This window comes from Nocardioides conyzicola (assembly GCF_039543825.1).
Classification (GTDB): domain Bacteria; phylum Actinomycetota; class Actinomycetes; order Propionibacteriales; family Nocardioidaceae; genus Nocardioides; species Nocardioides conyzicola.
The window spans coordinates 55,093-170,435 of sequence record NZ_BAABKM010000004.1 but is presented as its reverse complement, the minus strand read 5'-3'; the positions used below and the strand labels follow the sequence as shown (position 1 = coordinate 170,435).

Below are 115,343 nucleotides of genomic sequence, written 5' to 3'. Positions count from 1 at the left end.
GTCGCCGCCGGACTGCTGCTGGATCCGGTCGTCGCCGACGGTGGTGGCGGCCTCGATCGCGAGCTGGATGTCCTCGTCGGTCAGGGACTCGAAGATCGCGACGCCTTTGGTGTCCTCGGTCGCGGACGCCGCCTTGGCCCACATGCCGGCGTAGCAGTCGGCCTGCAGCTCGAGGCGTACGGCGTCGCTCTTCGGCCCCTGCTGGGTCTTGACCTTGCCCATGGTGCCGAGCAGGTTCTGGATGTGGTGGCCGTACTCGTGCGCGAGCACGTACGCCTCGACGAAGCCGCCGTCGGGACCACCGAGCTGCTGCTCGAGCACGTCGTCGAAGAACGTGGTGTCCAGGTAGATGATCTGGTCGGTCGGGCAGTAGAACGGCCCGACGTCGGCCGTCGCCGAGCCGCAGCCGGTGCTGATGCCGTCGGTGAACGTCTCGATCTTGCGCTCGGGCTGGAACGCCGTGCCGGACTGGTCCGGCAGCGCGTCGGTCCAGTAGTCGGTGAGGGAGTTCTCGATCGCCACCCGTGCGCAGTCCGCGCTGTCGTTGGCGTCCTTGCCGCTCTCGCACTTCCCCTGGTAGCGGCCGGTCTCGCCGGCCGGGGTGTCGCTGCCACCGCCGCCGCCCATCACGAGGCTGGCGACCACCACGATCACGACGATGATCAGGGTCCCGATGCCGCCACCTGCGACTCCGCCGGGGATCGGGATGCCGCCGCCACGGCCGCCGCCCGAACCGCGTCCGGCGTCGCCCATGCGACTGGTGTCCAGCCGGGCTTTCGGGTTGAACCGCATGGGTGCTCCTACAGGGTGGACGGGCGTGACGGGGGACACCGTCGCCGATGCCCGGAAGGACCGTACCCACAACTACGCTTGGCCCGACATGATCACCGCTCACAAGCTCGAGGTCCGCGCCGGAGCACGCCTGCTCATGGAGGACGTCAGCTTCCGCGTCGCCCCGGGTGACAAGGTCGGTCTGGTCGGCCGCAACGGCGCCGGCAAGACGACGCTCACCAAGATCCTCGCCGGCGAGGCACTGCCCGCGGCCGGGTCGGTGCAGTCGACCGGCGAGGTGGGCTACCTCCCGCAGGACCCGCGCATCGGCGACCCCGAGGTGCTGGCCCGCGACCGGATCCTGTCCGCACGCGGCCTCGACGACGTCGTACGCCGGTTGCGCAAGGCGGAGACCGACATGGGCAGTGACGACCCCGCCGTCCGCGACAAGGCGATGCGTCAGTACGAGCGCGCCGACTCCGAGCTGCACGCCGGTGGTGGGTACGCCGCCGAGTCCGAGGCGGCCACGATCGCCAGCAGCCTGGGCATCCAGGAGCGGATCCTCACCCAGCAGCTCAAGACCCTGTCCGGTGGTCAGCGGCGCCGTGTCGAGCTGGCCCGGATCCTCTTCTCCGGTGCGGAGACGCTGCTCCTCGACGAGCCCACCAACCACCTCGACGCCGACTCGATCGTGTGGCTGCGCGAGTTCCTCAAGGCGCACAAGGGCGGGCTGATCGTGATCAGCCACGACAACGCGCTGCTGGAGCAGACCGTCAACAAGGTGCTGCACCTCGACGCCAACCGCGGCGAGATCGACGTCTACAACATGGGCTGGAAGGCCTACCTGACGCAGCGCGAGACCGACGAGAAGCGCCGCAAGCGCGAGCGGTCCAACGCCGAGACCAAGGCCAAGACGCTCACCGACCAGGCCAACAAGATGCGCGCCAAGGCCAGCAAGGCCACCGCCGCGCAGTCGATGCTCAAGCGCGCCGAGAAGATGATGGCCGGCCTCGAGGGCGAGCGGCAGAGCGACAAGGTCGCCCGGATCAAGTTCCCGGCCCCGGCGCCCTGCGGCAAGACCCCACTCACCGCGGCCGAGCTCTCGAAGTCCTACGGCTCCCTCGAGGTCTTCATCGACGTCGACCTGGCGATCGACAAGGGCTCCCGGGTCGTCATCCTCGGCCTCAACGGTGCGGGCAAGACGACGATGCTGCGCATCCTGGCGGGGGTCGACCAGCCCGACACCGGGTCGGTCGTGCCCGGCCACGGGCTCAAGATCGGCTACTACGCCCAGGAGCACGAGACCCTCGACGTCAACCGCACGGTGCTCGAGAACATGCAGAGCGCCGCGCCCCAGCTGACCGACACCGAGGCCCGCTCCGTGCTCGGCTCGTTCCTCTTCTCCGGCGAGGACGCGCACAAGCCGGCCAAGGTGCTCTCGGGTGGCGAGAAGACCCGGCTCGCGCTGGCGTCGCTGGTCGTCTCCAGCGCCAACGTGCTGCTGCTCGACGAGCCCACCAACAACCTGGACCCCGCCTCTCGCGAGGAGGTGCTGGCCGCGATCCGCACCTACGAGGGCGCGATCATCCTGGTCACCCACGACGAGGGCGCCGTGCGCGCGCTCGAGCCGGACCGGGTGCTGCTGCTGCCCGACGGTGACGAGGACCTCTGGAACGACGACTACGCCGACCTGGTGTCCCTGGCCTGATCGACCCGGGTCCGCTGTCGGCGGCGCCGCCTACCGTGGCGTCATGAGCCTGAGCATCGACCTGTCCACCGGCCGGAGCGCGTTCGCCGAGTCGGTGACCACGTTCGTCGACGCCGTCGACGCCGTCGACGAGTGGGACCTCCTCGGGGCCTCCCGCTGCCACGGCTGGACCCGGCTCGACGTCGTCGTGCACGTGCTCGCGGGCTGGCAGGAGATGCTCGGGGGCATGGTCTCGCCGGTCGACGACGCCGTCACGGTCGACGCCGCGTCGTACTGGACGGCCTTCGCGGAGACCGAGGCCGGCGACCCGCTGCTGACGCTGATGGCGCAGCGACGACGTACGGCGGCGTACTCCCGCCCGAGCGCCGCGGTCGAGCAGCTGCGGGACGTCGCCGACGCCGTACGCCGGGGCGCGGCGAGCCTCCCCGACCGCCACGTGGCCTGGCAGGGACAGGTCTTCACCCCCGGTGACTTCCTCGTCATCTGGGCGGTGGAGGACGTCATCCACCAGCTCGACCTCGACCTCGACGAGGACCAGGGCGCCGTGCTTCCGCCGACGGCCCTCGACCTCGGCCGGGCGACGGTCGAGGCGCTGGCCGAGCCGTTCCCCGCCGGCTGGTCGGCCGAGGAGGTCGTGCTGGTCGGCACGGGACGATCGGCGCCGCCCGACGGCCTCGGGGCGCTGGCCGACCGGCTGCCGGTCCTGCGCTGAGCCGCGACTACTGTGCGCACCATGGACCAGAAGACGCTCGAGGACGCCGGCCTGCTCTACGACGTGGCCGGCGCGGTCGCGACGATCACCCTCAACCGGCCCGACGTACGCAACGCCCAGACGCCGACCATGTGGCACGCCCTCGCGGGCATCGGCGACGAGCTGCCCGACGACGTGCGCGTCGTGGTGGTCAAGGGTGCCGGCGCTGCGTTCTCGGCGGGCCTCGACCGGTCGATGCTCGACCCCAGCACGGCCGGCGAGGGCTCGGTCGTCGCACTGATGGGGCAGTCGGACGAGGAGGTCTCGGCCGCGATCGACGGTTTCCAGCGCGGCTTCACCTGGCTCCGTGACCCGCGGTTCGTGTCGATCGCCGCGGTGCACGGCTACGCGATCGGCGCGGGCTTCCAGCTGGCGCTGTCGTGCGACCTCAGAGTGGTGGCCGACGACGCGCAGTTCTGCATGAAGGAGTCCGCCCTCGGCCTCGTGCCCGACCTGACGGGAACAAAGCCGCTCGTCGAGAGCGTTGGCTACGCCAGGGCACTGGAGATCTGCGCCACGGCGCGGATGGTCGGCGCGAGCGAGGCGGTGGACATCGGGCTCGCTCTCACCGCCGTACCGGTCGCGGAGCTCGCCTCCACGGTCGAGCACCTCGTCGGTGCCCTGACCGCACCGATGGCCGGCGCGGTGAGCGAGACCAAGACGTTGCTGCAGGGTGCGGCAGACCGGAGCCTGGACGAGCAGCGTCGCCTGGAGCGCGAGGCGCAGACCCGCCGCTTCCGGGAGCTGGTTGCACTGATGAAGCAGTAGGGGAGAGACGATGTCGGGGATGCAGGGCTCGGGCGCCGCGTGGCGACACCTGCGGTCGGACCGCAGCCTGGTGCACACCCGCATCGAGCGTGGGACGGTCCGCCGGGTCGTCGGCTTCGCGCGGCCGCACCGGCGCCTGATCACGGTCTTCCTGCTGCTGACGGTCATCGACAGCTGCCTGGTCGTCGTGTCACCGCTGCTGGCCAAGCACATCATCGACGACGGCATCGTCGGCGGAGACGCCGGACTGGTGACCGTGCTCGCGCTCGCGATGGCGGGCGTCGCGCTGCTCGGCGCCGTGCTCTCCGTCGGCGAGGGCTGGCTGTCGTCGCGGATCGGCGAGGGACTCATCTTCGACCTGCGCACCCGGGTCTTCGGGCACGTGCAGCGGCAGTCGCTCGCGTTCTTCACCCGCACCCAGACCGGTGCCCTGGTCTCGCGGCTCAACAACGACGTCATCGGCGCCCAGCGCGCCTTCACCTCCACGCTGTCCAGCACGGTGGCGAGCACGATCTCCGTCATCGTGGTCGGCATCGCGATGCTGGCCCTGAGCTGGCAGGTGACGCTGCTCTGCCTCGCGATCTTCCCGCTGATGCTGCTGGTCTCGCGGTGGGTCAGCTCCCGGCTCGCCGGCCTGACGCGCCAGCAGATGGACGGCAACGCCGACATGGGCAACGCGATGACCGAGCGCTTCAACGTCGGCGGCGCCATGCTGCTCAAGCTCTTCGGCCGGCGCGAGGAGGAGGACGAGGTCTTCGCCCACAAGGCCGCCTACGTCCGCGACCTCGGCGTACGGATCTCGCTGCTCACCCGGATCTTCGCGGCGTCGATGATGGCGGTCCCGGCGCTGGCCACCGCGCTCGTGTACGGCGTGGGTGGGCACCTCGCCGTCGACAAGACGCTGACCGTCGGCACCCTGATCGCGCTCGCCACGCTGCTCCTGCGCCTGCTCGGCCCGCTGCAGAGCCTGTCCAACGTCCGCATCGACGTGATGACCGCGCTGGTCAGCTTCGAGCGCGTCTTCGAGGTGCTCGACCTGCCGTCGCTGATCGAGGAGAAGCCCGACGCGGTGGTGCTCCCGCGGTCGGCTGCGCGCCTGGAGTTCGACCACGTCGGCTTCGGCTACCCGCGGGCCGACGAGATCTCGCTGGCGTCGCTGGAGACCGTCGCGCGCAAGGAGTCCCGCGAGGGCGGCCCGGTGCTCAACGACATCTCGCTCGTCGCCGAGCCCGGCCAGATGGTCGCCCTGGTGGGCCCGTCCGGTGCCGGCAAGACCACGATCACCCACCTGGTCGCCCGGCTGTACGACGCCCGGACCGGCGTGGTCCGCGTCGGCGGCCACGACGTGCGCGACGTGACCCTGCAGTCGCTGGAGGACGTCGTCGGCTACGTCACCCAGGACGCGCACATGTTCCACGACACCATCCGGGCCAACCTGCTCTACGCCCGCCCCGGCGCGAGCGACCAGGAGGTCTGGGCGGCCCTCGAGGCGGGCCAGATCGCCACCCTCATCCGGAGCCTGCCCGACGGGCTCGACACGGTGGTCGGCGACCGCGGCTACCGCCTCTCCGGTGGCGAGCGACAGCGGCTCGCGATCGCCCGGCTCCTGCTCAAGGCCCCGGCGATCGTCGTGCTCGACGAGGCGACGGCCCACCTCGACAGCGAGTCGGAGGTCGCCGTACAGCGCGCGCTGGACGCCGCGCTCGACGGCCGCACGTCGCTGGTCATCGCGCACCGGCTCTCGACCGTCCGCAACGCGGACCAGATCCTGGTCGTCGACCGAGGCCGCATCGTGCAGCGCGGCACGCACGCCTCGCTGCTCGCCGAGGGCGGCTTGTACGCCGACCTCTACCGCACCCAGTTCGTCGAGGACCTCCCGCCGGCGACGGTCTGACCGATGAGCCGACGTGCGCTGAGCTTCGGGGCCGCGGCGCGCGAGTATGACCGGTTTCGCCCCGGCTACCCCGACGAGCTGGCCGACCTGGTGCTCGCGCACGCGCGCGGCCCGGTCAGACGAGCCCTCGAGATCGGTGCCGGGACCGGCAAGGCGACCCGGCTCTTCGCCGGACGAGGCGTCCACGTGGTCGCCGTCGAGCCCGACGCGGAGATGCGTGCGGTGCTGCTGGCCCAGACCGTCGACCTGCCCGTCGAGGTGCTGGCCGGCACGTTCGAGGAGGTCGTCCTACCCGACGTGGGCCTGATGGACCTGTGCTTCGCGGGCGCCGCCTTCCACTGGACCGACCCCGAGACCCGGTGGCAGCGGGTGGCGGCGTCGTTGCGGTCGGGTGGCGTCGCGGCGATCTTCGGCGCGCAGACCGTCGTCGCGGACCCCGGGCTGGCCGCGGCGATCACCGCGATCGAGGAGGAGATCACCGGTCCCGGCTCGGCGCTGCTGGCGTCGGCGTACGTCGAGGCCGTGGACCTGCCGGAGCTCGAGCCGCCGGAGCTCGCGATCTTGCCGCGGCGCTCCGAGCACGCGGTCGAGGACTACCTCGGTCACCTGGGAACGGTGTCGGCCTACCTCCTGCTGGAGCCCCGCGAACGGGCGGCGGTGCTCGCCCGGGTCCGCGCGCTGCTGCCGGCCCGGGTCGAGCTGGCGCAGGACGTCTACGTGCAGCTGACCCGCCGCGTCTAGGCTCGGCCCCATGGACCTCGAGCTCGCCGACCGCGTCTTCGTCGTCACCGGGGGAGCGCGGGGGCTCGGACGGGCGACCGCCGACGTGCTGGTGGCGGAGGGCGCGCGGGTGGTCCTGTCCGGGCGCAGTGAGGCGACGCTGGCGGCCGCCCGCGAGGCGCTGGGCGACGCGGCGGAGACCGTCGTGGCCGACAACGCCGACCCCACAACACCGGACCGGCTGATCCGCGCCGCGCTCGACCGCTGGGGCCGCCTGGACGGAGCGCTGGTCAGCGTCGGCGGCCCGCCCCGGGGCTCGGTCGTCACCACCACGGACGAGCAGTGGACGGAGGCGTTCGCGTCGGTCTTCCTCGGTGCGGTCCGGGTCGGCCGTGAGATCGGCAAGGCGCTGCCCCACGGTGGTTCCCTCGCCTTCGTGCTGTCCTCCAGCGTCCGGGCGCCGCTCGCGGGCATGGCGATCTCCAACGGCCTGCGCCCCGGCCTGGCGATGGTGGCGAAGACGCTGGCCGACGAGCTCGGCCCCGCCGGCGTACGCGTCAACGGGCTGCTGCCCGGGCGGGTGGAGACCGAGCGGGTCGCCGAGCTGGACGCCGCCAGCGGTGACCCCGTGGCGGCCAGGGCGGCCGGGGTCGCCTCGATCCCGCTGCGGCGCTACGGCGCGCCGGAGGAGTTCGGTCGGGTGGCGGCCTTCGTGCTGTCGCCGGCGGCGTCCTTCGTGTCCGGGGTGATGCTGCCGGTCGACGGAGGCATGCTCCGGGCCCTGTGAGCCTCGCGGGCGGCGCGCTCCTCGGCGTACGCCTTCTGGTACGCCGCCCGCACCGCCTGCTTGTGGGCGTTCTTGGCGGCCTGCTTGGACTTGCGGCCGGACAGCGCCTCCTCCCGGGCGGACGGTTCGTCGCGGCGCTGCGACCGCCACTCATCCCACGCCAGGTAGCCGAAGCCGAAGAACGCGAGCAGCCCGAAGAACCACCACTGGAGGCCGTAGAAGAAGTGCGGTCCGTTGTCGAGCTCCGGCAGCTCGGCCGGCTCGAGGTCCGCTGCCGGCTGGCCGTCCTCGGTGTCGACCATGACGAACCCGCCGTACACGTCCTGGTCGATGGCCTTGCCGATGGTCTCGCTGGAGATCGACCGGGTCGAGTGGTCCGTCACGTCGGTGCTGTCGCCGCTGGCGTCGGCACGGACCCAGCCCTCGACCGTCACCTCGCCGGCCGGTGGCGCCGGGACGTCGGAGGGACTGGCACCCTCGTTGTCGGCCGCCATCCAGCCCCGGTCGACGAGCAGGGTCGCGCCGTCTGCGGTGACCAGGGGCACGACCACGTCGATGCCCGAGGCGCCGTCGCGGGTGCGGTAGCGCACGATCACGGTCTGGTCGGCGTCGTAGGTGCCGGTGGCGGTCACCTGGCGCCACTCGTCGTCCTCCGCGACCGGGCGGCCCGGGGCGAGCACGTCGCCGACACGCGCGGGATCGCGGTCCTCGTTGGCGCGGACGACGGCGTTGCTGGCCTTGCGGTCGTCGAGCCGGTGGAACTGCCACTCGCCGAGCCACCAGGCGGCGTAGCAGAGCAGCACGACGATGGCTGCGAAGAGCAACCAACGCCGACTGATGAGGAACCCCCAGGACCGCACGGGTCGAGGCTAGTCCGCGCCAGGGCGTCGCCCGGTGGCGGCCTCAGGCGACGTCCCTAGACTGTGGTGGTGACGACACAGCGCCTCGAGGATCGCTTCGGTCGGGTGGCAACGGACCTGCGGGTCTCGTTGACCGACCGATGCAACCTGCGCTGCAGCTACTGCATGCCGGCGGAGGGCCTCGAGTGGCTCCCGAACGACGCCCTCCTGAGCGACGACGAGATCGTCCGGATGGTCCGGATCGGTGTCGAGCAGCTCGGCATCCGTGAGGTCCGCTTCACCGGTGGCGAGCCGCTGGTACGCCGCGGCATCGTCGACATCGTGAGGCGCAGCCACGACCTCGGCGTCGAGACGTCGCTGACCACGAACGCACTGGGCCTCTCGCGGATGGCCGAGGCCCTGGCCGTCGCCGGGCTCGACCGGGTCAACGTCAGCCTCGACAGCATCCGGCGCGAGACCTTCCACGAGATCACCCGCCGCGACCGTCTGCACGACGTGATCGCCGGGCTGGCGGCAGCTCGGGACGCCGGCCTCGGGCCGGTGAAGATCAACGCGGTGCTGATGCGCGGCGTCAACGACGACCAGGCGCCCGAGCTGCTGCGCTGGGCCCTGGGCGAGGGCTACCACCTGCGGTTCATCGAGCAGATGCCGCTCGACGCCCAGCACGGCTGGTCGCGCGACGGGATGATCACCGCGGACGTGATCTTCGCGTCGCTGGAGGCGGAGTTCCTGCTCACGCCGGCCGAGGAGCCGCGGGGGAGCGCGCCTGCCGAGCTCTTCCAGGTCGACGGCGGCAGCGGCACCGTGGGCGTGATCGCCTCGGTGACCCGCCCGTTCTGCGGCGACTGCGACCGGGTCCGGCTCACCGCCGACGGCCAGATCCGCAACTGCCTCTTCGCCCGCGAGGAGTCCGACTTGCGAGCGTCGCTGCGCGCGGGTGCGAGCGACGAGGAGATCGCCGAGCGCTGGGTCATCGCGATGCGGGGCAAGCGCGCCGGTCACGGCATCGACGACCCGACGTTCCTCCAGCCCGACCGCCCGATGTCCGCCATCGGCGGTTGATCAACCGGCGTCGGCGTGGGGTACGACGTCCTTGAGGAACTGGCGGGCGCCCAGGAAGTCGGAGAGCGAGCCCTTGTGCTCGTCGCACGCCAGCCAGACCTTGCGGCGGTCGGGGGTGTGCAGCTTGGGGTTGTTCCACAGCAGCTCCCAGGTCGCAGGTGCCTGGCAGCCCTTGGCCGAGCAGACGTCGCTCACGGTGTGCTCCTCTGAAATGAAGTGATGCCAGACAGCCACGGGGGAAGCCGTCCGGCATCACGACGAGCCAGGACGGGGGAGACCCGGCTCGCGTGGATTCTGTCACCCAGACGGGTGAAGTCAAGGATGAGACGCGCCGTCGCCGGGCGAGTCGTCGGCCGCGCCCAGCTCGCGGACGTAGAGACCGTCACGCAGGTCGAAGTCGTCGCGCTTGTTCATCGTCGCGTTCGCCATCACGACCGCGACGTACGGCAGCACGAGCGCCCCCGCGATGAGGATCGGCCAGAGCCACCCGACGCCCGCGAGCGCCGCCACGATGGCGCCGACGAAGCACAGCGAACGCAGCGTCATCGACAGCAGGTAGCGCTTCTGCCGCACCGCGATGTCGGCGTTGCGACTCGATGCAGCAGTGGTGATGCGGACCGCCGCGTCCTGCGGTCGGCGCAGGTCCCGGGCCATGCCTCCATCGTACGTCGGTAGTGTCGGGCCCCGAGGCCTGCCCCTGGGCCAGCATCGGAGGTCACCATGACGAACCGCACCTACCGCGTCACCGAGATCGTCGGCACCTCGCCCGACGGCATCGAAGCGGCCATCCGCAACGCCGTCGAGCGGGCGGGCAAGACCCTGCGTCACCTCGACTGGTTCGAGATGACCCAGGTCCGCGGCCAGATCAAGGACGGCCAGGTCGAGCACTTCCAGGTCGGGCTCAAGGTCGGTTTCCGGCTCGAGGACGACTGACCAATTCCTCCTTACCAATCGGTAGTCGCTAGCGTCGCCACGTGAGCGAACCACAGGAGACGACAGCCCGTTCCGTGCTCGTCACGGGCGGCAACCGGGGCATCGGACGCGCGATCGCGGAGGCGTTCGTGGCGAACGGCGACCAGGTGGCCGTCACCACGCGCAGCGGCGGCGCGCCCGACGGCACCCTCGACATCCGGTGCGACATCACCGATGCGGGTCAGGTCGAGGCGGCCTTCGCCCAGATCGAGGAGGCGCACGGCCCGGTCGAGGTGCTCGTCGCCAACGCCGGCATCACCGCCGACACGCTGCTGCTGCGGATGTCCGACGAGGACTGGTCGTCGGTGATCGACACCAACCTCACGGGTTCGTTCCGGCTCGCCAAGCGCGCCTCCAAGGGCATGCTGCGGCTGCGCCGGGGCCGGATCGTCTTCATCTCCTCGGTCGTCGGCCTGCTCGGCTCGGCGGGTCAGGTCAACTACGCGGCCTCGAAGGCCGGCCTGGTCGGCATGGCGCGCTCGATCGCGCGCGAGCTCGGCTCCCGGTCGATCACGGCGAACGTCGTGGCCCCGGGCTTCATCGAGACCGACATGACCGGCGTGCTGAGCGACGAGCAGAAGGCGGCCATCAAGGCGCAGGTGCCACTGAGCCGGTTCGGCTCCGTGGACGACATCGCAGAGACCGTGCTGTGGCTGACCGGCCCCGGCGCGGCGTACGTCACCGGGGCCGTCATCCCGGTCGACGGTGGACTCGGAATGGGGCACTGACATGGCAGGCATCCTGGACGGCAAGCGGATCCTCGTCGCGGGCGTGACGATGGACAGCTCGATCGGCTTCGCGACCGCGAAGGTGGCGCAGGAGCAGGGCGCGACCGTGCTGATCTCCAACTTCGGCCGCGCGCTCGGCATCACCCGACGGATCGCGAAGCGGCTGCCCGTCGAGCCGCCCGTGCTCGAGCTCGACGTGACCGACGAGGAGCACCTCGCCGGGCTCGAGGCCCAGGTGCGCGAGCACGTCGACGGCCTCGACGGCGTCGTGCACTCGATCGCGTACGGCAACCCGGAGACGCTGCTCGGCGGCAAGTTCCTCACCGGCCCGTGGCCCGACGTCGCGCAGGCGGTGCAGGTCTCGGCGTACTCCCTCAAGGCGCTCGCGGAGGCCGCCCGCCCGCTGATGGGTCCCGGCGGGTCCGTCGTCGGGCTCACCTTCGATGCGACGGTCGCGTGGCCGGCGTACGACTGGATGGGCGTGGCGAAGGCGGCGCTCGAGTCCACGTCGCGCTATCTCGCGCGCGACCTCGGGCCGTACGGCATCCGGTCCAACCTGGTGTCCGCCGGGCCGCTGAAGACGCTGGCCGCGAAGGCGATCCCGGGCTTCGAGGACCTGGAGTCGATGTGGAGCGACCGGGCGCCGCTGGGCTGGGACAACACCGACCACGCGCCGACCGCGCGGGCCGTCTGCGCGCTTCTCTCCGACTTCTTCCCGGCGACCACCGGCGAGATCATCCACGTGGACGGCGGCCTGCACGCGATGGGTGCCTGAGGTGGCTCGTCGGCTGGTCGTGATGCGGCACGCGAAGGCCGAGCAGGACGGACCGACGGACTTCGAGCGGCCGCTGGCCGACCGCGGCCGCCGGGACGCTGTCGAGGCGGGGTCCTGGCTGTCCGCCCAGGGGGTCGAGCCCGCGCACGCGCTGGTCTCAGCGGCGCTGCGGACGCAGCAGACGTGGGAGGCCGTCGCCTCCGGCGCGGGCTGGTCGCTGGCGCCCGACCTGGACCGCGGCCTCTACGCCGCCGGGCCGGAGACCGCGCTCGACCTGGTCCGGCTCGTGCCGGACGCGGTGACGTCGCTGGTCGTGATCGGACACAACCCGACGGTGGGCGTGCTGGCGCAGGTGCTCGACGACGGGTCCGGCGACGCGGCTGTTGCCGCATCGATGGCGGGGGACTTCCCGACGTGCGCGGTCGCGGTCTTCTCGTACGACGGCGCCTGGGCCGACCTCGGCGAGGGGACCGCGCGGCTCGAGGCGTTCCACGTCGGTCGCGCCTGACGGTTGAGTCGGGAGTTCTGACGCTCCAGTCGGGAGTTCTTGACGCAAGCCGTGGTCAGAACTCCCCAATGAACCGTCAGAGGTCCCGAATCAACCGATCGGCGGTGCGGGGGTGACGAACCCCGCCTCGGCGTCGGCGGCGACGATCTCCTCGCGGGAGATGCCGAGGAGGTACATGATCGCGTCGAGGTACGGCACGTTGACGGACGTGTCCGCGGCGTCCTGGACGAGCGGCTTGGCGTTGTAGGCGATGCCGAGCCCGGCCGCGTTGAGCATGTCGAGGTCGTTGGCGCCGTCGCCGATGGCGATGGTCGCGGCCTCGGAGACCCCGATCTCGGCGGCGAACTCCCGCAGCGCGGCGGCCTTGCCGGCGCGGTCGACCACCGGGCCGATGATCCGGCCGGTGAGCACCCCGTCGACGATCTCGAGCTCGTTGGCGCGGGAGAAGTGGATGCCGAGGTCCTCGGCCAGGCGGTCGACGAGCTGGCTGAACCCGCCCGAGACCAGCGCGAACCGGTAGCCCAGCCGGCGCAGCGTGCGCACTAGCGTCCGGGCACCGGGGGCGAGCACGATCGCGTCGTACACCTCGTCGAGCGCGGTGGCGGGTACGCCGGCGAGCAGGGCGACCCGCGAGCGCAGCGACGCCTCGAAGTCCAGGTCACCCCGCATGGCCGCGGCGGTCACCGCCGCGACCTCGGCCTCGTAGCCGGCGTGCGCGGCCAGCATCTCGATCACCTCGCCCTGGATCAGCGTGGAGTCGACGTCCATCACGATCAGCCGGGTGCCGCGGCGCAGCAGGTTGGCCGGCTGCACGGCGATGTCGATGCCGTGGCCGGCGGCCTCCGGGGCCAGCACAGTGCGGAGCGCGTCGGTGTCGGCGCCGGAGACGTGGAGGTCGATCGCGGTGACGGGGTAGCGCGCCATCCGCTCGATCCGGTCGATGTTGGCACCGGCGTCGGCGATCCGGCCCGCGACGGCGGCCATCGCGGAGGCCCGCAGCGGCGTACCGATGATCGTCACGTGCGAGCGTCCGTCGCGCCGGGACTTGTTGTCGCCGGCGCCGCGGTCGATGTCGACGGTCATGCCCAGCGAGGCGGCGGTCTCCTCGACCGCGGCCCGCACCTTCTTGGCGTTGTGGGGCGCGGTGACGAGGATGCCGAGGATCAGCTGGCGGCGGAGCACGATCTGCTCGATGTCGATCACCTCGACCCCGGCGCCCGAGAGCGCGGTGAACACCGAGGAGGTCACGCCCGGTCGGTCCTTGCCCGACAGCGTGATGAGCAGGGTCTCCGGCTTGTCGCCGGGTAGCAGGTCAGTCATCGGCGGCAACGCTATCGGTGTCGAGCCACCTCAGGCCCCGTCGGGCCACACCTCGGGCGAGGAGGCGGCGACCAGCGCGCGCCTCCCGGCCCGGCCGAGCGGCCGCAGGGCATCCGCACGCGCCGTGATGTCGGCGGCGGTCAGCGCGGCGCCGTCGTCCTCGAGCGCGAGCTCGACGATCGCGACCGCCTGCAGCCCCCGGGCGGCGAGGTCGACGCAGCGATCCGGCACGCCCGCCGGCGCCGTGACCGGGTGACGGTGCCGCAGGTTGAGCAGCTCGTCCGCGACGTCGGGCCGCCAACGCGCGACGTCGAGCCGGGCGAGCGCGTTGGCCGACTCGATCAGCGCGGCGCGGAGCCCACGGTCCGCCTCCCCGACGTCGGGCAGCTGTCGCCGCGCCGCCGGGTGGACCGTCCAGGTCACCGCGGCGCCGGTGCGGTGCGGCACCAGCCCGAGCCCGGCCTCGGCGACGACGACCGCCTCGCCGGCCTCCAGGGCCTCGGCGTTGAACGCTGCCGGCCCGCCCAGCCCGGCCGGGTCGCCCTCGACCGGGAACGCCGCGCCCATGCCCGACGCGCCCGCAGCCCGGAGCCGGCCCAGCGCGACGACGAGGGTCTCGGTGCGGTCGGCGCCGGGCAGCCCTGCCACGGCATGGGTCGCGTCGTCGCCCAGCACGGCGTCGACCACCAGGTCCGTCACGACGTGGCCGCGCAGCCACGCCGTACCCCACCAGGCGAGTCGTACCGAGGCTGGAAGCACAGTCGTCACGGCCGGTGAGGATACGCCGCAACGCTTCACCGACCAGTCGCTAGGGTGTGCCGCGTGAGCACCCCTGTCCTGGACTTCGCCGAGGTCACCGTCCGGCGGGGGCAGGCCACCTTGCTGGACCGGGTCACGTGGCGGGTCAACGGCGACGAGCGCTGGGTCATCCTCGGTCCCAACGGCGCCGGCAAGACCACGCTGCTCCAGGTCGCGAGCGCGCAGATCCACCCGACGGAGGGCGTGGCGGGCATCCTCGACGAGGTCCTCGGCACCGTGGACGTCTTCGAGCTGAGGCCGCGCATCGGCATCACCAGCGCCGCACTCGCCGAGCGCATCCCGCGGGCGGAGCGGGTCCACGACGTCGTCGTCTCCGCGTCGTACGGCGTGGTCGGCCGCTGGCGCGAGATCTACGACGACCTCGACCACAGCCGCGCGACGGAGCTGCTGACCGAGGTCGGCGTGATGCACCTCGTCGACCGCACGTTCGGGACCCTCAGCGAGGGTGAGCGCAAGCGCGTGCAGATCGCGCGGGCCCTGATGGCCGATCCCGAGCTGCTGCTGCTGGACGAGCCTGCCGCCGGGCTCGACCTCGGTGGCCGCGAGGACCTGGTGTCGACCTTGTCGGTCCTGGCCGCCGACCCGGCGTCGCCGGCGACCGTCCTGGTGTCGCACCACGTCGAGGAGATCCCGCCCGGCTTCACCCACGCGCTGCTGCTGCGTCGCGGCCAGGTGGTGACGGCCGGTCCGATCGACGAGGTGATCACGGCCGCCAACCTGTCGTCCACGTTCGGGATGCCGCTCGTGCTCAACCACGAGGACGGGCGCTGGAACGCTCGGCGCCGAACCCGCCACAGGTAGGGTCGCAGCATGGACTGGCTGAGCGAGCACGCGTGGGCGGTCTGGCTCGGCATCGCCGCCCTCCTCGGCATCGCCGAGCTGATGAGCCTCGACCTCGTGCTGGTCATGCTTGCCGTCGGCGCCGGTGGCGGTGCGATCACCGCCGCGCTCGGCGGCCCGGTGGCGCTGCAGATCATCGTCGCCGCGGTCACGGCGATCGCGATGCTCGCCCTGGTCCGTCCGTCACTGGTGGCCCGCCTGCACCAGGGTCCCGACCTCGTCCTCGGCACCAACAAGCTCCTCGGGCAGCGCGCGACCGTGACCCAGCGGATGACCGGCCTCGCGGTCGGCCAGATCAAGCTCGCCGGCGAGACCTGGAGCGCCTCGCCGTACGACGAGCACGTCTCGATCGAGGTCGGCGAGACCGTCGAGGTCTTCGAGATCCGCGGCGCCACTGCCTACGTCCACCCCATCCCTGAGCTCGACAGTCCCTGAGCGCGAAGGAGTCCTCGGTGCCACTCGCCATCCTGATCCTGCTAGCCCTGCTGCTGCTGTTCGTGGTGGTGCTCCTGGCCAAGACGGTCCGGATCGTGCCGCAGGCACGCGCCGGCGTCGTCGAACGCTTCGGCAAGTACCTCAAGACGCTGCCCGCCGGCCTCAACATCGTCGTGCCGTTCGTCGACAAGGTGCGCTACGTCATCGACCTGCGCGAGCAGGTCGTCAGCTTCCCGCCGCAGCCCGTGATCACCGAGGACAACCTGGTGGTCTCGATCGACACGGTCATCTGGTTCCAGGTCACCGACCCGATCGCGGCGACGTACGAGATCGCCAACTACATCCAGGCCGTCGAGCAGCTCACCATGACGACCCTGCGCAACATCGTCGGTGGCATGGACCTCGAGCAGACGCTGACCAGTCGCGAGGAGATCAACACCGGCCTGCGCGGCGTCCTCGACGAGGCGACCGGCAAGTGGGGCATCCGCGTCAACCGCGTCGAGATCAAGGGCATCGACCCGCCGCCGTCCATCAAGGACGCGATGGAGAAGCAGATGCGCGCCGACCGCGACAAGCGGGCCTCGATCCTCACGGCCGAGGGTCAGCGGCAGTCCGCGATCCTCACCGCCGAGGGCAACAAGCAGTCCGCGATCCTGAACGCCGAGGGTGACCGGGAGTCGCAGATCCTGCGCGCCCAGGCCGACCGGGAGTCGCAGATCCTGCGGGCCCAGGGTGAGGGGCAGGCCATCCAGACGGTCTTCCAGGCCATCCACGACGGCAACCCGGACCAGTCGTTGCTGGCCTACCAGTACCTCCAGATGATGCCGAAGATCGCCGAGGGTGGCGCCAACAAGCTCTGGATCGTGCCGAGCGAGATCGGCCGGGCGCTCGAGGGGCTCGGCTCCACGATGACCGACCTCGCGGGCATCCCGCAGCACACGTCGGGTTCGAAGACCCGTGTCGACATGGGCAGCACCGAGCGCGCCGCGATCGGCGGCAGCGGAGCCCTCGGCGACACGGAGCTCAAGAGGGCCAACGCCGCCGTGGAGGCGGCGATCGCGGAGGCGGCCCAGGCCGCCAACCCGCGCGCGGCTGCGGCGGCCACGGAGACCGACCCGTCGATCGACCCCGGTGAGGTGCCCCCCGCCCCGCCGGAGGAGCCGCCCGCTACGTGAGCCTCTTCGAGGTGGCCGCGATCCTGCTCGCCGGGATCGCGGCCGGGACCATCAACACGGTCGTGGGCTCGGGCACGCTGATCACCTTCCCGACCCTCCTCGCGTTCGGCATCCCGCCGGTGACCGCCAACGTCTCCAACACGATCGGGCTGGTCCCGGGGTCGGTCTCCGGCGCCATCGGCTACCGGCGCGAGCTCGCCGGGCAGCGCTCGCGCATCCTCCGGCTCAGCCTCGCGTCGCTGATCGGGGGTACGGCGGGCGCCGTGCTGCTCCTGGTGCTGCCGGACGACGCCTTCGCCGCGATCGTGCCGGCCCTGATCGTGCTGGGGCTCGTCCTGGTCGTCTGCCAGCCCCGCATCTCGGCCTGGGTGGCGGCCCGGCACGAGGCGACCGGCGGGATGCCGCACCACGGCACCTGGTGGGTCTGGCCGGGCGTGCTCGCGACGGGCGTGTACGGCGGCTACTTCGGAGCGGCGCAGGGCGTGCTGCTCATGGCCGTGCTCGGCACCGGCATCGACGACTCGCTGCAGCGGCTCAACGGGGTCAAGAACATCCTCGCGGCCACCGTCAACGCCATCGCCGGCCTGATCTTCGCGGTCGTCGCCGACGTCGACTGGTGGGTCGTCCTGATCATCGGGATCGGCTCGGTCATCGGCGGCCAGATCGGCGCCACCGTCGGCCGACGGCTCCCACCGGTCGGGCTCCGGATCACGATCGTGGTCGTCGGCACCGTGGCCCTCGCCGTGTTCCTGCTGAGCTGACCGCTCAGCGCTTGAGCAGCCCCAGCAGCCCGGATCCGGCGGCACCGACAGCGGGCGCGATCAGCGTCATCGCGGTCTTGCGGGACACCGAGCCGTCCTGCATGGCGAGGTAGCCCGTGGCGGCGTCGGCGCCGTCCACGAGGATGCCGAGGCCGATCAGTCCCCGCTGGGCCTTGCCACGGGCGAGGAGGGTGACCACGCCGAGCGCGACCTCGCGGGAGCCGAAGAGCCGCACGACGTAGGGGACCTGCGGGTTGGTCACCGGGTCCAGCTGGAAGAGCTTGGCCGCGACCTGCGGGTTGGCCAGCGCAGCGGCGCCGACGCTGATGCGTCCGAGGGAGAGGGCGATCACAGGGTTCATGGCTGCACCGTAGCGGTCGCCCGGATCACCGGGCCCGTGACAGGCTCGCTCCATGGACCTGTACGACGTGATGCGGACGACCCCGGCCGTCCGGGAGTTCACCGACGAGCCCCTGCCCGACGAGACCCTGCGCCGGATCCTCGACAACGCCCGGTTCGCGCCGAGCGGCGGCAACCGCCAGGGCGTGCGGATCGTCGTCGTCCGCGACCAGCAGACCCGCGAGCGTCTCGCCGAGCTCAACAAGCCTGCCGTCCGCCGCTACGTCGCGCAGATCAAGGCCGGGCAGAGCCCGTGGAACAGCCTGGAGCCGCCCATCCCGACGCCCGAGGAGATCGAGGCGACCGACGTACCGGAGCAGTTCACCAAGCCCGTGCTCACCGCCGGAGCCGTCCTGGTCGTCTGCGTGGACCTCGGCGTCATCGCGTCCACCGACCAGCTCCTCGACCGGGTCGGTGTCATCAGCGGCGCCTCGGTCTACCCGATGGTCTGGAACATCCTGCTCGCGGCCCGCAACGAGGGCTTCGGCGGCACCATCACCACGATGGCGGCCGCCGAGGAGCCGGCCGTGCGTGGGCTCCTCGGCATCCCGGACGAGTACGCCGTCGCGGCCGTGCTCCCGATCGGTCAGCCGGTCAAGCAGCTCACCAAGCTGCGCCGCAACGAGGTCGAGGAGTTCGTGACCCGGGAGCGGTTCGACGGCCAGCCGTTCAGCTGACGACGCTCAGTCGACGTACGTCGACATCCAGCGGTCGATCTCGGCGTACGCCGCGGCGCGGGGACCGGGCAGCGACAGCACGACGTCATGGCGGGCGCCCTCGATGGCGACGTAGGTGACGTGGCGGCCGATGGCGGTCGCCCACTTCCGGATCTGCGGCACCTCGAGCACGATGTCGAAGTTGTGCACGTCGTCGCCCATCTCCTTGGGCCACCGGGTCCCGCCCGACGAGAGCACGAGCACCGGGCAGCCGACCTCGAGGCCGGCCTGCAGCTCGGCGTGGCCGCGGCGGATGGCGCTCAGCCAGCCGAAGGTGACCGGGAACGAGTCGAGCGGCTTCCAGTCGGTGTTGAACGGCCACTCGCCGGCGTGGTCGACGTGCAGGCTGCGGCCGTAGTGGCCGCCGACGGTGCGGGGGATCTGCCGGGTCGGCTGCCGGGCGCCGACCTGCTTGACGACGGACGTGCCGAGCCCTTGCATCAGCCGGCCGCCCTGCATGTCGAGCCAGGGTGAGTTGAGCACCATGCCGACGACCGACGGCTGCCGCTCGTTGGCCCACAGCGACAGGATCAGGCCGCCGGTGGAGTGGGCGGTGAGCACCACGTGGTCGTGCCCGTCCCGCTCGGCGATCCGGTGGAGGGCGGCGTCGAGCTCGCCGAAGTGCTGCCGCAGGTCGGTGACGTAGTTGGGCGTCTGGTGCGGGCGGAGCGACCGGCCGTACTTGCGCAGGTCGAGGGCGTAGAAGTCGTAGCCGCGCTCGGTCCACCACTCGGCGTACGCCGTCTGGAAGAAGTAGTCGCAGAACCCGTGGACGTAGAGCACCGCGCGCCCGGTGGGCTCGGCTGCGCGGCGTACGACGAGGGTCGCCACGACCGGGCCCTCCTCGTCCGGCGGGAGGGTGATGGTCTCGGCCAGGTAGGGCTCGCCCAGGACGTCGGGGACGAGCCTCTCGAAGGTTGCGGACGTCATGGTCAAATCCTGTCAGGTCGACGGAGACGCAGGGCGACCTCGGGGTTGTTCGTGGTCACCAGCCAGGCGCGGCCGGGCTTGAGCCAGTAGCGCAGCGAGTCCTCGGTGTCGACGGTCCACACGAGCAGCGGGAACCCGCTCCGGCGCGCGAACCTGCGGACGTGCAGGCGTGCGAGCCAGTGGTGCGCCACCGCCAGGTTGGCCCCGGACCGGCGGTAGCGGACGGCGGGGAAGAGCTCGGTGAGCCGCACCCGGATCGCGTGCAGCACCGGGATGTCGCGCAGGCCGCGGCCCAGCGACAGGCCGACCAGGAGGTCGTGCCCCTCGGCGTCCGCCCAGTCGCGGACGGCGCGCACCCCGTCATCGTCGAGGGTCGTGACCAGCAGCGCGTCGGTGCCCAGGCGGTCGACGGCCTGCGCGACGATCGGCGCCTCGCCGCCCTGGACCTTGAGGTCGAGGTGGAGACGGGTGCGCCCGGCGAGCAGCTGGAGCGCGTCGGCGTACGTGAGGGTGCCGGGCGGCGCGACGTCGACGGGGTCGTGCAGCAGGACCAGCGAGCCGTCGCCGCACCGCTGCACGTCGATCTCGACGTAGTCGGCGCCCATGGCGATCGCGGCCTCGATGTCTGCCGCGGTGAGGCACCGGTGCGCGCTGACGAGGGTCATCGGGAGTCAGCGTAGACCGCGGCCGCTCGCACCAGTCCGGCGAGGAGGCCGACGTCGGCCGCGGTCTCGGGATGCCACTGGACCCCGACGCAGAACCGGTCGCCGGGCGCCTCGAACGCCTCGAGGGTGCCGTCCCCGGCGTGCGCGACCGCGGCGTACCCGGGGTGCGTGCGGACGGACTGGTGGTGGTGGCAGTTCACGGTCAGGTGGTCGCCGACGAGGCCCGCGACCCGGGTGCCGGCGAGGGTGACGACCTCGGTCTCGCCGAACGCGTCGCCGCCGGGGGAGTGCCGCTCGTGGTCGACCAGGTCCGGCACGTGCTGCTCGAGCACCCCGCCGGCGTGCACGGCCATCACCTGCATGCCGCGGCACACGCCGAGCACGGGCAGGCCGACGGCCTCCGCGGCATCGAGCAGCGCCACCTCCCACGCGTCCCGGTCGGGTCGCCAGCCGGCCGTGCGAGGGTGTGGCTCCTCGGCGTACCGCGTCGGGTCCACGTCGGCGCCGCCGCTGATGACCAGCCCGTCGAGACGGGCGGCCACGGCGTCGGCGGCGCCGACCTGGGCGAGCGGAGGGAGCAGCACGGGTACGCCGCCGGTGGCCTCCACGGCGTCGGCGTACAGCGTCGGCAGCAGGTCGGCGCGCTGCTGCCAGACCCCCCAGGCCGCGTCCTCGCGGTAGGTGGTCAGCCCGATGACCGGAGCAGGCATCAGAGCGGCGTGACGTAGGCCCCGGAGATGCCGCCGTCGACCAGGAACGTGTTGGCGGTCATGAACGAGGAGTCGTCGGAGGCCAGGAACAGCACGGCGGACGCCATCTCCTCCGGCTCGCCGAAGCGCCCCATCGGCACGTGCACGAGGCGGCGCGCGGCGCGCTCCTCGTCCTTGGCGAAGAGCTCCTGCAGCAGCGGGGTGTTGACCGGCCCGGGGCACAGCGCGTTGACGCGCACGCCCTGGCGGGCGAACTGCACGCCGAGCTCGCGGCTCATCGACAGCACGCCGCCCTTCGAGGCGGAGTAGGAGATCTGGGACGTCGCCGCACCCATCACCGCGACGAACGACGCGGTGTTGATGATCGACCCCTTGCCCTGCTCGAGCATGTAGGGCAGCGCTGCCTTGCAGCACAGGTAGACCGAGGTCAGGTTGACCTCCTGCACCTTGCGCCAGGCGTCGAGGTCGGTGTCGAGGATCGAGTCGTCCTCCGGCGGGCTGATGCCGGCGTTGTTGAACGCGATGTCGACCGAGCCGTAGGTGTCCTTCGCCGTCTTGAACAGCGCGTCCACCTCCTCCTTGGACGTCACGTCGACGTGGACGTACGTCGCCACGTCGGGTCCGCCGAGCTCGGCCACGATCTCCGCGCCGCGCTGGTCGTTGAGGTCGCCGATGACGACCTTCGCGCCCTCCGCGACGAACCGCTGGACCGTGGCCAGGCCGATGCCCGAGCAGCCGCCGGTGACGACCGCGACCCGGTCCTGGATGCGTCCTGCCATGAGTTGTGGTGCTCCTTCTGGTCAGTGGGCGATGAAGACGTTCTTGAGCTCGGTGAACGCGTTGGGCGCGTCCGGGCCGAGCTCGCGGCCGAGGCCGGACTGCTTGTAGCCCCCGAACGGCGTCCAGTAGCGGACCGACGAGTGGGAGTTGACGCTGAGGTTGCCGGCCTCGACCGCCCGCGACACCCGCAGACCGCGGCCGAGGTCGTGGGTGAAGATCGACCCGGACAGGCCGTACTCGGTGTCGTTGGCCTTGGCCACGGCGTCGGCCTCGTCGTCGAACGGCATCACGGCGACCACCGGCCCGAAGACCTCCTCGCGCCAGATCCGGTCGGCCGGGTCGTCGACGGCCACCACGGACGGCGGCACCCAGAAGCCGTCGCCGCCCGGGGTGGTTCCGGCGAAGGCCACGGACACCTCGTCGAGGTAGCCGGTCACGGTCGACTTCTGCTGGGCCGAGATGAGCGGCCCCATCTCGCTGGACTCGTCGCTGGGGTCGAGCACCCGCATCCCGAGCACGGCCGGCTCCAGCTTGGACAGGAACTCGTCGTACGCCGAGCGCTCCACCAGGATCCGCGAGCGGGCGCAGCAGTCCTGACCCGCGTTGTCGAAGACGGCGTACGGCGCGCTGGCGGCCGCCGCCGCGATGTCGGCGTCCGCGAAGACGATGTTGGCGCTCTTGCCGCCGAGCTCGAGGGTCACCCTCTTCACCTGGTCGGCGCAGCCGCGCATGATCTGCTTGCCGACCGACGTGGAGCCGGTGAAGCAGACCTTCCGCACGAGCTCGTGGGTCACGAACCGCTCGCCCACCACGGAGCCCTTGCCCGGGATGACGGTCAGCACGTCGGCGGGCAGCCCGGCCTCCAGCGCGAGCTCGCCGAGGCGGATCGCGGTGAGCGGGGTGAGCTCGGCCGGCTTCAGCACGACCGTGTTGCCGGCGGCGAGGGCCGGGGCGAAGCCCCAGGCCGCGATCGGCATCGGGAAGTTCCAGGGGACGATGATGCCCACCACGCCGAGCGGCTCGTGGAAGGTGATGTCGATGCCGCCGGCGACCGGGATCTGCTGGCCGAAGAGCCGCTCCGGCGCTCCGGCGTAGTAGTTGAGGCAGTCCCGGACGTTGCCGGCCTCCCAGCGCGCGTTGCCCCACGTGTGGCCCGCGTTGCGCACCTCGAGCTCGGCGAGCTCGTCGAGGTGCGCGTCGACGACGGCGGCGAACCGACGCAGCACGGTCGCGCGCTCGCCGGGCGCCATCGCCTTCCAGGCGGGGTACGCCGCGTGCGCGCGCTCGATGGCCGCATCGGCCTCCTCGAGCGACGCCAGAGGTACGTCGACCACCGGCGTCGCGGTCGCCGGGTTGATGACGGTGTAGACGTCGCTCACTTACAGCCTCTCGAATCCACGGAAGAGCTCCCAGTCGGTGACGGCAGCGTTGAAGGCGGCCAGCTCGACGGCCGCCATGTTGGCGTAGTGGTCGACGACGTCGTCACCGAGGGTGGCGCGCGCGATCTCCGAGGTCACGAAGGCCTCCCGGGCCGCGGCGAGCGTCGTCGGGACCTTGGGCAGGTCCGAGGTGTAGGCGTTGCCGACCAGGGCGTCCCCGAGGGGCAGCTCGTGCTCGATCCCGTAGAGCCCGCCGGCGAGCATCGCGGCCAGGGCGAGGTAGGGGTTGGCGTCGGCGCCGGGCACCCGGTTCTCCATCCGGGCGCTGGACCCGTGCCCGACCAGGCGGACGGCGCAGGTGCGGTTGTCCAGCCCCCACGCGATCGTGGTCGGCGCGAACGAGCCGTCGGCGAACCGCTTGTAGGAGTTGATGTTGGGCGCGAAGAGCAGCGTGAAGTCGGCCATCGTCGCGAGCACACCGGCGATGAAGTGGTCGTAGAGCGGCGTGCGGGCGCCGTCCTTCCAGAAGACCAGGTCGCCGTCCTCGCCGCGCAGCGACAGGTGGATGTGGCAGGAGCTGCCCTCACGCTCGTTGAACTTCGCCATGAACGTGATCGCCTTGCCCTGCTGGGACGCGATCTCCTTGGCCACCGTCTTGTAGACGACGTGGTCGTCGGCCGTCTTCAGCGCGTCGGCGTACAGGAAGCCGATCTCGTGCTGGCCGAAGTTGCACTCGCCCTTGGCGCCCTCGACGTCCAGGCCCGCGGCGTACATGGTGTTGCGGATCGCCCGCAGCAACGGCTCGACGCGGGAGGTGCCGAGGATCGAGTAGTCGACGTTGTACTGGTTGACCGGCGTGAGGTCGTGGTAGCGCGCGTCGTGCGCGGCCTCGTACGTCGTGTCGAACGCGATGAACTCGAGCTCGGTGCCGGCCAGCGCGATCCATCCCTGCTCCGCGCACCGGTCGAGCTGCCGCTGGAGGATCGACCGCGGCGACTGGACGACGGGGGAGTGGTCGGGCCAGACGAGGTCGCACTGGACCATGGCGGTCGCGGGCAGGTGGGTCAGCAGGCGGATGGTGCGGTCGTCGAGGACGAACTCCATGTCGCCGTAGCCCTTCTCCCAGGAGGAGATGGTGTAGCCGCCGACCGTGTTCATGTCGACGTCGACGGCCAAGAGGTAGTTGCAGCCCTCGGTGCCGTGCGGCACCACGACGTCGGCGAAGTAGCGCGCGTGCAGCCGCTTGCCCTGCAGCCGTCCCTGCATGTCGGTGAAGGCGACCACGACGGTGTCGATCTCGCCCTCCTGGATCCGGGCGAGCAGGTGCTCCATCGAGAGGTGACGACTGTTGCGCACGCGGTGCCTTCCTTCCGTCGGTTCTAGCCCACGAGCCCGCGCAGGAGCGCAGCCGTGTCGTCGCAGTGCTCTTCCATCACGGTGCGGGCCCGCTCGGCCTCGCCCGCGACGATCGCCTTGACCAGGACCGCGTGCTGCCGGTCCGAGTGCGCGATGTTGGTGCCCAGCACCGGGATCGCGAGCAGCATCTCGTGCAGCGTCGACTGCACCGAGGTGACGGCCTCGATCACGCGGGGCGAGCCCGCGAGCGACGCGACGGTGAGGTGGAAGCGGGAGTCGGCCTGCCGGTGCGCCGCGGGCCTGGCCGCACGGGAGACCTCGGCGTGGGCGCGCTCCAGCTGGCCCCGGCGTACGTCGGTCAGCTCGACGCTCGCCGCGAGCCAGGCGGCCCCGGGCTCGACGATCCGTCGGTAGTCCAGAGCGTCGAGCCAGTCCGCCCGGCGCTCCGGGGAGATCCGCGCGGCGGCCCGGGCGGAGGGGGTGCGTGCCTTGAGGGTGACGACGGTGCCGCCACCGCGGCCGCGGGTGGTCTCGACCAGTCCGGCCTCGCGGAGCGCGGCCATCGCCTCACGCAGCGTGGCGCGGGAGACCCCGAGCATGGTGGCCAGGTCGCGCTCCGGCGGCAGAGCGGTGCCGAGCGGGTAGACGCCGAGCCGGATCGCCGTGCCGAGCTGCTCCACGCAGGCCTCGAACGCGTGGTGCCCGCGCACCGGCCGGAGCACCGCCTCGGGCAGGTGCGCTGCCGAGGGGTCGGGCGACGCGGTCATGGACCCAATCCTTGGAGCGCTCGTCGGCAGTGTCAATGGTCTGAGTTCATACCAATTTTACGGAAGCCTATGGACACCCCGAACAACGCGGGTCTAGCGTCCGGTTCACATTCGCACGATCACCCCCGGAAGGTGCCTGATGCCCGAAGCGCACGAGCCGGTCGTCCCGGCTCATCACGGCCCCGAGCTCACCGAGGACGAGAAGCACCTCGCGAAGCTCGGCTACAAGCAGGAGCTGTCCCGTTCGTGGTCCGGCTTCTCCAACTTCGCGATCTCGTTCTCGATCATCTCCATCCTGGCCGGTTGCTTCACGACCTTCGGCCAGGCGTGGAGCAACGGTGGCCCGATCGCCATCACGTGGGGCTGGCCGGTCATCTCGATCTTCATCCTGATCATCGGCTTCACGATGTCGGAGCTGGTCTCGGCCTACCCGACCTCGGGCGGCATCTACTGGTGGGCGGCCAAGCTCGGCGGCCCGATGGCCGGCTTCTACACCGGGTGGCTGAACCTGATCGGCCTGATCGCGGTCACCGCCTCCGTGGCGTACGGCGCCGCCAACTTCGTCGACATCCTGCTCGGGCTCTTCAGCGACAGCTGGGCGGCTGACTACAGCCTCAAGCGGGTGTTCATCGAGTTCGTGATCATCCTGTTCATCGCGGCCCTCGCCAACATCTTCTCCAGCCACCTGCTGGCCGTCGTCAACAACATCTCGGTGTGGTGGCACGTCGCGGGTGCGGCGCTGATCATCGGCATCCTGATCATCGTCCCGGACAACCACCAGAGCATCGGGTGGGTGATGAGCGAGCGGATCAACAACTCCGGGTACAACGACGGCTCCACCAGCGGGACCATGTTCTGGTTCCTGGTGCTGCCCCTCGGCTTCCTGCTGACGCAGTACACGATCACCGGCTTCGACGCGTCCGCCCACCTGTCGGAGGAGACGGCATCGGCGTCGAACGCCGCGGCCAAGGGCATCTGGCGCTCGATCTTCTACTCCGCCGTCGGCGGCTGGATCCTGCTGCTCGCGCTGCTCTTCGCAGTCCAGGACCAGGGTGCCGTGACCGACAGCATCAACCAGGGCTACTACGGGTCCGACGTGATCCTCGGGCAGGCGCTCGGCACCAACGCCCACATCGTGGTGATCGCGATCTCCGCCTTCGGCCAGCTCTTCTGCACCACCGCCTGCCTGACGAGTGCGTCGCGGATGACGTTCGCCTTCAGCCGGGACGGTGCCATCCCCGGCTCGCGGCTCTGGTCGAAGGTGTCGAAGACCAAGGTCCCCGCCAACGCCGTGATCTTCGTGTCCGTGATCGCGGGCCTGATCACCCTCCCGGCCCTGATCGAGGTCAACATCGGGACCGCCGACGCACCGATCATCCTGCCGACGGCGTTCTACGCCGTGGTCTCGGTGGCGGTGATCGGGCTCTACCTCGCCTTCGCGATCCCGATCTTCCTGCGCTGGAAGATCGGCGACGCCTTCGAGGTCGGCGCCTGGAACAACGGCAAGAAGTACAAGTGGATGAACCTCGTCGCGGTCGCCGAGATCGTGGTCATCTGCATCTACTTCATCCTGCCGCTCTACCCGGTCGGCTGGCCCACCGAGGAGGGCTTCAGCTGGAAATTCGTCAACTACGCCCCGATCCTCACCGGCGGCACGATCCTGCTGGTGACGATCTGGTGGTACGCCTCGGCCCGCAAGTGGTTCACGGGACCGAAGGTCACCATCGACGAGGCCGTGCTCGAGGCGTTCGGCGACTGACCCCTCGCCGCGTGACCGAAGTCCCCCCGCTGGACCGCCTCGCCACCCTGGCGGGGCGGTCCTGGCGCGTCCAGGAGCTGCCGGGCGGCCTGACCAACACCAACTTCCACGTCACCGGCGACGACGGGCTCGACCCTGTGATCGATGTCGTCGTCCGGTGGTCGCAGGGCGACGCCACGCTGCTCGGGATCGACCGCGACGCCGAGGCCTTCAACACGGCGGCCGCGGCCGATGCCGGGGTGGGTGCGGACGTGCTCGAGTACCGGCCCGACCTGTCGATGCTGGTCATCTCGTTCCTGCCGGGCCGGTCGCTCGACAACGCCGACTTCGCCGATCCGGGGGTCCTGGCGAGGGCTGCCTCGGCGACCCGCGAGCTCCACGCCGGACCGCGCTTCCAGGGGGACTTCGACATGTTCACGCGGCGGGCGGCGTACCTCTCGACGGTGCAGGAGCGGGGCTACGGGCTGCCGCCGGGCTACCTCGACCATGCCGACGCCTGGGACGCCGTACGCCGAGCGCTCGCCGTCCGCGCGCAGCCGACCGTGCCCTGCAACAACGACCTGCTCGCCGCCAACTTCATCGACGACGGGACCCGTTGCCGGCTCATCGACTACGAGTACTCCGGCAACAACGACGCCTGCTTCGAGCTCGGCAACACCGCCACGGAGTGCGACCTCACGCCCGAGCAGGTGGAGGCGTACACCGAGGCCTACTTCGGGACGCCGACGCGCGCGGACCTGGCGCGGGTGCGGCTGCAGATGCTGGTGAGCGAGTACGGCTGGTCGCTCTGGGGCTTCATCCAGGCGGCGGCGAGCCCGATCGACTACGACTTCGAGGGGTGGGGGATGGAGCGCTACGAGAAGGCGGTCGCGACCTTGCGCGGTCCAGACCTGCGACGACTGCTGGAGGATGTCGTCTCGTGACCGACCTTCCCTCCCGCGCGCAGGTCGTGATCGTCGGCGGCGGCGTCATCGGGACCTCCGTGGCCTACCACCTGACGAAGCTCGGCTGGACCGACGTGCTGCTGCTCGAGCAGGGCACGCTCTCGTGCGGGACGACCTGGCACGCCGCCGGGCTGGTCGGGCCGCTGCGGGCGTCGGAGAGCGGGACCCGGCTGGTGCAGTACTCCGCCGACCTCTACGAGTCCCTGGAGGCCGAGACCGGGCTGGCGACCGGCTACCGCAACGTCGGGGGCGTGATCGTGGCGCGGACCGAGGACCGGATGGTCCAGCTGCGGCGCACGGCGGCCAACGCGACGGCGTACGACATGGACTGCGAGCTGATCTCGCCGGCGCGGGCGCAGGAGCTGTGGCCGGCGATGCGGGTCGACGACCTGCTCGGCGCGATCTGGCTGCCCGGCGACGGCAAGGTCAACCCGTCCGACGTCACCCAGTCGCTGGCCAAGGGCGCGCGGCAGCGCGGGGCGCGGATCGTCGAGCGGGTGCGGGTCACCGGCTTCGACGTCGAGGACGGACCGGCCGGGCGTCGGGTGACCGGCGTCGTCACCGACCGGGGCACGGTGGAGGCCGAGGTGGTCGTCAACTGCGCCGGCCAGTGGGCGAAGGCGCTCGGCGACCTCGTCGGCGTCCCCGTCCCGCTCCACTCCGCCGAGCACTTCTATGTCGTCACCGAGGCGATCGAGGGCGTGCACCCGGACCTGCCGATCATGCGCGACCCGGACGGCTGGACGTACTTCAAGGAGGAGACCGGCGGGCTGGTCGTCGGTGGCTTCGAGCCCGAGGCCAAGCCGTGGCGCTCGCCCGACGACCTGCCCTACCCCTTCGAGTTCCAGCTGCTGGCCGAGGACTGGGAGCACTTCTCGGTGCTGATGGACGAGGCGCTGCGGCGCATCCCGGCGCTGGAGGAGACCGGGATCCGCAAGTTCTACAACGGACCGGAGTCGTTCACGCCCGACAACCAGTTCCTCCTCGGTGAGGCTCCCGGGCTGCGCGGCTTCTTCGTCGGCGCCGGCTTCAACTCCGTCGGGATCGCGTCCGCCGGCGGTGCCGGGCGGGCGCTGGCCGAGTGGATCGTCGCCGGCGGGGCCCAGGACGACCTGGTGGCGGTCGACGTACGCCGGTTCGCCCCGCTGCACGCCGACAACGGCTGGCTCCGCTCCCGGGTCGCCGAGGTGCTCGGGCTGCACTACGCCGTGCCGTGGCCCAACCGTGAGCTGGAGTCGGCGCGGCCCCAGCGGGTCTCGCCCGTGCACCAGCGCACGGCTGCCGCGGGCGCGCTCTTCGGGACCCGGATGGGCTGGGAGCGGCCCAACGTCTTCGGCCCCTCGCTCGAGTACTCGTGGGGCAAGCCGTCCTGGCTGCCGTGGTCGGCCGCCGAGCAGCGGGCCACCCGCCAGGACGTCGCGGTCTTCGACCAGACCTCCTTCTCCAAGTACGTCGTCGAGGGCCCGGACGCGCTGGCCGGGCTGCAGTGGGTGTGTGCCGCCGACGTCGACGTGCCGGTCGGGGGCTGCGTCTACACGCCGTTCCTCAACGCTCGCGGGACCTACGAGGCCGACCTGACGGTCACCCGCACCGGAGCGGACGAGTTCCTGCTGGTGTCGAGCTCGGCGACGACGGTGCGTGACCTGGACTGGCTGGCCCGGCACGGCGTACCCGCCCGGGACGTCACGGAGTCGTTCTCCGTCCTGGGTGTGATGGGACCGCGCTCGCGCTCGCTGCTCGCGTCGCTGTCGGCCGACGACTGGTCCGACGAGGGGTTCCCGTTCGCGACGTCCCGCGAGGTGACGATCGCCGGCGTCGAGGTCCGGGCCACCCGGATGACCTACGTCGGCGAGGTCGGCTGGGAGCTGATGGTGCCGGTCGCCGACGCGGTGACCGTCTACGACGCCGTCGTCGCCGGCGGTGCGACCGACGCCGGCTACTACGCGATCGAGTCGCTGCGGCTGGAGAAGGGCTACCGCGCCTTCGGCCGGGAGCTGACGCCCGACTACGGCCCGGTCGAGGCGGGGCTGGTCTTCGCCACCGCGCTCAAGGGCGACAAGGACTTCCTCGGCCGGGCCGCCCTGACCGCCCACCGGGAGTCGCTCGCGACCGGTGGACCGCGGCGGCGCCTGGTGTCGCTGGTGGTCGAGTCGCCCGATCCCATGCTGTGGGGCGGCGAGCTGCTGCTGCTCGACGGCGCCCCCGTCGGCCAGGTCACCAGCGCCGCCTGGGGCAAGACGGTCGGCTCCTGCGTCGGCCTCGGCTACCTGCGCCACGACGGGCCGGTGACGTCCGACTGGCTCGCCTCGGGTGCCTTCGAGGTCGACGTCGCAGGGGAGCGGTACGCCGTACGCCCGTCGCTGAAGGCTCCGCTCTAGCCCGCGTCGAGCACCCGGGACAGGAAGCGCTGAGTGCGCTCCTCGCGGGGATCGGTGAGCACCTCGGCACCACCGCGCTCGGCGACGACACCGCCGTCGAGGAAGAGCACCTGGTCGGCGACGTCGCGGGCGAAGCGGACCTCGTGGGTGACGATGACCAGGGTCCAGTTGCGGTCCGCCAGGTCGCGGATGACGGCGAGGACCTCGCCGACGAGCTCGGGATCGAGGGCAGAGGTCGGCTCGTCCAGCAGCAGCACCTCGGGGTTGAGGGCGAGGGCACGGGCGATGCCGACGCGTTGCTGCTGCCCACCGGAGAGCTGCGCCGGGTAGGCGTCCTCGCGGCCGGCGAGGCCGACCTGGTCGAGCAGCGCGCGGGCGGCCTCGGTGGCCTCGTCGGGTGATCGGCCCTGCACCTGGACCGGGCCCTCGACCAGGTTGCCGAGGACGGTCTTGTGCGGGAAGAGGTTGTGGGACTGGAAGACCATGCCGCTGCGGGCGCGAAGCGCCCTCACCTCACGACGGTAGGTCGCCTTGTCCTTCGGCGGGGCGCCGAAGTCGACCGACGAGTCGCTGATGCGCACCAGCCCGGCGTCCGGGGTCTCGAGCACGTTGAGCGACCGCAGGATCGTGGTCTTGCCCGACCCGGAGGGACCGAGCAGGACCGAGACCGTGCCGGCGGTGGCCGTGAAGTCGACTCCCTTCAGCACCTGCTGGTCGCCGAAGGACTTCTCGAGCCCGCGTACCTCAATCAGGTCGGTCATGCCATGTGCCTGCTCAGTCGTCGTTCGAGGGGCGCCTGCGCCAGCGTGACCAGGTAGCAGACCACCCAGTAGTAGAACGCGGCCAGTGCGTAGAGAGGGAGGTACTCCGTGCTGAGTGCTGCCGCGATGTTCGCCTCGTGGAACAGCTCGGGCACCAGGATCAGCGAGGCCAGCGAGGTGTCCTTGATCAGCGAGAGCAACGTGTTGGAGAGCGGCGGTACGGCGATCCGCGCGGCCTGCGGGAGGACGATGCGTCGCATCGACTGCCAGTACTCCATCCCGATCACCGTGGCGGCTTCGTACTGCCCGCGCGGCACCGAGAGGATCGAGGCGCGGACGATCTCGGCGGCGTACCCGCCGACGTTGAGGCTGAAGGCGATCCCGGCGGCGACGTACGGGTCCAGCTTGATGCCGACCTGGCCGAGGCCGAAGAAGACCAGGAAGAGCTGCACCAGGAGCGGGGTGCCGCGGATGACCGAGATGTAGAAGCGGGCGATCCAGTCGAGGGGGCGGATCGACGAGAGCCGGGCGAGCGCGGCCAGCACCGCGAGGGCCAGACCGACCAGGAAGCTGACCACCGTGAGCGGGATCGTGCCCTTGACCAGGCCGGCGAGCATCTTGGGAGCGGTGTCGGTCAGGACCTGCCACCGGGTCCGCGAGTCGGAGCCCTTGACCTTGACGTCCTCTGACCCCTCCTTGACGGTGACGTCGGCGTCGAAGTACTTCTTCGAGATCTTCGCGAGGGTGCCATCGTCGGCCAGGGCCTTCAGCGCGGCGTCAGCCTGCTGCTGCAGCTGCGGGTCCGCCTGGCGGAAGGTCAGGGCCTGCTCGAGGACCTCGTCGCCTGCGTCGCCGGCGATCTTGACGTCCGTGGTGCCGGACGTAGCGAGGTAGTCGAGGACCGCGATGTTGTCGTTGACGATCGCATCGACGCGCCCCTGGGTCAGGAGCTCGACGCCGGGGCCGAAGTCCTGGACGTACTTCACGTCCGCCCCGGCCTTGCGTGCGACCTCGGCCCAGTTGCTGCTGGCCGTCTGGGCCGTCGTGCGGCCCTTCAGGTCGGCGAGCGTGGTGATGTCGTCGTTGTCCTTCTGCGTCACGATCACGCCGTGCGAGTAGGTGTACGGCGTGCTGAAGAGGTAGCGCGCCTCGCGGTCGGGGTTGATCGTCACCTGGTTGGCGATGACGTCGATCCGCTTCGAGTCCAGGGCCGGGAAGAGGGAGTCGAACGGCGCCTCCACGAACCGGACGTCCCAGCCCGCCTCCTCGCCGACCGCCTTCATCACCTCGATGTCGAAGCCGGTGAGCTGGTTGGTCTTCGGGTCGCGGTAGGTGAAGGGCGGGTAGGTGCCCTCCGTCCCCACCCTGACGACCGGCGTGGCCGGGGCGTCACCGGCGTACGACGGGGTCGCGAAGCCGAGCAGCGCGCCCCACACGAGGGCGAGCAGCAGCAACGGTCGGGTCAGGGGCACCTGCTGACCGTACCCGTGCCGCGACTCGTCAACCCGACCGGGTCACTCGACTTAAGGCGGTTTCGCCTAGCCCGCGTGGGTGTCCGTCTCCCCGACCGGGTCGGCGGCGTCCGCCTTGGCCTGGTCGTCCTGGGCTCCCGGGGCGCCCAGGTCGGCGTCGGCTCGGACGAGCTCCTCGATCTGCTTGGCGGTGTCGGCGTCGACGTTGCGCCAGTACTGGAACGCCCGCTCGAGCACGTCACCCTCGACGCCACCGAGCAGGTGGCCGGCGACGGTCTTCACGAAGTTGGCCCGGATCTCGTCGTCCCAGACCTCCCGCACCAGGGTGCCGGCCTGCGCGAAGTCGTCGTCGTCCGCGCGCAGCGTGTACGCCTGGCGGACCATCGCGCCGTCGGTCTCCCAGCCGGGGTCGACCTCTCCGACCTGGTCGGCGTACCCGCGGCCGAAGGAGTTGGGTGCGTAGACCGGGTCGTCGCCGCGGTGCTCGTAGGCCATCGCCCCGTCCTGGGTGTAGGTGTTCACCTCGACCTTGGGGCGGTTGACCGGCAGCTGCAGGTAGTTGGGACCGATCCGGTGGCGGTGCGTGTCGGCGTACGAGAACGCGCGGCCCAGCAGCATCTTGTCGGGCGAGAAGCCGATCCCCGGGACCAGCGCGGATGGCTCGAACGCCGCCTGCTCGATCTGCGCGAAGAAGTTGTCCGGGTTGCGGTTGAGCGTCATCGTGCCGACCTTGATCAGCGGGTAGTCGCTGTGCGGCCAGATCTTGGTGAGGTCGAACGGGTTGATCCGGTAGGTCTTCGCGTCGTCGTACGGCATCGCCTGGATCGACAGCGTCCACGACGGGAAGTCGCCCTTCGCGATCGTCTCGTAGAGGTCGCGGCGGTGGAAGTCGGCGTCCTCGCCGGCGATCCGGGTGGCGTCCTCGTCGGTGAGGCCCTCGACGCCCTGGTCGGTGTGGAAGTGGTACTTCACCCAGTGCTTCTCGCCGGCGGCGTTGATCCACAGGTAGGTGTGCGAGCCGTAGCCGTTCATGTGCCGGTACGACTTCGGGATGCCGCGATCGCCCATCAGGTAGGTCACCTGGTGGGCCGACTCCGGGTTGAGGCTCCAGAAGTCCCACTGCATGTTGTTGTCGCGCAGGCCGGAGCCGCCGCGGCGCTTCTGGGAGCGGATGAAGTGCGGGAACTTCATGGTGTCGCGGATGAAGAAGACCGGGGTGTTGTTGCCGACGAGGTCGTAGTTGCCCTCGGACGTGTAGAACTTCAGCGCGAAGCCGCGCGGGTCGCGCCAGGTGTCGGGCGAGCCCATCTCACCGGCGACGGTCGAGAACCGGGCGAGCATCTCGGTCTTCACGCCGGGCTGGAAGAGCGCGGCCTTCGTGTACGCCGACACGTCCTCGGTCGTCTCGAACTCGCCGAAGGCGCCGGAGCCCTTGGCGTGCACGTTGCGCTCGGGCACGCGCTCGCGGTTGAAGTGCGCCATCTGGTTGAGGAAGTGCACGTCGTGCAGCACGATCGGACCGTCCGGCCCGACCGTCAACGAGTTGCGGTCGCTGGGTGCCGGAGCACCGGTGTCGGTGGTCGATCCGAGCTGCGCCTCGTCCGAGGGAGCCGTCGCGATCGAGGTGCCGTCGTTCGGCTGGGGCAGGTCAGGCATGTCGTGGCTCCTGGGTTCGCGGGTGGATACGTCTACCGCGTACCCACTCTCCGACCTGCTACCCCCGGAATCAACCCTTGACCGCTCCCTCCAGCCCGCCGCGCAGGAAGAGCCGCTGGAAGACCAGGAAGAAGGCGATCGGCAGGGCGCACGAGATCAGCAGGGCGGCCAGGACGACGTCCAGCTCGGTCACGGCGGCGAGGCGGGGGAGCCGGACCGAGAGCGGCTGCTTCGCCGGGTCGGGCAGCACCACGAGCGGCCAGACGAAGTCCTTCCAGGCGGCCAGCACGGCGAAGACGGAGACCACCCCGAGCACCGGGCGCGACATCGGCAGCACGATGTGGAGGAAGAGCCGGAAGTCGCCGCAGCCGTCGACCCGGGCCGCGTCGATCACCTCGCGCGGGAGGTTGTCGAAGAACCGCTTGACCAGGGCCACGTTGAACGCGCTGGCGCCGGCCGGGAGGAACGCGCCCCAGTAGGTGTTGACCAGGTTCCAGTGCGTGAACGGCAGGTCGAGCACCGTCAGGTAGAGCGGCACCAGCAGGACGACCGCGGGCACGAACATCGTGGCGAGCACCAGGCCGTACAGGACGCGGCTGCCTCGCGGACGCAGGATCGACAACGCGTAGCCCGCGGTCACCGCCACGGTCATCTGGGTCGCCCACGACCCGAGCGCGATGACGACCGTGTTCCAGAAGTAGAGCTTGAGGTCGATCTCGACCCAGGCGGTCCGCAGGTTCTCCCAGTCCGTCCCGTGGGGCCACAGCGCCAGCGGGTAGCGCAGCGTGTCCTGGGTCGGGGTGATCGCCGACTTCGCCAGCCACAGGATCGGGCCGAGGCACGCGATGACGAGGAACAGCAGCAGCCCACCGTTGAGCAGGGTGCGGGCGAGGCGGGTGCCCGGCCGTCGGCGCTCGAAGGCCGACGTGATGGTGCGGGACTCGCCGGACGGCGTACGACGTCGCCGGAGGCGCGGCCCGGTGCTCACTCGGCCCACCTCCGGGTCACCCGGAAGTAGACGACCGACAGCACCGCGAGACCGCCCGCGAGCATCAGGCTGAGCGCGGTCGCCTTGCCGTAGTCGCCGCCGGTGGTGTTGGCGAACGCGTAGTCGTAGACGAGCAGGAGCACCGTCAGGGTGGCGTTGTCCGGCCCGCCGTCGGTGAAGAGGTAGGGCTCCAGGAAGACCTGGGACGTCCCGATGATCTGCAGGATCAGGGTGATCAGCATGATGCCGCGCAGGTGCGGGAGCGTCACGTGCCAGACCTTGGCCAGGATGCCGGCGCCGTCCGCCTCGGCCGCGTCGTAGAGCTCGGGCGGCACCGAGACGAGGGCCGCCAGGTAGATGATCACGGTGCCTCCGGCCGCGGCCCAGGTCGCCTCGAGGACGAGCGAGGGCATCGCCCAGCTCGGGTCCTCCAGCCAGGGCACGGGTCCGAGCCCGACCCAGCCGAGGATCGTGTTGAAGACGCCGGTCGGCTCCGCGTCGTAGAAGAACCGCCACAGCAGCACGGCGACGGCGGGCGGCACGACCACCGGCAGGTAGGCGAGGAGGGAGTAGAGGCCGCGGGCGCGGCGTACGTCGCTCATCACCACCGCGAGCACCAGCGGCACCGGGTAGCCGATGACCAGGGCGAGCACGGCGAACCAGGCCGTGTTCTGCACCGCGGTCGCCAGCAGCGGGTCGTCGAGCACCGCCCGGAAGTTGTCGAGGCCGACGAACTCCGCCGGCGTGACGAGGTTGGTCTGCTGCACGCTCATCACGAACGAGCGGACGATCGGCCACCACGAGAAGAGACCGAAGACCAGCAGCATCGGCAGCAGGAAGACGATCGGCCCGAGGGGGACCCGGCGGGGCAGTCTGGCGAGGAGCGCGGTCATGGTCGCTTTCCGAGGTGGGGTCGGACGGGGGTCGGGGCCGGCCGGTCTCGTCGAGGAGGGAGACCGGCCGGCCCGGACCGGTCAGCCGAGGAGGGCCTGGGCCTTCTCGTTGGCGTCGGCCAGCAGGGCGTCGATGTCGGCGTTCTCGTCCGTCAGCACCTTCTGCACGGCGGCGTCGAGGATCGCGTACACCTCCTGGGTGTGCGCCGGGGGCTCGGCGATCAGGCTCTGGTCGAAGACGCCGTCGGTGAAGGACGTCATCTGGTCACGCGGCACGTTGACGTACGGCGCGATCGCGTCCTGGACCTTCTGCCAGGTGGCCTCGTCGAAGATCGGCAGCGTCGGCGTCCCGATCGGCTGGTCGGACTCCTTGAGCACCTCGGCGTCGGCGACGGCCACGTCGGGGTCGTAGTTCTTGCTCTCCCGGTAGAAGTCGTTCCACAGCACCGCGGCCTCCTGCTCGGCGGGCGTGGCCTTGGCGGAGACCGCCGCGACCGAGCCACCGCCGAGGATGCCGGCGTCGGAGGAGTCCGACAGGGGGAGCACGGCGAGGCCGTAGCTGTCCGGGTTGACCTGGTTGGTCGTGACCAGCGCGTTGTAGACGTCGGATCCCGACATGTACATGCCGACCTTGCCGGCCGCGAACGCCTCGTTGACGGTGCCCCACTCGAAGCTGGTGTTCTTGCCCATCGACTCGTCGGTCCACCGCATGTCGTGGAGCATCTGCAGGCCCTCGGCGGTGGCGTCGTTGTCGATGGTCGCCGTGGTGCCGTCGTCGGACTCCATGCGGCCGCCCAGCGCGTAGGTGAGCGTCGTCAGCATCCAGCCGCCCGTGTTGTTGGTGCTCATCTGGACGTAGCCGGCCTGGCCGGTCTTGTCGGCGATCGCCTTGGCGTCGGCGCGTACGTCGGCCCACGTGGTCGGCGGGGAGTCGGGGTCGAGCCCCGCCTTCTCGAACAGGTCGCGGTTGTAGTGCAGGCCGACGCCGTACACGTCGGTCGGCAGGCCGTAGATCTTGCCGTCGGTGCCCTGGGCGGCGGCGAGCACGCTCGGGTTGAAGTCCTCGGCGTAGGGCAGCTTGTCGACGTACTCGGTGACGTCGGCGATCTGCTTGCGCTCGGCGAGCCCCTTGGTGTCGGTGAACGGCACCCGGAAGGTCGTCGGCAGCTGGTTGCCGGCGAGCTGGGTCGAGAACGTCTCGGCGTTCCACTCCCACTCGATCGGCTTGACGACGATGTCGGGGTGCTCCTTGGTGAAGGCCGCGGCCTGCTTCTTGACGGCGTCGATGGTGCCCTGCTCGTCACCCGGGCGCCAGCCCTCGACGGTGATGGTCACCTTGCCGCTGCTCTCGCCGTCGCTGTCGCTGCCGCACGCCGCGGCGAGCACGGAGACGGAGGCGAGGGAGGCGATGGTCGCCAGCGCGGTGAGCCCGCGCCGTCGGTGGATCCTCATGGTTTCTCCTTGGTTGGCTTGATCGGGGTCTAGCTGTCGAGCCGGAGCCAGGCAGTGGCGTCCGTGGGCAGTCGTCCTCCTTCCAGCGGCACGCTGGCGAGCCAGGTCTGCGCCGGCGTCGGCAGGTCGACCGGACCGCCCGAGAAGTTCGTCACCGACGCGAAGTCGTCGCCCCGGCGGAAGGCGATGACGTCGGGGCCGAGGTCGATCCAGGTCAGCCCGCCGTACCCGAGGTCGGGGTCGTCGCGGCGGATCCGCAGCGCCGCTCGGTAGAGGGCGAGCATCGAGCCGGGGTCGGCGGCCTCGGCGGCGGCGGTCAGCCCCGCCCAGGTGCCGGGCTGGGGGAGCCAGGGCTCGACCGGCACCGGGCTGAAGCCGTACGGCGGCGCGTCCCCCGACCACGGGAGCGGCACGCGACAGCCGTCCCGGCCGGGGTCGACGCCACCCGAACGGGCGTGCATCGGGTCGTCGATGCGCTCGGCAGGGATGTCCTCGACCTCGGGGAGGCCGAGCTCCTCGCCCTGGTAGAGGTAGTAGGCGCCGGGCAGCGCCATCGCGAGCAGTGCCGCGGCCCGCGCCCGCCGGTGCCCGAGGGCGAGGTCGGTCGGGGTGTCGAAGCGCTTGGTCTCGAACGCGAAAGAGGTGTCCGCACGGCCGTAGCGCGTCACCGGCCGGGTCACGTCGTGGTTGGACAGGACCCAGGTCGCCGGCGCCCCGACGCTGTCGTGCACGTCGAGGGTCTCCTCGATGGACCGGCGCAGCGCGGCGGCGTCCCAGGGGGAGGTCATGAAGCCGAAGTTGAAGGCCGAGTGCAGCACCCCGGGTCGCAGGTAGCGGGCGAACCGCTCCGCGTCGGGGAGCCAGATCTCGCCGATCAGGATGCGGTCCGGGCCGTAGGTGTCGGCGATCCGGCGCCAGCCCCGGTAGATGTCCTGGAGCTCCTCGCGGTCGACGTACGGGTGCTCGCCGGGGTCGTGGTCCGCGAGCACGTCGGGCAGCGAGGCGTCCTTGGCCAGCAGGGCCGCGGAGTCGATCCGGATGCCGGCGACGCCGCGGTCGAACCAGAAGCGCAGGATCTGCTCGTGCTCGCGGACGACGTCGTGGTGGCCCCAGTTGAGGTCGGGCTGGCCGGGCGCGAAGAGGTGGAGGTACCACTGCTCGGGCGTGCCGTCGGGCGCCGTGACCCGGGACCAGGCCGGCCCGCCGAACTCCGACTCCCAGCCGTTGGGCACGAGCTCGCCGTGCTCGCCGCTTCCGTCGCGGAACCAGAACCGCTCGCGCTCGGGCGAGCCCGGCCCCGCCTCGAGCGCCGCCTGGAACCACGCGTGCCGGTCGGACACGTGGTTGGGGACCACGTCGATGATGGTGCGGATGCCGACGGCGAGGGCGTCGCGGATGAGGCCCTCCGCCTCGGCGAGGTCGCCGAAGAGCGGGTCGATCGAGCGGTAGTCGGCGACGTCGTACCCGCCGTCGGCCATCGGCGAGGGGTACCAGGGCGTGAACCAGATGGCGTCGACCCCGAGCTCGGCCAGGTAGGGGAGCCGGGAGCGGACGCCCGCCAGGTCGCCGGTGCCGTCGCCGTTCGCGTCGGCGAAGCTGCGTGGGTAGACCTGGTAGATCGCCGCCGTCCGCCACCAGTCCGAGGACGTCGCCCTGCCGCCAGCGGTCGCGGCGGTGGGGCGCAGGTCGGTGCTCACGCGTCGCTGCCTCGGCTTTCCCGGTAGTGAAGGCCGTCACAGGGGTGGCGGCGCCGGGAACGCTAGAAGTGCTTGCAGGGCTCTGCAAGAACCTGACAGGACGTAATTAGTTTTCAGATCTTGCAGCGCCGACGGCGCCGCTTGCAGGGCGGGTGGACCGCCGGACCACCAGCTCGGGCTCGAAGAGCAGCTCGTCGGCGGGTGCCTCCTCGCCCCGGATCTGGGCCAGCAGGGCGGCGACCGCCGCCCGCCCCATCGCCTCGATCGGCTGGCGGACGGTCGTGAGCGGCGGCTCGACCGACGACATGAACGCGGAGTCGTCGTACCCGATGACGGAGACGTCCTCGGGGACCCGAAGGCCCGCGCGGCGGACGGCCCGGATGGCGCCGAGCGCCAGCGGGTCGCTCGCACAGACGAGGGCGGTGGCGCCCCGGCCGACCAGGGAGCTCGCCGTCGCCTGGCCGCTCTGCAGGGAGAACTGGCTGTGTCCCACGAGCTCGTCGGGCACGGCCAGGAGCGCGCGCGCTGCGGCGAGCTTGCGCACGGACGGCTCGTGGTCGCGGGGACCGAGGACGAGGCCGATCCGGCTGTGGCCGAGCGACCGCAGGTGCTCGAGCGACTGCTCCATCGCGCTGGCGTCGTCGCACACGATGCTCGGGAAGGGCAACCGCTCGGTGCCGGCGTTGATCAGCACGACGGGGAGCTTGCGCCGCGCCAGCCGGTCGTAGTGCTCGTGGTCGGCGTCGGCCTGGCTGTAGAGCCCGCCCGCGAAGATGATCCCGGCGACCTGCTGCTGCCCGAGCAGCATGTCGACGTACGCCGCCTCCGCGCCGGCCTCGTTGATCTGGGTGCACAGGACCGGCGTCAGGCCGTTCTGCGAGAGCAGTGCGCCCACGACCTCCGCCAGCGCGGGGAAGATCGGGTTGGACAGCTCGGGCAGGACCAGGCCGACCAGCCGTGCGCGCTCGCCGCGCAACTTGCTGGGGCGCTCGTAGCCGAGCACGTCGAGCGCGGTCAGCACGGTCTCGCGGGTGGCGTCCGAGACGCCGGGCTTGCTGTTGAGCACGCGGCTGACCGTCGCCTCGCTGACGCCGGCCCGGGCGGCCACCTCGGCCAGTCGTCGGGTCATGACGGCAATCTAGCGCGCGAGGCGCTGCAAGAACATGACATCTGGTTGCAGGAACCGGTCAGAGCGCCTGCAAGCGGGACGACGACAGGTGCGTCGCCGTTATCGAACCGTGTCCGACCCGCGCAGGCGCCACGTCACGAGCAGGCCTGCGAGCAGCGCGCCCAGGGTGCCGAGGGTCTCGTCGCCCAGGGTGTCCTCGTACGCCGTGTCGATCTCGGTGCCGTGGCGGATGAACGTGTACCACTCGCCGAGCTCCCAGCCGATGGCCAGGATCGCCCCGAGGCCGGCGATCATCAGCACCCGCGCCCAGGCGGGCCGCACGGGTGCGCCGATGATCAGGCCGATGCCGGTCAGCAGGAAGACCCAGTTGACGAAGTGGTTCATGTCGTCCCACCAGGTCAGCGAGTCGTAGAGGTCCAGGCTGTTGCCGGTCACGTCGGCCAGGAAGCCCAGCATGATCAGCGAGAACGCGCCGTACGGCGCAGGCTCCTCCGGCCGGCGGCGCTTGACGACGATCCACCACAGCGCGGGGACCAGCAGCATCATCAGCGGGTAGGCGAGCAGGCGCGCCCCGAACGCCTTGTCGGCGAAGCGGTCGATCCCCGGCACCCACTCCGCGACGGCCAGCTGGCCGACCGTCAGCACGATGATCAGGACGGGGACCCAGGCGGGACAGCGGTACGGCGCGGGTGCGGTCACGCTTGGATGGTGGCAGGAATACCGGGATGCCGTGCGTCGTTGAGCGATTAGTTCGTCATTCAACTACATCGGCGGACCACCACCTACCTCCAGGAGTGAGCGGACATGCAGTTCGGCATCTTCACCGTCGGCGACGTCACGGCGGACCCCACCACGGGTCGGACGCCGACAGAGCACGAGCGGATCAAGGCGACCGTCGCCATCGCCAAGAAGGCGGAGGAGATCGGCCTCGACGTGTTCGCCACGGGCGAGCACCACAACCCGCCGTTCATCGCGTCCAACCCGACCGCGACCCTCGCCTACATCGGCGCCCAGACCGAGAACATCATCCTGTCGACGGCCACGACGCTGATCACCACGACCGACCCGGTGCTGATCGCCGAGGACTACGCCAAGATCCAGCACCTCACCGATGGTCGCGTCGACCTCATGATGGGCCGCGGCAACACCGGCCCGGTCTACCCGTGGTTCGGCAAGGACATCCGCGACGGCATCAACCTGGCGGTCGAGAACTACGCGCTCCTGCGCCGTCTGTGGGACGAGGAGATCGTCACCTGGGAGGGCCGGTTCCGTACGCCTCTCCAGGGCTACACCTCGACCCCGCGCCCCCTGGACGGCGTCGCGCCGTTCGTGTGGCACGGCTCGATCCGCAGCCCCGAGATCGCCGAGCAGGCGGCGTACTACGGCGACGGCTTCTTCCACAACCACATCTTCTGGCCGGCCGGCCACACCAAGCAGATGGTCGAGCTCTACCGCCGCCGGTTCGAGCACTACGGCCACGGCACCGCCGACCAGGCCATCGTCGGCCTCGGCGGGCAGTTCTTCATGAGGAAGAACAGCCAGGAGGCCGTCAACGAGTTCCGTCCGTACTTCGACAACGCGCCCGTCTACGGCCACGGCCCCTCGCTGGAGGACTTCACCGAGGCGACCCCGCTGACGGTCGGTTCCCCCCAGCAGGTGCTCGAGCGGACGCTCGGCTTCCGTGACTACGTCGGGCACTACCAGCGCCAGCTCTTCCTGGTCGACCACGCGGGCCTGCCGCTGAAGACGGTGCTCGAGCAGCTCGACCTGCTCGGCGAGCTCCTGCCGGAGCTGCGCAAGGGCATGGCCGAGGGGCGGCCGGCGCACGTCCCGGACGCGCCCACCCACGCGTCCCTGGTCGCCGCCGCGGGCGGCGCCCACGACTCGACCGTGCACGCGGTCGACGACGTCACCGGCACCACCGACCGCGAGGAGGTCTCCGCATGACGAGGCTCGTCGTCATCAGCGCGGGACTGAGCGTCCCGTCGTCCACCAGGCTGCTCGCCGACCGGCTCACCGCCGCGACGGTCGAGGCGCTGGAGGACGTCGAGGTCACCCACGTCGAGCTGCGCGACCTGGCCCACCAGGTCACCGACCAGCTGCTGACCGGGTTCCCCGGTGCCGAGCTGGCCGCGGCCCAGGACGCCGTCCGCGTGGCCGACGGGCTGATCGTCGTGACGCCGGTCTTCTCGGCGTCGTACTCCGGTCTCTTCAAGTCGTTCTTCGACGTGCTGGAGACCGGGGCGCTGGACGGGAAGCCGGTGCTGGTCGCCGCCACCGCAGGCACGGCCCGGCACTCGCTGGTGCTGGAGCACGCGCTCCGGCCGCTCTTCGCCTACCTGCGCGCGGTGGTCGTGCCGACCGGCGTCTTCGCCGCGACCGAGGACTTCGCCGGCACCGACCTCGACGCCCGGGTGGTCCGAGCCGCGGGCGAGCTGGCCCTGCTCATGGGCAAGGTCAGCCCGGTCGACGGCGCCGGCAGCCGGCGTCGGACGGTGGCGGACGAGTTCGCCGAGCCGACGCCCTTCGACCAGCTGCTGCGCGAGGCCTCCGGCCGCTGACGTCGTACGGCGTCAGCCGTCGCCGACCTCGAGCTCGATCGAGGACCTGGCCGGCACGACGAGGCCCGCTGCCGGCCGGGTGCCGGTGACGTAGTGCGGGAAGTCCACGTCGGGTGCCTCGCCGACGAGCCCGGCCTCCTCGAGCAGTGCGACCGCGTCGTCGTCGGAGGTCCCGAGCGGCACGACCGGCACGGTCGTGGAGCCGGCGGGCAGGGCCGTCAGTGACCGCATCATCCGCTCGACGAACCGTCTCGGGTGCGGTCCGAGGTAGCCGACCTCGAAGGTCAGGTGGACGGTCGGCACCGTGAACGTGAGGGTGCACGGGCCGTTCGCACCGGCGCTGCAGCGCACGCCGCCGTGGCGCACCGTCATCCCGTCGACCTCGGTGCGGTGCCGGAGGGTGTCGGGGGCGGGCAGTGCGCCCAGGTCGTCGGGGGCGACCACCAGCCCCGACGGTCGGCTGCGAGGCAGGGGGCACGGCACCGGGCGGTCGACGGGTCCGTCGATCCGGACGGCGGGCTCCCGGGTCGTCTGACAGGGGTCGGTGAGCGTCGTCCACTCCTCGGGGACGGCCACGACCACGTCGTCGGCTCCCTGCCAGCGCATGCCCGCAGGCGGCGACGCGACGGAGCGCACCGGGGCGGCACAGCAGTCCTCGGCAGGCGTGCAGGCGGTGAGCGCTGTCAGCGCCAGCAGGCCGACCGCGCTCAGGATCCGTCCGGGTCGTCGTGCCATGGGGGTGGGACGGGCCCCGCGGTCGCGGGGTTCCCGCCGGGCTCAGAGCCCGTAGACGCGACGCGCGTTGCCGGCGGCGACCAGGTCGACGATCCGGACGGCGTCGTCCAGACCGCAGTCACCGCGGGCGAGCCAGCCACCGAGGACCTCGCCCATCGCGCGCCGCCACAGCAGCGAGCCCAGGACGTGGAGCTCCGGGACGCCGTACGCGTCCGACGAGTAGAGCTGCTTGGCGTACGGCGCCAGCTCGAGCGACTCGGCGACGAGCTCGACCGAGCGCGCGCCGAGGTGGTTGACCGCCAGCCCGACGTCGAACGAGACGTGGTCGAAGGCCTGCGCCAGGTAGCCCGCCTGGCGGTGGAACGGGTAGCAGTGCAGCAGCAGCACGGGCACCTCGACGGTGCGGAGCAGCGGCAGCAGGTGCAGCGGGTCGGCACGGCGCAGGTCGAGGTCGCGGTCGCCGAGGCCGGTGTGGACCTGGAGCGGGAGCCCGCGGGCAGCGGCCTCGTGCACGACGAACGCGACCAGCAGCGGGTCGACCACCCGAGGACCCGAGGCCAGGGCGGCGGCGACCACGGCGGCGTCGGTGGGGCGCGACCAGTCGATGTCCAGCCCGGTCCGGTACGCCGCGATCGTCTTCGTGCCCACTGCCCGGACCGCCGCGTCGTCGAGGCGGGCCCGGAACGCACCGGGCACGTCGTCGGCGCCGATCACCTCCTCGAGGAGCACCTCCAGCCGCACGACCTCCGACCGCGGCTCGGGCAGGTCGAGCAGGCCGGGCGTGAGCCCGTTGTCCACGACCCAGTGCTCGACACCGGCGGCCTCGACGAACGTCCGCACCAGCTCGTCGTACGGCGTCGCGCTCCGCGCCGCCCAGTAGTCGTCGGCGGAGGCGAGGGCAGGCAGCCCCAGGAGGGGAGCGCACCACCGGCGTACGGCGAGCCCGACGGGCAGGTCGAAGCCCGACATCCAGGCCGGCACGGGGCCGGGGGACCCCTCGTTGAGCGCCGCCTCGAACGACGGACGGTCGCCGGGGGACGTGAACCACCCGTGGACGTGGTGGTCGACCAGCCGCACGGTGCGGAGGTGCTCCGCGAGCTCGTCGGGGACGGCCACTCAGCAGCTCCAGGAGAGCCTGAGCGCCTCGGCGACCTCCGGCGCGGACGGGTCGGGGAAGGTCTCGACCTCGTAGCGACGGACCGCGAGCAGCCCGGCGACGATCGGGTCGCCGAGGAACCGGCGGGCGATCGGCGACGCGGCGAAGGCGTCGAGCGCCGCGGCCTGGCCCGCGGGCAGGGACGGCAGGCCGGTCGTGCCCTTCGGGTCGTCCGGGACCTCGGGCGGCAGCGGCAGGCCGGCCTCGATGCCGTGGAGCGCGCTGCCGAGCAGGGCGGCGACCGCGAGGTAGGGATTGGCGCTCGGGTCGACCACCTTGAGCTCGACGTTGGCGCCGTGGGCGCTGGCCGGCCCGCCGGCGACCAGGCGTACGGCGGCCTCGCGGTTCTCCAGGCCCCAGCAGAGCGCGGCGCCGGACCAGTTGCCGGGCTGCAGCCGTGCGGCGGACAGCACCGAGCCGGCGTACACCCCGACCAGGCCGGGCAGCGCGTCGAGGATCCCCGCGATCGCCGCCTCGCCGGCGGGGGTCAGGCCGTGCGGTCCGCTGCCGCCGCCGAAGACCGGTCCGTCGCTCGTGACGAGCGACAGGTGCAGGTGGGCGCCGTTGCCGACCTCGCCCGTGAACGGCAGCGGGGAGAAGGACACCTGCATCCCGTGCCGGGCAGCGGTCCTGCCGAGCACGAGCCGCGCGAGGATCACGTCGTCGGCGGCGCGCACGGGGTCGGCGGGCGACAGCGAGATCTCGACCTGGTCCTGGCCGTACTCCATGTGCAGCTGCTCGAGGCCGAGCCCGACCCGGTCGGCCGCCTCGGCGAGGTCGGTGAGGAACGCCGCCTGCTCCAGCGAGGTGCGCAGCCCGTACGGCGACCGGGCTCCCGTCGTCGCGTGCCCTCCGTCGGGCCCGAGCAGGGTGCACTCCAGCTCGGCGCCCACGAGCGCTGTCAGGCCGGCCGCCTCCGTCGTGGCGACCGTGCGCCGGAGGGCCGACCGGGCACACATGTCGTTGCTGTCGCCGTCCTGGTCGTGGAGCTCGCCCGGGGCCCAGGCCACGCCGTCCTCCACGACCCGCAGCTCGGCGGGGTCGATCGGGATCCGCAGGTCGCCGACCACGTTGAGCTCCGGCGTGAACGCGATGTTGCCGTCGACGCAGAAGACGCTCCAGCACGGCGAGGCGCCCATGCCGACGCGGTGGAACGCCGCCAGCCGCGCGGTCGGGACGTACTTCGCGCGGGCGACGCCGCCCATGTCCACCACCGACCCGCCGACCAGCCGGACGCCCTGCCCGGTGAGCTCCTCGACGTACGCCGCGAGGTCGGCATCGGTGTGGGTCATGGTGCCCTGTCTAGTGCTGGTAGGTGCCGTGGAGGATGGCGCGGCCGGCGGTCTTGAAGGCCAGGTTGAACGAGACGACCGCGGGCGAGGCGTCGGAGTCGACCCCGAGGGACTCCTCCTTCACGGCGTGCACGACGAAGAAGTAGCGGTGCACCTGGTCACCCTCGGGCGGGGCGGCGCCCATGAACGCCTTGGGGCCGCCGTCGTTGCGGCACATGAAGGCGTTGCCCGGCAGCGCTGCTCCCTCGGCGCCGGCGCCTGCGTCGAGCGACGTGACGTCCGCGGGCAGGTCGACCAGGACCCAGTGCCAGAAGCCGCTGGGCGTGGGCGCGTCCGGGTCGAAGCAGGTGACCGTGTAGCTCTTCGTGCCCTCCGGCGCGCCCTCCCAGGAGAGCTGGGGCGAGGTGTTGCCGGCGTCGGCGACCTGGTCGTCCTTGAGCGGCGCGCCGTCGCTGACGTCGGCGCTGGTGACCGTGAAGGACGGTGCGGCGGGCAGCAGGTCGTAGGGGTTCGGGGTGACCGGACGGTCGAGGGTCATGGTGTTCCTCACACGTGGGTGCATAGGGCCTGGGCAGGACGGGCTCCAACGTAGTCCGGTGGGTGAACCCGCGTCACCGGGCCGCGACGGGCTGCCGGGATGATGGTCCGATGGACGACTTCCCCATCTATCCCTCGGGACTGCTGCTGACGGGGCGTCGCGTGGTCGTCGTCGGCGGCGGGCACGTCGCCCAGCGGCGGGTGCCGCACCTGATCTCGGTGGGGGCCGATGTCCACCTGGTGTCGCCGGAGGTCACGCCCGCGGTCGAGGGCATGGCGTCCGCGGGCGAGATCACCTGGCACCAGCGCGGCTTCGTGGCCACCGACCTCGACCTGAGCTGGTACGTCATCGCGGCCACCGACGACCACGACGTCAACGAGCAGGTGTCCTTCGCGGCCGAGGAGCGGCGGATCTTCTGCGTGCGCGCCGACGATGCGACGCGCGCGACGGCCTGGACGCCGGCCGTGGGGCGGCACGCGGGCGTCACCGTCGCGGTGCTCGGCCAGCGCGAGCCGCAGCGCTCCGCCGCCGTGCGCGACGAGATCCTCGAAGGCCTGCGCGAGGGCACGATCGTGGCCCGGCACCAGCGCGACCGTACGCCGGGCGTGGTGCTCGTCGGCGGCGGGCCGGGCGACCCGGAGCTGATCTCGGTCGCCGGGCGCAAGGCGCTGATGGAGGCCGACCTCGTGGTCGCCGACCGGCTCGCCCCCCGCGAGCTGCTCGGCGAGCTGCCGGCCGACGTCGAGCTGGTCGACGTCACCAAGCTGCCGCGGGGCCGGTCGGCCCAGCAGGAGGAGATCAACCGGATCATCGTCGAGGGGGCGCTGGCCGGCAAGAAGGTCGTCCGCTTCAAGGGCGGCGACAACTTCGTCTTCGGGCGCGGCTACGAGGAGGTCATCGCGTGCCGCGAGGCCGGCGTGCCGGTCACCGTCATCCCGGGCCTGTCCAGCTCGGTGTCCGTCCCGGCCGTCGCCGGGATCCCGGTCACCCACCGTGGGGTGACCCACGAGTTCACGGTGGTGTCCGGCCACCTCCCGCCCGGCCACGTGGAGTCGCTCGTCAACTGGCCCGCGATCGGCCAGCTCACCGGCACGGTCGTGCTGATGATGGCGGTCGAGAACGCCCCGGCCATCGCGACCGCCCTGGTCGCTGGCGGCCGGCCCGTGACCACCCCCGTCGCGGTCATCAGCGACGGGACGATGCCGGGGGAGCGCACGGTGCTGGCCACCCTGGGGACGCTGGAGGCCGAGCTGGCGGCCCACGACGTGCGCCCGCCCGCGATCATCGTGGTCGGCGAGGTGGTGGCGGTCGCCCATCCCGAGGCGTTCCAGGCCTGATGGCCACGATCGTCGAGATCACCGACCCAACCGACCCACGCCTCGCCGACTACCGCGACCTGCGCGACGTCGAGCTGCGCAAGCACCTCGAGACCGAGCACGGCCTCTTCCTCGCCGAGGGGGAGAAGGTGGTCCGGCGGTCGGCGGAGGCGGGGTTCGCCCCGCGGTCGTTCCTGATGGCGCCGCGCTGGGTCGACGGCCTCGCCGACGTGCTCGCGACGACGGACGCCCCCTGCTACGTGCTCGAGGAGGCGCTGGTCGAGCAGGTCGTCGGCTTCCACGTGCACCGCGGCGCCCTGGCGTCGTACGAGCGGAGGCCGCTGCCGAGCGTCGCGTCCGTGCTGACGGGTGCCCGCTCGGTCCTCGTCCTCGAGGACCTCGTCGACCACACCAACGTCGGCGCCATCTTCAGGTCGGGGGCGGCGTTCGGCTTCGACGCCGTGCTGCTGGCACCCCGGTGCGCCGACCCTCTCTACCGGCGCGCGATCAAGGTCGGGATGGGCGCGGTGTTCAGCACGCCGTGGACCCGGCTCCCGGACTGGTACGACGCGCTGCCGGACCTCTCGGCGGCCGGCTTCACCACCGTCGCGTTGACCCTCGCCGACGACGCCACCCCGATCGAGGACGCCGTCGACGGCGTCGAGAAGGTCGCCCTGGTGCTCGGGTCCGAGGGACACGGCCTGTCGGCCCGCTGGGAGGAGGCCGCCGACCGGCGGGCGATCATCCCGATGCGCGCCGGCATCGACTCCCTCAACGTCGCGGCAGCGACGGCCGTCGCCTGCTACATCACGGCGAGAAGGTGACGCGTTTCCGCGTACTGCCCACGCGGACCACGAGGCGCGGCTATCGTCGGATTCCTCGAATACGGGGGGTCTGGTGGGTCGTCCAGCGCGTCGCCTGACGGGCGTCGTCGGCGTCCTCTCGGCAGCGTTGGTGCTCATCGGCGCCCCCTCCACGGGCGGGGCCCTGCAGGCCGTCACGACGGCCGCGGCGGCGACCAAGACCGTGGGCGCTCCGGCGGCCAGGCCGACGTACACCGCCAGGCCGCTCTCGGCCGCGGCCGCGGAGGCGGCACGCGCCGACGTCGCCCTGCCGCGACCCGTCCACGGCGCTCGCGCCGTACGCCTGCTCGGTGACCGGGTCGACGAGGCCGCCGCGCTCAACGAGATGAGCAGCGACGAGCTCGTCCGGCTGCTGAGCTCCGACCCCTCCGCCTGGGTCGACTCCGAGGGCGCCGTCTTCTACCGGGACCCCGTCGTGCGAAACGCTCCGACCCGGCGGGCGCGGGCGGCTGCTCCGCTCGACCAGACCTTCGCCCTGCACAGCCTGCCGGGCTCCGCGCACACGATCTTCCTCGACGTCGACGGCGCGTCCGTGAGCGGCACGCGCTGGCAGGCCGAGCACCCCGGCGTACCCCCGACGCAGCCGGCGTGGGACCCGTCCGGCGACGGTCCGGCCTTCGCCGACAGCGAGCTGACGAGCATCCAGGCGATCTGGGCGTCGGTGGCGGAGGACTACGCGCCGTTCGACGTCGACGTCACCACCGCCGACCCCGGCGCCGCGGCGATCGACCGGTCCGGCCCGGGCGACCACGTCTACGGCGCGCACGTCGTCATCTCGCCCAGCCTCGCCACCAGCGCGGCGATCTGCGACAGCGACTGCGGCGCCGCGTCGTACCTCGGCGCCTTCGGCGCGACCTCCGGTGGTGCGGGCGGCGACGGCTACGGCTACCAGCAGCCCGCGTGGGTCTTCCCCGACCTGCTCGGCCCGGACTCGCCGAAGCGGACCGCGGAAGCCGTCAGCCACGAGGTGGGGCACCAGCTCGGTCTCGTCGACGACGGGGGCTCGACCGCGACCGTCGACCCCGGGCACGGTGCGTGGGCGCCGATCATGGGCTCGGCCGACCTCCACCCGATCAGCCAGTGGAGCCAGGGTGACTACCCGGGAGCGACCAACCACGAGGACGACGTCGCGACCATCCGGTCCGTCATCGGCTCCCGACCCGACGACGCCGGGGGCAACGTCGGGCAGGCCGCGGCGTTCCCGGCCGGCGCGAGCTACATCACGAGCCGCTCCGACGTCGACGTCTACCGGCTCGGCACGTGCACCGGCACCTTCACCGTCTCCGCCAGCCCGGTCGACGCCCAGGCCGACCTCGACATCAAGCTCACCCTCCTCTCGCCCACCGGGACCGCGCTGACCACGGCGGACCCGGCCTCCGCCCAGACCGGCGCGACGACGGCGTCCGGGCTGGACGCGTCGATCACCCAGACCAACGCCTCCGGCAGCTACTACGTCGCCGTCGACGGCACCGGCAACGGACCGTGGAGCACCGGGTACGACGACTACGGCTCCCTGGGCGCCTACACGATGGCGCGGACCGGCAGCTGCACGGGCGCGGCCGCCACGGGCGTGCCCTCCCAGGCCAACAATCTGGCCGCCACGCCGGACCCGCTGGCCCCGGACGTCGCCCTCAGCTGGACCGCCCCCACGACCCCGGGCGCCGGCGGCGCGGTCACCGGCTACCTCCTGACCCGCAGCGGCAGCGACGACTACGTGCAGGTGCCGGCCTCGACGACCGGCTACACCTGGACCGGCCTCGCCTTCGGCACCGGCTACACGTTCACGGTGACCCCGCTCAACGCCAACGGCCCCGGGGTGGCGCGGTCCGTCACCGCCACGACCTCGAGCGGGACCGTCGTGCCGGGAGCGCCCAAGAACTTCACCGCCGCCTGGAACCCGGTCCCGCAGACCGCCGTGCTCGCCTGGTCGGCGCCGCCGAGCGCCGGCAGCGCCTCGGTCCAGACGTACGCCCTCTTCATCGACGGCACCCTCTACACCTACTACGACGCGTCGACCACCGCGCTCGGGTTCGCCGGGCTCTCCCCGGGCGCGACCTACACGTTCGGGGTCGCCGCCGTCAGCAGCGTCGGCACCGGGCCGACGGCGACCGCGACCGTCACGGTCCCGGCGCGCGCCGGCAACGACGCCTTCGGCCAGCGCGTCACGATCAGCGGCGTGTCGGGCAGCGTCACCGGCAACAACACCGAGTCGTCCGAGGAGTCGGGGGAGCCGGCCCCGACCGCCACCCGTGCCGGCGCCGGCAAGGCCTCGGTCTGGTACTCCTGGACCGCGCCGGCCTCGGGGCCGGTCACGCTGGCCACGACCTCGTCGACCACCGACCGGGACACCACCCTCGACGTCTACACCGGCAGCACGGTCGGGACGCTGAGCAGGGTGGACGGCAACGACGAGCCGGCGGGTGGCGGTCATCTCGCCGCGGTCACGTTCAACGCCACCGCAGGCACGACGTACGCCATCGGCGTCAACGGCTACCGGACGGCGACCGGCGTCGGCCCGTTCGGCCTGACCTGGGCGGGCAGCGCGATCGGTGCGAAGAGCACCACGACCACCCTCAGTGCCGTCGGGGGCAGTGACCGCTCCGTCAAGCTCACGGCCACGGTCACCGCCACCTTCGGCGCACCGGTGGGGCACGTCTACTTCTACGACGGCAGCACCCAGGTCGGCGACGACCTCCTCGACGGCTCGACGCCCACCCCCACGCTGACCGTGACCGACCAGGCACGGGGCGACCACGTCTTCACCGCGAAGTTCGTCCCGACCCGGAGCGACCTGTTCGCCGAGTCCACCTCGGCGGGGAAGACGGTCACGGTCGCCGCGTCCACCACGGCCACCACCCTGACCGGGTCCTCCGACGCCCAGCAGGTGACGCTGACGGCGAACGTCGCCCCGTCGGCCGGGACCGCTGCCGGCACGGTGCAGTTCCGCGACGGCACGACCCTGGTCGGCACCGGCACGGTCGCGTACGGCGCGTCCACGGTGGTGCTGACCTCCGTGGCGCCGGGCGCCCACTCCTACACCGCGACCTTCGTCCCGTCCGACCTCGAGCGGTACGTCGGCTCGACGTCCGCCGCCGCGGCCGTCACCGTGGCGGCGTACCCGGCCGCGGCATCGACGACCACGACCCTCTCCGGCCAGGTCTCCGGACGTACGGCGCGGCTGGTCGCGACCGTCACCGCCACCGGTGCGACCCCGGCCGGCAGCGTCCAGGTCAAGGACGGGTCCACCGTCGTCGGCAGCGCGACCCTGGTCGCCGGCTCCGCCTCGCTGCCGCTTGCGGACCTGACCCGCGGCACCCACCAGCTGACCGCGACCTTCGTCCCCGCCGACGCGACGGCGTACGCAGCGTCGACGTCGACCGCCACGTCGCTCGCCGTCGTCGCGACGCCGACGACGACCACGCTCACGCCCAGCCTCAGCGGCCGCACGGTCACGCTGCAGACGAGCGTCAGCCCGTCGTCGGCGGGCACGGTCGAGCTCCGCGAGGGCAGCACGCTCCTCGGCACGGTGACCCTCAGCAGCGGCGCCGGCCAGCAGGCCCTCACCAACGTCGCCGTCGGCGTCCACCACTACACGGCCACCTTCGTCCCGACCGACGACCTGCGCGACGCGGGCTCGACGTCGCCGACGCAGGACGTGACCATCGACCCGTCGGTGACGTCGACCGCGCTCGGCTCCGCCGTGAGCGGCCACCAGGTGACCCTGACCGCGACGGTGACGAGCTCTATCGGGGCGGCGGCCGGGTCCGTCACCTTCCGGGAGGGTGACGACGTCGTCGGGACCGGCACGGTCTCGGGAGGCGTGGCGAGCACGGTGCTGACGGCGGTCAGCACCGGCGTCCACAGCTACACGGCCACCTTCGCCCCGACGACCCCGGCCCAGCAGGCGGCGTCGGTCTCGCCCGACCAGACGGCGACCGTGGCCGCGACGACGACCACGACCGACCTCACCACGGGCGTCTCCGGACAGGTCGTGACCCTGACCAGCAGCGTCACCGGGGGCACCCTCGCCGGGAAGGTCGAGTTCCGTGAGGGGAGCGCGCTCGTCGGCACCGTCCCGCTGGCCAGCGGGGCCGCGGTCCTCCAGCTGCCCGGCGTCGCCCCCGGCGCCCACGCCTACGTCGCGACCTTCGTGCCGAGCGGCACGACGTACGCGACCTCGAGCTCGGTGTCCCGGACCGCCAACGTCGTCGGGGCGACCGCGACCACGCTCGCGAGCTCCGTCAACGTCAGCGCCGTGACCCTGACGGCCGGCGTCACCGGACCCGGGACGCCTGCGGGCGACGTCGAGTTCCGCGACGGCACCAGCCTCGTCGGGACGGTGACGCTGTCCGGCGGCGCCGCCTCGGTGACGCTGCCGAGCGTGGCGGCCGGCGCGCACAGCTACACCGCGACGTTCGTGCCGACCAGCACCGCGCTCTACGCCGGATCCGTCTCGGAGGCGCACCCGGTCGACGTCGCCCGGGTCGCCTCCGCCACCACCCTGACCGCGACGGTCAACGCCCAGTCCGTCGACCTGTCGTCCACCGTCTCGGCCGCCTCGGGCGCGCTCGCGGGCACGGTCACCTTCCGCGATGGTGGCGCCGTGGTCGCCACCCGGACCGTGACCTCGACCGCGACCACTGTCACGGCCACGGTCGCGGCGTCGTACGGCGCGCACTCCTACACCGCGACGTTCGTGCCGACCGGCACCGTCCACAACCCCTCCACCTCGCCGACCCGGACGGCGACCATCCCGGGCACCACCACGACGACGCTGACCACCGACGTGACCGGCCGCACCGTCACCGCGACGGCGGTCGTCGCCGGGTCCGGCGCCACGCCCGCGGGGAGCGTCGCCTTCTACCGGGACGGCACCCTGGTGGGCACCGTGACCGTGGCCTCGGGCACGGCGGTCTACACGGCGACGAGCGTCGTGCCGGGCACCTACAGCTACACAGCGACCTACACGCCGGGCACCGCGGCCACCGGGGGCTCGTCGTCCGCCGCGAGCGTGGCCACCGTCGACCCGGTCGCCTCCACCACGACGCTCCAGGCGGCGGTCTCCGACCGGACCGTCACGCTCGATTCAGCCGTCGCCGTGACCAGCGGGACGGCGGCCGGCAAGGTGCAGCTCCGCGACGGGAGCACCCTGGTCGGCGTGGTGACGGTGGCCAGCGGTGCCGCGAGCCTGGTGCTCAGCAACGTCACGCCGGGCGGGCACACCTACACCGCGACGTTCGTGCCCGCCGACCCGACGGTCTACACCGGCTCGGACTCGGACCCGAAGACCGTCACCGCCGCGAAGATCGCCACCACCACTGCTCTCGTCGCCACAGTCAGCGCCCAGACCGTCACCCTAACCGCCACCCCGGCCACCGCCGCCGGCACCCTCGCCGGCTCGGTGGAGCTCCGCGACGGCACCACGCTCCTGGGCACCGCCACGCTGGACGCCACCACGGTCGTGCGCACGTTCACCGACGTCACGCCCGGGTCGCACACCTACACGGCGACCTTCGTGCCGACCGGTACGACGCATGCCGGGTCGACCTCCGCAGGCAAGACCGTCACGGCCGCGGAGCGGTCGTCCACCACCGACCTCGCCGCCGCGGTCGACGTCCGCACCGTGACGCTCGACGCGACGGTCGCGTCCGGCTCCCGCCAGCCGGAGGGCAACGCCGTCTTCCGCGACGGCTCCACGGTCGTCGGCACCGTCGCGCTCGACGAGGGCGAGGCGCAGCTGGTCCTGTCGTCGGTCACCCCGGGGTCGCACTCCTACACCGCGACCTTCGTCGCGACCGATCCCACGACGTACACGGGCTCGGCCTCGCCGAGCCGCACCCTCTCGGTGCTCCCGATCGTGACGATGACCGCGCTCACCGCGACCTCCGGCACCGGCCAGGAGGTCGAGCTCTCCTCCCAGGTCACCGCCGCGAGCGGCGTGCCCTCCGGCAACGTCGTCTTCCGCGAGGGCGGCTCCGTCGTCGCCACGGTCGCGGTGGTCGCCGGCAGCGCCCTGGCAGAGCTGACCGGCGTCGTCCCGGGCACCCACACCTACACGGCCACCTTCGCCCCGACGAGCCCGGCGACGTTCGCCGGATCCGCGTCGGCCGGCCGCTCGGCGACCGTGGACCCGATCGCCACGACGACCGGCCTCACGGCCACCGTGACCGCCTCCGCCGTCCAGATCGCGGCCACGCTCGACTCGGACGCCGCCGGCCAGGTCGTCTTCCGGCAGGACGGGACGACGGTGGGCAAGGTGACGCTGGCCGGCCGCGCAGCCGCGCTCCACCTGGATGACGTCACGCCCGGCGCGCACATCTACACGGCCACCTTCGTGCCGACCGACCCGACGACGTACGCCGGCTCCGTCTCCCCGGACCGTGGCGTGACGGTCAAGGTCCCCACGGTGACGGACCTGACGGCCGGCGCGGTCCAGCGCACCGTTTCCCTCACGGCGACCGTGGTCGCCGCCGGCTCGCCCGCCGGCGCCGTCGAGTTCCGGGAGGGGAGCACGCTCGTCGGCACCGTCGCGGTCACGTCCGGCAGCGCGTCGGTGACGCTGTCGAACGTCACCCCGGGCAGCCACAGCTACCGGGCGACGTTCGTCCCCACGACCCCGGGCACCGTGGCCGGCTCCGTCTCGGCGATCCGGTCGACGACCGTCGGCGCGGTCGCCACCACGACCGTCCTGGACACCGACGTCGCCGGGCGCTCGGTCACGTTCGACGTCCACGTCACGAGCCCGAGCGGCTCTCCCGCGGGCGAGGTCGACATCCGTGACGGGAGCACGGTCGTCGGCACGGCGGTCCTGGTGGCCGGCGCCGCCTCGGTCACCATCAACGGCGTCGCCCCCGGCGACCACGCCTACCGCGCCTTCTTCAGCCCCGACGACGCGGTCGCCTACGCCTTCTCGAGCACGGCGCCGAGCTTCACGAGGATCGCTCCCGCCACGACGGCCACCGACCTGGACCTGAGCGTCGCCGGGCGCACCGTCTCCTTCGACGCCGCGGTGACGTCCGGCTACGGGACCCCGGCCGGGTCGGTCATCCTCCGCGAGGGCACCAGGATCGTCGGCACCGTCGACCTCGTGGCCGGGGCCGCGCACCTCGAGCTCACCGGGACCGACCCCGGCGCGCACACCTACACGGCGACGTACGTCCCCGGCAGGACCGCCACGCACGTCGGGTCGACGTCCTCCGAGCGGAGCGTCACCGTCGCGATGCCGACCACGACGACGCTGACGTCGAGCGCCTCGGTGCGCACGGTCACCCTCCGGTCGGTGGTCACCCCGCTGCGCGGGACGCCGGCCGGCTCGGTCGTGTTCCGGGAGGGCTCCACCGTCGTGGACACCGTCGCGGTCGACAGCAACGGCGCGGCGACCACGAGCCCGGCCGGCGTGGCGCCGGGGGAGCACACGTACACCGCGACCTTCGTCCCGAGCGACGCGGTCACGCAGGCCGGCTCGGTCTCGACCGCGAGCAAGGTCACCGTCGCCCCGATCGTCACGACGACGACCCTGGACACCCAGGTCGCCGTCCGCGCCGTCACCCTCTCCTCGACGGTCACCGGCGCGAGCGGCACCCCGACCGGCCAGGTCGAGTTCCGCGACGGCACCGGCCTCGTCGGCACCGTCGCCGTCACCGACGGTGCCGCGTCCACGACGCTGTCGGGCGTCACGCCGGGGGAGCACACCTACACCGCGACCTTCGTGCCGACCGCGCCGGTCACGTACGCCGGCTCCGTCTCGACCGCCAGCACCCTCACCGTCGCCCCGATCGTCACGACGACGACCCTGGACACCCAGGTGGCCGTCCGCGCCGTCACCCTGTCCTCGACGGTCACCGGCGCGAGCGGCGCCCCGACCGGGCAGGTCGAGTTCCGCGAGGGGGCGACCGTGGTGGGCACGGTCGCCGTGTCCGCCGGGGCGGCGTCGACGACGCTGACCGACGTCACCCCCGGCGCCCACACCTACACCGCCACGTACGTGCCGGCCAGCGCCGTCACGTACGCCGGCTCGGCCTCCTCGGACGCCGTGGCCACGGTCGCGCCGATCGTCACCACGACCCAGCTGACGACGACCGCGGACGGACGCGCCGTCACGCTCGTCGGCGCCGTGACCGGCGCGAGCGGCACCCCGGCCGGGAAGGTCGAGTTCCGCGAGGGCAGCACCGTCGTCGGGACCGTCGACGTCGCCTCCGGTGCCGCGACCACGACCCTGACCAACGTGAGCCCCGGCGACCACGGCTACACCGCGACCTTCGTCCCGACGGACTCGGGGACCTTCGCCGGCTCGAGCTCTGCCACCACGACCGTGACCATCGGTCGGATCGCCACCAGCACCGCCCTGGTCACCACCGTCACCGGCCAGGACGTCACCCTCACCGCGACCCCGTCCACCACCGACGGCACCCTCACCGGCGCGGTGGAGTTCCGCGAGGGCAGCACGCTCCTCGGCACCAGCCCGCTGAGCGGCACGAGTGCGGCGCTCACGCTCACCGGCGTCAGCGCCGGGCCCCACACGTACACCGCGACCTTCGTGCCGACCGGCACCAGCCACGCCACGTCCTCGGACCACCAGACCGTCACGGTGCCCCACGCGACCACGACGACGCTCACCGCGACCACCGGCGCGGACAACCAGGTCAGGCTGGAGGCGCTGGTCACGTCCGGTGCCGGCGTGCCGACCGGAGCCGTCGAGTTCTACGACGGCACGACGAGCCTCGGCGACCCGAGCGGGGTCGGCGGCGACGGCATCGCGTTGCTCACCGTCGACGACGTGCTCGGGGGCGTGCACGACTACACCGCCGTCTTCGTCGCGGAGCACGGCGACGACTTCATGACGTCCTCCGCGACGCACTCGTTGACCGTCGACCCGACGACCACCGAGACCGCGCTCGTAGCGGAGCGCACGCCCGGCTCCCGCAGCGTCGTCCTCACCGCGGACGTGTCAGCCCAGGCAGGCAACCCGGCCGGCACCGTCACGTTCCGCGACGGCAGCACCGTCGTCGGGACCGCGACGGTGGCCGCCGGTGAGGCCACCAAGACCCTGACCTCGGTGCCCACCGGCGACCACGTCTACGAGGCCACGTTCGTCCCGACCAGCAGCACCACGTACGCCGGGTCCACGTCGCCGCAGCAGTCCCTCACGCTGGCGACCAGCACGTCGGCGACCGACGTCACCGTGACCAGCTCCGGCACCACGGTCACCTTCGCGGCCACCGTGACCAGCCCCGACGGCGTGCCGACCGGTGAGGTGCAGCTCAGCGAGGGGGGCGCCGTCGTGACGAGCGGGGTGCTCGACGCCGGCACCGTGAGCGTCGCCCTGCCCGGAGTCTCCAAGGGAGAGCACACCTACGTCGCGACGTACGTCCCGGCTGACGACTCGTTCGCGGGCTCTGCCTCCGCCGCCAGGACCGTCACCGTGACGGGACCGGTCCCGGGGACCGCGACGACGACCGGGCTGACGGCCGGCGCGGTGCGCCGCACGGTGTCGCTGAAGGCGACCGTGGCGGCGAGCACGGGCACCCCGGCGGGCACGGTCCAGTTCCTCCAGGACGCGAGCGTCGTCGGGTCGGCGCCGGTGACGGCTGGCGCCGCCTCGCTCACGCTGCCCGCTGTCGCCGCCGGAGCGCACGCCTACACCGCCGTCTTCCTGCCGGCCGACGAGGCGGCGTTCGCGACGTCGACGTCGCCCGCGCGCCAGGTGACCGTCGCGCCGACGGCCACCACCACCGCGCTCTCCGGCAAGGTCAGTGGGACGACCGCGACGCTGCGGATCACGGTCGCCGGCACCGACGGCCTGGTGCCGGTCGGCACGGTGCGGGTGTTCGACGGCAGCACCCGCATCGGCCAGGTCCAGGCCCAGGGCGGGAAGGCGACGCTGGTCGTGCCCGGAGCCGCCGTCCGTCAGCACTCCTACCGAGCGACGTACCTGCCGTCGTCCACCGACTTCGCCGGGTCGTCGTCGTCCATCCTCACCCTCACGGTGCGGCCGGTGGCCTCGACGACCACGCTGACCGCGCCGGCCAGGGCGAAGGCCGGCAGCCGCCCGACGCTCAAGGTCAAGGTCCGGCGAGCCGGCACCCCCGCGACGGGCAAGGTGCGGCTCACGTACGGCGCCACGAAGGTCACGCTGACGCTGAAGCACGGTCAGGCGTCGTACCGGCTGCCCCGCGTGACGAAGGGCTCCCTGAAGGTCACGGCCGCCTACCTCGGCAACGACACGACCGCGAGGTCCTCGGCGACCAGGAGCATCAAGGTCGGATAAGGGGGGCCGGCCTCACCCCTCAGGGTGGTCGTCGGTGGCCGATCCCTGCCACGTCCGGAATCGGACGTCTCATGGCCGTGATTTGGCCGTGCTGGCGCCGTCCGGCGCCTAGTCTGTGGAGGCTTTCGTCGCGTGGGGGGAGAGCCGGGCAGCAACAGCGCCCGTTCTCGGAACCTGGGGGGTCCCGTGCGTCGTCTGTCGGGCTTGGTGTTCGTCCTGTCCGCGGCGTTGGTGTTCGGCGGCACGTCGCCGATCGCAGCCGCCGCACCGCAGCGCGAGACCGCCCCTGCGACGGTCACGAAGACCGCAGGGACGCCTGCCGCCAAGCCGAAGGCCGGGCTGAAGCCGCTGTCCGCCGCGCAGGCGCGCTCGGCCGCCGCGGACGTCGACCTGCCGCGACCCGTGCACGGTGCCGCGGCCGTGCGCCTGCTCGGCGACGACCTCGACGAGGCGGCCGCGCTGAACGACCTGTCCACGGGTGAGCTCGTCGACCTGCTCAGCACCGACGCGACGGCCTGGGTGGACCAGGACGGCATGGTGTTCTTCAAGGACGCCGTCCTCGACGCCCCGTCCGACGCGCCCGTCCCCGCGGCCGGCGCGCCCCTCGACCAGACCTTCACGCTGCACAGCAAGGCCGGCTCCCAGCACACCATCTTCCTCGACTTCGACGGCGCCACCGCGAGCGCGACGGCCTGGCACGCGGCGTACCCGGCCACCCCGACGACGCAGCCGGCGTGGGACCCGTCCGGCAACGGCGCGGCGTTCGACAACACGGAGCTCACCTCGATCCAGGCCATCTGGGAGTCCGTCGCCGAGGACTACGCGCCGTTCGACGTCGACGTGACCACCGCCGACCCCGGCGCCGCCGCCATCAACCGATCGAGCTCGAGCGATGCCGTGTTCGGCACCCACGTCGTCATCAGCCCGAGCACGGGCGCCAGCGCGGCGATCTGCAACAACACCTGCGGTGGCGTCGCCTACACCGGCTCGATGGCTGCCTCTGCCGGCGCGGGCGGCGACGGCTACGGCTACTACCAGCCCGCCTGGGTCTTCCCGCACCTCCTCGGCCCCAACTCGACGAAGGCGATCGGGGAGGCCGCGGCCCACGAGGCCGGGCACACCCTCGGCCTCACCCACGACGGCGATGCCGCGCACCCCGACTACAACCCGGGTCACGGGGCCTGGGCGCCGATCATGGGCGGCAGCTACGACCACCCGATCAGCCAGTGGTCGAAGGGCGACTACGACGGCGCCAACAACCAGCAGGACGACGTCGCCGTCATCCGGTCCGTCGTGGGATCACGCCTCGACGTCGCCGGCAGCAGCATCGCCCAGCCGGAGAACTTCCCGACCGGCACGAACTACATCACCAGTCGCACGGACGTCGACGTCTACCTGCTCGGCACCTGCAGCGGCAGCGTCAGCGTGTCCGCGAACCCGACGGTCACCGCGGCCGACCTGGACATCAAGCTCACCCTGCTCAACGCCGCGGGCACCGTGGTCAGCACCGCCGACCCCGCCTCCGGCCAGGTGAGCGCGACCGTCTCCAGCGGCATGGGTGCCACCATCACCCAGCCGGCGCTGGCCCAGTCGACCTACTACGTGGCCGTCGACGGCACCGGCAACGGCCCGTGGAGCACGGGCTACGACGACTACGGCTCCATGGGCGCCTACACGATGGCGAAGACCGGCAACTGCAACGGTGCCTTCCCGACCGGCGTCCCGTCGAAGGCCAACAACCTCACCGCCACGCCCGACCCGCTCGCCCCCACCGTGACGCTCTCCTGGAGCGCCCCGACGACGCCGGGTGCCGGCGGCGCGGTCACCGGCTACCTGCTCACGCGCAGCGGCAGCGACGACTACGTGCAGGTGCCGGCGTCGACGACCACCTACACCTGGACGGGGCTGACGCTCGGCACCGGCTACACGTTCACGGTGACCCCGCTCAACGCCAACGGCGTCGGCGCCCTGTCATTCGTCTCCGCGTCGACGTCCAACGGCACCGCCGCACCCGGGGCGCCGACGGCGGTCACGGCGAGCTGGGCGAGCGTCGCGGGACGGGCGGAGATGACCTGGTCGCCGCCGAGCTTCGTCGGCAGCTCGGCGATCCAGTACTACTACGTCTACCTCGACGGCACCTATCTCGGCTACCTCTCGAGCGCCGCCCGCGGCGCCAACATCACCGGCCTCGCCCCGGGCTCCCACACCCTCGGGGTCTCGGCCGTCAACACCATGGAGGGTCAGCAGGCGTCGGCCCCCGTCACCGTGCCGACCCGCGCCGCCAACGATGCGTTCGCCCAGCGGTCGACCATCTCCGGGGTCACCGGCACCGTGTCCGGCGACAACCTCGAGTCCACCGCCGAGGTCGGCGAGACCGCCCCCGTCGGGACGCGCGCCACCCCGGGAGGGGCGTCCGTCTGGTACTCGTGGACCGCGCCCGCGACCGGACCGGTGACCATGACGACCTCGTCGACCGTCGCCGACCGCGACACCATCCTCACCGCCTACACCGGCACGTCGGTGGCCTCCCTCACCAAGGTCGCTGGCAACGACGAGCCAACGGCGGGCGGGCACCTCGCCACGGTCACGTTCGACGCGACCGCGGGGACGACGTACGCGATCGCGGTCGACGGCTACCGCACCTTCGCGACCGGGGTCGGGCCGTTCAGCCTGGCCTGGTCGGGCACTGCTACCGGCGCGAAGACCACCACCACGACCCTCTCGGTCACGGTCACCGGCCGCTCTGCGACGGTCACCGCTGCCGTCACGGCGACCGCCGGCAAGGCGGTCGGCGACCTCGACATCTTCGACGGCTCCACGTACGTCTACTCCGGCTTCGTGAACGCGACGTACCCGTCGCAGACGACGACGGTGTCCAACCTGACCCGGGGCGACCACACGTTCACCGCCCGCTTCACGCCGTACGACACGGCCGCGTTCGTCGCGTCCGACGCCGCGCCCAAGACGGTCACGATCGCGGCGACCCCGACGACCACCGCCCTCCAGGCGACGGCGAACGCGCAGACGGTCACCCTCGACGCCACGGTCACCCCGAGCGCGGGCACCGCGGCCGGCACCGTCGAGTTCCGCGAGGGCACCACGCTGGTCGGCACCGGCACCGTCTCGGCCGGGCACGCGGTCATCGCGGTGACGGACGTGACCCCGGGTGCGCACTCCTACCGGGCGACCTTCGTGCCGGCCGACGTCGAGCGGTACGCCGGCTCCGCCTCCGGCTCGACCTCGGTGACCGTGCCGCCGCTGCCGCCGGCCGCGGCGACGTCCACCAGCCTCACCGGACAGGTGCTCGGTCGCTCGGCCACCCTGACCGCGACCGTCGCCGCCGCGTCCGGCACCCCCGGCGGCACCGTGCAGATCCTCGACGCCGGCACCGTCGTCGGCACCGCGACGCTCACCTCCGGCTCGGCGACCGTGACGATCAGCGACCTGACGCGCGGCACCCACCCGTTCACGGCGACGTACCTCCCGGCCAACCCCGCGACGTACGAGTCCTCCTCGTCGACGAGCGTCCTCCTCGCCGTCGTGGCGACGCCGACGTCCACCGACCTCACCGCGAGCCTGTCCGGGCGGACCGTGACGCTCAACGCAGCCGTCGCGCCGGCGGCGGGGGGCACCGTCGAGCTCCGTGAGGGCTCCACGCTCCTCGGCACCGTCGCCCTCAGCGCCGGCTCCGGACAGCTCGTGCTCACCGGCGTCGCCGTCGGCACCCACCACTACACCGCGACCTTCGTCCCTGCCGACGACCTGCGGTACGCCACGTCGACCTCCTCCACGCGTGACATCACCGTCGACCCCGCGGTCACGGCCACGGCGCTCGGCTCGGCGGTCAGCTTCCACCGGGTCACCCTGACCTCCACGGTGACGAGCGCGTTCGGCGCAGCGGCCGGCTCCGTCACCTTCCGCGAGGGCGGCAGCGTCGTCGGCACCGCTGCGGTCTCCGGCGGTACGGCGACCACCGTGCTCACCGAGGTCGCGACCGGCGCGCACACCTACCGGGCGACGTTCACCCCGACCGACCCGACCGACCAGGCAGGCTCCGTCTCGCCGGACCACACCGCCACGGTGGCGGCCACCCCGACAACGACCGACCTGACCGTCACCGTCGACGGCCAGGACGTCTCCCTCGACGCCGCCGTGGCGACCGCCGACGGGGTCCTCGACGGCACCGTCGAGCTCCGGGAGGGCAGCACCCTCCTCGACACCCGGACGCTCGTCGGCGGCGCGGCCGGCATCTACCTGTCCGGCGTCTCGCCGGGCGCCCACAGCTACGTCGCGACCTTCGTCCCGAGCTCCGCCACCCACGCGACCTCCAGCTCGCCCACCCGCACCGTCACGGTGTCGGTCGCGACCACGACAACGCTCTCGTCCTCGGTGGAGGGCCGAACGGTGACGCTGGACGCCGAGGTCACCGGACCAGGCACGCCCGCGGGCTCCGTGCAGTTCCGCGACGGCTCGACGCTCGTGGGCACGAAGACCCTCTCCGCCGGCAAGGCCTCCCTCGTGGTGGCCGACGTCGCGCCCGGCGTGCACAGCTACACCGCGACGTTCGTCGCGTCCGACCCCGCGTACGGGGGCTCCGTCTCCGCGCCGCAGTCCGTCGACGTGGACCGCGTCGCCAGCGCGACCGCGCTGGTGGCGACCGTCGACGGCCGCGCCGTCACGCTCACGGCCACCGTCACCGCCGGCTCCGGCACCCTGGCGGGCACGGTCCAGTTCCGCGACGGCACGAACCTCGTGGCCCTCAAGACCCTCACCGCAGGCAACGGCACGACCACCGCGACCCTCACCTCGGTCGCCTTCGGCGCGCACTCCTACACGGCCACGTTCGTGCCGGACGGGACCACCCACAACGGGTCCAGCTCGCCGGTCCAGGTCGCCACCGTCCTCGGGAGCACCACGACCACGCTCACGGCGGACGCCTCCGGGCGGACGGTCACGCTGACCGCCGTGGTCGCCACCGACGGCACCGCGCCCCCCGGCAACGTCACGTTCTACCGGGGCACGACGACGCCGTTCGCCACAGCCCCGATCGTCGCCGGCACGGCCGTCCTGGTCATCTCCGACGTGGTCCCCGGCGACTACACCTACTCGGCGCGCTACACGCCACCGGCGGGCACGACCACCCACGGAGCATCGGCCTCGGCGGTCGTCGCCGTGAGCGTCGACAAGGTCGCGTCCACGACCGACCTGCAGGCCTCGGTCAGCGACCAGACCGTCACCCTCGACGCGACCGTCGCCGTCGGCCTCGGCACGGTGGCCGGCTCGGTGCAGCTCCGCGACGGCGCGACCGTCGTCGGCACCGTCACGCTCGCCTCCGGAGCCGCCCGGCTGACGCTCACCAACGTGCTGCCCGGCGACCACACCTACACCGCGACGTTCGTCCCGAGCTCACCGACCGTCTTCACCGGCTCCGTCTCGCCGGAGCGCACCGTCACGGTCGCGCGCATCGCCACCACCACCGGGCTCCAGGCCGTCGTCAGCGGCCAGACCGTGACCCTGACGGCGACGCCCGCCGCCAGCGCCCGCACGCTCACCGGCACCGTCGAGTTCTACGAGGGCACGACCCTGCTGGGCGCCGTGCCCGTGTCCGGCGCGTCCGTCGTCCTCCCGGTCACCGACGTCGACCCCGGGTCGCACACCTACAGCGCCACCTACGTCCCGACCGGGACCACCCACACCGGGTCCACCTCGCCGACCCGCACGGTCGCGGTCGGGGTGCGCGCGACGACCACCGCGCTCGCGGTCAGCGCCGACGTGCGCACGGTCACGCTGGACGCCACCGTGACGTCCGGGGCTCGCACGCCGGCCGGCACCGTCGTCTTCAAGGAGGGCAGCGCCGTCCTCGGCACGGTGGCCGTCGCCGACGGCGCCGCCAGCCTGACGTTGACGATGGTCGAGCCATGGGCGCACTCCTACACGGCGACCTTCACCCCGGCGGACCCCGCGGCGTACGCCGGCTCGGTCTCGCCGGCCAAGCTCGTCATCGTCGCCCCGATCGTCACGACCACCGACCTGACCGCGTCGTACGCCGGCGGCCTGAAGGTCGACCTGACCGCACTGGTCAGCGGCGCCAGCGGTGCCCCGTCCGGCACCGTGACCTTCCGCGAGGGGGCCACCGTCGTCGGCACGGCCGCCGTCTTCGGTGGGTTCGCGTCGTCCACCGTCTCGGTCACCAACGTCAGCCCGGGGGAGCACACCTACCAGGCGACGTTCGTCCCCACCAGCGCGGCGACGTACGCCGGTTCGGTGTCCCCGGCCCGACCGGTGACGGTCGACCCCGTCCCGACGAGCACCTCGCTGACCACCTCCGTCACCGACGACTCCGTCACGCTCCAAGCGGGGCTCAACGCAGCCGTGGCCGGCAACATGGTCTTCCGGGAGGGTGACGACGTCGTCGGGACCGTCGCCGTCACCGGCAAGGCCGCGGCGCTCTCCCTCGAGCACGTCGCGACCGGCGAGCACACCTACACGGCGACGTTCGTGCCGTCCGACACCGCGTGGTACGCCGGCTCGGTCTCGCCCGCCCGCACCGCGATCGTCAAGGTCACCACGGTCACGGCGCTGACCGGCAGCGCGTCCCAGCGGACCGTCACCCTGACGGCCGACGTCACCGGGCCCGGCACCCCGCCCGGGGCCGTCGTCTTCCGTGACGGCGGCACCGTCGTCGGCACCGTGACGGCCGACTCCGGCACCGCCGTCCTGACGCTGACCGACGTCGTCCCGGGCGCCCACGACTACCGGGCGACCTTCGTGCCGGCGAACCCCGACCACGTCCTCGGATCGGTGTCGCCGGTCCGGACCGTCATCGTGGACCCCATCCCCACGGTGACCACCCTCGCCGCCGAGGTCGACGGGCGCTCGGTGACCCTGACGGCCGGCGTCACCGGCACCAGCGGGTCTCCCACGGGCACCGTGGTCTTCCGCGAGGGCGACACCGTCGTCCGGAGCGTGGCCGTCTCCTCCGGAGCGGCCACGGCCGACCTGACCGGGGTCACCCCGGGGACACACACCTACACCGCGTCGTTCGTGCCCGCCAACGCCGTCACCTACGTGGCGTCCGAGTCCGACCCCGCGTCCGCCACCGTCGCGCCGATCGGCACGGACACGGCGCTCGAGGCGTCGGCGGACGGGCACACGGTCACGCTCGACGCCGACGTCACCTCGTCGTACTCGACCCCGGCGGGCGACGTCGTCTTCCGCGAGGGCGCCGAGGTCGTGGGTCGCGCCGAGCTGGAGGCCGGCGCCGCGTCCCTGACGCTGACCGACGTCGAGCCGGGCCGGCACACCTACACCGCGGCCTACGTCCCGGCGGACGCCGACACCCACGCCGGGTCGCTGTCGCCCGAGGCGGCCGTCACGGTCGCCGCGATCGCGACCGAGACGACCCTGTCGGCCGACGCGGCCCTGCGGACCGTCACGCTGGACGCCGGCGTCGTCGCTCCCCGTGGCACGCCGGCCGGCGACGTGGAGTTCCGCGAGGGCACCGACCTCGTGGGCACGATCGCGCTCGACGACGGCACCGCCACCCTCCAGCTCACCGAAGTCGAGCCGGGTGAGCACGCCTACACGGCGACGTTCGTCCCGACCGACCCGGTGACCTTCTCCGGGTCGGGCTCGCCCGAGCGGACCGTCACCGTGGACCCGATCACCACCACGACCGGCCTGACCGCCGAGGTCGACGTACGCACCGTCGCGCTCGACGCGGTGGTCGACTCCGCCAGCTCCACCCCGGCCGGCGACGTGGTCTTCCGCGACGGCGACGATGTCGTCGGCACCGTGCCGGTGGACGACGGCGCCGCCGCTCTCGAGCTGTCGGACGTCGCCCCGGGCCGGCACACCTACACGGCGACCTTCGTCGCGTCGGACCCGGTGAGGTTCGGCGGGTCCGTCTCCGACGAGCAGCCGGTCACCGTCGCCCCGATCGTCACGGGCACCGACCTGGCGGCCCGTGTCGACGTGCGCACCGTGACCCTCGAGGCCGACGTGACGGCCGACAGCGGCACGCCGACCGGTGAGGTGCGCTTCCGGGAGGGTGCCGACCTCGTCGGCACGGTCGCCGTCGAGGACGGCAAGGCCACCCTCGAGCTGACCGGCGTGGCACCGGGGGAGCACGCCTACACCGCGACGTACGTCCCGGCCGACGACGTGACCTTCGCCCGCTCGGTGTCCGACGAGCGGACCGTGACCGTCGACCCGATCGTCACCAGCACCGAGCTGACCCCGAGCTCGGACGGCCTCGACGTCACCCTCGACGTCCAGGTCACCGGGGACAGCGGGTCCCCGACCGGTGAGGTCGTGCTGCGCGCGGGCGACGACGTCCTCGACACGCTGCCCCTGGTCTCGGGCGCCGCGTCGCTGGTCCTTGAGGACCTCGACCCCGGCGACCACACCTACTCGGCCACGTTCGTGCCCTCCGACGCGACGACGTACGCCGCCTCGTCATCGGGGGACCGGACCGTCACCGTCGGCCGGATCGCGACCACGACCGAGCTCACCTCGAAGGTCGCCGAGCGCACCGTCACCCTGACGGCCACGGTCGGCACCAACCGCGGCACGCTGGCCGGCGAGGTCGGCTTCTACGACGACTACTACGGCGAGCTGGGCACGGCCCCGCTCGTCGACGGGACGGCGACGATCACGCTGAAGGGGGTCGCGCCCGGCGACCACCCCTACACCGCGACCTTCGTGCCGACCGGGTCCACCCACGCCCAGTCGGCCGGGCAGCGGACGGTCACGGTCTCGGGCGACCTGGTGCGGACGACGACCTCGCTCGCCGTCACGGCCGACGGCCGCGCGCTCACGCTGCGCGTGCAGGTGACGTCGTCCGAGCCGCTCGACACGGACTACGTGACCCTGTCGGACGACGACGGCCCCTTCACCCTCGTCTTCCTCGACCAGGACGGGTCGGGCGAGGCGTCCATCCCGCGCGCGTCGATCGGCACGCACCACTACCGCGCCACCTACGAGCCCTACCCGCCGCCGTACTCGATCCTCGCCGGGTCCAGCTCGCCGGTGCGGACCGTCGAGGTCGCCGGCGCTGCGACCGCCACGGCGCTGACCGCGTCGGCCGACGGGGACCAGGTCACGCTCTCGGCACGGGTGACATCGGACGCCGGTGCGCCCGACGGCTCGGTGGTCTTCTACGACGGCGACACGCGGCTCGGCGACGACCAGCACCCCGTCTGGGTGGCGGAGGACGGCACCGCCGGGACCACGGTCCAGCACGTGCTCGGCGGCTCCCACACCTACCGCGCGGTCTTCGTGCCGTCCTACGCCGAGTTCGTCACGTCCGCCACGACCGCACTGGTCACCGTCGACCCGACGGCGACCACGACCGACCTGGCGACGCAGCGCAGCAAGCGGAGCGTCACCCTGACTGCGACCGTCGACGGGGCCATCGGCACGCCGGCCGGCAGCGTCGAGTTCCGCGACGGCTCCCTCGTCCTCGCGACCGTCCCGGTCGTCGGCGGCACGGCCGCGACCACCCGGACCGCGGTCGCCACCGGCGTCCACGACTACGCGGCCGTCTTCGTCCCGACCGACCCGAGCGTGTACGCCGGGTCCGAGGCCGCGTCGAGCCTGACGATGGGGGCCAGCGACACGACGACCGCGCTGACGGTCACCAGCCTGCGGACGACGGTGACCTTCGCGGTCGCCGTCGGCAGCGTGGACGGCGTGCCGCAGGGCACGGTCGAGATCACCGAGGGCGGCGAGCCCGTCCTGTCCGCGGAGCTCGTCGACGGTGCGGCGACCTTCGCGCTCCCGGATGCCGAGCCGGGGCAGCACGCCTACGTGGCGACGTACGTCCCTGTGGACGACACCTTCGGGGGCTCGGCGTCCCCGGCCAGGTCGATCACCGTGACCGACGTCGCGCCCGCCGCCACCACGACCACCGGGCTGACGGCGGTCGCCGCAGGCCGCACGGTCACGCTGACCGCTGTCGTCGGTGCCTCCAGCGGTACGCCGGTGGGCGCGGTGCAGTTCCGTGAGGACGGCGTCGTCGTCGACTCGGTGCCGCTCGCCTCCGGGTCCGCGGTGCTCAGCCGGACGGGCGTCGCGGCTGGTCCGCACACCTACACGGCGACCTTCGTGCCGACGAGCGCGGCGGCGTACGAGACCTCGACGTCGCCGTCACGCCAGGTGACCGTCGCCCCGACGGCGACCACGACCGCGCTCACCGGCGCGTTGAGTGGCACCGGCGCGGCCCTGACGATCACGGTCGCCGGCGCCGACGGGCTGGTGCCGACCGGCACCGTCCAGGTGCTCGACGGCAGCGTCAGCGTCGGCCAGGTCCAGCTGGTCGGTGGGGCGGCGGCGCTGGTCGTGCCGGCGGTCAAGGTCGGGACGCACTCCTACCGCGCGACCTTCGTGCCGTCCACGGGGGACTTCACCGGGTCGACGTCGGCGACCCTCCCGGTCACCGTGCGCCCGGCCGTGTCCAAGACGACCCTGACCGCGCCCACGAAGGCCAAGGCGGGCTCGCGCCCGGTCGTGAAGGTCAAGGTCGTGCGCGGCGCCGCCGCCGCGGCGGGCAAGGTGCTGCTGACCTACGGGACCAAGAAGGTGACCCTGACGCTCAAGGCAGGTCAGGCGTCCTTCAAGCTGCCCAAGGTCAAGAAGGGCACGCTCAAGGTGACCGCGAGCTACCTCGGCGACGCGACGACCGCGAAGTCCACCGCGACGAGGAGCATCAAGGTCACCAAGTGAGCTCGTAGATGAGCTCGAGCCCGTCCTCCTCGTCCCACTGCTCGCCGTTGTGGACGAAGGGGTACTGGCGGATGAGCGCGAGGGACGCCTCGTTGTCCGGGGAGATCGTGGCGCGCAGCGTCCGGACCGACGGGTCGGCCTGCGCGCGGGCGATCGCGAGCTCGAGCGCGGCGCGCGCGTAGCCGCGACGGCGGTACGCCGGGTCCACGCCGTACCCGACCTCGACCATGCCGTCGGCGTCCGGGGCGGCGTGGAAGCCGGACTGCCCGACCGCCACCCGCTCCTCGTCGTCCCAGAGGATGCCGGTGATCCAGGGCAGGTCCTGGGGCGTCTGGATCGCCTGCACGGCGCGGTACTGCCAGGTGCGCACGGAGCTGTCCGACACCATCCAGCCCGTCAGCGGGACCGGCGATGCGGCGTTGGCCCCGGCGAGGTCACCGTCGGCCAGCGCGATGATCGCCTCGGCCGGCAGCTGCACGATCCGGACGGCGCCCGCGGTCATGCCGGCCACTCGGGCGGGAACTCGTCGGCGACCTTGTCGTGCGCCTTCTGGAGCTTCTTGCGGAGCTTCGTCGGGAGCCGGTCGCCGAAGACGGTGCCGAGGGTGTGGTCGGTCTCGTGCTGCAGGCACCGGGCGAGCAGGCCGTCGCCGGCGTAGGACACCGGCTCGCCGTCCAGCCCCGTCCCGGTCACCGAGGCGAAGTCCGGGCGGGCGCACTCGACGAACGCGCCCGGGAAGGACAGGCAGCCCTCGTCGTCGGCGTCGAGGTTGCGCTCGCCGACCTCGGGCAGGGTCAGGACGGGGTTGCAGACCACGCCCACGGTGCGGCGGCCTGACTCGTCGGGGCAGTCGAAGACGAACATCGCGACGTCCTCGCCGATCTGGCAGGCGGCCAGGCCGACCCCGTCGGCGGCGTACATGGTGGCGACCATGTCGGCGGCCAGCGCGCGCAGCGCGTCGTCGTACGTCCGGACCTGCTGCTGGGGCCGGTGCATGACCGGGGTGCCCCAGCGGGTCATCGGGCGGACGGTGCCTCCGTCGGGGAGTGGTCCGTGCGGGGCGAGGGGCTCGTCGGGCATGGGGAGGAGCGTATCCAGGATGTGACCGGACCCACCGACCGCGTCGTAGCGCCGAGTGTAACTCCGAGTTACATTAAGGGCATGTCACTTCTCCAGAGCCTGCGTCCCGGTGGACGGCACGGCATCGCCTCCACGGAGACCCGCGACCCGATCGGGTACGCCGTCGCCGCGCTGAGCCGCCTCGCGCAGAGCGACGTCCTCGACCGCCTTGGGCTGCGCAAGCAGACCGAGACCGCCGTCTACACGGCCACCCGCAGCGGCTTCCGCACGATCACGACCGCCGGTCGCACCTTCGCCAAGGCAGGCAAGCAGGGGAGCCCCGGCGCCCGACCGGCACCCACCTCGGCGCGCGGGGTCTTCGACCTGACGCCGACCGAGGACGAGCAGATGCTCGTCGACGTGGTGACCGAGCTCGCCGCCGAGGTCCTCCGGCCCGCCGCGGCCGAGGCCGACGAGGCGTGCGCCGCACCGGACGTCGTCCTCAAGGCCGGCCTCGAGGTCGGCCTCCCGATCCTCGGGCTGCCCGAGGCGCTCGGCGGCATCACCGAGGAGCGCTCGGCCGTCGCCGGCGCCCTGGTCGCCGAGGCGCTCGCGCACGGTGACCTCGGGCTCGCCGTCGCATCGCTCGCACCCGGGTCGGTCGCCACGGCGATCGGGCTGTGGGGGAGCGACGCCCAGCAGCAGACCTACCTCCCCGCGTTCACCGACGACGCGGTCTCCGCGGCCGCGATCGCGCTCACGGAGCCGACGGTGCTCTTCGACGTGCTCGCACCTGCGACCACCGCGGTCCGCACCGACGACGGCTACGTGCTCAACGGCCTCAAGTCCGCCGTGGCCCGCGGGGCCGATGCCGAGCTCTTCGTCGTGGGGGCGTCCCTCGACGGCGCGCCGGTGCTCTTCCTCGTCGAGTCCGGCGCGGCCGGGCTCGAGATCGAGGCGGACCCGGCGATGGGCGTGCGGGCCGCCGGCCTGGCTCGCCTGCACCTGAGCGACGTCACGGTCCCGGCGGATGCGGTGCTCGGCGCGACCGACGGCACGACGTACGCCGAGTGCGTGCGGCTGTCGCGGCTCGCCTGGTGCGCGCTCGGGGTCGGCGTCGGGCAGGCGGTGCTCGACTACGTCACGCCGTACGTGAAGGAGCGGGAGGCGTTCGGTGAGCCGGTCGCCCACCGGCAGTCGGTGGCCTTCATGGTCGCCAACATCGCCATCGAGCTGCAGGCGATGCGGCTGCTCACCTGGAAGGCAGCCTCCCGGGCCGCCGCAGGCAAGGACATCGCGCGTGACGTCGCGCTCGCCCGGCAGCTCTGCGCGGACAAGGGCATGCAGATCGGCCTCGACGGCGTCCAGCTGCTCGGCGGCCACGGCTTCGTGAAGGAGCACCCGGTGGAGCGTTGGTACCGCGACCTCCGGTCCATCGGGATCATGGAAGGCACGGTGCTCATCTGATGGCGATCAACCTGGACGACCCGAAGAAGTTCCGCCCGCTCGTCGGGCAGGCCCACCAGGTCGCGATGAACATGCTGCGGCCGATCTCGCGCAAGTACGACCAGGCCGAGCACGCCTACCCCAAGGAGCTCGACATGCTCGCCGCGATGATCGATGGGCTCTCCGAGTCCGGCGCCAGCGAGGGTGCCGGCGCGGCCGGGGTGAAGCGCGACGACACGGCAGCGGACGACGGCGTGCGCAACGGCACCAACCTGGCCTCGGTGATGTCGATCGCCGAGATGTGCTGGGGCGACGTCGGGCTGCTCCTGTCGATGCCCCGCCAGGGTCTCGGCAACTCGGCGATCGCTTCGGTGGCCGACGACGAGCAGCAGGAGCGCTTCGCCGGGGTGTGGGCCGGCATGGCGATCACCGAGCCTGGCACCGGCTCCGACTCGGCCAACATCTCGACCACGGCCGTCCTGGATGGTGACCACTACGTCATCAACGGCGAGAAGATCTTCGTGACCTCGGGCGACCGCGCCGACGCGATCGTCGTGTGGGCGACGCTCGACAGGTCCCTGGGCCGGGCGGCGATCAAGTCCTTCGTGGTCCCCAAGGGCACGCCCGGCATGACCGTCGAGCGCCTCGAGCACAAGCTCGGCATCAAGGCGTCCGACACCGCGACGATCAGGTTCGAGGACTGCCGGGTGCCGGCGGAGAACCTGCTCGGCTCGCCGGAGGTCGACACCAAGCAGGGCTTCGCCGGTGCGATGGCGACCTTCGACAACACCCGTCCGCTGGTGGCCTCGATGGCCGTCGGCTGTGCCCGGGCCTCGCTCGACCTCACCCGGGAGCTGTTGTCTCAGGTCGGCGTCGAGGTCGACTACGACCGGCCGGCGATCACCCAGTCGGCGGCCGCCGCCAAGCTCCTCCAGATGGAGGCGGACTGGGAGGCGGCATACCTCTTGATGCTCCAGGCCGCCTGGATGGCCGACAACCGGCAGCCCAACTCGCTCGAGGCGTCGATGGCCAAGGCCAAGGCCGGCCGGGTCGGCTCGGACATCACGCTCTCGTGCGTGCAGCTGGCGGGGTCGCTGGGCTACAGCGAGACGGAGCTGCTCGAGAAGTGGGCGCGCGACTCGAAGATCCTCGACATCTTCGAGGGCACCCAGCAGATCCAGCAGCTGATCGTCGCCCGTCGGGTGCTCGGGCTCACCAGCGCCGAGCTCAAGTGAGGATCGCCGCCACCCCCGCGACGTCGTCGGGTCCCCTCAGGTCGGAGATCGCGAGGAAGACCGTGTCGACGCCCAGGTCCGCCAAGGCTCCGTAGCGGTCGAGCTGTCGCGGCGGCGGGTCGGCGAACTGGCGGCCACCCGGCGGTACGTCGAGCACGGTCACCTTCACGTCGGTGCCGGCGACCGCCGCGAGGGCGCGGTCGACCTGCTCGGTGCGGACGTTGACCGCGTCGGCCAGCCGGGCGCCGATGCGCAGCGTCCGCTCACCGGAGCCGCCGAGGACGATCGGGATCGGGTGGACGGGCCGCGGGTAGCACGTCGTCTCGGGCAGCCGGTCCGTGCCCTTGGTCCCGGGCGCCCACAGGTCGCGCATCGTCGCGATGGCCGACTCCACGAGGTCGAGCCGCTCGCGGGCAGGCGGGAACGGCAGGCCGTACGCCGCGTGCTCGCGCCCCCACCAGCCGGCGCCGAGACCCACGAACGCCCGACCGCCGGTGAGCACGTCGAGGGTGGCCGCCGCCTTGGCCGTGACGCCCGGCGAGCGGAACGTCACCGGCGTGACGAGGGTGCCGAGCTCCAGGCCGGTGTCGAGACCGGCGAGCAGTCCGAGCGTCACCCACGGCTCGGGGATCGGCTCCCAGGCCCGGCCGACCTGCGGGATCTGGATCAGGTGGTCCATCAGGGCGAGCCCGGCGAAGCCCGCCTGGTCGGCGGCCGTCGCGATCCCGGCCAGCCAGGCCGCCGGCTCCTCGCCCCACGGGAACCGACCCACCTGCAGCACGAACCGCAGCCCCTGGGAGCTGCGTCGCTCGGTCGGTCGGGTCGTGAGTCCCAGCGGGCGCTCGGGCGCGCGCTCGGACTCACGACCGGCATGCTCGACGCGGTGCACGGCGTCCCAGCCCTCGAGGTCGAGCACGGTGCCGATCGTGGCGGCCTTCCGGAGCTGACCGGTGATGACCTGCGCCGGCACCGGGCGCTCCCGCTCGCGGTTGCGCGCGCGGCAGAGCTCCGGGGGAGTGTCGAGCAGGACCACCACCGCCGGCAACGAGGCGGCGCGGGCGGCCGCGAGCCACGCCGTACGACGCGCCTCGTCGAGCCCCAGCGTGTCCACGACGGTCGTGAGACCGCGCCCGAGTCGGGCGGCGACGATGCGCTCGAGCAGGTCGAAGGCGTCGGCCGAGGCGTCCAGGTCGTGCGGTCCGCTGCCGACCACCCCGCGCAGGGCGTCGGACGAGACGACCTCCTCCGCGCGGAAGCGGGAGGCAGCCCAGGTGGACTTCCCCGCTCCGGACGGCCCGACCAGCACCACGAGCGCCGGGTCGGGCAGGCGGAGGTCCGTCAGCCCTCCGTCCCGGCGGCGGGGGACTTCTTCGCCGGTGCCTTCTTGGCCGGTGCCTTCTTCGCGGGCGCCTTCTTGACGGGCAGCTGGCCGCTCGGGGTGGTCTTCTTGGCGGGTGCCTTCTTGGCCGGTGCCTTCTTCGCGGGCGCCTTCTTGGCCGCGGCCGGCTTCATCTCGACGACCCGGGCGACATCGGCGGGCGTCGGCTGTCCTCGGTCCACGACCGGAGGCTTCGGCGCCGACGGCGGCGGGGTGGGCGTGCGCAGCAGCCGGTCGGCGACGGTCTGCGCGACCTGCCCGAACACCGTGAAGCCCAACGACACCGCCCCGCGGACCTGCCCGGCCGCCTTGCCGGCGGTGCCCACCGGATCGGCGACGGCCCCCCGGACGACATCGGTGACGGCTTCCTGGACCTTCTCGATCGGTGACTTGTCGGCCATGCCGAGGATTCAAGCACGGCCACCCGTCAGGTGCTGAGGTCGGCGGGCCCGCCCGGCTCGGCGCGGAGGTGCTGCGGCGCCCGGAAGCCCGCTGCTGCGAAGGCGGTGTCGATGGCGCGTACGGCGGCCTCGACCCGGTCGGTCGGGACCACGGCGATCGACGAGCCGCCGAACCCGCCGCCCGTCATCCGGGCGCCGATCGCGCCGGCCTCGACCGCCGTCGACACCGCGAGGTCGAGCTCCGGGCAGGAGATCTCGAAGTCGTCGCGCATCGACGCGTGCGAGGTCGCGAAGAGCCGCCCGACGGCCGCCCAGTCGTCGGTAGCGAGGGCGTCGACCGTGTCGGTGACGCGGGCGATCTCGGTGACGATGTGGGTGGCCCGGCGGCGGACCCGCTCGTCGGCGATCCCGGCCACGCCGCCGAGCGTCGCCTCACGCAGGCTCGCCACCCCGAGCGCCTCGGCGGCCGCGTCGCAGTCGGCGCGGCGCGCGGCGTACCCGCCGTCGACCAGGGCGTGCTGCACCCGCGTGTCGGTCACCAGCAGCGACAGCCCGGCCTCGGTCAGCCCGAGCGGCACGGCCCGCGCGGCGTCGTCGTCGAAGTCGATGAGCAGCGCCGCGTCGGCCACGGCCAGCAACGAGATCGTCTGGTCCATCCCGCCGGTCGGCGCACCCGCGACCTCCGTCTCGGCCCGGATGCAGGCCTGCACGAGCCGGTGCCGCAGGTCGTCGTCGACCGGCACCTCCAGCAGCGCACAGACCGCGAGCGCGACCGAGCACTCGAGCGCAGCCGAGCTCGACAGGCCGGCCCCCAGCGGCACCGTCCCGTGCACGACGACGTCCACGCCGGGCACGTCGAACCCGTCCTCACCCAGGGCCCAGAGCACCCCGGCGACGTACGCCGCCCAGCCGTCGACCTGTCCGGGGCCGACCGCGTCGACGGTGCCCGTCCACGGGTCGCCGCCGTCCCCGCTCGCGATCCGCACCACGCCGTCGTCGCGAGCCGCGAGCGCCGCGTAGGTCGCGTGCTCGAGCGCAACCGGCAGCACCAGGCCGCGGTTGTAGTCCGTGTGCTCGCCGATCAGGTTGACCCGGCCCGGCGCGCGCGCCACGACGGTCGCGTCCCCGTCGTACGTCTCCCGGAAGAGCGCACGTGTCGCCTCGGTCAGCTCCGACGGTTGGCCAGCCTCCACGAACGACATGCGCACACCCTAGAGACCGGCCGTAGACTGCTGCGACGTGCGGTTCCTCGATGCGACAGCCCCCGGCCACGACCTGACCTACGACGACGTGTTCATGGTGCCGCGGCACTCGGCGGTCGCGAGTCGGTACGACGTCGACCTGGCCACCAGCGACGGCACGGGCGCAACACTCCCGCTCGTCGTCGCCAACATGACCGCGATCGCCGGCAAGCGGATGGCGGAGACGATCGCGCGCCGCGGTGGCCTCACGGTGATCCCGCAGGACATCCCGACCTCGGTCGTGGCCGACGTGGTCGCGTTCGTGAAGTCGCGGCACCTGGTCTTCGACACCCCGATCGAGCTGACGCCCCAGCAGACCGTCGCCGAGGCGCTCTCGCTGATCCCCAAGCGGGCGCACCGCGCCGCCGTGGTGGTCGACGCCGGCCGACCGGTCGGTGTCGTGTCGGAGGCCGACTGCAGCGAGGTGGACCGCTTCGCCCAGGTCCAGCACGTCATGCAGCCGATCGCGGTGCGGCTGCGCGAGGACGCCGACCCTCGAGCCGCCTTCGACGCCCTGGACGCCGCGCACGCACCGCTCGCGGTCGCCGTGGACGACGACGGAGCCCTGGTGGGCGTGCTCACCCGCACCGGCGCCCTGCGCGCGACCCTCTACAGCCCGGCCGTCGACGCCACGGGCGGGCTCCGGATCGCCGCCGCCGTCGGCGTCAACGGCGACGTGGCGCTCAAGGCCAAGGAGCTGCTCGCGGCCGGCGTCGACTGCCTCGTCGTCGACACCGCGCACGGTCACCAGGACCGGATGCTCGAGGCGCTGGCCGCTGTCCGTGCCCTCGACCCGCAGGTGCCTGTCGTGGCCGGCAACGTCGTCGACGCCGACGGCACCCGCGCCCTCATCGGCGCGGGCGCCGACATCGTCAAGGTCGGTGTGGGTCCCGGCGCGATGTGCACGACGCGGATGATGACGGGCGTCGGCCGGCCGCAGTTCTCGGCGGTGCTCGAGTGCGCCGCTGCCGCTGCTGAGCTCGGCCGGCACGTGTGGGCCGACGGCGGCGTCCGCCACCCCCGTGACGTTGCTCTGGCCCTCGCCGCCGGGGCGTCCGCCGTCATGGTCGGCTCGTGGTTCGCGGGCACGCACGAGTCGCCCGGCGACCTGACGCACGACGCCGACGGACGCGCCTTCAAGGTGTCCTTCGGGATGGCCTCGGCGCGCGCCGTCGCCAACCGGACCAGCACCGAGTCGGCGTACGACCGGGCGCGCAAGGGTCTCTACGAGGAGGGCATCTCCTCGTCCCGGATGTACCTGGACCCTGCCCGCCCCGGCGTGGAGGACCTGATCGACGAGATCTGCTCCGGTGTCCGCTCGGCGTGCACGTACGCCGGCGCCACCACGCTCGCGGAGCTCCACGAGCGCGCTGTCGTCGGCGTGCAGTCGGCCGCCGGCTTCCACGAGGGCCGCCCGCTGTCGACCAGCTGGTAGCTACGCCTCGGGGTCCCGGTCGACCGAGATGACGAAGTCGTCACCGTGCTCGGTGACGCCTGCGACGACGGCCGCCTCGACGGCGTCGGCACCGTACCGGCGGCGCACCATCAACGGGTCGCTGCGCAGGTCCTTCATCAGCGACACGCACAGGGCGAGCATCACGACCACGAACGGCAGGGCCGCCACGATCGTGATCGACTGCAGCCCGGTGAGCGCGTTCGAGCCGCCCACGAGCAGCATCACGGCCGCGACCGATCCGGTCGCGACACCCCAGAAGACGACCGTACGGCGGCGCGGCTCCTGGCTGCCCCGCTCGGAGAGCGTCCCCATCACGATGGATGCCGCATCGGCGCCGGAGACGAAGAAGATCGCGACCAGCACCATCACGATGATGGTGGTGACGGTGGCGATGGGGTAGGCGTCGAGGGTGGTGAAGAGCTGGGACTCGATCTTGCCGTCGCCGGCGCCGGCGATGTCGGTCCCGGTCTGCTGGAGCTTGATCGCGGCACCGCCGAAGATGCAGAACCACACCAGGCTGACGAGGCTCGGCACGAGCAGCACCCCGGTCACGAACTGGCGGATCGTGCGACCGCGTGAGATCCGGGCGATGAACATGCCGACGAACGGCGTCCACGAGACCCACCAGGCCCAGTAGAAGATCGTCCACGACTCCAGCCACGAGTTCACGTCGTCGCCCTCGGCCGCGGTGCGCGCCGACATCATCGGCAGGTCGGCGAGATAGCTCCCGACCGAGGTCGGGATCAGGTTGAGCATGAAGATCGTCGGTCCGCCGACGAAGATGAAGAGCGCCAGCGCCAGCGCGAGCACCATGTTGATGTTGGACAGCCACTGGATGCCACGGGCGACGCCCGAGACGGCCGAGAGGATGAAGGCGACCGTCAGGACGGCGATGATCGCGATCAGCACCGCGTTGCCGACGGTGCCGATGGAGGTGACGATCTCGAGCCCGGTCCCGATCTGCAGGGCGCCGAGGCCGAGCGAGGCGGCGGACCCGAAGAGGGTCGCGAAGATCGCCAGCATGTCGATGACCCGGCCCCAGCCGCCGTGGGCGTGCCGACCGAGGAGCGGCTCGAACGCGGCCGAGATCAGCTGCACCCGGCCCTTGCGGTAGGTGCCGTAGGCGATGGCCAGTCCGACCAGCGCGTAGATGCCCCACGGGTGCAGCGTCCAGTGGAAGAGCGTGGTGGCCATCGCGGTCTGCACCGACCCGGCGTCGCCCGTGCCCGGAGGCGCATCCGTGAAGTGGCTGATCGGCTCGCCGACGCCGTAGAACATCAGGCCGATGCCCATGCCGGCGCTGAACATCATCGCGACCCACGACACCGTGCGGAACTCGGGCGTCTCGTCGTCGCGGCCCAGCGGGATGTCGCCGTAGCGGCTCGCTGCCAGCCAGATCACGAAGACGACGATCGCGCTCGCCGTGAGCACGAAGAGCCACCCGGTGTCCTCCATCACCCACGTCAGCGCCTTGTCGGACGCCGTGGCGAGGCTGCTCGTGCTGACGAAGCCCCAGACCAGGAACGCGATCGCGATCCCGGCGGTGACACCGAACACGATGCGGTCGAGGCCCCCTGGTCGGCCGGCGGCCTCGTCGAGCTCTACGTCGAGCGCGGGATGGGGCGCCGCTGCTGGTGGTTGGACACGGTCTTGCTCGTGAATGCTCACCTGAGGCGCCTACCCACGCGCGTCGTACGCCGAAACCCGGCGCCGCGCGAGACGAGACTCACCCGCGCGAGCTGCGCTCCGAGCGTCCGCGCACGATGCCGATGAACCGCTGCACCCACGGATCCTCGTTGTCGACCAGCCAGGCCAGGCCGATCGTGGTGGCCGGCAGGTCGGTGACCACGCGGTAGGTGACGTCCTTGCGGTGGTGGAGGCGGGCGACGGACATCGGCACGATCACCACGCCGGTGCCGGACGCGACGACCTCCACCGCGTCCTTGACCGTCATCTCGGGCCAGGCCAGCTGGTCGGCGTCGGGCGTCCACCCGGAGGAGTGGGGGAGCACCAGCTGCTCGTCGGCGAGGTCGGCCGTCGTGACCTCCTCGGCGAGCGTCAGCAGGTGCTCGCTCCCGATCACCGCGACCGGCAGCTCGTCGTAGAGCGGGATGCAGTGCAGGCCGTCCCGGTCCACGGGGAGCCGCACCAGCGTCATGTCGAGCGTGCCCTCGCGGATCCGCTCCTCCTGGTCCTCCTCGGAGACCGGGACCAGCTCGAACGGGTCGCGCGCATAGCGCTCACGCCAGGTGCGCGCCCACTTGTCGGGCGTGGCGCCGGTGACGAACCCGACGCGGAAGTGGCCGAAGGCCTGGCTCACCGCGGCTCAGGCCGTCTTGGACCGGCCCGCGTACCAACGCCAACCCGCCGTGATGAGCAGCGCGCCGACCAACGAGCCGATGATGCCGCTGGCCCGCAGCTCGATGCCATCGCCGGCCAGCAGGCTGATCAGCAGGCCTCCGACGAACGAGCCGACCAGCCCGGCGACGATCGCCAGGGTCCAGTCGATGCCGCCGCCGTCACGGCCGAGGATGAGCTGGGCGCCCGCGCCGATCAGCATGCCGAAGAGGATGATTCCCAGGATGAGCATGTCCCGAGCCTAGTGCCACGGTCACCCGGTCTCGCCGAACTGCTCGACCCGGATCGCGTCGGTCGGGACCCCGGCGTCCTCCAGCAGTCGGGTGGCGTACGACGCGAAGCCGACCGATCCGCAGACGTAGGCGCGCTCGGCGCCGGCGACGAGGTCCTCGACCTCGGCGGGGTACGGCGGGGCCGCGACCCGGTCGCCTCCCCCTTCCACTGCCAGGTTCTCGCGGGTGAGCGCGATGAACGCGCCGTACCGCTGGAGCTCCGCGGCGTACGGGAGGTCGTCCCAGGTCCGCGCGACGACGACCACCTTGAGCTGGTCCTGGAGCCCGAGGCGACGGGCGTAGCGGGTCATCGCGACGATCGGCACCACGCCGGACCCGCCCGCCACGGCGACCGAGGGTGCATCGCCCTCCCAGACGAACCAGCCGCCGATCGGGCCGCGGAGCTCGAGGACGTCGCCGACGGCTGCGTCGTCGTGCAGGAAGCCGGAGACCTCGCCGCCGGGCAGGCACTCGACCATCAGCTCGAGCAACGGGTCGTCCGGGTCGGACGCGATCGAGTAGGACCGCTGGGCCGTGTAGCCGTCAGGAGCCCGGAGCCGGACGACGTAGTGCTGCCCGGGCAGGTGGTCGACCCGGTCCTCCACGTGGAAGCGCAGCCGCACCAGGCGGTCCGTCGGGTGGTCGAGCTCGATGATCGTGCCGGTGGTCCAGCCACCGGCGGGAGCGGCGCCCACCTACGGGTCGCCCTGGTAGCGCTGCTCGAGCCACGGGTCGCCACGGTCGTGGTAGCCGTTCTGCTCCCAGAAGCCGGGCCGGTCGCGCTCCATCAGCTCCAGCCGGGTGACCCACTTGGCGGACTTCCAGAAGTACAGGTGCGGCACCAGCAGGCGCACCGGGCCACCGTGCCCGCGGGCGAGCGGCTTGCCGTCGAAGTCCCAGACGACCCAGGCCTTCCCGCCGGTGAGGTCCTCGAGCGGCAGGTTGGTCGTGTAGCCGGTGGTCGAGTGCGCCATCACGAACTTCGCCTCGGGTCGCGGCCCGGCCGCCTCGAGCAGCGTGTCGACGCTGACCCCGGTGAAGGTCGTGTCGAACTTCGACCAGGTCGTCACGCAGTGGATGTCACCGAAGTACGTCGACTCCGGCAGCGCGTGGATCTCGCGCCACGACCACGTCTGGGGGCTGTCGACGAGGCCGTCGACAGTCATCGACCACTGCTCGACGTCGAGCTTCGGAGTGGCCTCGGCGGTGAGCGTCGGCCAGCCGCTGCCGGTGTCGTACTGACCCGGAGGCAACCGGTCGGGACGCTCGGGTCGACGCTTCCCGAGGAAGCCGCGAGTGATGGGCACAGGACAAGTATGGGTCAGAGCACCATGATCGGTATCGACTTGCGGGTCTCGAACTCGAACGTCGCCCCGGTGCTGAAGCGGGTGACCGCGACCTCGCCGAACTCCGGAGCCGCCTCGTCGCGCCGGACGAGCGTCGCCGTCCACGACCCGGCGTCGCCGGTGATGTCCACGTCGAGGTGCGGGTCGATCGCGCGCACGGCGGCCTGCAGCGGCCGCGGCTCGTCGGGTCCGCACAGGGCGATCCAGGCCCCGTCGGTGGTGGCGTCCGACGGCTCGACGACCAGCGTGTACCCGTCGACCGAGGCCTCGACGTACGCCGCCGGGTTGAGCAGCGGGTGCAGCTCCAGCACCCGCAGCGCGCCCTCCGGCGTGTCGGGCAGCCCGAGCGCGTGCTGGATCCGCTCCGCCGCGATGCCGGCGATGCCGATCAGCTGCTTGGTCGTGATGTCGACCGCCTGCGCCTCGTCCGAGGAGCGGTTGCGGACCGCGAGCACGAAGGACAGATTGAGCAGGTGCATCTGCAGGCAGACCTCGTCGGCGATCCGGACCAGGGCGGAGTGGGAGAACGCCCCGAAGTCCACGTCGGCGAGCAGGTCGCCGGTGTAGTCGGCCAGGCCCTCGTCCGTGGGGTCGATGGGGTCGAGCTCGACCACCGCGGCCCGGGTCCTCTCGATGACGTAGTACGGCGCCAGCGGGGTCACCTGGGGATGCGACTCGTCGATGACGACGGTCCACGCGCAGTGCGGGTGCTGGTCGGCCGAGGCCCGCGGCGGGCGGTGCACCGGTCGCACCTGGGCCCTGGGGTTGGTCGCGACCGCGGTGGCGTCGAACGTGGGGTCCTCGATGTCGTGGCACATCGAGCGCACGTAGGACTCGCCCATCGGCTCGACGTCCATCAGGGCGCCGCAGTGGTCGAGGTGGAAGGTGCCGTGCCAGCGGTCCTGGACGTCGTACCGGAAGTCCATGAACTGCGGGGGAGCGCCGATGTCGAGCTGCAGGCCCTTGAAGATCGTGAGGACGTCGGTGCCCTCGTACCCCAGCGCCTTCTGCATCCGCCGCGTGTAGATCGGGCTGGACCCGGCCCACTCCTCGATGGCGACCTGCGCCATCTCCTCGCGGCCCCACGCCGAGATGCACCACGCCATGCCCGAGCGGTCGATGAGCTGACCGATGAGCAGCAGCTCGGGCACCAGGGTGGCGAGCTGCGCGCGGTCGAGGCTGGCGAACCTGCTGGTCATCGGTCCCTCCGGGGCGGCGTACGAAGAACTAGAACGTGTTGCAGACTAGACGATCCTCACCTAGTTTGACGCGTGTCAACAATCTGGAGGAGATGACGTGGCCGAGACGGTCCAGCAGCTGTTGCGCGAGCGCGCGGAGGACGACAACACAGCGGTGCGGTACGGCGAGGACAGCTGGACCTGGCGCGAGCACGTCGCCGAGGCATCGGCCGTCGCGGCCGCCCTCATCGGCATCGCCGACGCCGACCGCCCGATGCACATCGGCTCCCTGCTGGGCAACGGTCCCGACATGCTGAGGGCGATGGCGGCGGCCGGGCTGGGCGGGTACACGCTCTGCGGCATCAACAACACCCGACGCGGCGGGGGCCTGCTCAAGGACCTGCGCCGGGCCGAGTGCCAGATCCTGGTGACCGACGCCGAGCACCGCCCGCTGCTCGACGGCCTGGACCTCGACGGCGTACGCGTCCTGGACACGTCCACCCAGGAGTGGCGCGACCTCGTCGCGGGCGCGGGTGACCTCACTCCGGTGCGCGAGGTCGAGGCCATGGACACGTTCATGATGATCTTCACCTCCGGCACGAGCGGCGACCCCAAGGCCGTCCAGGTCAACCACCTCATGGTGCTCTTCTCCGGCCTCAACCTGCAGGGGCGGTTCGGTCTCGGCCCCGACGACGTCTGCTACGTCGCGATGCCGCTCTTCCACTCCAACGCCGTGGTCGCCGGCTGGAGCCCCGCCGTCTGCGGCGGGTCGACGATCGTCCCGGAGAAGTTCAGCGCCTCGCGGTTCCTCCCCGACGTGCGCAAGTACGGCGTCACCTACATGAACTACGTCGGCAAGCCGCTGGCCTACGTCCTCGCGACGCCCGAGCTGCCCGACGACGCCGACAACACCCTGCGCGTGGCGTTCGGCAACGAGGCCAGCGACCGCGACATCGAGGAGTTCATGCGCCGGTTCGACTGCGACGTGTGGGACGGCTTCGGCTCCACCGAGCTGGCCGTGATCATCACCCGCGAGCCGGGCACCCCGAAGGGCTCGATCGGCAAGGGCTTCGACGGCGTCGCCGTCTACAACTCCGAGACGATCACCGAGTGCGCCGTCGCCGTCTTCGACGAGAACGGCGCCCTCACCAACGCCGACGAGGCCACGGGCGAGCTCGTCAACACCCAGGGCTCCGGCTACTTCAACGGCTACTACAACGACAAGTCCGCCAACGACGAGCGGATGCGCCACGGGATGTACTGGTCCGGCGATCTCGCCTACCGCGACGCCGACGGGTGGATCTACCTCGCCGGGCGTACGGCGGACTGGATGCGCGTCGACGGCGAGAACCTCGCCGCCGCCCCGATCGAGCGGGTCCTGCAGCGCCTGGACGCGATCAACCGGGTCGCGGTGTACGCGGTCCCGGACGAGCACGTCGGCGACCAGGTGATGGCGGCGATCGTGCTCCAGGACGACGCCACCCTGTCGCCGGCCGAGCTCGAGCAGTTCCTCGCCGGGCAGGCCGACCTGTCGGCCAAGGCCTGGCCGCGCTTCGTCCGGATCGCCACCGACCTGCCCAGCACCGCGACCAACAAGGTGCTCAAGCGCGAGCTGGCCGCCGAAGGACCGGTCGCGGGCACCGGTCAGCTGTGGACCCGGGACGCCCGCGGCACGACGTACGCGGTCTCGGCCGGCGTGCCGGCCTGACCGGAAGTCCCCGGACTCGCTCCGACCGGTTGGTATCTTCCTTCCCGGGATCGACCGGGAGGGTGCGAGATGGCGGTGACCGTGGGTGCCCCTGCGCGCGCGCCCGCACCGCCGTCGGGTCGGCACCGGGCCCCCGCGGTCCGCGAGTTCCGGCGGGCCCGCAGTCTCGGCGGCGCGCTCGGCATCACGCTGCTCGGGGCGGCTCTCCCGGGCGCGGGCTACCTGTGGTCCGGCCGACGCCTGGGGTACGCCGTGCTCCTGCCGTTCCTCGCCGGCATCGGGCTGACCGCGTTCTACGTCGGCGACCTGCGCCGCGCGGCCGACCTGGCGTTCGACCCGACGCGGCTCGAGGTCGTGCGGGTCGCGGTCGGCGCGCTGCTGCTGGTGTGGGTCTTCGTCGTCGCGACGACGTACCTCATGGTGCGGCCACGCGGGATGCAGCGGCTCGAGAAGGGTCTCGGGGTCCTGGTCGTCTCGCTGGTCTGCGTCCTCGTCAGCATCCCCGCGGTCCAGGCGATGCGGATCGCCGGCAGCCAGGCCGACCTCGTCCGCACGGTCTTCGACGGCGAGGACACCGCGACCGCACCCGACGACGTCACCGAGGAGGATCCCTGGGGCGGCCGCCAGCAGGTCAACGTGCTGCTGCTCGGCGGTGACGGGGGAGTGGGCCGCACCGGTATCCGCACCGACTCCGTGATCCTGCTGAGCATGAACACCACGACCGGCCGGTCGGTCATGTTCAGCCTGCCGCGCAACATGATGAACGCGCAGTTCCCCGAGGACAGCCCGCTGCACGAGGTCTTCCCCGACGGCTTCCGCAACGCGGACGGCTCCGACCCGGGCAACTGGATGCTCAACGCGGTCTACAGCCAGGTGCCTGCGCTCTACCCGCACATCCTCGGCGCGTCCGAGAACGAGGGCGCCGACGCCGTCAAGCAGGCCGTCGCCGGCAGCCTCGGGACGCACGTCGACTACTACGTGCTGATCAACCTGCTCGGCTTCCAGCAGCTGGTCGACGCGATGGGCGGGGTCACCGTCAACATCAACGAGCCGATCGCCATCAACGGCAACACCGATGCGGGCATCCCGCCGACGGGCTACCTCCAGCCCGGTCCCGACCAGCACCTCAGCGGCTTCCAGGCCCTCTGGTACTCGCGCGGCCGGTGGGGCTCCGACGACTACAAGCGGATGCTGCGGCAGCGCTGCATGGTCGGTGCCCTCGTCGACGCCGCCGACCCGCTGACCGTGCTGCGGCGCTACCAGGCGCTGGCGTCCGCGGGCAAGGAGATCCTGCGGACCGACGTGCCCCGCACGCTGATGCCGGCCTTCGTCGACCTGGCCATGAAGGTCAAGGAGCGCCCGATGAAGTCGATGGCGTTCGTGTCGTCCGACAAGTTCTTCTCCGGTGACCCCGACTACGACTGGATGCACGACGTGGTGGACCGGGCGCTGGCGCCGAAGAAGAAGCACGCTGCTGCCCCCGACGAGGCCGGCACCCCGGTGAAGACCACGGACGCCTGCGGCTACCACCCCGTGCAGTGACGGTCAGGGCAGTGACGGTCAGGGCATCCGGAGCGCGCTGAGCTTGGTGGCCCGCTCCACGGTCGTGCTGCCGTAGTAGACGACCCGCAGTGCCCGCTTGCCCTTCGGCAGGTCCGAGACCCGGACGCGGGCGACCCCGTGGTGCAGCGTGAGGGTCTGGTGGAAGCCGCCCTGCACCCGGACCACGATGGAGCCGTCGAGGGAGGGCACCAGGGCCGCCGACACGGTGATCTTCAGCCGGACGGCGTGCTTGAGGCGGAACCGCTCGATCTTGATCCGCGGCGTCACCCGGACCCGGGTGGTCGTGGGGGTGGTGAGCGTCGTGGTCTGGTAGCCGGCCCGGCTGATCGTGATGCTCGAGGAGATGCGGCCACCGAGGTCGAGGGCCGTCAGCTGGTACGTCGGCCCGGTCGCGTTGAGCACCGGCTGGCCGTCGCGCAGCCACTGGATCGCGACGACGCTGTCGGCCGGGTGGTAGGCGCCCGGGTCCACGGTGAGGGTCTGGCCCGGCCTGGTGACGCCGGAGACGGCGGGCTGGCGCTGCGTCCGGATGGTGCCGAGCGCGACGGGCGCCGTGGCGGCGGTCGTGACCGTGATCGGGTCGTAGCCCGCCCGGGCCGCGGTGACCGTCACGGTGATGACGCGTCCGGCGAGCTCCGGCGTCAGCTTGAGGGTGGCGCCGACCGCGCCGGCGATCGGCTGCCCGTCGGCGTACCACTGGACGGTGGTGCTGTCCGGCGCGACGTTCCAGGCGCCTTCGTCGAGGGAGAGCGTCTTCTCGACCTTGGCGGTGCCGCTCAGCGCCGGCGCCCTGGTGCTGGTGATGACACCCGGCAGGACCGCGGGGGTGGCCGCCGAGACGGCGGTCTTCGTCGGGTAGCCGAGCTTGGTGGCGGTGGTGCGCACCCGGATCGTCTTGCCGAGCCGCGTCTGGTCGAGCGCGAGGCTGGACTTGGTCGCGCCGGTGATCACGGCACCGTTGGCGAGCCACTGGTAGGTGACCTTGGCGTCCGTCGGGTTCCAGGTGCCCTTGGTGGCGGTGAGCTTCGCGCCGACCTTGGCGATCCCGGAGACGACCGGAGCGGCCTTGTTGACCAGCTTGAGGTCGTTGAAGTGGACGAAGCCGCTCGGCCAGTTGCCGCTGGCCTTGGTGACCACTGCCCAGGAGAAGTCGCCGCCCCAGCTGTCCTGTGAGATCACGATCTCCTCGGAGGAGACGACGCGCTCGACGTACGCCACGTGGCCCGCCGACCCGGCAGGACCCGTGTTGGCCTTCCACCAGGCGACAGCGCCGACGGCGGGCGTCCGGTTGGTCAGGTCGGGGACCGAGGTGCCCCAGTAGGTCGCGTTGCCTCCGCCCGACCACGGACGCTGGTTGGGCAGGCCGCTCTTGACCATCCGGTACGCCGCGTAGTTGGTGCAGTTGTGCCCGGCGTACATCCGCCAGTACATCTTGTCGTTGGCGCTCGCGTAGCCGGCGGAGCCCATCCCGGCGTCGGCACAGGCCTTATAGCCGATGCAGAGGTAGGAGCTGCGGGCGAACACGGCGCGGGAGCGCGTCAGGCCGTCCGCCTTCGCGCGTCGCTGCTCGCGGGCGACCATCGCGGCCTTGGCGTCGGTGCTGCTGGTGCTGGTGGGGTGTCGGTCGGGCGCGTCCGTCGCGCCCGCGGCCGTCGGCACGCACGCCAGCAGACCGCCGACCAGCGCTGCCGCAACGGCAGAGGTCAGCGGCGCACGCAGGGAGCTCCGGAGCGACACGGGTGGGAGTCTAGGGACAAATGTGCGCTTGTGGGAGTCCTGTGACTGAAAATGTCAAGCGACACGCCCGAGTGCGTTGGTTAAATTACACCGGTGTGGTTCTTCTCGGCCATGCCCTGAAATGAAGAAAAGGCCCCGTGGAGCCGGGGCCTTTCCAGTGTCCGAGGGGGGACTTGAACCCCCACAACCGTTAAAGGTCACTAGCACCTCAAGCTAGCGCGTCTGCCAATTCCGCCACCCGGACGAGTGCCTCGGAACTGTAGCAAAGACGCGCCCCGATTCTCACATCGGGAGGGCCCCCACGCGGATGACATGCTGGCCCCATGGCTGACGCATCCGATGGCACCCAACAGGCGGCACGCAACCCCGCGGGCGAGGTGGTCGAGCTCTGCCGCGAGCTGATCAGGATCGACACCAGCAACTACGGGGACGACTCGGGTCCGGGGGAGCGCAAGGCCGCGGAGTACGTCGCGGCGCTGCTCGACGAGGTCGGCATCGAGTCGACCCTGGTGGAGGGGACGCCTGGTCGCACCTCGGTCGTGGCGCGGTGGGGCGGCACCGAGGGCGACGGCCTCCTGCTGCACGGCCACCTGGACGTCGTCCCCGCCGCTGCCGAGGACTGGCAGGTCGATCCCTTCTCCGGTGAGATCCAGGACGGCTACGTGTGGGGCCGCGGCGCGGTCGACATGAAGGACTTCGACGCGATGCTGCTCAGCATCGTGCGCGACCGCCAGCGCAACGGCCGGGTCCCGTCGCGGCCGATCACGCTGTGCTTCACCGCCGACGAGGAGGCCGGCGGCCACCAGGGGGCGCAGGAGATCGTCGAGGACCACCCGGAGCTCCTCGAGGGCTGCACCGACGCGGTGGGCGAGGTCGGCGGGTTCAGCGCCACCGTCCGCAGCCGGCGGGTCTACCTGGTCGAGGCCGCCGAGAAGGGGATGGCCTGGATGCGGCTCACGTCCCGCGGCCGGGCCGGCCACGGCTCGATGATCAACCGCGAGAACGCCGTCACCTCGCTGGCCGGCGCGGTCGCCCGCATCGGCGCCTACGAGTGGCCGGTGCGGCTGACGCCCGCCATGCGCACCCTGCTCGCGGCCGTCGGCGAGCTCGCGGGCACCGAGGCGACCCCGGAGAACGCCGAGGAGCTGGTCCAGGAGTTCGGCGGCGCCGCCCGGATGATGGGCGCGGTCATCCGCAACACCTGCAACCCGACGATGCTCGGCGCCGGCTACAAGGTCAACGTGATCCCGACCGAGGCCACCGCCCACGTCGACGGCCGCTTCCTGCCCGGCTTCGAGGACGAGTTCTTCGCGACCCTCGCCGAGCTGGTGGGCGAGGACGTCGAGATCGACTACGTGAGCCACCAGCAGCCGTGGGAGACGCCGTACGGCGGCGACCTGGTCGACGCCATGACCCGGTCGATCCTCGCCGAGGACGACGACGCGATCGTGGCGCCGTACCTGATGAGCGGGGGCACGGACGCCAAGCACTTCCGCAAGCTCGGGATGCGGTCCTACGGCTTCGCGCCGCTGCGGCTGCCGGCCGACCTCGACTTCACCGCGCTCTTCCACGGTGTCGACGAGCGGGTGCCGGTCGACGCTCTCGAGTTCGGCGCGCGGGTCTTCGACCGGTTCCTGGACGACGTCTAGCTGTAGGAGAAGTCCGGTCGCACCTGCCGGATGATCTTGCGCCGCAGCACCACCCGGCGGGTGCCGTCCGGCCCGATCCGGACCCGGTCGAGCTCCCAGCCGCCGTGCTCGGCGCGCTCGACGAGCAGCTTGCGGACGACGTTGCGGGAGTACTCCCGCGAGAACGTCACCCGGTCGAACTCCCACTCCACCCCCGGGGCGGGCGGACGGCGGTGCGCACGGCTCATCGATGGGGTTCCCTTCAGTCGGCGGACACGTCGTCCAGGGCGGCGATCAGCTCCGCGGGCAGGGACAGCTCCTCGATCCCCAGCGCCCCGCGCAGCTGGGCGGCCGTGCGCGCCCCGACGATCGGCGCGGTCACGCCGGGCCGGTCGCGGACCCAGGTCAGCGCGACCTCCAGCGCGGACCAGCCGAGTCCGTCGGCGGCGCGGGCCACCGCCTCGACGATGCCCGCACCGCGGTCGTCGAGGTAGGGATTGACGAAGTTGGCGAAGTGCGTGGACGCGGCACGGGAGTCCGACGGCGTACCGCTCCGGTACTTGCCCGTCAGCACCCCGCGGCCCAGCGGCGACCAGGGCAGCACGCCCAGGCCCAGGGCGGCCGCCGCCGGCAGCACCTCGTGCTCGACGGCCCGGTTGAGCAGCGAGTACTCGACCTGCGTGCTGGCCAGCGGCACCCGGCCGGGCACCGCCCGCTGCCAGGTCGCCGCCTGGGCGGTCTGCCACCCGGTGTAGTTGGAGATGCCGACGTACGACGCGCGCCCGGTCGCGACCGCGTGGTCGAGAGCGGCGAGCGTCTCCTCGACCGGGGTCTCGTCGGACCAGATGTGCACCTGCCACAGGTCGACGTGCTCGACCCCGAGCCGCTTCAGCGACGCGTCGAGCGTGCTGAGCAGGTGGCCGCGGGAGGTGTTGTAGGACCGTCCTCCGGGCCGAGCGCTGATGCCGGCCTTGGTGGCGAGCACGACCTCGTCGCGGGCGACGACGTCGCCGATGAGGGTGCCGATGAGCTCCTCGGAGGCGCCGTTGCCGTAGCCGGCCGCCGTGTCCACGAGGTTGCCGCCGGCCTCGGCGTACGCGATCAGCTGGTCGCGGGCCTCGTGCTCGTCGGTGTCCCGACCCCAGGTCATGGTGCCCAGGCCCAGCCGGGACACCGTCAGGCCGGTCGTGCCGACTCGCCGCTGCTGCATGCGGACAAATTAGTCGGACCACCCACGCGGGGTGCCACCGGCACGCCAGGCGAACGCCCGTAGGATTCCCGCTCGTGGTGGACTTCCTGCAGGCCGTGGTCCTTGGCGTCATCCAGGGGTTGACCGAGTTCCTGCCGATCTCGAGCAGCGCTCACCTCCGGATCTTCCCGGAGATCTTCGGCTGGGGTGACCCGGGCGCGGCGTTCACCGCCGTGATCCAGATCGGCACCGAGCTCGCGGTGCTCATCTTCTTCTGGCGCGACATCTGGCGGATCGGCGTGACCTGGGCGAAGTCGCTCTTCCGACCGGAGTACCGCGGCCAGCTCGACGCTCGGATGGGCTGGTTCATCATCCTCGGCTCGCTCCCGATCGTGATCCTCGGCATCGCTCTCAAGGACGTGATCGAGAAGGACTTCCGCAGCCTCTGGATCGTCGGGACGACGCTGATCGTCGGCGGCATCGTGCTGGGCATCGCCGACCGGGTCGGCAGCACCGACAAGACCCTCAAGCACCTGTCGCTGCGGGACGCGGTGCTGATGGGGCTGGCGCAGGCGCTGGCCCTGATCCCCGGCGTGTCCCGGTCGGGCGCGACGCTGTCGATGGGCCGGTTCCTCGGCTACGAGCGCGAGACGGCGACCCGCTACGCCTTCCTGCTCGCGGTGCCGGCCGTGATCGGCGCCGGCGTCTTCGAGCTGAAGGACGTGCCCAACGGCGACAACCTCTACGGCTGGGGCCCGACGATCGTCGCGACCATCGTCTCGTTCGTCGTCGGGTACGCCGCGATCGCGTGGCTGCTGCGCTACGTCACGACGCACTCGTACACGCCGTTCGTGGTCTACCGGATCGGCCTCGGTGTCGTGACGCTCGCGCTGGTCGCGACCGGCGTGATCGCGGCCTGACCTACAGCCAGCCGGACCGCTTGAACAGCACCCACAGCCCGCCGGCGGCCGCGGCCATCAGCAGCAGCGCGAACGGGTAGCCGTAGGTCCAGCTGAGCTCGGGCATGTGCTTGAAGTTCATCCCGTAGACGCCGGCGATCAGGGTCGGCACGACGATCAGGGCTGCCCCGGCGGAGATCTTGCGCATGTCGTCGTTCTGCTGCACCGAGATCTGCGCGAGGTGGGCGTCGAACGCCGTGGACAGCAGCGCGTCGAGCGAGTCCACCGTCTCCGCGGCGCGGGCCAGGTGGTCGGCGACGTCGCGGAAGAAGGGCGTCGCCTCCTCCGGGACGGCCGGGATGTCGCCGCTGGCCAGGCGCACGACGGGGTCGCGCAGCGGCAGCACCGCACGGCGTACCTCGGCGATCTCGCGCTTGAGGACGTAGATCCGCGCGGAGTCGTTGGTGCGGTCGTTGGAGAAGACGGAGGTCTCGATCTCGTCGACGTCGATGACGAGCTCGTCGGTGACGTCGAGGTACTCGTCGACGACCCGGTCGATCACGGCGTACAGCACCCCACCGGGCCCGTGGCTGAGCACCTTGCGGCTCTGCTCGAGCTCCTCGCGCGCCGAGTGCAGCTCGTTGCCGTCGCCGTGCCGCACGGAGACGACGAAGTCCGGACCCACGAACAGTGCGATCTCACCGGTCTCGACGGCGTCGTCCGCGTCGATGTACCAGAGCGTCTTGATGACCAGGAAGATCATGTCGTCGAAGCGCTCCAGCTTGGGGCGCTGGTGCGGCTGGATGGCGTCCTCGACGGCGAGCGGGTGCAGGCCGAAGACCTCCGCGACCTCGTGGATCTCGTCCTCGTCCGGGTCGTGCATGCCGATCCACACGAAGTCGCCCTGCTGGTCGGCCTCGGCGCGCAGCTGGCGCCAGTGCGTGCCGCTGTCCGTGCGCCTGCCGTCTCGGTAGAGGGCGCAGTCCACGATCACGGGGCCACGGTAGCCGCAGGGGGGTCGCACTACAGTCGCCGACATGGCAACGGTGATCCTGGTCCGGCACGGACGTACGACGGCGAACGCGTCGGGGGTCCTCGCGGGCCGTACGCCGGGCGTGCGGCTCGACGAGACCGGCGCCACCCAGGTCGCGCGCACCGGCGAGCGGCTGGCGGTCGTGCCGCTGGTCGCGGCGGTGACCAGCCCGCTCGAGCGCTGCCGCCAGACCACGAAGGCGATCGTGTCGGCCCAGGCAGGCGCGCTGCGGCCGGTCACGGAGCGCGGCATCACCGAGTGCGACTACGGCGACTGGCAGGGGCGCCCGCTCAAGGAGCTGGCCAAGGAGAAGCTCTGGTCGACGGTCCAGGCGCAGCCGTCGGCGGTGACCTTCCCCGGGGGCGAGTCGATGGTGGCGATGCAGGCCCGCGCGGTGTCCGCCGTACGCCGGCGCGACGCGCTCATCGAGGCCGAGCACGGCGCCGGAGCGGTGTGGGTGGCCGTCAGCCACGGCGACCTGATCAAGTCGATCCTGGCCGACGCGCTCGGCATGCACCTCGACCTCTTCCAGCGGCTGCACGTCGACCCGGCGTCGGTCTCGATCATCCGCTACACGTCCACGAGGCCCTACGTCCTGGCGACCAACACCCACTCCGGCGACCTCTCCTGGCTGGCGCCCCCGCCGGCGGCGAAGGGGACGCGCCGACGCCGGACGAACGACGCGGCAGTCGGCGGTGGCGCCGGCCCTTCGGCGACCGCCTAGGGTGAATGCATGGCTCCACTCGTCCACGGGTTCGACCCGCCCGAGCGCTTCGTGGCCGGCACCGTCGGTGCTCCCGGCCAACGCACCTTCTTCCTGCAGGCACGCTCCGGGCCGCGGCTGGTCAGCGTCGCCCTGGAGAAGCAGCAGGTCCAGGCACTGGCCGAGCGGATCGACGAGCTGCTCGACGAGGTGCTGGCCAGCACCCACGGCGACGCAGCCGTCCCCGCGATGGCACCGCTCGGCCTCGAGGACTCCGACCCGCTGGAGCAGCCGATCGAGGAGGAGTTCCGGGCCGGGACGATGACGCTGTCGTGGGACTCGTCCGACGAGCGGCTGGTGATCGAGGTGTTCCCCTACAGCGAGGCCGCCGTCATCACCCCCGAGCAGGTCGCCGACCTGGACGACGAGGACTTCGAGGAGCCGGAGCCCGACGAGGTGTTCCTGGTGCGGATCCCGGCCGGTGTGGCGCGCGCGTTCGTCAAGCGGACCGAGCAGGTGCTCGGCGCCGGCCGGCCCGACTGCCCGTTCTGCGGCAACCCGGTCGACCCCGAGGGGCACCTGTGCGTGCGGGCGAACGGCTTCCGGCGACGTGAGCCATGAGCCCGGCGTGACCGCGGACCCGGCGCCCGACCTGATCGAGGGCGAGCTGGAGCTGCGGGGTCGGATCATGCCCGCCTCGAACGCGACGTTCCTGGGCGAGATCGACGGGATCCAGGTCGTCTACAAGCCCGTCTCCGGCGAACGACCGCTCTGGGACTTCCCGCACGGCACCCTCGCCGACCGCGAGCGCGCGGCGTACCTCCTCTCGGAGGCGACCGGCTGGGACGTCGTCCCCGAGACCTGGCTGCGCGACGGGCCGCACGGGCTCGGCATGGTGCAGCGCTGGCAGGAGCCCGACGCGGAGCAGGTCGCGGTCACGCTGGTGCGCGAGGGCGACGTGCCCGACGGCTGGCGGCACGTCTTCGACGGCGTCGACGGCCAGGACCAGCCGGTCTCGCTGATCCACGAGGACTCCGCGCCGCTGCGACGGATGGCCGTCTTCGACATCCTCGTCAACAACGCCGACCGCAAGGGCGGGCACGTCCTGGAGATGACGGACGGGCACCGGTACGGCGTCGACCACGGCGTCACCTTCCACGCCGAGCACAAGCTGCGCACGGTGCTGTGGGGCTGGCTGGGGGAGCCGCTGACCGCGGAGGAGCTCGCGGGCGTCGAGCGGGTCCGGCTCGCGCTCACCGGTCCGCTCGGTGACGCCCTGGCCGACCACCTGGCCGACTTCGAGATCGACGCGCTCTTCCGGCGGTGCGCCCGGCTCGCCGAGCGCGCGGTCCTGCCGTCGCCGCGCGGCGAGTGGCCGGCCATCCCGTGGCCGCCCTTCTGACCGCCGACCATTAGGCTCTGGGCCATGCGCGCTTGGGCCTCACCGGACATCCCGACCCTGCCTGTCACGGGCCCGGACGTGGCCGTCCACGACACCCCGTCGGGCGGTCTGGTCACCACCACCCCGGACGGGGCCGCCCGCATGTACGTCTGTGGCATCACGCCGTACGACGCCACCCACCTGGGCCACGCCAACACCTATGTCGCCTTCGACCTGCTCAACCGGGCCTGGCGCAACGCGGGCCTCGACGTCACCTACGTCCAGAACGTCACCGACGTCGACGACCCGCTCCTCGAGCGGGCCACCAAGGTGCACGTCGACTGGGTGGAGCTGGCCGAGCGCGAGACCGAGCTCTTCCGCCAGGACATGACGGCGCTGCGGGTCCTCCCGCCGGCGCACTACATCGGCGCGGTCGAGTCGATCCCGCTCGTGATCGAGCTGATCAAGCGCCTCGAGGCCGTGGGCTCCATCTACCGCGTCGAGGACGACCTCTACTACTCGGTGACCGCCGACCCGGCCTTCGGCGCCGAGTCCGGGTGGACGCGCGAGAAGATGCTCGAGATCTACCCCGACCGCGGGGGAGACCCGGAGCGTCCGGGCAAGAAGGACCCGCTCGACTGCGTCGTGTGGCGCGGCGAGCGCGAGGGCGAGCCGTCGTGGCCGAGCCCGTGGGGTCCCGGCCGGCCGGGCTGGCACGTCGAGTGCACCGCGATCGCCCAGGAGCACCTGGGCGGCGCCTTCGACGTCCAGGGAGGTGGCAGCGACCTGGTCTTCCCGCACCACGAGATGTGCGCCGGGCACGCGCAGGTCGCCGTACCCGGGACGCCGTTCGCGCAGGTCTACAGCCACGGCGGGATGGTCGGGTACGACGGCGAGAAGATGTCGAAGTCGCGGGGCAACCTGGTCTTCGTCTCCGCGCTGCGCAACAGCGACGTCGACCCGATGGCGATCCGGCTGGCCCTGATGCGGCACCACTACCGGGACGACTGGGAGTGGGTCGACGCCGAGCTGTGGACCGCGGTCGACGACCTCGACCGCTGGCGCCGGGCCCTGTCGCTCGGCGCGGGCGCCCCGGCCGCGCCGGTCGTGACGGAGGTGCTCGCCGCTCTCGCGGCCGACCTCGACGCTCCTCGTGCCACCGCGGCGGTCGACGCCTGGGTGGCCGCGACGCTCGGCACCGACGGGCTCGCGGACACCTCCGACCCGGAGGCCGCCGTCCAGATGCTGGCCGTCATCGACGCAGCACTCGGCCTGGCGCTCTAGCTAGTCGTCCTCGCCGCGGCGCTTGAGGTAGCGCTCGAACTCGCGGGCGATGGCCTCGCCGGAGGCCTCGGGGAGCTCGGTGGTGTCGCGGGTCTCCTCGAGGGACCGGACGTAGTCGGCGACGTCCTCGTCCTCCTCGGCCAGCTCGTCGACGCCGCGCTCCCAGGCGCGGGCGTCCTCGGGCAGGTCGTCGAGCGGGATGCTGGCCTCCAGGAGGTCCTCCAGCTGGCCGACCAGCGCCAGGGTCGCCTTCGGGCACGGCGGCTGGGCCACGTAGTGGGGCACCGCGGCCCAGTAGGACACGGACGGGATGTCCAGCTGGACGCAGGCGTCCTGGAAGACGCCGACGATCCCCGTGGGTCCTTCGTATGTCGACTCCTCGAGCTTGAGGCGGTCGATGAGCTCGGGCTCGGTCGCCGTACCCGTGACCGGGATCGGCCGGGTGTGGGGCGTGTCCGCGAGCAGCGCGCCGAGGGTGACGACCATCTCGGCCCCGAGCTCGTCGCACGCGGTCAACAGCTCGGCGCAGAAGCGGCGCCAGCGCATGTTGGGCTCGATCCCGCGGACCAGGATGATGTCGCGGTCCAGCGTCGGGGGCGACGCGATCGCGATCTGGGTGCTGGGCCAGCTGACGCGCCGGTGGCCGTTGTCGTCGACGCCGACCGAGGGCCGGTTGACCTGGAAGTCGTAGTAGTCCTCGGGGTCGATCGCACCGACGACCCGCGCGTTCCACACCCGCATCAGGTGGTCGATGGTCGACGAAGCGGCGTCCGCGGCGTCGTTCCAGCCCTCGAACGCGGCGATGACGATCGGATCCACCAGGTCCGACACATCTTCCAACTCGATCACCCTGCCAGCGTAGTCCGCCTGTGGATTTCAGCGGACAGGACGCTCGATGTCACGATCTGGGAATCAGGTCCGCCTTCTGGACGCTGTTCCTAGGCTTGATCCCTGGCCGCTCCCCGCGGCCCCGAGAGGAGAACCGTGCCTGCTGGTCAGCCCACGTCGCCCGACCTGCGTCCCGACGCCACCGAGGAGCTCACCCGCACCCTCGAGGCCCGGATCATGGTGCTCGACGGTGCGATGGGCACGGCGATCCAGCGGGACCGTCCGGACGAGGCCGGCTACCGGGGAGAGCGGTTCGCCGACTGGCCGAGCGACCTGGTCGGCAACAACGACCTGCTGACCCTCACCCAGCCCGAGATCATCGCCGGCATCCACCGCGAGTACCTCGAGGCCGGCGCCGACATCATCGAGACCAACACGTTCAACGCCAACGCGGTGTCGCTGCGTGACTACGGGCTCGAGGAGCTCGGCTACGAATTCAACCTCGAGTCGGCCCGCCTGGCCCGCCGCGAGGCCGACGCGGTCTCGACCCCCGAGCGACCGCGGTACGTCGCGGGCGCCCTCGGACCGACCACCCGGACCGCGTCGATCTCCCCGGACGTCAACGACCCCGCCGCTCGCAACGTCTCGTTCGACGAGCTCGTCTCTGCCTACCTCGAGGCCGCGCGTGGCCTGGTCGACGGCGGCTCCGACCTGCTGATGATCGAGACGATCTTCGACACCCTCAACGCGAAGGCGGCGATCTTCGCCGTCGAGACCCTCTTCGAGGAGCACGGCCGGCGCTGGCCGGTCATCATCTCCGGCACCATCACCGACGCGTCGGGTCGCACGCTCTCCGGGCAGGTCACCGAGGCGTTCTGGGACTCGGTGCGCCACGTCCGGCCGCTCGCCGTGGGCCTCAACTGCGCCCTCGGCGCCAAGGAGATGCGCCCCTACATCGCCGAGCTGGCGCGCCTCGCCGACTCGTTCGTCTCCTGCTACCCCAACGCCGGCCTGCCCAACGCGTTCGGCGAGTACGACGAGGCGCCGGAGGAGACCTCGGCGATCATCGCCGAGTTCGCGGACAGCGGCTTCGTCAACATCGTCGGCGGCTGCTGCGGCACCACGCCCGCCCACATCGCCGCGATCGCCCAGGCGGTCGAGGCCAAGGCGCGCCGTACGCCCCAGGTCGTCGGCGCCGGGATGCGGCTCTCCGGCCTCGAGCCGCTCACGATCACCGAGGACAGCCTCTTCGTCAACGTCGGCGAGCGGACCAACATCACCGGCTCGGCCAAGTTCCGCAACCTGATCAAGGCCGGCGACTACGACGCCGCCCTCGCCGTGGCCGTCCAGCAGGTCGAGAACGGCGCCCAGGTCATCGACGTCAACATGGACGAGGGGATGATCGACGGCGTCGCCGCGATGGACCGGTTCCTCAAGCTGATCGCCAGCGAGCCCGACATCTCCCGCGTCCCGCTGATGGTCGACTCCTCCAAGTGGGAGGTCATCGAGGCCGGCCTGAAGAACGTCCAGGGCAAGCCGATCGTCAACTCGATCTCCATGAAGGAGGGCGAGGACAAGTTCCGCGAGCAGGCCCGCCTGGTCCGCAAGTACGGCGCGGCCGCGGTCGTGATGGCCTTCGACGAGGACGGCCAGGCCGACAACCTCGAGCGCCGCAAGGCGATCTGCGAGCGCGCCTACCGGATCCTCGTCGACGAGGTGGGCTTCCCGCCCGACGACATCATCTTCGACCCCAACGTCTTCGCCGTCGCGACCGGCATCGAGGAGCACGCGGCGTACGGCAAGGACTTCATCGAGGCGACCCGCTGGATCAAGGAGAACCTGCCCGGCGCCAAGGTGTCCGGCGGCATCTCCAACGTCAGCTTCTCGTTCCGCGGCAACAACCCGGTGCGCGAGGCGATCCACGCGGTGTTCCTCTACCACGCGATCGCGGCCGGGCTCGACATGGGCATCGTCAACGCCGGCGCCCTGATCCCGTACTCCGAGGTGGAGCCCGAGCTGCGCGAGCGGATCGAGGACGTGGTGCTCAACCGCCGCCCCGACGCCGCCGAGCGCCTGCTCGAGATCGCGGAGGAGCACAACAAGCAGGGCGAGGTCGTCGAGGCCGAGGCCGCCGAGTGGCGCAGCCTGCCGGTCGGCGAGCGGATCACGCACGCCTTGGTTAAGGGCATCGACGCGTACGCCGAGAGTGACACCGAGGAGCTCCGCAACGAGATCGCCGAGCGCGGCGGCCGGCCGATCGAGGTCATCGAGGGTCCGCTGATGGACGGCATGAACGTCGTCGGCGACCTCTTCGGCGCCGGCAAGATGTTCCTGCCGCAGGTGGTGAAGTCGGCGCGGGTGATGAAGAAGGCCGTCGCCTACCTGATCCCGTTCATCGAGCAGGAGAAGATCGACAACCCCGAGTACGCCACCGCCAAGGACACCAACGGCACCATCGTGATGGCGACCGTGAAGGGCGACGTCCACGACATCGGCAAGAACATCGTCGGCGTGGTCCTCCAGTGCAACAACTTCGAGGTGATCGACCTCGGGGTGATGGTCCCGGCGCAGAAGATCCTGGACAAGGCGAAGGAGGTCGGCGCCGACGCGATCGGCCTGTCCGGCCTGATCACGCCGTCGCTCGACGAGATGGTCAACGTCGCGTCCGAGATGCAGCGCCAGGGCTTCACGATCCCGCTGCTGATCGGCGGGGCCACGACCTCGCGCGCTCACACCGCGGTGAAGGTCGACGGCAAGTACGACCAGCCCGTCGTCTGGGTCAAGGACGCCTCCCGGTCGGTGCCGATGCTCGCCGCGCTGCTGAGCGACACCCAGCGCCCGAAGGTGATGGCCGACGTCAAGGCCGACTACGACTCGCTGCGCGAGCGGCACGCGGCCAAGCATGACCGCCCGATGCTGAGCCTCGAGAAGGCCCGGGCCAACCGGACGCCCATCGACTGGACGGACTACCAGCCGCCGGCGCCGCGACAGCCGGGCACGCACGTGCTCACCGGCTACGACCTGGCCGAGCTGCGCGAGTACATCGACTGGCAGCCGTTCTTCAACGCCTGGGAGATGAAGGGCAAGTTCCCCGACATCCTCAACAGCCCGACGACCGGGGAGACCGCCCGGGCGCTGTACGACGACGCCCAGGCCATGCTCGACCGGATCGTCGCCGAGAAGTGGCTGACGGCCAACGCGGTCTTCGGCTTCTTCCCCGCGAGCGCCGTCGGTGACGACATCGAGCTCTACACCGACGACTCCCGCTCGACCGTGCTCACGACGCTGCACAACCTGCGGCAGCAGGGCGAGCACCGCGACGGCGTGCCCAACCGGTCGCTGGGCGACTTCGTCGCACCCCGCGAGACCGGGCTCGCCGACCACGTCGGCGCGTTCGCCGTGACCGCGGGTCTCGGGTCGCAGGAGCACATCGACCGCTTCAAGGCCGCCAACGACGACTACTCCGCGATCATGCTGGAGGCCCTGGCCGACCGCCTGGCCGAGGCGTTCGCCGAGCGGCTGCACCAGCGGGTGCGCACCGAGTTCTGGGGGCACGTCAACGACGAGCAGCTCTCCAACGCCGACCTGATCGCCGAGCGGTACGCCGGCATCCGCCCGGCGCCCGGATACCCGGCCTGCCCGGAGCACACCGAGAAGCAGACGCTCTGGGAGCTGCTCGACGTGCAGGCCAGCGTCGGGATCGAGCTCACCGAGAGCATGGCGATGTGGCCCGGTGCAGCGGTCTCCGGCTGGTACTTCTCCCACCCGGACTCGCAGTACTTCGTCGTGGGGCGGCTCGGTCGCGACCAGATCGAGGACTACGCCGAGCGCAAGGGCTGGTCGGTCACCGAGGCCGAGCGCTGGCTGTCGCCCAACCTGGGCTACGACCCGGATGACTGAGTCCGTCCCAGGGTCCCTCCCGCGCGCGGTGCTGTGGGACATGGACGGCACCCTGGTCGACACCGAGCCCTACTGGATCGACACCGAGTTCGAGATCGCCCAGCGGCACGGCGGCACCTGGAGCCACGCGCACGCGCTCAACCTGGTCGGCAACGACCTGCTCGAGTCCGGTCGCTACATCCGCGAGCACATGGGCATCGAGCCGTCGGCCGAGCAGATCGTCGAGGAGCTCCTCGACGGAGTGGTGGCCCGGGTCGAGGACTCGGTGCCGTGGCGTCCCGGTGCGCGCGCGATCCTCGAGGAGCTGTCGGCCGCGGGTACGCCGTGCGCGCTGGTGACCATGTCCTACCAGCGGTTCGTGGCGCCGATCCTGGCCCAGCTGCCGCCCGAGACCTTCCGGGTGATCGTGACCGGCGACATCGTGGAGTTCGGCAAGCCGCACCCCGAGCCCTACCTCACCGCCGCCGCCGCGCTGGGCCTGAAGCCAGGGGAGTGCCTGGCCGTCGAGGACTCCAACACGGGCGCGAAGTCGGCCGAGAGCGCCGGCTGCCTGGTGCTGGTCGTCGAGAACCACGTCCCGGTCCTCGCCGGCGAGCGCCGGGTCTTCGCCGACACCCTCGAGGGCATCGACCTCGGCGCGATCTGGGCCGACTACCACCGCTAGTCCGGCAGGTCGGGGCCCTCGAGGTCGACGGGGACGATCCGCTCGGGCAGTGGCGGCGGAGTGCCGCCCCAGGCCGGGCAGATCGCCCGGTGGGCGCACCAGTCGCACAGCCGGCTGCGGTTGGGGCGCCAGTCGCCCGACTCCGCGACGAGACGGATGGCCTCCCAGACGGCCTCGACCTTGCGCTGGGTCGCCAGCAGGTCGGCCTCGTCCGGGACGTAGCGCAGGATCTGGGCGTCACCCAGGTAGACGAGCTGCAACATGGCGGGGACGACGCCCCGGGTCCTCCAGATGACCAGCGCGTAGAACTTCATCTGGAAGAGCGCCTTGGCCTCGAAAATCTCGCTGGGCGCGTTGCCGCTCTTGTAGTCGACGACGCGGATCGAGCCGTCCGGCGCAACGTCGATGCGGTCGACGAACCCGCGTAGCAGCAGCCGGGAGTCGAGCAGGGCCTCGACGTACAGCTCGCGCTCGGCCGGCTCGAGCCGACGCGGGTCCTCGAGCGAGAAGTAGCGGGCGAGGACCTCGCGACAGTGGGCGAGCCAGGCCGCGGTCTCGGGCCCGCCGGTGGCCCCGAGCATCTCGACCAGCGTCGGGTCCTGCTCGACCAGCGCCTCCCACGCCGGCACCAGCATCCGGTCGGCGGTCTCCGGCGTGCGCTCGGCCGCCGGGAGGTCGAAGAGGTCCTCGAGCACCTTGTGGATGACCGTGCCGCGGACGGCATCGGGCGACGGCGGCTCGGGGAGCCTGTCGATCGTGCGGAAGCGGTAGAGCAGCGGACAGCTCATGAAGTCGCCCGCCCGGCTGGGGGAGAGCGCACCGAGCACGTCCACCCCGTCGACCGGGGTCGACACGCGCGTCGCCGGCGACTCCTGCTCCACACCCACGTCGGCAACCCTAGGCGGGCCCACCGACGTCGGGACCTTCGGCTAGCCTCGAAGCGTGCCCGACTCGCCCCGCCGTCCCCGACCCGCGGGCACGTTCAAGATCGGCACCATCGCGGGCAGCGACGTGCTCGTGTCGTCGTCCTGGTTCCTGGTCGCCGGCCTGATCGCGGTCATCGTGGCGCCGCGGATCGAGCAGTCGTCCCCGGGGATCGGGTCCTTGAAGTACGTCGCCGGGTTCGCGTTCGCGGTGATCCTCTACCTCTCGGTGCTGCTGCACGAGGCGTCGCACGCGGTGATGGCGCGCCGCCTCGGCTTCCAGGTCGGCTCGATCACCCTGCACTTCCTCGGTGGCATGACCTCGATCGAGCGGGAGGCGAGGAAGCCGCGCGAGGAGTTCCTGATCGCCGTGGTCGGCCCGCTCACCTCGATCGCCGTCGGCGTGGTCGCGCTCGGCCTGTGGTTCGTCACCCCCGAGGGCCTGCTGCTCGTCGCCGTCGAGGGCCTCGCCGGCGCCAACCTCCTCGTCGGGCTCCTCAACCTCGTGCCCGGCCTGCCGCTCGACGGCGGCCGGGTGCTCAAGTCCGCCGTCTGGCAGGTCTCCGGCAACGTCCACCGCGGCACGATCGTCGCCGGCTGGGCCGGTCGCGCCACCGCCGTGGCGGCGATGCTCTGGCCGGTCGCGCAGTCCCGGGCGACCGGCGTGGAGCCGACGGTCCTCGACTTCCTGCTGGCCTTCGTGGTCGCGGCCTTCCTCTGGTCGGGGGCGACGGCGGCGATGTCGTCGGCCCGGCTCCGCAGCCGGCTCCCGCACCTGATCGCCCGCCAGCTCGCGCGGCGGACCCTCGCCGTCCCCGGCGACCTGCCCATCGCGGAGGCCGTACGCCGGGCTCAGGAGGCGCAGGCCGGCAGCCTGATCACGGTCACCTCGTCCGGAGTGCCGGTCGGCATCGTCAGCGAGGCGGCCCTGGAGGCCACACCCGAGGAGCGCCGTCCCTGGGTCGCGACGTCGGCGGTCGCCCGCTCCATCGACGACGACCTCCGCCTGCCGGCCGGGATCGCCGGCGAGGAGCTCGTCACCGCGATCACCAGCTACCCGGCCGCCGAGTACCTCCTGGTCGAGGACGACGGATCCGTCTTCGGCGTGCTGACCACCGCCGACGTGGATAGGGCCTTCCAGCAGGGCGGCCACTAGTGTTCCGGGGGTGTCCGACACCCCCGCAGAGACCAGCCCCAACGCCCCCGACGTCGCTCCGGACGCCTGGTCCGGAGTCCACCGCGGGCCGCTGCGCCCCGGGGAGTGGGTCCGCCTGCTCGACGGCAAGGGGCGGCGGCACAACATCTGCCTGGAGCCCGGGAAGACGTTCCACACCAACCGCGGCGGGATGTCCCACGACGACCTGATCGGGCGCGAGGAGGGCTTCACCATCGTGTCGTCCTCCGGCGGCGAGTACCTCGTCTTCCGGCCGCTGCTCTCGGAGTTCGTCGTCTCGATGCCGCGCGGGGCGGCCGTCGTCTACCCCAAGGACGCAGCGCAGATCGTCGCGTTCGCCGACATCTTCCCCGGCGCCCACGTCGTCGAGGCCGGCGTCGGCTCGGGCGCGCTGACCTGCTCGCTGCTGCGTGCCGTCGGCCCGTTCGGCCGGGTCTCGTCGTACGAGCGCCGCGAGGAGTTCGCCGACGTCGCGCGCCGCAACGTCGGCCAGTTCTTCGGTGGCCCCGAGGGCGAGACGCACCCGGCCTGGGAGCTGACGGTCGGTGACCTCGCCGAGGCCCTGCCCGCGTCCGGCGACCGGGCAGACCGGGTCATCCTCGACATGCTGGCGCCGTGGGAGTGCCTCGATGCCGCGGCCGACGCCCTGTGGCCCGGCGGCATCGTCTGCGCGTACGTCGCGACGACGACCCAGCTCTCCCGCTTCGTGGAGACCGTGCGGCTGCACGGCGGGTTCACCGAGCCGCAGGCCTGGGAGTCCCTCGTGCGCGACTGGCACGTCGAGGGCCTCGCCGTACGCCCCGGACACAAGATGATCGGCCACACCGCGTTCCTGGTCACCGCCAGGCGGATGGCCCCGGGGGAGAAGGCGCCGATGAAGAAGCGGCGCCCGGCACCGGGTGCGTACGGGCCGGACTACACCGGCCCGCGGCCCGCCGACGTCCCCGTCGACCTCCCGGAGTAGCCCGGAGGAGCCAGTCGCGTCCAAAACGTGACCAACTCCCCGAAATGACTACGCCGGTCCATGGTCCGCGCGGGTAGGGTCGAAGTACAGGAGGTGGCGCTGATGTCTTCATCCGATGACGTTTCCAGCACCGGGGGCAGCACCCCCGCAGAGCTCGCTGAGCAGGTCCGGTTCCTGGAGGCCGAGGTCTCGGACCTCCGGCGGCGGCTGAGCGAGAGCCCGACCGGGTCGCGCGGCCTCGAGCTGCGGCTCGCGGACGCGCAGCGCTCCCTCGCGGGCCTGACCTCGCAGAACGAGCGGCTCGCCCAGACGCTGCGCGAGGCCCGCGACCAGATCATGAAGCTCAAGGAGGAGGTCGACCGGCTGGCCCAGCCGCCGGCCGGCTTCGGCACGTTCCTCACCCGCAACGAGGACGGGTCGATCGACGTCTTCACCGGCGGTCGCAAGCTCCGCGTCAACGTCTCGCCGAGCGTCGACCTCGACCACCTCCACCGTGGTCAGGAGGTCATGCTCAACGAGGCGCTCAACGTCGTCGCCGCCCTCGAGTACGAGAAGGTCGGCGAGGTCGTGATGTTCAAGGAGCTGCTCGCCGACGGCGACCGCGTCCTGGTCATCGCCAACGCGGACGAGGAGCGCGTCGTACGTCTCGCCGAGCCGCTGCGCAACGAGAAGATCCGCGCCGGCGACTCGCTGCTGCTCGACGCCCGCTCGGGCTACGTCTACGAGAAGGTCCCGAAGTCCGAGGTCGAGGAGCTGGTCCTCGAAGAGGTCCCGGACATCGACTACAGCGACATCGGCGGTCTCTTCGGCCAGATCGAGACGATCCGCGACGCCGTCGAGCTGCCGTACCTCCACCCCGAGCTCTTCGTCGAGCACCAGCTCAAGCCCCCGAAGGGCGTCCTGCTCTACGGCCCGCCCGGCTGCGGCAAGACGCTGATCGCCAAGGCGGTCGCCAACTCGCTGGCCAAGAAGGTCGCCGCCAAGACCGGCCAGGAAGGGAAGTCCTACTTTCTCAACATCAAGGGCCCGGAGCTGCTCAACAAGTACGTCGGCGAGACCGAGCGCCACATCCGCCTGGTCTTCCAGCGGGCCCGGGAGAAGGCCAGCGAGGGCACGCCGGTCATCGTGTTCTTCGACGAGATGGACTCGCTCTTCCGGACCCGTGGGTCGGGGGTGTCCTCCGACGTCGAGAACACCATCGTCCCGCAGCTGCTCAGCGAGATCGACGGCGTCGAGCTGCTCGAGAACGTGCTGGTCATCGGCGCCTCCAACCGCGAGGACATGATCGACCCGGCCATCCTGCGGCCCGGCCGGCTCGACGTGAAGATCAAGATCGAGCGCCCGGACGCGGAGTCCGCCCGCGACATCTTCAGCAAGTACCTCACGGCCTCGCTGCCGCTGCACGCCGAGGACCTGTCCGAGTTCGGTGGCGACCGGGACGCCTGTGTCGCCGGGATGATCCGGGCGACGGTCGAGCGGATGTACACCGAGACCGAGGAGAACCGCTTCCTCGAGGTGACCTACGCCAACGGCGACAAGGAGGTCCTCTACTTCAAGGACTTCAACTCCGGCGCCATGATCCAGAACATCGTCGACCGCGCGAAGAAGATGGCGATCAAGGACCTGCTCGACCACGACCAGAAGGGGCTGCGGGTCTCGCACCTGCTCCAGGCGTGCGTCGACGAGTTCAAGGAGAACGAGGACCTGCCCAACACGACCAACCCGGACGACTGGGCCCGCATCTCCGGCAAGAAGGGCGAGCGGATCGTCTTCATCCGCACGCTCATCACCGGCAAGCAGGGCACCGAGCCGGGCCGGTCCATCGACACGGTCGCCAACACGGGCCAGTACCTGTAACCCTGCGTTTACCTGCCACGGCGCCCGGGCAGGGTCCCACCATGCTGTGGTTGATGGTGGTCCTGCTCGGGCTGCTCGCCGCCTCGGTGAGCTGGCGGGCGACGCGACGCGCGTACGACGAGTCCCGGTCCTGAGCGCTACGCGGGCTCAGTGACGTCGGCGACGGTGGCGCCGAGCGCTGCCACCAGCGCCGCCGCGTCCACCGTGAGGGCGACGCCGTGCGCGCCGCCCCCGATGCTGATCTGCCCCGCGATGGACGCATCGGCGATGACCGGCAGCGCGGCCTGGCTGCCGAGCGGGGTGATGGTGCCGCGCTCGTAGCCGGTCACGGCGTACGCCGTCTCCGCACTCGGCATCGAGATCCGGTTGACCCCGAGCAGCGCCCGGAGCTTCGGCCACGCGATCTCGCGGTCGCCGGGCACCAGCACGAAGCGGTGGTCGTCGTCGCTGAGCCGCACCACCATGGTCTTGACGATCTGCCGCGGCTCGACCCCGCGCGCGTGCGCCGCCTCCTCCAGCGAGCGCACCTGCCCGTGCCGGGTCACGGTGTGCGCCAGGCCGAGCGCCTCGGCGGCGGCGATCGCCCGTGCGGAGTTGTCCAGGCCCATGAGCCGAGGCTACGGCCTGCACCGCTCGCGTAGGCTCGGATCATGAGCGTGCGGCGGGTCATGGGCATCGAGGTCGAGTACGGCATCGCCGTGCAGGGCCAGCCCCTGGCCAACCCGATGGTCGCGTCCTCGCAGGTCGTCAACGCCTACGCCTCGGCGACCGTCCGTGCCCGCCGCGCCCGGTGGGACTTCGAGGAGGAGTCGCCGCTGCGCGACGCCCGCGGGTTCGACATGTCGCGCCAGGTCGCCGACCCGAGCCAGCTCACCGACGAGGACATGGGCCTCGCCAACGTGATCCTCACCAACGGCGCCCGGTTGTACGTCGACCACGCGCACCCGGAGTACTCCAGCCCCGAGGTGACGACCCCGCTCGACGCCGTCCGCTGGGACAAGGCCGGCGAGCTGGTGATGCTGGACGCGTCGCGCCGGGCCGCGCAGCTGCCGGGCGGCCCGTCGATCGTGCTCTACAAGAACAACACCGACAACAAGGGCGCGTCGTACGGCGCCCACGAGAACTACCTGATGCGCCGGTCGACGCCGTTCGGCGACATCGTCCGGCACCTCACGCCGTTCTTCGTCAGCCGGCCCGTCGTCTGCGGGGCCGGGCGCGTCGGCATCGGCCAGGACGGCCGCGAGCACGGCTTCCAGCTGAGCCAGCGGGCCGACTTCTTCGAGGTCGAGGTCGGCCTCGAGACCACCCTCAAGCGGCCGATCATCAACACGCGGGACGAGCCGCACGCGGATCCTGAGAAGTACCGCCGCCTGCACGTGATCATCGGCGACGCCAACCTGGCCGAGGTCTCGACGTACCTCAAGGTCGGCACGACGTCGCTCGTGCTCGCCATGATCGAGGACCGGTTCATCACGACCGACCTCACGGTCGACGGCCCGGTCGCCGGCCTCCGCGCGATCTCCCACGACCCGACGCTGCAGCACAAGGTGCGCCTCGTCGACGGACGTGAGCTGACCGGCATCCAGCTGCAGCTGGAGTACCTCGACCTCGCCAAGAAGTACGTCGAGGACCGGTACGGCGCCGACGCGGACCGCCAGACCGTCGACGTGCTCGCCCGCTGGGAGTCGGTGCTGGACCGGCTCGAGAACGACCCGATGTCGCTGTCCCGCGAGCTGGACTGGGTCGCCAAGCTCAAGCTGCTCGAGCAGTACCGCGACCGGGACGGCCTGGACTGGGACAGTGCGAAGCTCCAGGCGATCGACCTGCAGTACGCCGACATCCGGCCCGAGAAGGGCCTCTACCACCGCCTCGTCGCCGCCGGCCGGATCGAGCGGCTGCTTGCCGACCCGGCGATCGAGGGCGCGATGCACGACCCGCCCGAGGACACCCGGGCCTACTTCCGCGGTCGCTGCCTCGAGAAGTATGCCGAGCACGTGGCCGCGGCGTCCTGGGACTCGGTGATCTTCGACCTGCCCGGCCGTGAGTCCCTCCAGCGGGTGCCGACCATCGACCCGCTGCGCGGCAGCAAGGCCCACGTGGGCGAGCTGCTCGACCGAAGTGAGACGGCGGAGGCTTTGTTCACCGCTCTCACCCGCTGACTAGATAGGGTCGTCACATGGCACAGGAGCAGAAGCAACCGCGTCGCTCGTCCGAGTCCGAGGAAGCCGTCGAGGCCAGCCCCGAGACCGATGTCGCCGAGCGCAAGGAAGCCCTCGACAGCGACGTGGACGACCTCCTCGACGAGATCGACGACGTGCTCGAGACCAACGCCGAGGACTTCGTGAAGTCGTTCATCCAGAAGGGCGGGGAGTAGGCCTTGGGCGACTCGCGCCTTCCTGCTGCCTTCCTGCAGCCGGGCACCTCGTCGTTCTCGGAGTTCCTGTCCGTGCAGGCTCCCGACCTGCTCCCGGGCCGCCAGGCGATCCCGCAGGGGTACGCCGGCGACCTCGCGCCGCACGGCACGACGATCGTCTCGGCGACCTTCCCCGGCGGCGTGATCATGGCCGGCGACCGCCGCGCCACGATGGGCAACATCATCGCCCAGCGCGACATCCAGAAGGTCTTCCCGGCCGACGAGTTCTCCGCGGTCGGCATCGCCGGCACCGCCGGTCTCGCGGTCGAGATGGTGCGCCTCTTCCAGACCGAGCTCGAGCACTACGAGAAGATCGAGGGCAGCACGCTGTCCATGGACGGCAAGGCCAACCGCCTCTCGGCCCTGATCCGCAACAACCTCGGCATGGCGATGCAGGGGCTGGCCGTCGTCCCCCTCTTCGCCGGGTTCGACCACAACACCGAGGGCGGCCGGATCTTCAGCTACGACGTCACCGGCGGCCGCTACGAGGAGACCGCGTTCCACTCGGTCGGCTCCGGCTCGCTCTTCGCGCGCGGCTCGCTCAAGAAGCTCTACCGCGACGACTTCACCGCCGAGCAGACCGTGCAGGCCGTCGTCGAGGCGCTGTACGACGCGGCCGACGACGACTCCGCCACCGGTGGACCCGACGTGACGCGCCGGATCTTCCCGGTCGTCCAGGTGATGACCACCGACGGCGGCTACCGGATGCCGGACGCCGAGGTGGCCGCGATCGCCGACCGGGTGATCGCCGGCCGGATGGGCCGGCCCGACGGCCCGGCCGCCTCGCTGGACGGGGGAGCAAGCGCATGAGCATGCCGTTCTACGTGTCGCCCGAGCAGCTGATGAAGGACCGGGCCGACTTCGCCCGCAAGGGCATCGGCCGCGGTCGTTCGGTGGTCGCGGTGCAGTACGCCGACGGCGTGCTGTTCGCCTCAGAGAACCCGTCCCAGGCGCTGCACAAGGTCTCCGAGATCTACGACCGGATCGCGTTCGCGGCGGTCGGCCGCTACAACGAGTTCGAGAACCTGCGCATCGCCGGCGTACGCCTGGCCGACATGCGCGGCTACGCCTACGACCGGCGCGACGTGACGGGCCGAGCCCTCGCCAACGCCTACGCCCAGACCCTGGGCACGATCTTCTCGAGCGGCGGCGAGAAGCCGTACGAGGTGGAGCTCTTCGTCGGCGAGATCGGCGACGTCGCCGCGGACGACCAGCTCTACCGGCTGACGTACGACGGCCAGGTCGCCGACGAGCACGGCTACGCCGTCATGGGTGGCGCGGCCGACGTCGTCGCCGGCTACCTCGAGGAGCACTACACCGAGGGTGCGCCGCTCAGCGACGCCCTCGGCGTGGCGGTCGCTGCGCTCGGTCACACCGAGGGGGAGGACCGGGTCATCCCGGTGGCCGACCTCGAGGTGGCCGTGCTCGACCGCACCCGGACGCAGCCGCGGAAGTTCGTCCGGCTCCGGCCGGCCCGGCTCGACCAGCTCCTCGCCGGACGGGGCCCGGCCACGCCGGCGGACCCGCTGCCCGAGGACAACGCCCCGGGGACGGTGCCGACCGACGGCGGTCCCGACGACCCCGCGGACCCGACCGACCAGGTCAGCGGCGACGTGGCGCCTCTCGAGGACCCGCTCACCGGCGAGCCCCCGATCGCACCGCCGCCCGACCGGAAGTGACACGAGTGGCGCGGCGGTTCGCGGTCGGTTTGACCGGCATCGGCCTAGGCTGATCACGTGGACCGGCGGATCTTCGGTATCGAGAACGAGTACGGCGTCACGTGCACGTTCAAGGGCCAGCGCAGGCTGAGCCCCGACGAGGTCGCGCGCTACCTCTTCCGCAAGGTCGTCAGCTGGGGCCGCAGCAGCAACGTCTTCCTGCGCAACGGCGCGCGGCTCTACCTCGACGTGGGCAGCCACCCGGAGTACGCCACCCCCGAGTGCGACGACATCGTCGAGCTGGTCACCCACGACAAGGCGGGGGAGCGGGTCCTCGAGGGACTGCTGCTCGATGCCGAGCAGCGGCTGCACGACGAGGGCATTGCCGGCGAGATCTACCTCTTCAAGAACAACACCGACTCGGCCGGCAACTCCTACGGCTGCCACGAGAACTACCTGGTCAGCCGCGCCGGCGAGTTCTCCAAGCTGGCCGACGTGCTCATCCCGTTCCTGGTCACCCGCCAGATCGTGGTCGGCGCCGGCAAGATCACCCAGACCCCTCGCGGCGCCACGTTCTCCGTCTCGCAGCGCGCCGAGCACATCTGGGAGGGCGTCAGCAGCGCCACCACGCGCAGCCGCCCCATCATCAACACCCGCGACGAGCCCCACGCGGACGCGGAGAAGTACCGCCGCCTGCACGTCATCGTCGGCGACTCCAACATGAGCGAGACCACCACGATGCTCAAGGTCGCCAGCTGCGACCTGGTCCTCCGGATGATCGAGGAGGGCGTGGTGATGCGCGACCTCACGATGGAGAACCCGATCCGGGCGATCCGCGAGATCTCGCACGACGTCACCGGGCGCCGCAAGATCCGGCTCGCCAACGGTCGCGAGGCCAGTGCGCTCGAGATCCAGCAGGAGTACCTCTCCAAGGCCCGCGACTTCGTCGACCGCCGCGAGATCAGCACGCCGGTGATCGAGGCGGCGCTCGACCTGTGGGAGCGCGGCCTCAAGGCGGTCGAGTCGGACGACCTGGGCCTGGTGGACCGCGAGATCGACTGGGTCATCAAGTGGAAGCTGATCGAGCAGTACCGCGCCAAGCACGGGCTCCCGCTCGGCCACCCCCGGGTCGCCCAGCTGGACCTCGCCTACCACGACATCCACCGCAACCGCGGCCTCTACTACCTGCTCGAGAAGCGCGGCATGGTCGCCCGGGTGACGACCGACCTGAAGATCTTCGAGGCCAAGTCGGTGCCGCCGCAGACCACCCGGGCCCGTCTCCGCGGCGAGTTCATCCGCAAGGCCCAGGAGCGCCGGCGCGACTTCACCGTCGACTGGGTGCACCTCAAGCTCAACGACCAGGCGCAGCGGACCGTGCTCTGCAAGGACCCGTTCCGGGCGTACGACGAGCGGGTCCAGCGCCTCATCGACGGCATGTAGCGGCCGGCGTACGTCCCACGGAGCGCCCCGGCGGTCAGGATCCGCTCAGGGTCGGCGGCTACTGTGTCCGGGCTGCCCTGTACTCGAACCTAAGGTTGAACCTGTGTCACGACGTCTCCGACGCCTCCCGGTCCTGCTCCTCCCGCTCCTGCTCGGCACCACGCTGGTCGCCTGTGGCTCCGACGGCGGTAGCGACAAGGACGACACGAGCTCCAGCGACGCCCTCCACGGGATCGCCATCACCGGTGACGTCGGCAAGGCTCCCAAGGTCAAGTGGGACGGCAAGCTCGACGTGAGCAAGACCGCGACCACGGTGGTCACCAAGGGTGACGGCGACAAGATCGCCGACGGCGACCAGGTCGCCGCCCACATCTGGATCGGCAACGGCACCACGCAGAAGCAGGCCTACAGCACCTACGACTCGGGCCAGACCGAGACCATCCCGGCCAGCGCCGACCTCAACCCGGTCTTCAAGGACGCGGTCCTCGACCAGACGGTCGGCTCCCGCGTCGCCGTCACGGCCACCGCGAAGGACGCCTTCGGTGACAGCGGCAACGCCCAGATGGGCATCGGCAACAAGGACACGGTCCTGATCGTCGTGGACCTGATCGACGTGACGACGGTGCTCAAGGGCCCGGACGGCAAGAAGCAGTCGGCGCCGTCGTGGGCACCGGGTCTCGTCACCGACGGTGACAAGGTCACCGGCCTCGACTTCAAGGGCACGCCGGAGCCCAACGGCAAGCTGCGCTCCGCGACCCTGATCGAGGGCTCGGGCGACGCCGTCAAGAAGGGCCAGACCATCACGGTCAACTACTTCGGCCAGGTCTACGACGCCAAGAAGCCGTTCGACGAGAGCTACAGCAAGACCCCCGCGTCGTTCGCCATCGGCGTCGGCGGCGTCGTCCCCGGCTGGGACAAGACGCTGGTCGGCGTCAAGGTCGGCAGCCGCGTGGTCCTCGCGATCCCGCCGGCGGACGGCTACGGCAAGAAGGGCAACGCCCAGGCCGGCATCAAGGGCACCGACACGCTCTACTTCGTGGTCGACATCCTGGCTGCATCCTGATCCATCGGGAAGGATCAGCAGCATGAACAGCACGACGGGCAGGAAGAGCGAGCGCCTGCTCAACCTGCTGATCATGCTGCTGGTCCAGCGCCACTACGTCAGCAAGGACCGGATCCGCGAGTTCCTCTACCCGGACGCGTCGACCGACGCCTTCGAGAAGATGTTCGAGCGCGACAAGGAAGAGCTGCGCAGCCTCGGCGTGCCCATCGAGGTCGGGAACATGGACGCCTACTTCGACGACGAGCCGGGCTACCGGGTGCGCGCCGACCTGCTGGCCCTCCCCGACATCGCGCTGACGCCTGACGAGGCCGCGGTCATCGGGCTCGCGACCCGGGTGTGGCAGCACGCCCGGCTCGCGGACGCCACCACGGAGGCGGTCCGCAAGCTCACCGCCCTCGGCGTCGAGATCGACGAGTCGGCGCTCGACATCGCCGAGCCGCGACTGTCGGCTGACGAGCCGTCGTTCGACGTCTTCTGGGAGGCGACCCAGGAGCGGACCCCGGTCGAGTTCGACTACCGGCGCCCCGGCGCCCCCCGCACCACCACCCGGCACCTGCAGCCCTGGGGAGTCGTCCGCTACTCCGGACGCTGGTACGTCGTCGGCCTCGACACCGACCGCAAGCAGGAGCGCGTCTTCCGGCTGTCCCGGGTCGAGGGTGCGGCGCGCAAGGTCGGCGCGCCCGGGTCGTACGACGTCCCGCCCGGCACCGACGTGCGCGCGACCGCCGTACGCCTGGCGCCCGCACCGGCCACCGGGGAAGCGGTGGTGCTGGTCCGCGGCGACGCGGGCAACGCCCTGCGGCGCGACGCCCTCTCGGTCGAGACCGGTGTCGACGGCCCGGACACCCGCACGTCGTGGGACCGGGTCCGCATCGGCCGCGGCGGGACCTCGGCCGCCGAGGAGCTGCTCGGCTACGGGGCGGACGTCTACGTCGAGTCGCCCGACGAGCTGCGCGCCGAGGTCGTCCGCCGGCTCCGCGCCGTGGTGGGGGAGTCCGCATGAGCATCCAGCCGGCGGGGGCCAAGGACCAGGTCGCCCGGCTCCTCACGCTGGTGCCCTTCCTGCACGCGCGCGGCGCCGTACGCCTCGAGGACGCCGCGACCGCGCTGGGGGTGTCGGCCGAGCAGGTCCTGGCCGACCTCAACGTCCTGCTGATGTGCGGCCTGCCCGGCGGCTACCCCGACGACCTCATCGACGTCGACCTGGACGCGCTCGAGGAGCCGGGGGGCGATGGCGTCATCCGGGTCACCAACGCCGACTACCTCGCCCGGCCGCTGCGGCTGACCCCCACCGAGGCGACCGCGATCATCGTCGCGCTGCGGGCGCTGCGGGGGAGTGCCGGCGAGGAGACCCGCGAGATCGTCGACCGGGCGCTCGCCAAGCTGGAGGCGGCGGCCGCCCACGGCTCCGGCGTCGCCCAGATCGACCCCGGCGACTCCCCGGGCGGACCCGACCTGGTGCGCCTCGAGGCCGACCTCCGCCGGGCCAGTGCCGAGCGCCGCCAGGTGCGGCTGAGCTACTACGTCCCCTCCCGCGACGAGCAGTCCGAGCGCGTGGTCGACCCGCGCGGCGTCGTCACCGCGGACGGCTTCACGTACCTCGACGCCTGGTGCCACAGCGCCGAGGCACCGCGCCTCTTCCGCCTGGACCGGATCGCCCGGGCGGAGGTGCTCGACAGCGAGATCCAGTCCGAGCCCGAGCCGCCGCGCGACCTCGGCAAGGACGGTTTCTTCCCGCAGTCGCCCGACACGATCCTGGCGACACTGGAGCTCGACGCGGCTGCCCGCTGGGTGGTCGAGTACTACCCCGTCCACGCCGTACGCCGGCGCCGCGGTGGCCGCCTCGAGGTGGACCTCGTGGTCGCCAACGAGCGGTGGCTGCAGCGGCTCCTGCTGCGGCTCGCACCCCACGCGCGAGTGCTCAGCCCGCCCGAGTACGCCGCGTCGTACGCCGCCGCCGCGCGTGAGGCCCTCAGCCTCTACCCGTGACGACCGGTCAGTTCGCCCAAGGCGTAGCATGGCTGAC

Annotated in this window: 94 protein-coding genes and 1 tRNA gene (1 of these 95 running past the window's edge); 49 read left to right on the top strand and 46 right to left on the bottom strand. The window is 71.9% G+C overall.

Annotation, left to right across the window (positions count from 1 at the left end; translation table 11 throughout):
* Positions 1-792, bottom strand: the 5' portion of a protein-coding gene (gene ypfJ, locus ABEA34_RS20585; RefSeq protein WP_345523480.1) for a KPN_02809 family neutral zinc metallopeptidase. It extends 117 nt beyond the left edge of the window; the window shows 792 of its 909 coding nt (coding positions 1-792); its start codon is at positions 790-792; the stop codon falls past the left edge of the window.
* 88 nt (positions 793-880) lie between these two features.
* Between ypfJ and ABEA34_RS20580 the strand changes: the two genes are divergently transcribed.
* From ABEA34_RS20580 to ABEA34_RS20555, 6 genes are read left to right on the top strand one after another with little or no spacing between them, the layout of a single operon-like run.
* Positions 881-2,479: an ABC-F family ATP-binding cassette domain-containing protein gene (locus ABEA34_RS20580; protein ID WP_345523479.1), complete on the top strand. Its 1,599-nt coding sequence runs from the start codon at positions 881-883 to the stop codon at positions 2,477-2,479.
* Positions 2,480-2,522: 43 nt separating this feature from the next.
* Positions 2,523-3,191, top strand: coding sequence for a maleylpyruvate isomerase N-terminal domain-containing protein (locus tag ABEA34_RS20575; RefSeq protein ID WP_345523478.1), 669 nt, complete (start codon positions 2,523-2,525; stop codon positions 3,189-3,191).
* Between the two features lie 21 nt (positions 3,192-3,212).
* A complete protein-coding gene (locus ABEA34_RS20570; protein WP_345523477.1) occupies positions 3,213-3,998 on the top strand; it encodes an enoyl-CoA hydratase/isomerase family protein in 786 nt (261 codons plus the stop codon).
* 10 nt (positions 3,999-4,008) lie between these two features.
* Complete coding sequence (locus ABEA34_RS20565) at positions 4,009-5,892, top strand: ABC transporter ATP-binding protein (protein WP_345523476.1); 1,884 nt, start codon at positions 4,009-4,011, stop codon at positions 5,890-5,892.
* A 3-nt stretch (positions 5,893-5,895) separates the two neighbouring features.
* Entirely contained in the window at positions 5,896-6,633 is a 738-nt protein-coding gene (locus ABEA34_RS20560) for a class I SAM-dependent methyltransferase (RefSeq protein WP_345523475.1), read from the top strand.
* Between the two features lie 10 nt (positions 6,634-6,643).
* Positions 6,644-7,399, top strand: a complete 756-nt coding sequence (locus ABEA34_RS20555) for an SDR family oxidoreductase (protein ID WP_345523474.1) — start codon at positions 6,644-6,646, stop codon at positions 7,397-7,399.
* Here the strand turns inward: ABEA34_RS20555 and ABEA34_RS20550 are convergent.
* On the bottom strand, positions 7,285-8,259 hold the full coding sequence (locus ABEA34_RS20550; protein WP_345523473.1) for an SURF1 family cytochrome oxidase biogenesis protein: 975 nt from the start codon (positions 8,257-8,259) through the stop codon (positions 7,285-7,287). The genes ABEA34_RS20555 and ABEA34_RS20550 overlap by 115 nt on opposite strands.
* A 66-nt stretch (positions 8,260-8,325) precedes the next feature.
* On the opposite strand from ABEA34_RS20550, the gene moaA reads away from it, so the two are divergent.
* A complete protein-coding gene (gene moaA / locus ABEA34_RS20545) occupies positions 8,326-9,321 on the top strand; it encodes a GTP 3',8-cyclase MoaA (RefSeq protein ID WP_345523472.1) in 996 nt (331 codons plus the stop codon).
* On the opposite strand, the gene ABEA34_RS20540 is transcribed toward moaA, so the two are convergent.
* Together ABEA34_RS20540 and ABEA34_RS20535 are read right to left on the bottom strand one after the other, a co-directional pair.
* A complete protein-coding gene (locus tag ABEA34_RS20540; RefSeq protein ID WP_345523471.1) occupies positions 9,322-9,516 on the bottom strand; it encodes an acetone carboxylase in 195 nt (64 codons plus the stop codon).
* A 120-nt stretch (positions 9,517-9,636) separates the two neighbouring features.
* Positions 9,637-9,975, bottom strand: a complete 339-nt coding sequence (locus ABEA34_RS20535; protein ID WP_345523469.1) for a DUF3099 domain-containing protein — start codon at positions 9,973-9,975, stop codon at positions 9,637-9,639.
* Between the two features lie 66 nt (positions 9,976-10,041).
* Between ABEA34_RS20535 and ABEA34_RS20530 the strand changes: the two genes are divergently transcribed.
* Genes ABEA34_RS20530 through ABEA34_RS20515 form a run of 4 tightly spaced genes read left to right on the top strand, consistent with a single transcriptional unit; the run spans position 10,042 to position 12,304 of the window.
* Positions 10,042-10,254, top strand: a complete 213-nt coding sequence (locus tag ABEA34_RS20530; protein WP_345523468.1) for a dodecin — start codon at positions 10,042-10,044, stop codon at positions 10,252-10,254.
* Between the two features lie 41 nt (positions 10,255-10,295).
* Positions 10,296-11,021, top strand: a complete 726-nt coding sequence (gene fabG, locus ABEA34_RS20525; RefSeq protein ID WP_345523467.1) for a 3-oxoacyl-ACP reductase FabG — start codon at positions 10,296-10,298, stop codon at positions 11,019-11,021.
* A gap of 1 nt (position 11,022) precedes the next feature.
* Entirely contained in the window at positions 11,023-11,796 is a 774-nt protein-coding gene (gene fabI / locus ABEA34_RS20520; RefSeq protein WP_345523466.1) for an enoyl-ACP reductase FabI, read from the top strand.
* 1 nt (position 11,797) lies between these two features.
* Positions 11,798-12,304 (top strand): SixA phosphatase family protein, encoded by a 507-nt coding sequence (locus ABEA34_RS20515; protein ID WP_345523465.1) that lies wholly within the window; start codon positions 11,798-11,800, stop codon positions 12,302-12,304.
* 90 nt (positions 12,305-12,394) lie between these two features.
* Here the strand turns inward: ABEA34_RS20515 and serB are convergent, their stop codons facing one another.
* Positions 12,395-13,624 carry a phosphoserine phosphatase SerB gene (serB, locus tag ABEA34_RS20510; RefSeq protein WP_345523464.1) on the bottom strand — a complete coding sequence of 410 codons (1,230 nt, stop codon included), beginning with the start codon at positions 13,622-13,624 and terminating at the stop codon, positions 12,395-12,397.
* 30 nt (positions 13,625-13,654) lie between these two features.
* Positions 13,655-14,392: a hypothetical protein gene (locus ABEA34_RS20505; RefSeq protein ID WP_345523462.1), complete on the bottom strand. Its 738-nt coding sequence runs from the start codon at positions 14,390-14,392 to the stop codon at positions 13,655-13,657.
* Between the two features lie 54 nt (positions 14,393-14,446).
* On the opposite strand from ABEA34_RS20505, the gene ABEA34_RS20500 reads away from it, so the two are divergent.
* Genes ABEA34_RS20500 through ABEA34_RS20485 form a run of 4 tightly spaced genes read left to right on the top strand, consistent with a single transcriptional unit; the run spans position 14,447 to position 17,654 of the window.
* Positions 14,447-15,244, top strand: coding sequence for an ABC transporter ATP-binding protein (locus ABEA34_RS20500; protein ID WP_345523460.1), 798 nt, complete (start codon positions 14,447-14,449; stop codon positions 15,242-15,244).
* 9 nt (positions 15,245-15,253) lie between these two features.
* Complete coding sequence (locus ABEA34_RS20495) at positions 15,254-15,718, top strand: NfeD family protein (RefSeq protein WP_345523459.1); 465 nt, start codon at positions 15,254-15,256, stop codon at positions 15,716-15,718.
* A 17-nt stretch (positions 15,719-15,735) separates the two neighbouring features.
* Entirely contained in the window at positions 15,736-16,893 is a 1,158-nt protein-coding gene (locus tag ABEA34_RS20490; protein ID WP_345523457.1) for an SPFH domain-containing protein, read from the top strand.
* On the top strand, positions 16,890-17,654 hold the full coding sequence (locus tag ABEA34_RS20485) for a sulfite exporter TauE/SafE family protein (protein ID WP_345523455.1): 765 nt from the start codon (positions 16,890-16,892) through the stop codon (positions 17,652-17,654). Before ABEA34_RS20490 ends, ABEA34_RS20485 begins: the two co-directional genes overlap by 4 nt.
* Positions 17,655-17,658: 4 nt before the next feature.
* On the opposite strand, the gene ABEA34_RS20480 is transcribed toward ABEA34_RS20485, so the two are convergent.
* Positions 17,659-18,015: a DUF4267 domain-containing protein gene (locus ABEA34_RS20480; protein WP_345523453.1), complete on the bottom strand. Its 357-nt coding sequence runs from the start codon at positions 18,013-18,015 to the stop codon at positions 17,659-17,661.
* A 52-nt stretch (positions 18,016-18,067) separates the two neighbouring features.
* Between ABEA34_RS20480 and ABEA34_RS20475 the strand changes: the two genes are divergently transcribed.
* Positions 18,068-18,730: a nitroreductase family protein gene (locus ABEA34_RS20475; RefSeq protein ID WP_345523451.1), complete on the top strand. Its 663-nt coding sequence runs from the start codon at positions 18,068-18,070 to the stop codon at positions 18,728-18,730.
* Between the two features lie 6 nt (positions 18,731-18,736).
* Here the strand turns inward: ABEA34_RS20475 and ABEA34_RS20470 are convergent, their stop codons facing one another.
* Genes ABEA34_RS20470 through ABEA34_RS20440 form a run of 7 tightly spaced genes read right to left on the bottom strand, consistent with a single transcriptional unit; the run spans position 18,737 to position 25,356 of the window.
* On the bottom strand, positions 18,737-19,699 hold the full coding sequence (locus ABEA34_RS20470) for an alpha/beta hydrolase (protein ID WP_345523449.1): 963 nt from the start codon (positions 19,697-19,699) through the stop codon (positions 18,737-18,739).
* A 2-nt stretch (positions 19,700-19,701) separates the two neighbouring features.
* Positions 19,702-20,364, bottom strand: a complete 663-nt coding sequence (locus ABEA34_RS20465; RefSeq protein ID WP_345523447.1) for a glycerophosphodiester phosphodiesterase — start codon at positions 20,362-20,364, stop codon at positions 19,702-19,704.
* Positions 20,361-21,074 (bottom strand): gamma-glutamyl-gamma-aminobutyrate hydrolase family protein, encoded by a 714-nt coding sequence (locus tag ABEA34_RS20460; RefSeq protein WP_345523445.1) that lies wholly within the window; start codon positions 21,072-21,074, stop codon positions 20,361-20,363. The genes ABEA34_RS20465 and ABEA34_RS20460 overlap by 4 nt, the downstream gene beginning before the upstream one ends.
* Positions 21,074-21,853, bottom strand: a complete 780-nt coding sequence (locus ABEA34_RS20455; RefSeq protein ID WP_345523443.1) for a 3-oxoacyl-ACP reductase — start codon at positions 21,851-21,853, stop codon at positions 21,074-21,076. The genes ABEA34_RS20460 and ABEA34_RS20455 overlap by 1 nt, the downstream gene beginning before the upstream one ends.
* A 21-nt stretch (positions 21,854-21,874) precedes the next feature.
* Positions 21,875-23,233 carry an aldehyde dehydrogenase family protein gene (locus ABEA34_RS20450; RefSeq protein WP_345523441.1) on the bottom strand — a complete coding sequence of 453 codons (1,359 nt, stop codon included), beginning with the start codon at positions 23,231-23,233 and terminating at the stop codon, positions 21,875-21,877.
* Entirely contained in the window at positions 23,234-24,589 is a 1,356-nt protein-coding gene (locus tag ABEA34_RS20445) for a glutamine synthetase family protein (protein WP_345523439.1), read from the bottom strand.
* 23 nt (positions 24,590-24,612) lie between these two features.
* Positions 24,613-25,356: a FadR/GntR family transcriptional regulator gene (locus ABEA34_RS20440; protein ID WP_345523437.1), complete on the bottom strand. Its 744-nt coding sequence runs from the start codon at positions 25,354-25,356 to the stop codon at positions 24,613-24,615.
* Positions 25,357-25,495: 139 nt separating this feature from the next.
* Between ABEA34_RS20440 and ABEA34_RS20435 the strand changes: the two genes are divergently transcribed.
* From ABEA34_RS20435 to ABEA34_RS20425, 3 genes are read left to right on the top strand one after another with little or no spacing between them, the layout of a single operon-like run.
* A complete protein-coding gene (locus ABEA34_RS20435; protein ID WP_345523435.1) occupies positions 25,496-27,115 on the top strand; it encodes an amino acid permease in 1,620 nt (539 codons plus the stop codon).
* A gap of 11 nt (positions 27,116-27,126) precedes the next feature.
* Positions 27,127-28,038: a phosphotransferase gene (locus tag ABEA34_RS20430; protein WP_345523433.1), complete on the top strand. Its 912-nt coding sequence runs from the start codon at positions 27,127-27,129 to the stop codon at positions 28,036-28,038.
* Positions 28,035-30,437, top strand: a complete 2,403-nt coding sequence (locus ABEA34_RS20425) for a GcvT family protein (RefSeq protein WP_345523431.1) — start codon at positions 28,035-28,037, stop codon at positions 30,435-30,437. Before ABEA34_RS20430 ends, ABEA34_RS20425 begins: the two co-directional genes overlap by 4 nt.
* Here ABEA34_RS20425 and ABEA34_RS20420 read toward each other — a convergent pair.
* The 9 genes from ABEA34_RS20420 to ABEA34_RS20380 form a co-directional block, all read right to left on the bottom strand.
* Positions 30,434-31,198: an amino acid ABC transporter ATP-binding protein gene (locus tag ABEA34_RS20420; RefSeq protein ID WP_345523430.1), complete on the bottom strand. Its 765-nt coding sequence runs from the start codon at positions 31,196-31,198 to the stop codon at positions 30,434-30,436. The two genes, ABEA34_RS20425 and ABEA34_RS20420, sit on opposite strands and share 4 nt — an antisense overlap.
* Positions 31,195-32,670, bottom strand: coding sequence for an ABC transporter substrate-binding protein/permease (locus ABEA34_RS20415; protein ID WP_345523429.1), 1,476 nt, complete (start codon positions 32,668-32,670; stop codon positions 31,195-31,197). Before ABEA34_RS20415 ends, ABEA34_RS20420 begins: the two co-directional genes overlap by 4 nt.
* 66 nt (positions 32,671-32,736) lie before the next feature.
* Positions 32,737-34,326 carry a catalase gene (locus tag ABEA34_RS20410; protein WP_345523428.1) on the bottom strand — a complete coding sequence of 530 codons (1,590 nt, stop codon included), beginning with the start codon at positions 34,324-34,326 and terminating at the stop codon, positions 32,737-32,739.
* A gap of 70 nt (positions 34,327-34,396) precedes the next feature.
* Positions 34,397-35,314 (bottom strand): carbohydrate ABC transporter permease, encoded by a 918-nt coding sequence (locus ABEA34_RS20405; RefSeq protein ID WP_345523427.1) that lies wholly within the window; start codon positions 35,312-35,314, stop codon positions 34,397-34,399.
* A complete protein-coding gene (locus ABEA34_RS20400) occupies positions 35,311-36,207 on the bottom strand; it encodes a carbohydrate ABC transporter permease (RefSeq protein WP_345523425.1) in 897 nt (298 codons plus the stop codon). Before ABEA34_RS20400 ends, ABEA34_RS20405 begins: the two co-directional genes overlap by 4 nt.
* A gap of 81 nt (positions 36,208-36,288) precedes the next feature.
* Positions 36,289-37,659, bottom strand: a complete 1,371-nt coding sequence (locus ABEA34_RS20395) for an ABC transporter substrate-binding protein (protein ID WP_345523424.1) — start codon at positions 37,657-37,659, stop codon at positions 36,289-36,291.
* Between the two features lie 29 nt (positions 37,660-37,688).
* A complete protein-coding gene (locus ABEA34_RS20390) occupies positions 37,689-39,356 on the bottom strand; it encodes a glycoside hydrolase family 13 protein (protein ID WP_345523423.1) in 1,668 nt (555 codons plus the stop codon).
* 106 nt (positions 39,357-39,462) lie between these two features.
* The gene (locus ABEA34_RS20385) at positions 39,463-40,485 is read right to left on the bottom strand and encodes a LacI family DNA-binding transcriptional regulator (protein WP_345523422.1); all 1,023 of its coding nucleotides are present in this window, start codon (positions 40,483-40,485) and stop codon (positions 39,463-39,465) included.
* A gap of 99 nt (positions 40,486-40,584) precedes the next feature.
* Positions 40,585-41,184 (bottom strand): hypothetical protein, encoded by a 600-nt coding sequence (locus ABEA34_RS20380; RefSeq protein WP_345523421.1) that lies wholly within the window; start codon positions 41,182-41,184, stop codon positions 40,585-40,587.
* Between the two features lie 105 nt (positions 41,185-41,289).
* On the opposite strand from ABEA34_RS20380, the gene ABEA34_RS20375 reads away from it, so the two are divergent.
* Both ABEA34_RS20375 and ABEA34_RS20370 read left to right on the top strand, forming a co-directional pair.
* The gene (locus ABEA34_RS20375; protein WP_345523419.1) at positions 41,290-42,432 is read left to right on the top strand and encodes an LLM class flavin-dependent oxidoreductase; all 1,143 of its coding nucleotides are present in this window, start codon (positions 41,290-41,292) and stop codon (positions 42,430-42,432) included.
* Positions 42,429-43,046 (top strand): FMN reductase, encoded by a 618-nt coding sequence (locus tag ABEA34_RS20370; protein WP_345523418.1) that lies wholly within the window; start codon positions 42,429-42,431, stop codon positions 43,044-43,046. The genes ABEA34_RS20375 and ABEA34_RS20370 overlap by 4 nt, the downstream gene beginning before the upstream one ends.
* A 12-nt stretch (positions 43,047-43,058) precedes the next feature.
* Here the strand turns inward: ABEA34_RS20370 and ABEA34_RS20365 are convergent, their stop codons facing one another.
* The 4 genes from ABEA34_RS20365 to ABEA34_RS20350 are packed head-to-tail and all read right to left on the bottom strand — an operon-like array spanning position 43,059 to position 46,767.
* Positions 43,059-43,781 (bottom strand): PASTA domain-containing protein, encoded by a 723-nt coding sequence (locus ABEA34_RS20365; RefSeq protein ID WP_345523417.1) that lies wholly within the window; start codon positions 43,779-43,781, stop codon positions 43,059-43,061.
* 42 nt (positions 43,782-43,823) lie between these two features.
* On the bottom strand, positions 43,824-44,897 hold the full coding sequence (locus tag ABEA34_RS20360; protein WP_345523416.1) for an amidohydrolase family protein: 1,074 nt from the start codon (positions 44,895-44,897) through the stop codon (positions 43,824-43,826).
* Complete coding sequence (locus ABEA34_RS20355; RefSeq protein WP_345523415.1) at positions 44,898-46,229, bottom strand: type I glutamate--ammonia ligase; 1,332 nt, start codon at positions 46,227-46,229, stop codon at positions 44,898-44,900. It lies immediately after the preceding gene.
* Positions 46,230-46,239: 10 nt separating this feature from the next.
* Positions 46,240-46,767 carry a YbhB/YbcL family Raf kinase inhibitor-like protein gene (locus ABEA34_RS20350; protein ID WP_345523413.1) on the bottom strand — a complete coding sequence of 176 codons (528 nt, stop codon included), beginning with the start codon at positions 46,765-46,767 and terminating at the stop codon, positions 46,240-46,242.
* Positions 46,768-46,877: 110 nt separating this feature from the next.
* On the opposite strand from ABEA34_RS20350, the gene cobA reads away from it, so the two are divergent.
* From cobA to ABEA34_RS20330, 4 genes are all read left to right on the top strand, one after another.
* Positions 46,878-48,104, top strand: a complete 1,227-nt coding sequence (gene cobA / locus ABEA34_RS20345) for a uroporphyrinogen-III C-methyltransferase (RefSeq protein WP_345523411.1) — start codon at positions 46,878-46,880, stop codon at positions 48,102-48,104.
* Positions 48,104-48,907, top strand: a complete 804-nt coding sequence (locus tag ABEA34_RS20340; RefSeq protein WP_345523410.1) for a TrmH family RNA methyltransferase — start codon at positions 48,104-48,106, stop codon at positions 48,905-48,907. The genes cobA and ABEA34_RS20340 overlap by 1 nt, the downstream gene beginning before the upstream one ends.
* Before the next feature lie 73 nt (positions 48,908-48,980).
* Positions 48,981-59,213, top strand: a complete 10,233-nt coding sequence (locus tag ABEA34_RS20335; protein ID WP_345523408.1) for a beta strand repeat-containing protein — start codon at positions 48,981-48,983, stop codon at positions 59,211-59,213.
* A gap of 207 nt (positions 59,214-59,420) precedes the next feature.
* The gene (locus tag ABEA34_RS20330) at positions 59,421-69,938 is read left to right on the top strand and encodes an Ig-like domain repeat protein (RefSeq protein WP_345523768.1); all 10,518 of its coding nucleotides are present in this window, start codon (positions 59,421-59,423) and stop codon (positions 69,936-69,938) included.
* Here the strand turns inward: ABEA34_RS20330 and ABEA34_RS20325 are convergent.
* Entirely contained in the window at positions 69,928-70,440 is a 513-nt protein-coding gene (locus ABEA34_RS20325) for a GNAT family N-acetyltransferase (protein WP_345523406.1), read from the bottom strand. The two genes, ABEA34_RS20330 and ABEA34_RS20325, sit on opposite strands and share 11 nt — an antisense overlap.
* The gene (def, locus tag ABEA34_RS20320; RefSeq protein ID WP_345523405.1) at positions 70,437-71,018 is read right to left on the bottom strand and encodes a peptide deformylase; all 582 of its coding nucleotides are present in this window, start codon (positions 71,016-71,018) and stop codon (positions 70,437-70,439) included. The genes ABEA34_RS20325 and def overlap by 4 nt, the downstream gene beginning before the upstream one ends.
* An 81-nt stretch (positions 71,019-71,099) precedes the next feature.
* On the opposite strand from def, the gene ABEA34_RS20315 reads away from it, so the two are divergent.
* A complete protein-coding gene (locus ABEA34_RS20315; protein ID WP_345523403.1) occupies positions 71,100-72,464 on the top strand; it encodes an acyl-CoA dehydrogenase family protein in 1,365 nt (454 codons plus the stop codon).
* Positions 72,464-73,678, top strand: a complete 1,215-nt coding sequence (locus ABEA34_RS20310; protein WP_345523401.1) for an acyl-CoA dehydrogenase family protein — start codon at positions 72,464-72,466, stop codon at positions 73,676-73,678. The genes ABEA34_RS20315 and ABEA34_RS20310 overlap by 1 nt, the downstream gene beginning before the upstream one ends.
* Here the strand turns inward: ABEA34_RS20310 and ABEA34_RS20305 are convergent.
* From ABEA34_RS20305 to galK, 3 genes are read right to left on the bottom strand one after another with little or no spacing between them, the layout of a single operon-like run.
* Positions 73,671-74,987 (bottom strand): LLM class flavin-dependent oxidoreductase, encoded by a 1,317-nt coding sequence (locus ABEA34_RS20305; RefSeq protein WP_345523400.1) that lies wholly within the window; start codon positions 74,985-74,987, stop codon positions 73,671-73,673. The two genes, ABEA34_RS20310 and ABEA34_RS20305, sit on opposite strands and share 8 nt — an antisense overlap.
* A gap of 29 nt (positions 74,988-75,016) precedes the next feature.
* Positions 75,017-75,457: a hypothetical protein gene (locus ABEA34_RS20300; RefSeq protein WP_345523399.1), complete on the bottom strand. Its 441-nt coding sequence runs from the start codon at positions 75,455-75,457 to the stop codon at positions 75,017-75,019.
* A gap of 26 nt (positions 75,458-75,483) precedes the next feature.
* Positions 75,484-76,659, bottom strand: coding sequence for a galactokinase (galK, locus tag ABEA34_RS20295; protein ID WP_345523398.1), 1,176 nt, complete (start codon positions 76,657-76,659; stop codon positions 75,484-75,486).
* Positions 76,660-76,696: 37 nt separating this feature from the next.
* Here galK and ABEA34_RS20290 point away from each other — a divergent pair, with 37 nt between their 5' ends.
* Positions 76,697-78,133: a GuaB1 family IMP dehydrogenase-related protein gene (locus tag ABEA34_RS20290; protein ID WP_345523397.1), complete on the top strand. Its 1,437-nt coding sequence runs from the start codon at positions 76,697-76,699 to the stop codon at positions 78,131-78,133.
* Here ABEA34_RS20290 and ABEA34_RS20285 read toward each other — a convergent pair whose 3' ends face one another.
* Genes ABEA34_RS20285 through ABEA34_RS20260 form a run of 6 tightly spaced genes read right to left on the bottom strand, consistent with a single transcriptional unit; the run spans position 78,134 to position 83,329 of the window.
* Positions 78,134-79,822, bottom strand: coding sequence for a BCCT family transporter (locus ABEA34_RS20285; RefSeq protein WP_345523396.1), 1,689 nt, complete (start codon positions 79,820-79,822; stop codon positions 78,134-78,136).
* A 58-nt stretch (positions 79,823-79,880) separates the two neighbouring features.
* Positions 79,881-80,474: a LysR family substrate-binding domain-containing protein gene (locus ABEA34_RS20280; protein WP_345523395.1), complete on the bottom strand. Its 594-nt coding sequence runs from the start codon at positions 80,472-80,474 to the stop codon at positions 79,881-79,883.
* A gap of 6 nt (positions 80,475-80,480) precedes the next feature.
* Positions 80,481-80,744 (bottom strand): GlsB/YeaQ/YmgE family stress response membrane protein, encoded by a 264-nt coding sequence (locus tag ABEA34_RS20275; protein WP_345523394.1) that lies wholly within the window; start codon positions 80,742-80,744, stop codon positions 80,481-80,483.
* A 21-nt stretch (positions 80,745-80,765) separates the two neighbouring features.
* A complete protein-coding gene (locus ABEA34_RS20270) occupies positions 80,766-81,479 on the bottom strand; it encodes an FAD-binding oxidoreductase (RefSeq protein WP_345523393.1) in 714 nt (237 codons plus the stop codon).
* On the bottom strand, positions 81,480-82,091 hold the full coding sequence (locus ABEA34_RS20265; RefSeq protein ID WP_345523392.1) for a sulfite oxidase-like oxidoreductase: 612 nt from the start codon (positions 82,089-82,091) through the stop codon (positions 81,480-81,482).
* A gap of 14 nt (positions 82,092-82,105) precedes the next feature.
* Entirely contained in the window at positions 82,106-83,329 is a 1,224-nt protein-coding gene (locus tag ABEA34_RS20260; RefSeq protein WP_345523391.1) for a hypothetical protein, read from the bottom strand.
* 97 nt (positions 83,330-83,426) lie between these two features.
* On the opposite strand from ABEA34_RS20260, the gene fadD1 reads away from it, so the two are divergent.
* Complete coding sequence (gene fadD1, locus ABEA34_RS20255) at positions 83,427-85,016, top strand: fatty-acid--CoA ligase FadD1 (RefSeq protein WP_345523390.1); 1,590 nt, start codon at positions 83,427-83,429, stop codon at positions 85,014-85,016.
* A 69-nt stretch (positions 85,017-85,085) separates the two neighbouring features.
* Positions 85,086-86,558, top strand: coding sequence for an LCP family protein (locus tag ABEA34_RS20250; RefSeq protein ID WP_345523389.1), 1,473 nt, complete (start codon positions 85,086-85,088; stop codon positions 86,556-86,558).
* 18 nt (positions 86,559-86,576) lie between these two features.
* On the opposite strand, the gene ABEA34_RS20245 is transcribed toward ABEA34_RS20250, so the two are convergent.
* Together ABEA34_RS20245 and ABEA34_RS20240 are read right to left on the bottom strand one after the other, a co-directional pair.
* A complete protein-coding gene (locus ABEA34_RS20245; protein WP_345523388.1) occupies positions 86,577-88,316 on the bottom strand; it encodes a CHAP domain-containing protein in 1,740 nt (579 codons plus the stop codon).
* 158 nt (positions 88,317-88,474) lie between these two features.
* Positions 88,475-88,560, bottom strand: a tRNA-Leu gene (locus tag ABEA34_RS20240).
* Positions 88,561-88,639: 79 nt separating this feature from the next.
* Here ABEA34_RS20240 and ABEA34_RS20235 point away from each other — a divergent pair.
* The gene (locus ABEA34_RS20235) at positions 88,640-89,965 is read left to right on the top strand and encodes a M20/M25/M40 family metallo-hydrolase (protein WP_345523387.1); all 1,326 of its coding nucleotides are present in this window, start codon (positions 88,640-88,642) and stop codon (positions 89,963-89,965) included.
* Here ABEA34_RS20235 and ABEA34_RS20230 read toward each other — a convergent pair.
* Together ABEA34_RS20230 and ABEA34_RS20225 are read right to left on the bottom strand one after the other, a co-directional pair.
* A complete protein-coding gene (locus ABEA34_RS20230; protein ID WP_345523386.1) occupies positions 89,962-90,192 on the bottom strand; it encodes a DUF5703 family protein in 231 nt (76 codons plus the stop codon). The two genes, ABEA34_RS20235 and ABEA34_RS20230, sit on opposite strands and share 4 nt — an antisense overlap.
* Positions 90,193-90,206: 14 nt before the next feature.
* Positions 90,207-91,154, bottom strand: coding sequence for an aldo/keto reductase (locus ABEA34_RS20225; RefSeq protein WP_345523384.1), 948 nt, complete (start codon positions 91,152-91,154; stop codon positions 90,207-90,209).
* Between the two features lie 74 nt (positions 91,155-91,228).
* Here ABEA34_RS20225 and ABEA34_RS20220 point away from each other — a divergent pair, with 74 nt between their 5' ends.
* Positions 91,229-92,053, top strand: a complete 825-nt coding sequence (locus ABEA34_RS20220) for an undecaprenyl-diphosphate phosphatase (RefSeq protein WP_345523382.1) — start codon at positions 91,229-91,231, stop codon at positions 92,051-92,053.
* A 1-nt stretch (position 92,054) separates the two neighbouring features.
* On the opposite strand, the gene corA is transcribed toward ABEA34_RS20220, so the two are convergent.
* Positions 92,055-93,026: a magnesium/cobalt transporter CorA gene (gene corA, locus ABEA34_RS20215; RefSeq protein WP_345523381.1), complete on the bottom strand. Its 972-nt coding sequence runs from the start codon at positions 93,024-93,026 to the stop codon at positions 92,055-92,057.
* A gap of 43 nt (positions 93,027-93,069) precedes the next feature.
* Here corA and ABEA34_RS20210 point away from each other — a divergent pair, with 43 nt between their 5' ends.
* Genes ABEA34_RS20210 through mshC form a run of 4 tightly spaced genes read left to right on the top strand, consistent with a single transcriptional unit; the run spans position 93,070 to position 96,433 of the window.
* On the top strand, positions 93,070-93,789 hold the full coding sequence (locus ABEA34_RS20210; protein WP_345523380.1) for a histidine phosphatase family protein: 720 nt from the start codon (positions 93,070-93,072) through the stop codon (positions 93,787-93,789).
* Between the two features lie 9 nt (positions 93,790-93,798).
* Positions 93,799-94,389, top strand: a complete 591-nt coding sequence (locus ABEA34_RS20205) for a DUF3090 domain-containing protein (protein ID WP_345523379.1) — start codon at positions 93,799-93,801, stop codon at positions 94,387-94,389.
* 7 nt (positions 94,390-94,396) lie between these two features.
* Positions 94,397-95,170: an SCO1664 family protein gene (locus ABEA34_RS20200; RefSeq protein WP_345523378.1), complete on the top strand. Its 774-nt coding sequence runs from the start codon at positions 94,397-94,399 to the stop codon at positions 95,168-95,170.
* A 24-nt stretch (positions 95,171-95,194) separates the two neighbouring features.
* The gene (gene mshC / locus ABEA34_RS20195; protein WP_345523377.1) at positions 95,195-96,433 is read left to right on the top strand and encodes a cysteine--1-D-myo-inosityl 2-amino-2-deoxy-alpha-D-glucopyranoside ligase; all 1,239 of its coding nucleotides are present in this window, start codon (positions 95,195-95,197) and stop codon (positions 96,431-96,433) included.
* Here the strand turns inward: mshC and ABEA34_RS20190 are convergent, their stop codons facing one another.
* A complete protein-coding gene (locus ABEA34_RS20190) occupies positions 96,434-97,282 on the bottom strand; it encodes a PAC2 family protein (RefSeq protein ID WP_345523376.1) in 849 nt (282 codons plus the stop codon). It abuts the gene before it with no gap.
* 216 nt (positions 97,283-97,498) lie between these two features.
* Here ABEA34_RS20190 and metH point away from each other — a divergent pair, with 216 nt between their 5' ends.
* Positions 97,499-101,161: a methionine synthase gene (metH, locus tag ABEA34_RS20185; protein WP_425576901.1), complete on the top strand. Its 3,663-nt coding sequence runs from the start codon at positions 97,499-97,501 to the stop codon at positions 101,159-101,161.
* Positions 101,154-101,825 carry an HAD family hydrolase gene (locus ABEA34_RS20180; RefSeq protein ID WP_345523374.1) on the top strand — a complete coding sequence of 224 codons (672 nt, stop codon included), beginning with the start codon at positions 101,154-101,156 and terminating at the stop codon, positions 101,823-101,825. The genes metH and ABEA34_RS20180 overlap by 8 nt, the downstream gene beginning before the upstream one ends.
* Here the strand turns inward: ABEA34_RS20180 and ABEA34_RS20175 are convergent.
* Positions 101,822-102,712, bottom strand: a complete 891-nt coding sequence (locus tag ABEA34_RS20175) for a RecB family exonuclease (RefSeq protein WP_345523373.1) — start codon at positions 102,710-102,712, stop codon at positions 101,822-101,824. The genes ABEA34_RS20180 and ABEA34_RS20175 overlap by 4 nt on opposite strands.
* A gap of 55 nt (positions 102,713-102,767) precedes the next feature.
* On the opposite strand from ABEA34_RS20175, the gene ABEA34_RS20170 reads away from it, so the two are divergent.
* The 3 genes from ABEA34_RS20170 to arc all read left to right on the top strand — a co-directional run bounded on the left by ABEA34_RS20170 (position 102,768) and on the right by arc (position 106,743).
* Positions 102,768-103,904: a site-2 protease family protein gene (locus tag ABEA34_RS20170; protein ID WP_345523371.1), complete on the top strand. Its 1,137-nt coding sequence runs from the start codon at positions 102,768-102,770 to the stop codon at positions 103,902-103,904.
* Between the two features lie 10 nt (positions 103,905-103,914).
* Complete coding sequence (locus ABEA34_RS20165) at positions 103,915-104,886, top strand: tRNA (adenine-N1)-methyltransferase (protein ID WP_345523369.1); 972 nt, start codon at positions 103,915-103,917, stop codon at positions 104,884-104,886.
* Between the two features lie 102 nt (positions 104,887-104,988).
* The gene (arc, locus tag ABEA34_RS20160) at positions 104,989-106,743 is read left to right on the top strand and encodes a proteasome ATPase (protein ID WP_345523367.1); all 1,755 of its coding nucleotides are present in this window, start codon (positions 104,989-104,991) and stop codon (positions 106,741-106,743) included.
* A gap of 137 nt (positions 106,744-106,880) precedes the next feature.
* On the opposite strand, the gene ABEA34_RS20155 is transcribed toward arc, so the two are convergent.
* Complete coding sequence (locus ABEA34_RS20155) at positions 106,881-107,351, bottom strand: aminoacyl-tRNA deacylase (protein ID WP_345523365.1); 471 nt, start codon at positions 107,349-107,351, stop codon at positions 106,881-106,883.
* Between the two features lie 42 nt (positions 107,352-107,393).
* Between ABEA34_RS20155 and dop the strand changes: the two genes are divergently transcribed.
* From dop to ABEA34_RS20115, 8 genes are all read left to right on the top strand, one after another.
* Complete coding sequence (gene dop, locus ABEA34_RS20150) at positions 107,394-108,902, top strand: depupylase/deamidase Dop (RefSeq protein ID WP_345523364.1); 1,509 nt, start codon at positions 107,394-107,396, stop codon at positions 108,900-108,902.
* Between the two features lie 17 nt (positions 108,903-108,919).
* On the top strand, positions 108,920-109,117 hold the full coding sequence (locus tag ABEA34_RS20145; protein ID WP_345523363.1) for a ubiquitin-like protein Pup: 198 nt from the start codon (positions 108,920-108,922) through the stop codon (positions 109,115-109,117).
* A 3-nt stretch (positions 109,118-109,120) separates the two neighbouring features.
* Entirely contained in the window at positions 109,121-109,966 is an 846-nt protein-coding gene (gene prcB / locus ABEA34_RS20140) for a proteasome subunit beta (protein ID WP_345523362.1), read from the top strand.
* Complete coding sequence (prcA, locus tag ABEA34_RS20135; protein ID WP_345523361.1) at positions 109,963-110,835, top strand: proteasome subunit alpha; 873 nt, start codon at positions 109,963-109,965, stop codon at positions 110,833-110,835. Before prcB ends, prcA begins: the two co-directional genes overlap by 4 nt.
* 57 nt (positions 110,836-110,892) lie before the next feature.
* Entirely contained in the window at positions 110,893-112,254 is a 1,362-nt protein-coding gene (gene pafA, locus ABEA34_RS20130) for a Pup--protein ligase (RefSeq protein WP_345523359.1), read from the top strand.
* Positions 112,255-112,357: 103 nt separating this feature from the next.
* Complete coding sequence (locus tag ABEA34_RS20125) at positions 112,358-113,317, top strand: FKBP-type peptidyl-prolyl cis-trans isomerase (RefSeq protein WP_345523357.1); 960 nt, start codon at positions 112,358-112,360, stop codon at positions 113,315-113,317.
* Between the two features lie 22 nt (positions 113,318-113,339).
* Positions 113,340-114,320, top strand: a complete 981-nt coding sequence (locus tag ABEA34_RS20120) for a helix-turn-helix transcriptional regulator (protein WP_345523356.1) — start codon at positions 113,340-113,342, stop codon at positions 114,318-114,320.
* Positions 114,317-115,306 (top strand): helix-turn-helix transcriptional regulator, encoded by a 990-nt coding sequence (locus tag ABEA34_RS20115; RefSeq protein ID WP_345523354.1) that lies wholly within the window; start codon positions 114,317-114,319, stop codon positions 115,304-115,306. Before ABEA34_RS20120 ends, ABEA34_RS20115 begins: the two co-directional genes overlap by 4 nt.
* Positions 115,307-115,343 lie beyond the last annotated feature (37 nt).

Bases quoted from the DNA above. Each gene is read 5' to 3' on its own strand.
- ABEA34_RS20560 (WP_345523475.1), top strand. From the start codon at position 5,896: ATGAGCCGACGTGCGCTGAGCTTCGGGGCCGCGGCGCGCGAGTATGAC.
- ABEA34_RS20565 (WP_345523476.1), top strand. From the start codon at position 4,009: ATGTCGGGGATGCAGGGCTCGGGCGCCGCGTGGCGACACCTGCGGTCG.
- ABEA34_RS20355 (WP_345523415.1), bottom strand. From the start codon at position 46,229: ATGACCCACACCGATGCCGACCTCGCGGCGTACGTCGAGGAGCTCACC.
- ABEA34_RS20250 (WP_345523389.1), top strand. From the start codon at position 85,086: ATGGCGGTGACCGTGGGTGCCCCTGCGCGCGCGCCCGCACCGCCGTCG.
- ABEA34_RS20475 (WP_345523451.1), top strand. From the start codon at position 18,068: ATGGACCTGTACGACGTGATGCGGACGACCCCGGCCGTCCGGGAGTTC.
- ABEA34_RS20555 (WP_345523474.1), top strand. From the start codon at position 6,644: ATGGACCTCGAGCTCGCCGACCGCGTCTTCGTCGTCACCGGGGGAGCG.
- ABEA34_RS20535 (WP_345523469.1), bottom strand. From the start codon at position 9,975: ATGGCCCGGGACCTGCGCCGACCGCAGGACGCGGCGGTCCGCATCACC.
- ABEA34_RS20480 (WP_345523453.1), bottom strand. From the start codon at position 18,015: ATGAACCCTGTGATCGCCCTCTCCCTCGGACGCATCAGCGTCGGCGCC.
- ABEA34_RS20230 (WP_345523386.1), bottom strand. From the start codon at position 90,192: ATGAGCCGTGCGCACCGCCGTCCGCCCGCCCCGGGGGTGGAGTGGGAG.
- ABEA34_RS20530 (WP_345523468.1), top strand. From the start codon at position 10,042: ATGACGAACCGCACCTACCGCGTCACCGAGATCGTCGGCACCTCGCCC.
- ABEA34_RS20435 (WP_345523435.1), top strand. From the start codon at position 25,496: ATGCCCGAAGCGCACGAGCCGGTCGTCCCGGCTCATCACGGCCCCGAG.
- ABEA34_RS20225 (WP_345523384.1), bottom strand. From the start codon at position 91,154: ATGCAGCAGCGGCGAGTCGGCACGACCGGCCTGACGGTGTCCCGGCTG.
- ABEA34_RS20300 (WP_345523399.1), bottom strand. From the start codon at position 75,457: ATGGCCGACAAGTCACCGATCGAGAAGGTCCAGGAAGCCGTCACCGAT.
- mshC (WP_345523377.1), top strand. From the start codon at position 95,195: ATGCGCGCTTGGGCCTCACCGGACATCCCGACCCTGCCTGTCACGGGC.
- def (WP_345523405.1), bottom strand. From the start codon at position 71,018: ATGCCCGACGAGCCCCTCGCCCCGCACGGACCACTCCCCGACGGAGGC.
- ABEA34_RS20385 (WP_345523422.1), bottom strand. From the start codon at position 40,485: ATGACCCGACGACTGGCCGAGGTGGCCGCCCGGGCCGGCGTCAGCGAG.
- cobA (WP_345523411.1), top strand. From the start codon at position 46,878: ATGGACGACTTCCCCATCTATCCCTCGGGACTGCTGCTGACGGGGCGT.
- ABEA34_RS20275 (WP_345523394.1), bottom strand. From the start codon at position 80,744: ATGCTCATCCTGGGAATCATCCTCTTCGGCATGCTGATCGGCGCGGGC.
- ABEA34_RS20120 (WP_345523356.1), top strand. From the start codon at position 113,340: ATGAACAGCACGACGGGCAGGAAGAGCGAGCGCCTGCTCAACCTGCTG.
- galK (WP_345523398.1), bottom strand. From the start codon at position 76,659: ATGTCGTTCGTGGAGGCTGGCCAACCGTCGGAGCTGACCGAGGCGACA.
- ABEA34_RS20575 (WP_345523478.1), top strand. From the start codon at position 2,523: ATGAGCCTGAGCATCGACCTGTCCACCGGCCGGAGCGCGTTCGCCGAG.
- ABEA34_RS20340 (WP_345523410.1), top strand. From the start codon at position 48,104: ATGGCCACGATCGTCGAGATCACCGACCCAACCGACCCACGCCTCGCC.
- ABEA34_RS20210 (WP_345523380.1), top strand. From the start codon at position 93,070: ATGGCAACGGTGATCCTGGTCCGGCACGGACGTACGACGGCGAACGCG.
- arc (WP_345523367.1), top strand. From the start codon at position 104,989: ATGTCTTCATCCGATGACGTTTCCAGCACCGGGGGCAGCACCCCCGCA.
- ABEA34_RS20495 (WP_345523459.1), top strand. From the start codon at position 15,254: ATGGACTGGCTGAGCGAGCACGCGTGGGCGGTCTGGCTCGGCATCGCC.
- ABEA34_RS20395 (WP_345523424.1), bottom strand. From the start codon at position 37,659: ATGAGGATCCACCGACGGCGCGGGCTCACCGCGCTGGCGACCATCGCC.
- ABEA34_RS20455 (WP_345523443.1), bottom strand. From the start codon at position 21,853: ATGGCAGGACGCATCCAGGACCGGGTCGCGGTCGTCACCGGCGGCTGC.
- ABEA34_RS20375 (WP_345523419.1), top strand. From the start codon at position 41,290: ATGCAGTTCGGCATCTTCACCGTCGGCGACGTCACGGCGGACCCCACC.
- ABEA34_RS20115 (WP_345523354.1), top strand. From the start codon at position 114,317: ATGAGCATCCAGCCGGCGGGGGCCAAGGACCAGGTCGCCCGGCTCCTC.
- serB (WP_345523464.1), bottom strand. From the start codon at position 13,624: ATGACTGACCTGCTACCCGGCGACAAGCCGGAGACCCTGCTCATCACG.
- ABEA34_RS20420 (WP_345523430.1), bottom strand. From the start codon at position 31,198: ATGACCGACCTGATTGAGGTACGCGGGCTCGAGAAGTCCTTCGGCGAC.
- ABEA34_RS20235 (WP_345523387.1), top strand. From the start codon at position 88,640: ATGGCTGACGCATCCGATGGCACCCAACAGGCGGCACGCAACCCCGCG.
- dop (WP_345523364.1), top strand. From the start codon at position 107,394: ATGAGCGTGCGGCGGGTCATGGGCATCGAGGTCGAGTACGGCATCGCC.
- ABEA34_RS20465 (WP_345523447.1), bottom strand. From the start codon at position 20,364: ATGACCCTCGTCAGCGCGCACCGGTGCCTCACCGCGGCAGACATCGAG.
- ABEA34_RS20580 (WP_345523479.1), top strand. From the start codon at position 881: ATGATCACCGCTCACAAGCTCGAGGTCCGCGCCGGAGCACGCCTGCTC.
- ABEA34_RS20155 (WP_345523365.1), bottom strand. From the start codon at position 107,351: ATGGGCCTGGACAACTCCGCACGGGCGATCGCCGCCGCCGAGGCGCTC.
- prcA (WP_345523361.1), top strand. From the start codon at position 109,963: ATGAGCATGCCGTTCTACGTGTCGCCCGAGCAGCTGATGAAGGACCGG.
- ABEA34_RS20325 (WP_345523406.1), bottom strand. From the start codon at position 70,440: ATGACCGCGGGCGCCGTCCGGATCGTGCAGCTGCCGGCCGAGGCGATC.
- ABEA34_RS20315 (WP_345523403.1), top strand. From the start codon at position 71,100: ATGTCACTTCTCCAGAGCCTGCGTCCCGGTGGACGGCACGGCATCGCC.
- ABEA34_RS20470 (WP_345523449.1), bottom strand. From the start codon at position 19,699: ATGACGTCCGCAACCTTCGAGAGGCTCGTCCCCGACGTCCTGGGCGAG.
- ABEA34_RS20460 (WP_345523445.1), bottom strand. From the start codon at position 21,074: ATGCCTGCTCCGGTCATCGGGCTGACCACCTACCGCGAGGACGCGGCC.
- ABEA34_RS20440 (WP_345523437.1), bottom strand. From the start codon at position 25,356: ATGACCGCGTCGCCCGACCCCTCGGCAGCGCACCTGCCCGAGGCGGTG.
- ABEA34_RS20570 (WP_345523477.1), top strand. From the start codon at position 3,213: ATGGACCAGAAGACGCTCGAGGACGCCGGCCTGCTCTACGACGTGGCC.
- ABEA34_RS20365 (WP_345523417.1), bottom strand. From the start codon at position 43,781: ATGGCACGACGACCCGGACGGATCCTGAGCGCGGTCGGCCTGCTGGCG.
- ABEA34_RS20205 (WP_345523379.1), top strand. From the start codon at position 93,799: ATGGCTCCACTCGTCCACGGGTTCGACCCGCCCGAGCGCTTCGTGGCC.
- metH (WP_425576901.1), top strand. From the start codon at position 97,499: ATGGTGCTCGACGGTGCGATGGGCACGGCGATCCAGCGGGACCGTCCG.
- ABEA34_RS20145 (WP_345523363.1), top strand. From the start codon at position 108,920: ATGGCACAGGAGCAGAAGCAACCGCGTCGCTCGTCCGAGTCCGAGGAA.
- fabI (WP_345523466.1), top strand. From the start codon at position 11,023: ATGGCAGGCATCCTGGACGGCAAGCGGATCCTCGTCGCGGGCGTGACG.
- ABEA34_RS20180 (WP_345523374.1), top strand. From the start codon at position 101,154: ATGACTGAGTCCGTCCCAGGGTCCCTCCCGCGCGCGGTGCTGTGGGAC.
- ABEA34_RS20310 (WP_345523401.1), top strand. From the start codon at position 72,464: ATGGCGATCAACCTGGACGACCCGAAGAAGTTCCGCCCGCTCGTCGGG.
- ABEA34_RS20350 (WP_345523413.1), bottom strand. From the start codon at position 46,767: ATGACCCTCGACCGTCCGGTCACCCCGAACCCCTACGACCTGCTGCCC.
- ABEA34_RS20400 (WP_345523425.1), bottom strand. From the start codon at position 36,207: ATGACCGCGCTCCTCGCCAGACTGCCCCGCCGGGTCCCCCTCGGGCCG.
- ABEA34_RS20260 (WP_345523391.1), bottom strand. From the start codon at position 83,329: ATGACCAGCAGGTTCGCCAGCCTCGACCGCGCGCAGCTCGCCACCCTG.
- ABEA34_RS20370 (WP_345523418.1), top strand. From the start codon at position 42,429: ATGACGAGGCTCGTCGTCATCAGCGCGGGACTGAGCGTCCCGTCGTCC.
- ABEA34_RS20410 (WP_345523428.1), bottom strand. From the start codon at position 34,326: ATGCCTGACCTGCCCCAGCCGAACGACGGCACCTCGATCGCGACGGCT.